This is a genomic window from Streptomyces sp. NPDC029526, from assembly GCF_040637405.1.
Classification (GTDB): Bacteria; Actinomycetota; Actinomycetes; order Streptomycetales; family Streptomycetaceae; genus Streptomyces.
Genome location: NZ_JBEZWE010000002.1, coordinates 850,281 through 964,057, shown reverse-complemented (window position 1 = coordinate 964,057; position 113,777 = coordinate 850,281). Strand labels below are relative to the sequence as shown.

The following is a 113,777-nucleotide window of genomic DNA, read 5'->3' as shown; positions in this document are numbered from 1 at the left end:
GCAACGGGCTGTTCACCACGACGGTCGAGGGGCACGGCCAGGTGGCGGTCATGTCGGACGGGCCGGCGGTCCTGCTGCGGGTCAGCCCCCGGTTCCCGCTGACGGTCGACCCCGGCGCGTACGTGGCGCACCGGGGGAACCTGCGGCAGTCGCTGCAGTCCGGTGTGACCTTCCGCACGCTGCTGGGCGAGGGCGGCGGCGAGGCGTTCCAGATCCGCTTCGAGGGTGACGGCCTGGTCTACGTGCAGCCGAGTGAGCGGAACACGATCGCGGGGGACGTGTGACATGGGTTTCGAGGAGATCAACTCCAAGATGATCCGGGCGGTCGTGACGCCCGGCCGGAGACTGTTCAGCCAGCGCGGCGCGATGCTCGCCTACCAGGGGGACGTCTCCTTCACCCCCAACCTGACCGGTGGCCAGGGCGGAGTGCGCTCGATGATCGGGCGGCGGGTCACGGGCGAGGCGACGCCGCTGATGACCGTCGAGGGCAGCGGCACCGTGCTGTTCGGGCACGGCGGCCACCACATCCAGGTGATCGACCTCTCCGGCGACACCCTCTACGTCGAGGCGGACCGCCTGCTGGCCTTCGAGGGCACGCTGGAACAGGGGACCGTCTTCCTCGGCTCGCAGGGCGGCGTGATGGGCGTGGTGCGGGGCCAGGTCTCCGGGCAGGGGCTGTTCACCACCACCCTGCGGGGCCACGGCGCCGTCGCCGTCATGGCCCACGGCGGGGTCATCGAGGTCCCGATCACCCCGCAGCGGCCCGTGCACGTGGACCCGCAGGCGTACGTCGCCCACCACGGCGACGTCCGCAACAGGCTGTCGACCGCCCTCGGCTGGCGGGACATGGTGGGCCGCGGCTCCGGCGAGGCGTTCCAGCTGGAGCTGAGCGGCAGCGGTGCGGTCTACGTCCAGGCCTCGGAGGAGAAGCTGTGAGCACCTACCCCACCCCGGGCGCCGGTCCGACGGTGTTCGACCCGACGACCCTGCCGGCCGACGACAACGTCGACCCCTACACGTTCTGCGTGGAGCTCACCGGGAGCCAGTGGTTCCTGCAGAAGGGGAAGATGATCGCCTACTACGGGTCGATCGAGTTCAACGGCATCGGGCACGGCCGACTCGACCGACTTGTCCGTACCGCGTTCCATTCGCCACTGCACGCGAGCGACTGGGTCGTGGCGGAGGGCTCGGGCAAGATGCTGCTCGCCGACCGGGCCTTCGACGTGAACTCGTATGACCTGGAGGACGGCAACCTGACCATTCGCTCCGGCAACTTGCTCGCTTTTCAGCCAAGTCTGTCGCTGAAGCAATCGATCGTGCCTGGATTTCTGACCCTGATCGGAACCGGAAAGTTCGTGGCCGCGTCCAACGGTCCGGTGGTGTTCATGGAACCCCCGGTCCGGGTGGACCCGCAGGCGCTGGTGGGCTGGGCCGACTGCCCGTCTCCGTGCCACCACTACGACCACGGCTACCTGACCGGCGTGCTGGGCGGTCTACGTGCGATGACGGGCCTCGGCGGGGCGTCCGGCGAGGAGCACCAGTTCGAGTTCGTCGGAGCCGGGACGGTGCTGCTGCAGTCCTCGGAGACACTGATGCCCGAGCAGGCCACGGGGGCGCCGCCGGCGCAGCCGGGGGTGCCCGGAGGCGGTGGTTCCGGTGGGTCCGGACCCGCGTCGGGCGGACCGCGCCTTCCCGGACAGCTCGGAGACCTCCAGCGTCGCTTCGGGCTGTGAACGGTAGTCTGCGGAGTGTGACATCGAACGCGTGCACGCAGTCACACGGAATGCCTTACTAGTTCGCCTTTCAACTTCTTAGGTAGACTGCATACATGGAGACCGAGACGGCCACGCGCTGGCTGAGCGATGCGGAGCAGTGTGCCTGGCGCACTCATCTGGAAGTCAACAAGCTGTTGACCTACCAGCTGGAGAAGGACCTGCAGCCGTTCGGCCTGACGATGAACGACTACGAAATCCTGGTGAACCTCTCCGAGTCGGAGGACCGCCGGATGCGGATGAGCGACCTCGCCTCCGCCACCCTGCAGTCCAAGAGCCGGCTCTCGCACCAGATCACCCGCATGGAGAACGCGGCCCTGGTCCGCCGCGAGAACTGCGAGTCGGACCGCCGGGGTCTGTACGCCGTGCTGACCGAGCACGGCATGGAGACCATGCAGAAGGTCGCGCCCCACCACGTGGCGTCCGTGCGGCGGCACTTCATCGACCTGCTCGCCCCCGAATCCCTGACCGAACTCGACAAGGCGCTCAAGCCCATCGCGGAGCACCTGCGCGGGCAGCGGGGACGCCCCTGACCCCGGCCCTCGGTCAGCGGGGGCGCCCCTGACCCGGGCCGCCCCCGGACGGCGCGGCGGCCGTCGCACAGCGGCTCCGACCGGGCCTCCGTGACCAGCGGCCCGTGAGCCGGGGGCCGCGTCAGGCCCCGGCCAGCGGCAGGCGGAGCTCGAACAGGGCTCCGCCCGTCGGCGCCTGTCCGACCGTGAGCGTTCCGCCGTGACGTGCGGCGACGTCCCGTGCGATGGCGAGGCCCAGACCGGCACCGCCGTCGTCGCGGCTGCGGGCGGCGTCCAGGCGGACGAACCGTTCGAAGATCCGCTCGCGGTCCGCCTCGGGCACGCCCTCACCGTCGTCCGCGACGGCCAGCACCGCCCAGCCGTCCTCCCGCCGCACGGTCACGGTCACCGTCTCACGGGCGTGCCGGCGTCCGTTGTCCAGCAGGTTGGTGAGCACCCGGGCGAGCTGCGTCTGCGAGCCGGCCACCTCGGCAGGCTCGGTCCGCGGCACCACCACACCGGTCCGTCCCGCCGTCTCCTCCCGCACCAGGGCGGCCAGGTCGACCCGGGTGTCCGAGGGCCGCTCCCCCGCGTCCAGCCGGGCCAGCAGCAGCAGGTCGGCGGCCAGGTGCTGGAGCCGCACGGTGTCCTCCACCGCGCCGTCCAGGTCGAGCAGCTCGGGGTGGGCGGCGGCCACCTCCAGTTGGGTGCGCAGGGAGGCGATCGGGCTGCGCAGCTCGTGGGACGCGTCGGCGACGAACCGGCGCTGGCGCTCGACGGCGGCCTCCAGGGCGGCGAGCGTCTCGTTGGTGGTGCGGGCGAGCCGGGCGATCTCGTCGTGCGTGTCCGGCTCGGGCACCCGGCGGGTGAGGTCCTCCGAGGCGGTGATCGCGGCCATCTCCCGGCGGATCCCGGCGACCGGCCGCAGCGCCCGCCCGGTGACCAGCCAGGTCACCACGGCGACCAGCCCGGACAGCAGCGGGACGCCGATCAGCAGCGCCGTGCGCGCCGTCCGCACGGCGCTGTGCTCGGCGGCCAGCGGACCGCCCGCGTGGACGGTGAGGCGCTCCCCCCGCGGGGTCCGCACGTCGACGGCCGCGTACCGGTAGTCCTCCGTGTCCCCGTCGATCGTCGCGGAGCCGTTGGTGAAGGTGACCTCCTGGCCGGTCTCGCCGGGCTCCAGGGACTCAGCGGCGTTCCGGCCGCGGGCCGAGTCGTCGTCATCGTCGTCGTCATCGTCGTCATCGTCGTCGTCGAAGTCGTCCTCGCGCGGCGCGTCGGCGGGCCGCGGACGCACCTCGGAGGTGGTCGTGCCGCTGATGCGCTCCAGGTCCTGGGTCCCGGCGACGAGCCGCCCGTCCTCGTCCACGATCTGCACGGGACGGTCGTCGCCGTCCAGCCCCGACAGGCCGTCGTACGGCGTCCCGGCGGCCAGCTCGGCCGCCACCGCGCGCGCGGAGCGCTCCGCCTGGGTGCCCGCCTCCCCGATCAGGTTGGAGCGCAGCGACAGGACCAGGGCCACGCCGGCGGCGGCGAGGGCCACGGCGACCACCAGGGTGGCGCCGAGGGTCGCCCGGCCCCGGACCGATCCGAACAGCAGGTTCATCACGAGGTCTCCAGCCGGTAACCGGCCCCGCGCACGGTCCTGATCAGGCCCGGGCGCAGCTTGCGGCGCAGGGCGCTGACGTAGACCTCGACGATGTTCGGGTCTCCCTCGTAGGCGAAGTCCCAGACGTGCTCCAGGATGTCCGCCTTGGACACCACCTCCCCGGCCCGCAGCACCAGCTGCTCCAGCACGGAGAACTCCTTGGCGGTGAGCGTCACCTCGTCCTCGCCCAGGAAGACCCGGCGGGCGGCGGTGTCCACCTTCAGGTCCCCGTGCACGTACACCGGGGAGGCACCGGCGGCCTGCCCGCGGCGGCGCAGCAGCGCCTTCACGCGGGCGACGAGGACGACGTAGGAGAACGGCTTGGTCAGGTAGTCGTCCGCACCCGTGTCCAGCCCCTCGGCCTCGTCGTACTCGCCGTCCTTGGCCGTGAGCATCAGGATCGGCACGTCGTGGCCGGCGGCGCGCAGCGCGGCGCAGACCCGGTAGCCGTTCAGGCCGGGCAGCATGATGTCGAGGATCACCAGGTCGTGGATGCCCTCGGAGGCCCGGTGCAGCCCCTCGGTGCCGTCGTGGACGACGTCCACGGCGTAGCCCTCGGCCATGAGCCCCCGGGCGAGGGACAGGGCGAGGCGTTTCTCGTCCTCGACGATCAGCAGCCGGGTGGGGCGGCGCGGAGCGCCTCCGGCGAGGTGGTGAGGGATGGCGGGCGGGACGGGTGGGCGCATGCGTACGAGGGTCGCAGAGCGAAGCTGAAGAGATCTTCAGGGGGCTTCAGGTTCCTCTCAGCGTCGATCGGCGACATTGAGGACGTCGAACAGCGCCAAAGCGAGCGACTCGACGTGAAGCATTGCGACTGGGGAGGAACCAGCATGAAGCGCAACATCGTGATCGCCGTCGTCACGGCCGCGGCCCTCGTCGGAGGAGGCACCGCGGCGGCCATCGCGGTCTCGGGGGACGATGTGCCGGCCACCCGGCAGGCGGACACCCGGGACGACGACCGCTACGACGACCGGGACGACCGGGACGACCGGGACGACGACCGCGACGACGACCGGGACGAGGCGCGGGCGGCCTCCGGGAAGGTGACCGCGGCCGACGCCATCGCCGCCGCCCTGAAGCACCGCCCCGGCACCGCGGTCTCCGCCGAGCTGGACGACGAGGACGATCGGGACGCCGACCGCCGGACGGTCTGGGAGGTCGACGTGCTGACCGGCTCCGACGCCTGGTACAGCGTGCGCATCGACCCGGCCACCGGCAAGGTGCTGGGCTCGGAGCGGGACGACGACGACGCCGACGACACCGCCGAGGTGCGGGCCGCGCTGAAGGGCGCCTCGGTCTCCGCCCAGGACGCCGCACGGGCCGCCGCCGCCAAGGGCACGGTGACCTCGGTGGACCTGGAGGACGACGACGAGCGGGCCTGGGAGGTCGAGACCACGAACGCCCGCGGCGCCGAGCGGGACTGGCACGTGGACCTGAAGAACGGCAAGGTCACCGCCGACCGGGACGACGCCTCCGACCGCTCGGACGACGACGCCGACGACGCCGACGACGACTGAACCGGGCCGGACGCACCCTCCGGACGAGGACGCACCACGCCCACGTGACCCGGTGACCGCGTGATCACCTGGCCCGGTACCCGTCCGCCCGGCGGCCACGTGAAAGGGGCGGTGGTGGGGAGGAACCCCCACCACCGCCCCTCACGTGTGCCGTGACCGGCCGTCCGCTCAGCCCTCGGTCAGGCCGGCGACCAGTTCGTCCGCCGCGCGGTACGGGTCCAGCTCGCCGGCGGTGATGCGGTCCGCCAGGGCGCCCAGACGGCGGTCGCCGTGCAGGTCCCCGATGCGCCGGCGCAGGGCGGTCACCGCGATGGTCTCGACCTCGTGGGAGGCCCGGGCCCGCCGGCGTTCGGCCAGCACGCCCCGCTCCTCCATCCAGGCGCGGTGCTTCTCCAGCGCCTCGACGACCTCGTCGACGCCCTCCGACCGCGAGGCGACCGTCTTGACGATCGGCGGGCGCCAGTCGCCGGGCTTGCGGGCCTCGCCGAGGCCCAGCATGTGGTTCAGCTCCCGGGCGGTGGCGTCCGCGCCGTCCCGGTCGGCCTTGTTGACCACGTAGACGTCGCCGATCTCCAGGATCCCGGCCTTCGCCGCCTGGATGCCGTCGCCCATGCCGGGGGCCAGCAGCACCACCGAGGTGTCGGCCTGGGAGGCGATCTCCACCTCCGACTGGCCGACGCCGACCGTCTCCACCAGCACCACGTCGCAGCCCGCCGCGTCCAGCACCCGGATGGCCTGCGGCGCGGCCCAGGCGAGGCCGCCCAGGTGGCCGCGGGTGGCCATGGAGCGGATGTAGACGCCCGGGTCGGAGGCATGCTCCGACATCCGGACGCGGTCACCGAGCAGCGCGCCCCCGGAGAACGGCGAGGAGGGGTCGACGGCCAGGACACCGACCCGCTTGCCCTGCCTGCGGTAGGCGCTGACCAGCGCCGACGTGGAGGTCGACTTGCCGACCCCGGGCGAGCCGGTGAGGCCGACGACGTAGGCGTTGCCGGTCAGCGGCGCCAGGGCCGCCATGACCTCCCTCAGCTGCGGGGACGCCCCCTCCACCAGGGAGATCAGCCGGGCCACGGCCCGCGGCCTGCCCTCCCTGGCCTGGGCCACCAGAGTGGAGACGTCCTGCATCACAGCTCCGTTCACGAAAGACGACCTGCCCGACACTTTCCCGGCTCAGGCCCCGGGGACCCGCACGATCAGCGCGTCGCCCTGGCCGCCACCGCCGCACAGCGCCGCCGCGCCGACGCCGCCGCCGCGCCGCTTCAGCTCCAGCGCCAGGTGCAGCACCAACCGCGCCCCGGACATCCCGATCGGGTGACCGAGGGCAATGGCACCACCGTTGACGTTCACCTTTTCCGTGGACACGCCGAGGTCCTTCATCGACTGCACGGCGACCGCGGCGAACGCCTCGTTGATCTCGATCAGGTCGAGGTCGGAGACCTCCAGGCCCTCCTTCTTCAGGGCGTGGCGGATCGCATTCGACGGCTGCGACTGCAGCGAGTTGTCCGGGCCGGCCACGTTGCCGTGGGCGCCGATCTCGGCGATCCACTCCAGGCCGAGCTCCTGGGCCTTGGCCTTGCTCATCACGACCACGGCGGCGGCGCCGTCGGAGATCTGCGAGGAGGAGCCGGCGGTGATGGTGCCGTCCTTGGCGAAGGCGGGCCGCAGCTTGCCGAGGGACTCGGCGGTGGTGTCGCCGCGGATGCCCTCGTCCTTGCTGAACAGGACCGGGTCGCCCTTGCGCTGCGGGATCTCCACCGGGGTGATCTCGGCGTCGAAGACACCGTTCTTCTGGGCGGCGGCGGCGCGCTGGTGGGAGAGGGCGGCGATCTCGTCCTGCTCGGGGCGGGCGATACCCAGGCGGGTGTTGTGCTTCTCCGTGGACTCGCCCATGGCGATGTTCTCGAAGGAGTCGGTCAGGCCGTCGTGGGCCATCGCGTCGATCATCTGCACCGCGCCGTACTTGTAGCCCTCGCGGGACTTCGGCAGCAGGTGCGGGGCGTTGGTCATGGACTCCTGGCCGCCGGCGACGACCACGTCGAACTCACCGGCGCGGATCAGCTGGTCGGCCAGCGCGATGGCGTCGAGGCCGGAGAGGCACACCTTGTTGATGGTGAGCGCCGGGACGTTCATCGGGATGCCGGCCTTCACGGCCGCCTGGCGCGCCGGGATCTGCCCCGCCCCGGCCTGGAGCACCTGGCCCATGATCACGTACTGGACCTGGTCGCCGCCGATCCCCGCACGGTCGAGGGCGGCCTTGATCGCGAAGCCGCCGAGGTCGGCTCCGGAGAACGACTTCAGCGAGCCGAGCAGCCGCCCCATCGGGGTGCGGGCGCCCGCGACGATGACGGACGTCGTGCCGTTCGGTGCGGAAGATGCAGAAGACATGAGCGGCGATCCCCTTACCGGCCTGCACAGCCGAGGAGTGAACGAGGGTTTACTTCGAATGTACTGAGGTGCGGTCGACCGCGTCATCGGGCTTACGGTGTGATCGCGCGCACGTTGCGTAACCACGCGCGGGGCGCTCCACTGAATCCATGCTGACGCGAATCGACCACATCGGGATCGCCTGCTTCGACCTGGACCGGACCGTCGAGTTCTACCGGGCCACCTACGGCTTCGAGGTCTTCCACTCGGAGGTCAACGAGGAGCAGGGCGTGCGCGAGGCCATGCTCAAGATCAACGACACCTCGGACGGCGGTGCCTCCTACCTGCAGCTGCTGGAGCCGACCCGGGAGGACTCCACCGTCGCCAAGTGGCTCGCGAAGAACGGCGAGGGGGTGCACCACATCGCTTTCGGTACGGCGGATGTGGACGCGGACGCGGCCGACATCAAGGACAAGGGCGTACGCGTTCTGTACGAAGAGCCCCGGCGCGGCTCCATGGGGTCACGCATCACCTTCCTGCACCCCAAGGACTGCCATGGCGTACTGACAGAACTGGTCACTTCGGCGCCAGTTGAGTCACCTGAGCACTGACCCACGTACAGAGGGGCCGGTAGGGTTGGGTGCGGTCGCCGCTCGGGACAGGGTGACCAGGTCCTGCCGTCGAGCACGTCAGGACCACCGGGGTCCGGGTTTCGGGGGGCGAGCGCCGGGGCAGCAGCCCATGCTCCCCCAGTGATCTGACACCATTCCCCGGGGGCCCCGTTCGGCGGATGGACGGGGCTCGGCCAGACTTGCGACCAGGGGACGGATGGGACCGCGCAGTGCGGGGCTACGAGAGCCAGGAGCGAGAGCCGGCGGCTGACGTCGACCACCTCTCTCGGTTCGAAGCCGAGATGAAACGGCTCAAGACCGAGCGGGAAAAGGCGATCCAGCACGCCGATGACCTCGGCTACCAGGTCGAGGTGCTGCGCGCCAAGCTGCACGAGGCGCGGCGCACCATCATGTCCCGCCCCTCCTACGACGGCGGTGACCTCGGGTACCAGGCGGAGCAGCTGCTGCGGAACGCGCAGCTGCAGGCCGACCAGCTGCGGGCGGACGCCGAGCGGGAGCTGAGCCAGGCCCGCGCGCAGACCCAGCGCATCCTCCAGGAGCACGCCGAGCAGGCGGCCCGGCTCCAGGCGGAGCTGCACCAGGAGGCCGTGACCCGGCGCCAGCAGCTCGACCAGGAGCTGGCGGAGCGCCGGCAGACCGTCGAGTCGCACGTCAACGAGAACGTGGCGTGGGCGGAGCAGCTGCGCGCCCGGACCGAGCAGCAGGCCCGGCGCCTGCTGGAGGAGTCCCGCGCGGAGGCCGAGCAGGCGATGGCCGCCGCCCGCGCGGAGGCCGAGCGGCTGACCGACGAGGCGCGCCAGCGCCTGCAGAGCGAGGCCGAGGCGGCGCGCGCGGAGGCCGAGCAGTTGCTGCGCCGTGCCCGCGCGGACGCCGAGCGGCTGCTGAACGCGGCCTCCACCCAGGCGCAGGAGGCCACCGACCACGCCGAGCAGCTGCGCACGTCGACCGCGTCCGAGTCGGAGACGGCGCGCCGCGAGGCCCAGGAGCTGGCCAAGGCCGCCGAGGAGCGGATGGCCGAGGCCGAGGCGGCGCTGCGCGAGGCGCGGGCCGAGGCCGAGAAGGTGCTCGACGAGGCCAAGGAGTCGGCCGCCAAGGCGCTCAGCTCCGCGGAGTCGGCCAACGAGACCCGCACGCGCACCGCCAAGGAGCAGGTCGCGCGGCTGGTCGGCGAGGCGACCAAGGAGGCGGAGGCTGCCCGGGCCGAGGCCGAGCAGCTGCGCGCGGACGCCCGTGCCGAGGCCGAGAAGATCGTCGCCGAGGCGGCCGAGAAGGCCCGCACGCTCACCGCGGAGGAGTCCGCCACCCAGCTGTCGAAGGCGGCCAGGACCGCCGAGGAGGTCCTGGACAAGGCGTCCGAGGAGGCCAAGCGGACCACCCGGGCCGCCGCCGAGGAGGCCGAGCGGATCCGCAAGGAGGCCGAGGCCGAGGCGGACCGGCTGCGCGCCGAGGCGCAGGACATCTCCGAGCAGCTCAAGGGCGCGGCCAAGGACGACACCAAGGAGTACCGCGCCAAGACGGTCGAGCTGCAGGAGGAGGCCCGCCGGCTGCGCGGTGAGGCCGAGCAGCTGCGCGCCGACGCGGTCGCCGAGGGCGAGAAGATCCGCGCGGAGGCCCGCAAGGAGGCCGTGGCGCAGATCGAGGAGGCGGCGAAGTCCGCCGAGGAGCTGCTGGCCAAGGCGAAGGCCGACGCGGACGAGCTGCGCTCGACGGCGCAGACGGACAGCGAGAAGGTCCGCACCGAGGCCATCGAGCGCGCCACCACGCTGCGCCGGCAGGCCGAGGAGACCCTGGAGCGCACCCGCAAGGAGGCCGAGCGGCACCGTGCGGAGGCCGCCGAGCAGGCCGAGGCGCTCACGGCGGACGCCGAGCGTGCCGCGCGCGAGCTGCGCGAGGAGGCCGACCGGGCGGTCGCGGCCCGGCACGCGGAGGCCGCCGAGGACCTGAAGCGGCTGCGCTCGGAGGCCGAGGAGCGGCTGGCCGCCGCCGAGGAGGCGCTGAGCGAGGCCCGCGAGGAGGCTGCCCGGATCCGCCGGGAGGCGGCCGAGGAGGGCGAGCGGCTGCGCACGGAGGCCGCCGAACGGATCCGCACGCTGCAGCAGCAGGCGGAGGCGGAGGCCGAGCGGCTGCGCGACGAGGCCGCGTCCGACGCGTCGGCGTCCCGCGCGGAGGGCGAGGCGGTCGCGGTGCGGCTGCGCTCGGAGGCCGCGTCCGAGGCGGAGCGGCTGAAGTCGGAGGCGCAGGAGAGCGCGGACCGGATGCGGGCCGAGGCGCAGGCCGCGGCCGAGCGGCTGGGCACGGAGGCGTCGGAGACGCTGGCCGCCGCGCAGGAGGAGGCGGCCCGCCGCCGCCGCGAGGCCGAGGAGCTGCTGGGCGCGGCCCGGGAGGAGGCCGGCCGGGAGCGCGAACGGGCGCGCGAGCAGAGCGAGGAGCTGCTGGCGTCGGCGCGCAAGCGGGTCGAGGAGGCGCAGGCCGAGGCCGTGCGCCTGGTCGAGGAGGCGGACCGGCGCGCCACGGAGATGGTGTCGGCGGCCGAGCAGCACGCGCAGCAGGTGCGGGACTCCGTGGCCGGGCTGCAGGAGCAGGCGCAGGAGGAGATCGCCGGGCTGCGCAGCGCAGCCGAGCACGCGGCGGAGCGCACGCGTCGGGAGGCCGAGGAGGAGGCCGACCGGGTCCGCTCCGACGCCTACGCGGAGCGGGAGCGGGCGAGCGAGGACGCCGGGCGGCTGCGCCAGGAGGCACGGGAGGAGACCGAGGCCGCCAAGTCGCTCGCCGAGCGGACGGTGTCCGAGGCCATCACGGAGGCGGACCGCATCCGGGCCGAGGTCGCCGACCACGCCCAGCGGATCCGCACGGAGGCGTCGGACACCATCGCGGAGGCGGAGCAGAGCGCGTCGCGCACCCGGGCGGAGGCCCGGGAGGACGCCAACCGCATCCGCTCGGAGGCGGCGGCGCAGGCGGACACCCTCGTCACCGAGGCGAGCAACGAGGCGGAGCGGCTCACCGCCGACACCATCACGGAGACCGACCGGCTGCGCGCCGAGACGGCCGCCGAGGCCGAGCGGGTGCGGGCCGAATCGGTCGCCAAGGCGGAGAAGCTCATCGCGGACGCCACCGGCGACGCGGAGCGGCTGCGGGCGGAGGCGGCCGAGACGGTCGGTTCGGCGCAGCAGCACGCGGAGCGGGTGCGGGCCGAGGCGGAGCGCCTGCGGGCGGACGCCGAGGCGGCGGCCGAACGGCTCGTGGCGTCCGCGCGCGAGGAGGCCGAGCGGGCGCTGGACGAGGCGCGCAAGGAGGCCAACCGGAAGCGTTCGGAGGCGGCCGAGCAGGTCGACACGCTCATCACCGAGACCACCGCGGAGGCCGACAAGCTGCTGACGGAGGCTCAGCAGCAGGCGCAGAAGACCACGGCGGAGGCGGAGGAGCAGGCCGACACCATGGTGGGCGCCGCACGCAGCGAGGCCGAGCGGCTGGTGGCCGAGGCCACCGTCGAGGGCAACTCGCTGGTGGAGAAGGCCCGTACGGACGCCGACGAGCTGCTGGCCGGCACCCGCCGGGACGCGACGCAGATCAGGGAGCGGGCCGAGGAGCTGCGCGAGAGGATCACCGGCGAGATCGAGCAGCTGCACGAGCGGGCCCGCCGTGAGGCGGCCGAGACGATGAAGTCGACCGGCGACCGCTGCGACGCGCTCATCAAGGCCGCCGAGGAGCAGTTGGCCAAGGCGGAGGCGAAGGCCAAGGAGATCGTCTCGGAGGCGAACTCGGAGGCCGGCAAGGTGCGCATCGCCGCCGTGAAGAAGGCCGAGGGCCTGCTGAAGGAGGCGGAGCAGAAGAAGGCCGCGCTGGTCAAGGAGGCCGAGGAGCTGAAGGCGGAGGCGATCCGTGAGGCGCGGCGCACGGTCGAGGAGGGCAAGCGCGAGCTGGAGGTCCTGGTGCGGCGCCGCGAGGACATCAACGCCGAGATCTCTCGCGTGCAGGACGTCCTGGAGGCGCTGGAGTCCTTCGAGGCCCCGGGCGGCGGCAAGGACGGCGGTGTGAAGGCGGGCGCGGGTGCCCGGGCGGGTGCCAAGTCCTCCGACGCGTAGCGGCCCCGCCGGGCCACGGGGGACTTCGCAGCGGGCGCCGGGTCACCGGAGGACGCGCATCGGTCGCCGGGCCACCGGGGACGGACCGGCGACGGACGGGACCGCGTCCGGGACTCACCGGCGCCGCACCGGGGACGCGCGGACGACCGAGGTGCGCGCGGACGACCGAGGCGCGGACGACCGAGGCGCACCGCGTCACACCGGGAACGCACCGGGTCGTACCGGCTCCCCCGTGGACGCACGACGGACGGACCGTGGACGCACGACGGACGCACCGCGGACGCACCGTGGACGCACCGAGAACCGTCAAACAGGGCAAATCCCCTCCTGGTGCGGGGGTTTGCCCCAGGGTTTGGCAAGCCCTGGGACCGTCAGCCACTCAAAAGGGGTGTCATTCTCCGTATCAAACGTGCATCCGCTCGATGACACACCGCTTCGGCGCCTAGGATTCCCCCTATCACCTCACCGGTCTCATTCGACAGGAACCCCATGAGCGACACTTCCCCCTACGGCTTCGAGCTTGTGCGGCGTGGATACGACCGCGCTCAGGTGGACGAACGTATCTCCAAGCTCGTCTCCGACCGTGACAGCGCTCTCGCCCGCATCACCGCTCTGGAAAAGCGCATCGAGGAGCTCCACCTCGAGACCCAGAACGCCCAGGCCCAGGTCAACGACGCCGAGCCGTCGTACGCCGGTCTCGGTGCCCGGGTCGAGAAGATCCTGCGCCTCGCCGAGGAGGAGGCCAAGGACCTGCGCGAGGAGGCCCGTCGCGCGGCCGAGCAGCACCGCGAGCTCGCCGAGTCGGCCGCCCAGCAGGTCCGCAACGACGCCGAGTCGTACGCCGCGGAGCGCAAGGCCAAGGCGGAGGACGAGGGCGTCCGGATCGTCGAGAAGGCCCAGGGCGAGGCGGCCCAGCTGCGCTCGGAGGCGCAGAAGGACGCGCAGTCCAAGCGCGAGGAGGCGGACGCCCTCTTCGAGGAGACCCGCGCCAAGGCCGCGCAGGCCGCCGCCGACTTCGAGACGAACCTCGCCAAGCGCCGCGAGCAGTCCGAGCGGGACCTGGCCTCGCGTCAGGCCAAGGCCGAGAAGCGGCTCGCCGAGATCGAGCACCGCGCGGAGCAGCTGCGGCTGGAGGCGGAGAAGCTGCGCACCGACGCCGAGCGCCGCGCCCGCCAGACGGTGGAGACCGCGCAGCGCCAGGCTGAGGACATCGTGGCGGACGCCAACGCCAAGGCCGACCGGATCCGTTCGGAATCCGAGCGCGAGCTGGCGGCCCTGACCAACCGCCGCGACTCCATCAACGCCCAGCTGACCAACGTCCGCGAGATGCTGGCGACGCTGACGGGTGCCGCGGTGGCCGCCACGGGCGCGCCCGCCACGGAGGACGAGCCGGTCTCCCGCGGGGTCCCGGCCCAGCAGTCCCGGTAACGATCTGGCGTACAACGGCCGAATTGCCCCGAAGCCCTCTGCCACGGAGGTGGCAGAGGGCTTCGTCGCCCTCTAGCGTGGCGGACATGATCGAGCTCGAGGGGCTGACCAAGCGGTACGGCGAGAAGGTGGCGGTCAACAATCTGACCTTCACGGTACGACCCGGCATCGTCACCGGCTTCCTGGGACCCAACGGGGCCGGGAAGACCACCACGATGCGGATGGTGCTGGGACTTGACCGGCCCACGGCCGGCGACGTCCGGATCGAGGGCAAGCGGTACGACCAGCTGAAGGATCCGTTGAAGGCCGTCGGGGCCCTGCTGGACGCCAAGGCGCTGCACGGCGGACGCACCGCCTTCAACCACCTGCTGTGCCTGGCCGAGAGCAACGGCATCCCCCGCCGGCGGGTGAACGAGGTGCTGGACACGGTCGGTCTGACCGCGGTGGCGAAGAAGAAGGCGAAAGGTTTCTCGCTCGGCATGGGCCAGCGGCTCGGCATCGCCGGCGCGCTCCTCGGTGACCCGCGGATCCTGATGTTCGACGAGCCGGTCAACGGCCTCGACCCCGAGGGCATCCACTGGATCCGCACCCTGATGAAGGCGCTCGCGGCCGAGGGCCGCACGGTCTTCGTCTCCTCCCACCTGATGAGCGAGATGGCGCTGACCGCCGACCACCTCGTCGTGATCGGCCAGGGCCGGCTGCTCGCCGACACGACGATGGCCGACTTCATCGAGCACAACTCGCGCTCCTACGTCCGGGTCCGCACCCCGCAGCGCGAGCAGCTCCTCGACGCCTTCCACCAGGCCGGGATCACCGCCGTGGAGAGCGGTGACGGAGTGCTGGAGGTGGACGGCAGCACGTCCGAGCGGATCGGGGAGCTGGCCGCCGAGAAGCAGATCGTGCTGCACGAACTGAGCCAGCACCGGGCGTCCCTGGAGGAGGCCTTCATGCAACTGACCGCGGGATCGGTGGAGTACCACGCGCACTCCGGCCCGAGCCCCTCCCCGCAGCAGCCGCAGCAGCAGCCGCAGCAGCCGTGGGGCGCCGACTGGAAGAAGGGCTGACCATGGCGGCAGGACAGGTGGTCCGCTCCGAGTGGACCAAGATCCGGTCAGTGGCGTCCACGGTGTGGACGCTCTCCCTGGCGGTGGTCGTCACCATCGCCCTGGGCATGCTGATCTCGGCGCTGACCAAGAGCCAGTTCGACAACCTCAGCGAGCGGGACCAGATCGCCTTCGACCCCACGTTCATCAGCTTCGCCGGCATGAGCCTGGGGCAGCTCGCGATGATCGTGTTCGGCGTGCTGGTGGTGTCCAACGAGTACAGCACCGGCATGATCCGCACGTCCCTGGCGGCGGTGCCGCAGCGGGCCACGTTCCTGTTCAGCAAGCTGGGTGTGGCGACCGCGCTGGCCCTGGTGGTCGGCATGGCGACGAGCTTCGCCGCCTTCTTCCTGGGCCAGGCCCTGCTCGGCGAGCACCGGGCGTCCATCGGGGACGAGGGGGTCCTGCGGGCGGTGATCGGCGGCGGCCTCTACATGGCGCTGATCGCCCTGTTCTCGATGGGTGTGGCCGCGATGCTGCGCTCGCCGATGCTGTCGCTGGGCATCCTGATGCCGTTCTTCTTCCTGGTCTCCAGCATCCTCGGCACCGTCGACGCCACCAAGAAGGTCGGCCAGTTCCTGCCCGACCAGGCCGGCAGCCGGATCATGCAGGTGGTGACCCCGCTCGACGACGACACCCCGTACGGCCCGTGGGGCGGTCTCGGCATCATGGCGCTGTGGGCGCTGGCGGCGGTCCTCGGGGGCTACCTGGTGCTCAAGAAGCGTGACGCCTAGGGGTGGGGCGGCCCAGCCCTCAGGGGTGACCGGCGCCCCCGGAGGGCGGGAGGACCTGGCGCGGTTTGGTCCCGGGCTGAGCGGAACCGTCAGCGTCTCGATATCCTCCTAACCCTTACGGGGGCGTGTGCCCCGCTGTCCAGAACCTTCGATGGGTGCGGAGCATGATCGAGGCTGTCGGCCTGACCAAGCGGTACGGCGCGAAGACCGCCGTGTACGACCTCTCGTTCCGGGTGCGCCCGGGAGCCGTCACCGGCTTCCTGGGACCCAACGGTTCGGGCAAGTCGACGACCATGCGCATGATCCTCGGCCTGGACAACCCCACCGCCGGTCACGTCACCATCGACGGCCACCCGTACCGCAGTCTGCCCAACGCGGCCCGCAAGGTGGGCGCGCTGCTGGACGCGAAGGCGGTGCACGGCGGCCGGGCGGCCCGCAACCACCTGCTCAGCCTGGCCCAGCTGTCGGGCATCCCGGCCCGCCGGGTGGACGAGGTGCTGGGCGTGGTCGGCCTGCACGAGGTGGCCCGGCAGCGCTCCCGGGGCTTCTCCCTGGGCATGGGGCAGCGCCTCGGCATCGCCGCGGCGCTGCTCGGCGACCCCGAGGTGCTGCTGTTCGACGAGCCCGTCAACGGTCTCGACCCCGAGGGCATCCTGTGGGTGCGGAACCTGATGAAGGCGCTCGCGGCCGAGGGCCGCACGGTCTTCGTCTCCTCCCACCTGATGAGCGAGATGGCGCTGACCGCCGACCACCTGATCGTCATCGGCCGCGGGCAGCTCATGGCCGACATGAGCGTGAAGGACTTCATCTCGGCCAACTCCGCCGACTTCGCCCGCGTCCGCACACCGGAGACCGAGCCGCAGGCGCGCGAGAAGCTGTCCGCCGCGCTCACCGAGGCGGGCGGCCGGGTGCTGCCCGAGCCGGACGGCGCGCTGCGCGTGACCGGGCTGCCGCTGCCCCGGATCAGTGACCTCGCCCACTCCTGCGACGTCCGGCTGTGGGAGCTGTCGCCGCACCAGGCGTCGCTGGAGGAGGCGTACATGCGCATGACGCAGGGCGCCGTCGACTACCGCTCCACCACGGACCAGAGGGAGGGGTTCCTGGAGCCGCTGCCCGAGGACGCCCCGCCGCCGATGCCGGTGCCCGGCCAGGGCCAGCCCGGCTGGTACGCGCCGCCGCCGCCCCAGGCGGGCGAGGAGCCGTTCGCGGGGACGCGGCAGGGCCCGGACGCGGGTCCCGGTGCCCCCGCCCCGTCCGCCGGTCCCACCGCCACCGACCTCACCAAGCCCGAGGACGCCCGATGAGCACGCCCGACACCGCGCCGCAGTACGACCCCGCACGCGACCGGACGCCGGCCGCCGACGCCGGCTCCGACGCACCCTTCCCCCGGTACACGTCGCCGATCCCGGTGGTGCGCACGCACCTGGGGCACGCGCTCGCCGCCGAGTGGACGAAGATCCGGTCGGTGCGCTCCACGATGTGGACGCTGGGCGTGTTCGTGCTGCTGGTCGTCGGCATCGGCGCGCTGGCCGGACTGCTGGTGCTGACCGCCGACGCGAACCTGAACGGGGAGAGCCCGATCGGCCTCGGCCTGTTCGGGCTGCTGGTGGGCAGCATGTGCCTCATCACGCTGGGCGTGATGACCACGGCGTCCGAGTACGGCACCGGTCTGATCCGCACCACCATGGTGGCCTGCCCCGCGCGGGCGCGGGTCCTGGCGGCCAAGGCCGTGGTCTTCTTCCTGGTGGCCTTCGTGGTGACGCTGGTGTCCGCCTCGCTCGTCGCACTGCTGCACGTGGCGATGCTGGAGGGCAACGGCGCCCGGACCCCCACCGGCGAGGAATGGCTGAAGGGCACGCTGGGCATCTCGCTCTTCCTGGCCCTGCTCGGCACCCTGTCGCTGGCCGTCGGCTCGCTGATCCGGCACTCGGCGGGCGCCATCACCATCATGATCGGTGTCCTGCTGGCCCCGCTGGTGCTCGCCCTGTTCATGTTCTCGACCTCGCTCCAGGGCATCCAGCAGGCCCTCTTCCAGTACTCCGTCCCGAACCAGCTGAGCATCTTCTACTCCAACTCGCTCAGCGATTCCGGCCCGGCCGGCTGGGACCCGCTGTGGATCATGGCCGGTCTGACGGCCGCGGCCCTCGGCGCCGCCTTCGCCCTGCTGCACACCCGGGACGTGTAGGCCTCGGGGCAAAGCACGGGCCCCGCCCCGCCCCGCCCCGCTCCCCACCCCGAGCCCGAGCGGGCCGTCTACGGCGCCTGGGTGGCGATCTGGACGAGGTTGCCGCAGGTGTCGTCGAGGACGGCGGTGGTGACGGGGCCCATCCGGACCGGTTCCTGGGTGAAGCGGACCCCGAGGCCGCGCAGCCGCTCGTACTCCGCGTGGACGTCGTCGACCGCGAACTGGGCGAGCGGGATGCCGTCCGCGACGAGGGCGTCCCGGTAGGTCCGGGCGGCGGGGTGGCCGAGGGGTTCCAGGAGGAGTTCGGTGCCGTCGGGGTCCTCGGGCGAGACGACGGTCAGCCACCGGTCCTCGCCGCTCACGGGGATGTCGTGCTTCTTCACGAAGCCGAGGACCTCCGTGTAGAAGCGCAGGGCCTCGGCCTGGTCGTCGACGAAGACGCTGGTCAGATGGATCTTCATGGGGAGTTCTCCGGTCCGGTCGGGTCGGTGGGGGGCCACCGCTCGGTGATCTGCCGCAGCGGGGCCGTGTTGAGGTCGTGGAACTTGTAGCGTCCCTCGCGCCGGGTCTCCACGAGGCCCGCCGCCTCCAGCAGGGCCAGGTGCTGGGAGACGCCCTGCCGGGAGATGCCGAGCCCGTGCTTCATGGCCAGCCGCGAGCAGATCTCGAACAGGGTCTGGCCGGACTTCTCCGCGAGTTCGTCCAGGATGGTGCGGCGCGTGGGGTCGGCGAGGGCTTTGAAGAGGTCGTCGGCCACACCTCCACCGTAGGCAAGTAATTACTTGCCTATCAAGCCGTACGGCATCCGCCTCTCCCCCGCGCGTGCGCCTCCGCCGCCGGAGAAACGGCCGGGAGCGTCAGAACCGCGGCGCGTTGCGGGACCGCTGCACCCGCGTACCGCGGCGGTCGCGCGCGTTCCAACACGCCTTGTGCCAGTGCCGCCGCTCGTCGACGCCGGAGTGCTCCGGCCAGGCCACCAGGTGCGGCACCCCGTCCGGGATCAACTGGTCGCAGCCGGGGCAGCGGTACGCCTTGCCGCGGGAGCTGGCTCCGGCCACGTGCCGGACGCTCCACTCCTCGCCCTGCCAGCTCTCCGCGGACTGCCAGCCGCCGTAGCGGCCGGCGCGGTCGTCCTCGGCACTGCGGCCGGCGGAACCGGCTCCCTTGGGTCGGTTGCGACGCGGGGACAAGGGACACCTCACGGGGCTATACAGGGTGCAGCGACCCGTCCAGCGTACGCGGCGGACCGCCGGGTACCCGCGCATGTCCCACGACCGACCGCCTCTCCGGGCGCGCGTCCGGACCCCCGACCCGGCAGCCCATTCTGCAGACAATCCGGAAAATCCCCCGCCCGGCCGTGTCCTCGGCACGTGTCAGACGGTTATGCCGTGTGGGGGAGCTCCGTGTCGGAGCCAAGGAAGCAGGAAAGCAATGCGCGTTGGAAGTTTCGTACTGGCCGCCCAGTTCCCCGGGCAGGGAGAAGGAGAGGCACTGCACCGCGCGGTCCGCTCGGCGGAGGTGGCCGAGGAGGCGGGGCTCGACTCGGTCTGGCTGGCCGAGCACCACTTCGTCCCGTACGGCACCTGCCCGTCGGCGGTGACCCTGGCCGCGCTGCTGCTCGGCCGCACCCGCCGGCTGCGGGTCGGTACGGCGGTCAGCGTGCTGCCCACCGCCCACCCGGTGACGCTCGGCGAACAGGCCGCCCTGCTCCACCTCACCAGCGGTGGCCGCTTCTCGCTGGGCGTCGGGCGCGGTGGGCCGTGGGTGGACCTGGAGGTGTTCGGGTCGGGCCTGGAGGCGTACGAGAAGGGGTTCCCGGAATCACTCGATCTGCTGACGCGCTGGCTGCGTGAACCGCGGGTGGGCGCCGACGGCGAGCGCTTCCGGTTCCGCGAAGTGCCGGTCGTCCCGCGGCCGTCGGAGTCGCTCACCCCGGGCGACGGCCCCGAGGTCGTCGTCGCCTGCACCTCGCCCGCGAGCGTGCGCCTGGCCGCCGAGCGCGGCCTGCCCATGCTGCTGGGCATGCACGTCGGGGACGAGGAGAAAGCCGAGATGGTCGGCCTGTGGCGGCGGCACGCCCGCGCCTGCGGCCGTTCCGCCGCCGAGATCCACCAGGCCGCTCATGTCTCCGCCGGCGTCTGCCAGATCGCCGACCGGCGCGAGGACGCGGTGGAGACCCTCACCAAGGCGATGCCCGGCTGGCTGCGACAGGGCCTGGAGGCCCATGTCACCGTGGACGGCCGCCGGCGGCAGATGCGCGACCCGCTGGCGTACACCGAACTGCTCTGCGCGCTGCACCCGGTGGGCACGCCGCGACAGTGCGCCGACCGGCTCGCCACCACCGGTGAGCGCACCGGGATCTCGCGCTTCGCGCTGCTCGTCGAGGGCTCCGGCGACCTCGCCGCGACCGAGGAGAACGTCCGGCGCCTCGGCGGCGAGGTGCTCCCCCGGCTCGCCTGAACGGGCCGGGAACCCATGGGGCTTGCCGCCCCGGCACAGACCGTACCTCCCGCGTACGGAGCGGCAAGCGAAGGACGGGGGCACATCAGCAGTCGCGCAGCTCCGGTGACTGGTTGAGCAACTGACCACGGATGGAGGTGAAGCGCGCCAGCGTCTCGTCGACCGAGGAGTCGAGCGGGAACACCGCCACCCGGTGGCAGTTCTGGAAGGCCAGCCGGACACCGAAGTGCCGTTGCAGCGCGCCACGTATCGCGTCACTCGCGAGTGCACGCAGCAGCTGACCGCGTGCCTGCTCGTCCGGCGGGGGCGTCTGGTTGTCGGCGAAGACTCCGCCGTCGACCTTCAGCTGGGCCACCAGGGAGCTGATCATCTCCCACGCATACGGCAGGGAGGTCCGGACGCAGTCGACGAAGGCGGCTTCGTCGACCTCGCCTCGCTCGGCCTGTTCGAGTAGGGCCGGTGAGACGTCGAGCGACATGGGTTCTCCTCTCGCACCCCCGTCGAGCAGGGGTTGCCTGACAGATAAGGGAGTTCGCGATATCGGACACGCTGCGTACACGTCTCGCGACCTCCCGTTCACTACCGTAAGCAACCGATCGGGCCCGCACCAGGCGAACAGCCGGATGCGGAACAACCTGTGGGCCGGTAATCGGCCATCGACGAACACGCGGTTTCCAGGAGATTCAGGACGTGCCAGATGCGCCTGACGGGCCCTGTGCGGTCCTTGAATCCGGGACCGGTCGCCGGGCGAATCGCATCGGGGCGGGCCGGTCGAGTAGCGTTGCCGACCATGCGTCTCGTCATCGCCCGTTGCTCCGTGGACTACGCCGGGCGGCTCACCGCCCACCTCCCCCCGGCGCCCCGCCTGATCCTGGTCAAGGCGGACGGCAGCGTCTCCATCCACGCCGACGACCGGGCCTACAAGCCCCTGAACTGGATGTCGCCCCCCTGCACGTTGAAGGAGGGGACCGGAGCGGAGGAGGGGGTGTGGACCGTCGTCAACAAAGCGGGCGAGAAGCTCATCATCACGATGGAGGAGATCCTCCACGACTCCTCGCACGAACTGGGGGTGGACCCCGGTCTGATCAAGGACGGCGTGGAAGCACACCTTCAGGAGCTGCTCGCCGACCGTATCGAGACCCTCGGCGAGGGCTACACGCTCATCCGGCGCGAGTACATGACCGCCATCGGCCCCGTCGACATCCTGTGCCGGGACGCCGACGGACAGACGGTCGCGGTGGAGATCAAGCGGCGCGGTGAGATCGACGGCGTGGAGCAACTCACCCGCTATCTGGAGCTGTTGAACCGCGATCCCCATCTCGCCCCGGTGCGCGGCATCTTCGCCGCCCAGGAGATCAAGCCGCAGGCGCGGGTGCTCGCCACCGACCGGGGCATCGGCTGCCAGGTCCTCGACTACGACGCGCTGCGGGGCATCGACGACGACAAGCTGCGCCTGTTCTGACCGTCGGCGTCCACGCCGCACGCACCGGGCCGGATCCCCCTTCCCGGGGAGATCCGGCCCGTTCGCGTGGGTGACCCGGCCCGGCGGGTCAGATCACGGGGTCGGGGTCGTCGGGCGTGCCCGCCTCGCTGCTCCGCGGGGCGCTCGCCGAACTGCTGGAGACCGCCGGGGAGGAGGGGGCCTCGCCGCTGGCACTGTCGCTGGTGGACGGCGGCGGGGGTTCCTCGGTGTCGGTGGGCGGCGGGGTCGTCTCCGTCTCGCTCGGCGGGGTCGTCGGCGTGGTCGGGGTGGGGTCGGCCGGCTTGGTGGGGGTCGACGGCTTCGTCGAGGACGGCGGCCGGCCGGACGACGACGGCTTCTTCGTCGACGTCGGGTCGCCGGGCTCCTCGGACTCGTCGGGGTCGTCCGACGGGCGGGGCGAACCGCTCCCGGTGGGCGTCGGGTCGTCCGAGGTGCCGAGGGTGCCGTCGGGGCCGGGGTCGGTCGGGCGCCTGGTGGCGGTGCCGGTGTCACCGTCCTCGCCGGCGGGGTCGGCGCCCAGGGTGCCGTCGTCGACGCCCTGACTGGCCGAGGGGTTCACGCCGACGTTCTCCGACGGGGTCCCGGTGTCGTTCCCGGACGTCGCGCCGAGGGTGACCACCGTGCCGAGCACGGCGACCAGCAGGGCACCCGCCCCGGTCGCCACCAGGTTGCGCCGGGCCACGCCCTTGAGGCCGCCGCCGGCCTTGGCCGCGGGCACCGGGGCGGCCACGGGCGTGGCGCCGGTGCGCTGGACGACCAGGCCGGTGTCGGCGGGCGGCTGGAGGGCGGGGAAGGCGGCCGGTGCGCCGCGCGAGGGCGTGGCCGGCTCCTCGGGCCGCACCTCCGCCGGTCCGTCCGCCGCGGGCGGCGGAAGGGCCATCGGGGTGCCCGAGCGGTCGGCGACGAGGGCAAGGGCGCGGCGGCCGGCGACCGTGCCGCGCTTGTCGGCGAGCGCGCCGCGCAGGCCGATGGACGCCTCCAGTTCGGTGCGGGCCCGGTCGAGCTGTCCGGCGCACAGGGCGTGGATGCCGAGCTCGTGGTGGAAGTACGCCTCCTCCGCCACGTCCCCGGCGAGCCGGGCGGCCTCGGCGCCCGAGCGCAGCGCCCGCTCCCAGGCGCTCCAGTGCAGTCCGGCGGCGAAGGCGGGCGCCGCGGTGCGGGCCAGCAGTACGGCGGTGCTCGGCTCACCCTCGCTGACGGCGGCCGTGAGCGGTGCCAGCGCGGTGAGCGCGGCGAGCAGCGCGTCGGACTCGGCGCGGACCCGCTCCGGGGTGACCGACGGGTGTCCGGCCCACCAGGAGTAGTGCTGCCCGGCGGTGCGGACCTGGACGTCCAGGTCGTCGGCGTACCCGGCGGCCCGCAGCTGCGCCATCACTCCGGCGGCGAGCCGGTAGCGGGCGCCGGCGGGTGAGACCAGGCCGCAGGCGGCCAGCTCGCCCAGCGCGGCGTCGGCGTGGGTGTCGCCCACCAGGGCGGGCAGGTGGGCCTGGTGCGGCAGTTCGCCGTCCAGGGCGACCGCGAGGCGCAGGGTGGCGCGGGCGGAGGCGCTGAGCCGGGAGGCGAGCAGCGGGGCGGGGGCGGCGGCCTCGCCGAGCGCGGGCAGCGGCACCTCGTCGGCGTCGGCGGCGGCCTCGGGGGGCAGGTCGTCGGGCCGGGCGTCCTCGAAGACGCCGAACTCGTCGACGGCGCCGGCGCCGGCCCGCATCCGGTCCCGCTGGCGCAGCAGGGCGCCGGCCTGGACGAAGCGCAGGGGCAGGCCCTCGGACTCGAACCAGAGGTCGCCGGCCCAGTTGGACTCGTCCTCGGTGAGGCTGCGGCCGACGACGTGCCCGAGCAGGTCGAGGCCGGCGGCGCGGTCGAGGCCGTCCAGGGCGACCTCCTCGACGCCCGACTCGGCGGACGGGGCGGGCACGGCGGGGGTCGCGCCGAACACGAAGGCGCACTCGGGGCAGGCGTCCAGCAGCCCGTCGAGGGCCGCGCCGCCGAACTCCAGGTCGTCCAGGACGACGACGGCGCCGATCTCCCGGACGCAGGCGAGCAGTTCGTCCCGGTCCGGACGGTGCAGCGGGGCGTCGTACACCGCGTGGAAGAGGTCGTGGAGCAGGTCGTCGGCGCTGCGGCCGAGACCGTTGAGGCGGACGACGCCGTCGGGGGCGAGGTCGGCGCAGTCGTCGGCGACGATGTCGAGCAGCCGGGTGCGGCCGGAGCCGCCGGGGCCGGTGAGGCGCACGGACCGGCCGCGGGCGAGCAGCCGGACCAGCTGCTCGCGTTCGTCCTGGCGGGCCAGGAGCGGGGGTTCGGGAAGGGACGGGCCGGGCGGGACGGGCGGCCGGGCGGCGCGCTCGGTCTCGGCGCGGCCGGCGGCGTCCCGCTTCACCGGGCGGGCGGGCCGCTCGGCGGGCGGGCACGGCTCGATCTCGCTGCCGTCGACGGGGTTGACGGTGAGCAGGAAGTCACCGGAGACCAGCTGCACGGTGCGCGCGAGCGCGGGCTGGCCGAAGTCCGAGGTGAGGGATTCCCGGGGAGGGCGCTGGCGCGGCGGGTGGCCGGTGCCGTCGTGGCCGTACTCCTCGGGTCCCCTGTGGTGCGGGTCCATAGGTCCTAGCCCCCCAAAAGCGTCGTGTGCCTGAAGCCCTCCCCGGCCTTGCGCACACCCGCTGTCGCTCCTGGTCCGGGCCCGCTCGAGGCTCGTCGAGGCAGCGGGCAGCCAGACCCTAAACCTTCGCTCAGTATGTACGACAGTCCGGGGTACCGCGCCGTCCGTGACGTCACGGTCTCGTGAGGATTGTGCGTGTGCCGCGGGGCTCGGCCGGCGGCGGGCCGGGGTGGAGGTCCTGCCGGTCGCCCGGCGGGTACCCGCGCCGCCTCACACGCGCGGGAGCGTGTCCACTCCGATGCCCCCCTCGATCGCCAGGATGCGGTGCAGCCGGGTGGCCACCAGCAGGCGCTGCATCTGCGGCGGGACGCCGCGCAGCACCAGGCGCCGGCCGCAGCGGCCGGCCCTCCGGTGGGCCCCCATGATCACGCCGAGTCCGGTGGCGTCCCAGGAGTCCAGTTCGGACAGGTCCAGGACCAGGTCGCCGACTCCGTCGTCGACGGCCGAGTGCAGGACCGTACGGGCGTCCGCCGCGCTGCGGACGTCGAGGCGGCCCCCGACGACCAACTCGACGTGGTCGCCCCTGATGTGCATATGCGCTCCCCGTGCGTGCGTTTCGTGCTCCGCGTCTTTTTGATTGAGGTATTGCACCCTCTGACTGCGTGGAGGGGGCAGAGGTTGCTATCTGTAAGCGAACCGATACCGAATTCACCCCGGCGAGTGAAGGCGCCGGGGTGAGGGGACCAGATCAGTGCTCGTAGAAGCCCTGCCCGCTCTTGCGGCCGATGTCACCGGCGTCAACCATCCGGCGCATCAGCTCGGGAGCGGCGAACTTCTCGTCCTGGGACTCGGTGTAGATGTTGTCGGTGGCGTGCAGCAGGATGTCGACACCGGTGAGGTCGGCGGTGGCCAGGGGCCCCATGGCGTGGCCGAAGCCCAGCTTGCAGGCGAGGTCGATGTCCTCGGCGCTGGCCACGCCCGACTCGTGCAGCTTCGCGGCCTCGACGACCAGGGCGCAGATGAGCCGGGTGGTCACGAAGCCGGCCACGTCGCGGTTGACGACGATGCAGGTCTTGCCGACCGACTCGGCGAACTCCCGGGCCCGGGCGAGGGTTTCGTCGCTGGTCTTGTAGCCGCGGACCAGCTCGCACAGCTGCATCATGGGCACCGGCGAGAAGAAGTGGGTGCCGACGACGCGCTCCGGGCGCTCGGTGACGGCCGCGATCTTGGTGATCGGGATGGCGGAGGTATTGGAGGCGAGGACGGCGTCCTCCCGCACGATCTTGTCGAGCGCGCGGAAGATGTCGTGCTTGACGTCCAGCTTCTCGAAGACGGCCTCGACCACGACGTCCGCGTCCGCGCAGGCGTCCAGGTCGGTGGTGGGCGTGATCCGGGCGAGGGCGGCCTCGGCGTCGGCCGCTTCCATCCGGCCCTTGCTCACGAACTTGTCGTAGGACGCCTTGATCCCGTCGGTGCCCCGGGTGAGCGCTTCGTCGGTGACGTCGCGCAGGACGACGTCCCAGCCCGCCTGAGCGGAGACCTGGGCGATGCCGGACCCCATGAGACCGGCCCCGATGACGGCGAGCTTGCCTGCCACTGTGCGACTCCCCTTCGAACGCTCACACACTGTTCCTGTACGTCACTGGCGGACACTAGCGGTCGTGAGGGGGCGTGGGAGGGGGTTAGTAACGCGTGTCACGTCTCACGGGGTGAGACACCGGTCACGTCCGCCGGACCGGGGCTGCGCGGGCCGCGGGGAGGGCGCCGGGGGTGGCGTCCACCAGCTCCCTGACGGGCCGTCAGTACGCGCTTTCCACCGTGGTGTTGTTGACGCGCGTAGCACTCTGGAGCACGCTGGTCGGCGGCGGCCGTCCGGCGGCGGCGCCTCCTTCTCCCCAGCGAGACGGTCGGGAGGCCGGAATGTTCAGACGCGCGACACGCACCCTTCTCACGATTGTCATGCTCATGGCGGGTACGGTCCTCGGGGTGGGCGCCACCGCGGGCACCGCGCACGCCGACGAGTGCTACACCTGGAACCGCACGCTGTCCCAGGGCTCCTCCGGCAGCGACGTGACACAGCTGCAGATCCGCGTGGCCGGCTGGGTCACCTCGGGCGAACGCCTCTCCTACGACGGCCAGTACGGCGCCCGCACCGCGGCCGCCGTGAAGAAGTTCCAGGCCGCCTACGGCCTGGCCGCCGACGGCGTCGCCGGACCCGCCACCTTCAGCAAGATCTACGCCCTCCAGGACGCCGACTGCACCCCCGCCCACTTCAGCTACGCCGAACTCAACAAGTGCAACTCCACCTGGTCCGGCGGCGCCGTCCCGGCCGCCACCGCCAAGGCCAACGCGCTGAAGACCATGTGGAAGCTGGAGGCGATGCGGCGGCAGCTCGGTGACGTGCCGATCACCATCTCCAGCGGCTTCCGCTCCTACGCCTGCAACAGCGCCGTCGGCGGCGCCTCCAACAGCCGCCACCTGTACGGCGACGCGGCCGACCTCGTCGGCTCGCCCAGCCTGTGCACCCTGGCCCGCCAGGCCCGGGTCCACGGCTTCTCCGAGATCCTCGGCCCGGGCTACCCCGGCCACAACGACCACACCCACGTCGCCTTCGACCCGTCCGCCTACTGGTCGGCGCCCACCTGCGGCATCTGACCGGTACCGGGCGTGCGCCCCACCGCACGCCCTGCCGTTCCGGCCGCGCCCCGGCGGCGCGGCCGGAACGCCCTCCGGACGTCGGGTGACCCCCCGCACACACCGGCCCCCTGGAGCGGCACCCGAACTAGGCTGGCCCCATGGTCAATCTGACACGCATCTACACCCGGACCGGCGACCAGGGCACCACCAACCTGGGGGACATGAGCCGGGTTCCCAAGACCGACCTGCGGATCTCCGCCTACGCCGACGCCAACGAGGCCAACGCGGTGATCGGCACGGCGCTCGCGCTGGGCGGTCTGCGGGAGGACGTCGTCACGGTCCTCACCCGCGTGCAGAACGACCTGTTCGACGTCGGCGCCGACCTCTCGACGCCGGTGGTGGAGGACCCCGCGTACCCGCCGCTGCGGGTCGAGCAGTTCTACGTCGACCGGCTGGAGGCGGACTGCGACCGCTTCAACGACGAGCTGGAGAAGCTGCGCTCGTTCATCCTGCCCGGCGGCACCGCGGGCGCCGCGCTGCTGCACCAGGCGTGCACGGTCGTGCGGCGCGCCGAGCGCTCGACCTGGGCCGCCCTGGAGGCGCACGGCGAGACCATGAACCCGCTCACCGCCACCTACCTCAACCGCCTCTCCGACCTGCTGTTCATCCTGGCCCGCATCGCCAACAAGGAGACCGGCGACGTGCTGTGGGTGCCGGGCGGGGAGCGCTGAGCCCTACCGGCGGGCGAACCGGTACAGGCCCAGCAGGATCTCGGCGGCGCCGAGGCACATGAGCAGGACGCCCACCTTGGGCAGGGAGACCACCGGCAGCTCCACGCCCTGGGTGTAGCGCCACAGGGCCAGGCCCCCGAGCACCGTGCCCGCGCCGGTGGCGCAGTGCTCGGCCGCCCGCCTCACCGGCCCGCCCTCTCACGGTCCGCGACGCCCGCGTCGGCGTCGTCGGCCGGGGCCTTCTTCGGCCACACCCAGTACGCCAGGGTCACCAGGCCGTGGATGCCGGCCACCCGCCAGGCGGTGGACATCCAGGCCTGGAGGGACGTGGTGCGGTCCGGGTCGCCCACGTACCACATGGCGAGCAGGAGCAGCACGGTCGCCACGGCGGCACCGGCCAGCGTGCCCAGCCACACCTTCGTCTCGTGCCGGGCGCGGGCCAGTCCGTACTTCGGCGGGCCGGGCGGCCGGGGCGCGCCGCCCAGACGGTGGGCGGCGTGGCCGTCGAGCCACTTCACCGTCCGGTGGCCGTGGCCGACCGTGTAGCCGATGTAGAGCGCGGCCAGGCCGTGCGTCCAGTTCGGTTCCGCGCCGTTCCTCAGGTCGAGGGCGGTGACCACCAGCAGCACGACCTCCAGCAGCGGCTCGCACAGCAGCAGCGCCAGACCGGTGCGCGGCATCCTCAGCAGGTACCGGCAGGCGAGCCCGGCCGCCAGCAGCACCCAGAAGCCGATCTCGCAGGCCGCGATCAGGGCGACGATCACGTCTCGCTCCTCTCCGTCACCCTTCCAGGCTCCCGGACGGGACGGCCGCCCACGTCGTCGCCGACGACGAACTCGCGGTACATCGAAAGATGCAGTCCAGGACCCTTCCCGCGGACCGGGCACCGGGCGCCCCCACCGTGTTGGATGGAGGCCATGGCCGCACGACTGTCCCGACCTCCCCGCCTCGACGCGTCGATCGCGCTCGGGGGTCTCGCCGGGGGCCTGGTGCTGTGGGGCTTCGGGCTGGGCCTGCGCGAGGCGGCGGACCCGATGGTGCTCTTCGCCGGACGGTGGGCGCTGCTCGTGCCGCTCGTGGTGATCTCCGGCTGCGAACTGCTGCGCCGCACCGCCCCGCGGACCGCCCTGCTCATCGGCACGGCGGCGCTGGCGGCGGACACGGTCACCCAGGGCAGCATCGCCACGATCGTGATGTACACCGACCTCGCGTACGCGGCGGTGGTCTACGGCACGCCCGCGACCGCCCGCCGCCTGCCGAAGATCACCGGCGTCGTCACGGTCGCCGCGATCGTGATCCCCTACGCGGTGTTGCGGGTGCCGGAGGCGCTGCTGATCGGGCTGGTGGTCGCCGCCGTGTCCTTCGGGCCCGCGTCGACCGGTCTGATCGTGCGCAACCACCGGGACGCCGCCGAGGCCGCCCGGCTGCGCGCCGAACAGACGGCCCTGCTCGCCGAGATGGACCGCACCCAGGCCGTCAACCAGGAACGCGCCCGCATGGCGCGGGAGCTGCACGACGTGGTCGCCAACCACCTGTCGGCGATCGCCATCCACTCCACCGCCGCGCTCTCCCTGGACGAACCGCGCACCTCCCACGAGGCGCTGACGGTGATCCGGGAGAACAGCGTGCAGGGGCTGTCCGAGATGCGGCGCCTGATCGGCATCCTGCGGGACGGCGGTGACGAGCGCGAGCCCGCGGCCGTCCCGACCCTGGACGGCCTCGCCGCGTTGGTGGAGGGCGCCCGCGCCAACGGCCTGGACGTCGTCCTGGACTCCGAGCCGTGCTCCGTGCCCGCGCCGGTCGAGCTCGCCGCCTACCGGATCGTCCAGGAGTCGCTGACCAACGCGCTCAAGCACGCCGGGCCGGGCAGGGTGACGGTCCGGCTGCGCTGCGCGGACGGCGTCCTCGACGTCCGGGTCACCAGCCCTCACGGCGGCCGGGGCGCCCCGCGCGTCCCGGGCTCCGGGGCCGGTCTGGTGGGCATGCGGGAGCGGACCGAGCTGCTCGGCGGCACCTTCGAGGCCGGTCCCGACGAGGGCCCGGACGGCACGGGCGGCTCCCACCGCCTGGACCGCACGGACCCCCCGGACGGCCCTCACGGCCCGGACGGCACGGTGTGGACCGTCCGCGCCACCCTGCCCGTTACCGACACCGAATCCGCCCCGGGAGATGCCTGATGATCCGTGTCCTGGTCGCCGAGGACCAGTCCGCCGTCCGCGCCGGACTGGTCCTCATCCTGCGCAGCGCGCCCGACATCGAGGTGGTCGGCGAGGCGGCGGACGGGGAGCGGGCCGTGGCGCTCGCCCGTGAACTGCGCCCGGACCTGGTGCTGATGGACGTCCAGATGCCCCGCCTGGACGGGGTGTCGGCGACCCGTGAGGTGGTCGGCGAGGGGCTGGCCGACGTGCTGGTGCTGACCACCTTCGACCTCGACGAGTACGTGTTCGGGGCGCTGCGCGCGGGGGCGGCCGGTTTCCTGCTGAAGAACACCGACGCCAAGGACCTGCTCACCGCGGTGCGCACGGTGGCGCGCGGCGAGGGCATCGTCGCCCCGGCCGTCACCCGGCGGCTGATCGCCGAGTTCGCGGCGAAGCCCGCCCGGCGCGCCCCGGAGGTGGATCCGGAGGTGCTGCGGACGCTCACCCGGCGCGAGCGGGAGGTGCTGTCCTGCCTGGGTGAGGGGATGTCCAACGCGGACGTCGCCGCACGCCTGGACATGGCGGAGGCGACGGTGAAGACGCACGTCAGCCGCCTGCTGGGCAAGCTGGGCCTGCGCAGCAGGGTGCAAGCGGCGGTGCTCGCGCAGGAGTTGGGGATCTAGGGCAGCGGGAGCGGACAAACCGTCCAGGTGGTCCAGACCTATTGACCCGTGGTCCAGACCTTTCTATTCTCGCGGCACCGTGGGCGTGATGGCTCAGTCACGTCCCCTCCACGACCTCACAAGGAGGCGCAGCATGCGCTTCAGACACAGAGCCGCGGCAGGATTCGCGACCCTGCTGCTCCCCCTGTCGGGCATGGTCGCCCTCGCACCACCCGCCCAGGCCGCCACCTCCGCCACCGCCACCTACGCCAAGACCCAGGACTGGGGCTCCGGCTTCGAGGGCAAGTGGACGGTGAAGAACACCGGCACCACGACCATCAACGCCTGGACCATCGAGTGGGACTTCCCCGCCGGCACCAAGGTGACCTCGGCCTGGGACGCCACCGTCACCAACTCCGGTGACCACTGGACCGCCAAGAACCTCGGCTGGAACGGCACCCTCGCCCCCGGGGCGTCCGTCTCCTTCGGCTTCAACGGCAGCGGCTCCGGCTCCCCCTCCGGCTGCAAGCTCAACGGCGGCAGCTGCGACGGCGGCGGCAGCGTCCCCGGCGACGAGGCACCCTCCGCGCCCGGCACCCCCACCGCCTCCGACGTCACCGACACTTCGGTGAAGCTGTCGTGGGCGGCGGCGACCGACGACAAGGGCATCAAGAACTACGACGTCCTCCGCGACGGCGCCAAGGTCGCCACGGTCACCGGCACCACCTACACGGACACCGGGCTCAGCAAGGGCACCGACTACTCCTACACCGTGCAGGCCCGCGACACCGCCGACCAGACCGGCCCGGTCAGCGGCGCGGTGAAGGTCCGCACCACCGGCAACACCGAGGAACCGCCGCCCCCCGGCGACAAGATCAACCTCGGCTACTTCACCGAGTGGGGCGTCTACGGCCGCAACTACCACGTCAAGGACCTGGTGACGTCCGGCTCGGCCGCCAAGATCACCCACATCAACTACGCCTTCGGCAACGTGGTGAACGGCCAGTGCAAGCTGGACGACGCCTACGCCGCCACCGACAAGGCGTACACCGCCGACCAGTCCGTCAGCGGCCAGGCCGACGCCTGGGACCAGCCGCTGCGCGGCAACTTCAACCAGCTGCGCCAGCTGAAGGCCAAGTACCCGCACATCAAGGTGCTGTACTCCTTCGGCGGCTGGACCTACTCCGGCGGCTTCGGCCAGGCCGCGCAGAACCCGGCCGCGTTCGCCAAGTCCTGCAAGCAGGTCGTGGAGGACCCGCGCTGGGCCGATGTCTTCGACGGCATCGACATCGACTGGGAGTACCCCAACGCCTGCGGCCTGACCTGTGACACCAGCGGTCCGGCGGCCTTCAAGAACCTCTCGCAGGCCCTGCGCGCCGAGTTCGGCGACGACTACCTGGTCACCGCCGCCATCACCGCGGACGGCTCCGACGGCGGCAAGATCGACGCCGCCGACTACGGGGGCGCCGCGCAGTACCTCGACTGGTACAACGTGATGACGTACGACTACTTCGGCGCCTGGGACAAGACCGGCCCGACCAACCCCCACTCGCCGCTGACCTCGTTCGACGGCATCCCGAAGGAGGGCTTCAACTCGGCCGCCGCGATCGCCAAGCTGAAGGCGAAGGGCGTCCCGGCGAAGAAGCTGCTGCTCGGCATCGGCTTCTACGGCCGCGGCTGGACCGGCGTCACCCAGTCCGCCCCCGGCGGCACCGCGACGGGCGCGGCGCCCGGCACGTACGAGGCGGGCATCGAGGACTACAAGGTCCTGAAGAACACCTGCCCCGTCACCGGCACCTTCGCCGGCACCGCGTACGCCCACTGCGGCAACAACTGGTGGTCCTACGACACCCCCGCCACCATCAAGAGCAAGATGGCGTGGGCCAAGAACCAGGGCCTGGGAGGCGCGTTCTTCTGGGAGTTCAGCGGTGACACCGCGAACGGCGAACTCGTGAGCGCCATCGACAGCGGCCTGAAGTAACCAGCACCCGCTGCGCCCCGGCCCACGGGCCACGGGCACGGAACCGCCCCCGGACGACCGCGTCCGGGGGCGGTTCTCGTGGGTCGGCGGGAGGCCGCCGCGACGCCCGGCGACGGGGGCGCGGTGCCTCCGGGGCCACGCCGGGCCACCCCGTGCATCCCGGTGGGGGCCGACTGGGGGCTCCGCGCCGGAGGCAGGTCGCCGGGCCGCGACGGCTCAGCCGGTGCGGGCCGGTGCGTGCCGGTACGTGCCGGTGGGGGCGGAGGGCCGCGGCGGGGCCAGGGCTTCCGGGTCGCGTTCACGCCTGCCGCTCCGGTCCGCGGGCGGCGGGGCATCCGGTTCCCGGAGGGGCGGAGCATCCGGCCTCTGGGCGGGCGGAGCAATTCGGCCCGCCGAAGGCACGCGGCACCCGGATCCCCCGGAGGGCCGGAGAAGGCACGGGACAGGCGCAGAGGCGCCAGGTGACCCCCACCCAGAGGGTCCCTGAACGTCGCTCTACGCGACGTTCACCCTCTGTCCCGGCGGGGCCGCTTCCAGCCAGGCGAGGAACCCGGTCAGGGCGTCCTCGCTCATCGCGAGCTCCAGGAGGGTGCCGCGGTGCCGGCAGGCCAGGATCACCGCGTCCGAGAGCAGCGCCAGCTCCTCCTCGCCCTCCGGGACGCGGCGGCCGGCCACCTCGATGGCGGAGCGTTCCAGGACGCGGCGCGGGCGGGGCGCGTAGGAGAAGACGCGGAACCACTCGACCCGATCGCCGTTGTAGCGGGCCACGCCGTAGGCCCAGCCCTTGCCGCCGGAGTCACCGGCCTCGGGCGCGTCCCAGCGCAGGCTGCAGTCGAACGTCCCGCCGGAGCGCTGGATGAGGCGGCGGCGCAGCCCGAACACGAACAGGCCCGCCACCACGAGCACCACCACGATTCCGCACACAGTCAGAGCGAGGACCATCGACACCGACCTCCTCGTCTCCTAGGTAACGGAACGGAAAAATCATCCAGATCTGCCTCAGCCGCGACCGGCTCCGGATCGCTCCGGTGCCGGCCGCGGCTGAGTCACGTCATCGCACAGCGCTGGATTCAGCGGGCCGCCGACGCCGTCCGCAGGCGGACGTTCGCGCGGCGCTCGCCCGCGGCGTCGTCCTCCGCCTTCGCGCGAGCCAGTTCCTGCTCCGCGCTCTGGACGTCGATCTCGCCCGCCAGCTCGGCGAACTCCGCCAGCAGCGACAGCTTGTTGTCCGCGAAGGAGACGAAACCGCCGTGCACGGCGGCGACGACCGTCTCCCCCTCGCCGGTGCGGATGGTCACGGGGCCCGATTCCAGCACACCGAGCAGCGGCTGGTGACCGGCCATGACGCCGATGTCGCCGGACGTGGTGCGCGCGACGACCAGGGTGGCCGTCCCGGACCAGACCTCTCGGTCGGCCGCGACCAGCGCGACGTGCAGCTCAGCTGCCAAGGTGGCTCCTCGGGTCACCACCCGGCGGTCGTGCCGGGTGTCGATTACAAGTCTAAGGGGCGTGAAGGAGGGGGCGGGACGGACCCGCCCCCTCAGGGGTGGGCCCGGGGGCCCACCCACGGCGCGGGGGTCAGGAGACGCCCAGCTCCTTCGCGTTCTTCTTCAGGTCCTCGATGCCACCGCACATGAAGAACGCCTGCTCCGGGAAGTGGTCGTACTCACCGTCGCAGATCGCGTTGAACGCGGCGATCGACTCGTCCAGCGGCACGTCCGAACCGTCCACGCCGGTGAACTGCTTGGCGACGTGGGTGTTCTGGGACAGGAAGCGCTCCACGCGACGGGCACGGTGGACGACGAGCTTGTCCTCCTCGCCCAGCTCGTCGATACCGAGGATCGCGATGATGTCCTGCAGGTCCTTGTACTTCTGCAGGATGTTCTTCACGCGCATAGCCGCGTCGTAGTGGTCCTGCGCGATGTAGCGCGGGTCCAGGATGCGGGACGTCGAGTCCAGCGGGTCCACGGCCGGGTAGATGCCCTTCTCCGAGATCGGACGGGAGAGCACCGTCGTCGCGTCGAGGTGGGCGAAGGTGGTGGCCGGGGCCGGGTCGGTCAGGTCGTCCGCGGGGACGTAGATCGCCTGCATCGAGGTGATCGAGTGACCACGGGTCGAGGTGATGCGCTCCTGGAGGAGACCCATCTCGTCGGCCAGGTTCGGCTGGTAGCCCACCGCGGAGGGCATGCGGCCGAGCAGGGTCGACACCTCGGAACCCGCCTGGGTGAAGCGGAAGATGTTGTCGATGAAGAACAGCACGTCCTGCTTCTGGACGTCGCGGAAGTACTCGGCCATGGTCAGGCCGGCCAGCGCGACGCGCAGACGCGTCCCCGGCGGCTCGTCCATCTGGCCGAAGACCAGCGCGGTCTTGTCGATGACGCCCGACTCGCTCATCTCGTCGATGAGGTCGTTGCCCTCACGGGTGCGCTCACCGACACCGGCGAACACCGACACACCGTCGTGGTTGTTGGCGACGCGGTAGATCATCTCCTGGATGAGCACCGTCTTGCCGACGCCGGCACCGCCGAACAGACCGATCTTTCCACCCTTGACGTACGGGGTGAGGAGGTCGATGACCTTGACGCCGGTCTCGAACATCTCGGTCTTCGACTCGAGCTCGTCGAAGCTGGGCGCCTTGCGGTGGATCGGCCAGCGCTCGCCGTCGTACTGCTCGTCGACGTTCAGCACCTCACCGAGGGTGTTGAACACCTTGCCCTTGGTGAAGTCGCCGACCGGGACGGAGATGGCGGAGCCGGTGTCCGTCACCGGGGCCTGGCGGACCAGGCCGTCGGTGGGCTGCATGGAGATGGTGCGGACCAGGCCGTCACCCAGGTGCTGGGCGACCTCCAGGGTCAGCGTCTTCAGCTCGCCCGCGTTGGCCGGGTCGGCGACCTCGACGTGGAGGGCGTTGTAGATGTCCGGCATCGAGTCGACGGGGAACTCCACGTCGACGACCGGGCCGATGACCCGGGCGACGCGGCCCGTAGCCGTCGCGGTCTCAACAGTGGTGGTCATTACTTGTCACTCCCCGCGGTCGCGTCGGCCAGTGCACTGGCGCCACCGACGATCTCGCTGATTTCCTGGGTGATTTCGGCCTGGCGGGCCGCGTTGGCAAGCCGGGAGAGCGTGTTGATCAGCTCGCCCGCGTTGTCGGTGGCCGACTTCATCGCGCGCCGCGTGGCGGCGTGCTTCGAAGCGGCCGACTGGAGCAGCGCGTTGTAGACACGGCTCTCCACGTAGCGCGGCAGCAGGGCGTCGAGGACATCCTCCGCCGAGGGCTCGAAGTCGTACAGCGGAAGGATCTCGTCCTTCGTCGCCGACTCCTCGGCGACCTCTTCGAGACGCAGCGGAAGCAGCCGGGCGCCGACCGCCGTCTGCGTCATCATCGACACGAACTCGGTGTAGACGATGTGGAGCTCGTCCACGCCGCCGTCCTCCGCGTCCGTCCCGATGGCCTCGATCAGCGGGGCCGCGACCTTCTTGGCGTCCGCGTACGAGGGGTCGTCGGTGAAGCCGCTGAACGACTCCGTGACCTTGCGCTCACGGAAGTTGTAGTGCGCGAGACCACGACGGCCGACGATGTACGTGTCGACCTGCTTGCCCTCGCGCTCCAGGCGCTCGGTCAGCTGCTCCGCGGCCTTGATGGCGTTGGCGTTGAAGGCGCCGGCCAGACCGCGGTCGCTCGTGAGGAGCAGGACCGCGGCGCGGGCCGGGTTCTCCGCCTCGGTGGTCAGCGGGTGCTTGGCGTCGGAACCGGTGCCGACCGCCGTGACCGCGCGGGTGAGTTCCTCCGCGTACGGCGAGGAGGCCCGCACCTTGCGCTGCGCCTTGACGACTCGCGAGGCGGCGATCATCTCCATCGCCTTGGTGATCTTCTTGGTCGCGGTGACGGATCGGATGCGACGCTTGTAGACCCGGAGCTGAGCTCCCATGAGTCAGGTCCCTTCCTTACGTCACTTGGCGGCAGCGGCCGGGGCGTCCTCGCCGAGCAGCTTGCCGTCGCTCGTCTCGAACTGCTTCTTGAAGTCCGCGATCGCGTCGGCCACGGCCTGCAGGGTGTCGTCCGACATCTTGCCGCCCTCGCGGATGGAGGTCATGAGGCCCTGCTCCGAGCGGTGCAGGTACTCCAGCAGCTCCTTCTCGAAGCGGCGGATGTCGGAGACCGGGACCTCGTCCATCTTGCCGGTGGTGCCGGCCCAGACGGAGACGACCTGGTCCTCGGTGGCCATCGGCTGGTACTGGTCCTGCTTCAGCAGCTCGACCATGCGCTGACCGCGCTCCAGCTGCGCCTTCGACGCGGCGTCCAGGTCCGAACCGAAGGCGGCGAACGCCTCCAGCTCACGGAACTGGGCCAGGTCCACGCGCAGACGGCCGGAGACCTGCTTCATCGCCTTGTGCTGGGCGGAACCACCGACTCGGGAGACGGAGATACCGACGTTCAGCGCGGGGCGCTGACCGGCGTTGAACAGGTCCGACTCCAGGAAGCACTGGCCGTCGGTGATGGAGATGACGTTGGTCGGAATGAACGCCGACACGTCGTTGGCCTTGGTCTCGACGATCGGCAGACCCGTCATCGAACCGGCGCCCATGTCGTCGGACAGCTTCGCGCAGCGCTCCAGCAGACGGGAGTGCAGGTAGAAGACGTCACCCGGGTAGGCCTCGCGCCCCGGCGGGCGGCGGAGCAGCAGGGAGACGGCACGGTAGGCGTCGGCCTGCTTCGACAGGTCGTCGAAGATGATCAGGACGTGCTTGCCCTCGTACATCCACTGCTGGCCGATGGCCGAGCCGGTGTAGGGGGCGAGGTACTTGAAGCCGGCCGGGTCGGACGCCGGGGCGGCGACGATGGTCGTGTACTCCAGCGCGCCGTTCTCCTCCAGCGCGCGGCGGACCGACGCGATGGTCGAGCCCTTCTGGCCGATGGCGACGTAGATGCAGCGGACCTGCTTGTTCACGTCGCCGGAGCGCCAGTTGTCGCGCTGGTTGATGATCGTGTCCACGGCGAGGGCGGTCTTGCCCGTGCCGCGGTCGCCGATGATCAGCTGACGCTGACCGCGGCCGATCGGGGTCATGGCGTCGACGGCCTTGTAGCCGGTCTCCATCGGCTCGTGCACCGACTTGCGCTGCATGACCGTGGGGGCCTGCAGTTCGAGGGCGCGGCGGCCCTCGGTCTCGATCTCGCCGAGGCCGTCGATCGGGTTGCCGAGCGGGTCGACCACACGACCCAGGTAGCCCTCGCCCACGGCGACGGACAGGACCTCGCCGGTACGGGTGACCGGCTGCCCCTCCTCGATACCGCTGAACTCACCGAGGACGATGGCACCGATCTCGCGCTCCTCGAGGTTGAGGGCGAGGCCGAGGGTGCCGTCCTCGAACTTCAGCAGTTCGTTGGCCATGGCCGACGGAAGACCCTCGACCTTTGCGATGCCGTCGCCGGCAAGGGTGACCGTACCGACCTCCTCGCGCGAGGCCGCGTCCGGCTTGTACGACTGGACGAAATTCTCCAGCGCGTCCCGGATCTCCTCCGGCCGGATCGTGAGCTCCGCCATCTGAGTTCCCTGCTCTCCTTGTTGGGCCCGAAGTTTCACTTGGGGGTATTCCACGAGTCGGGACTCCCCCCAATGAGAGGTGAATCCTCTGCACGGCCCAACCCGGGCCGTAGTCATGCTTATGGAGTTTGCTGCTAGCTCGCCATGCGCCGGGCGGCGTCCTCCAGCCGGTCGGCGAGCGAGCCGTTGATGAGCTCGTCGCCGACGCGCACCCGGATCCCGCCCAGGACCTCGGGGTCCACGTCGAGGTTGAGGTGCATCTCACGGCCGTAGAGCTTCGCGAGCGCGGCGCCGAGACGCCGCTTCTGCGTGTCGCTCAGCGGGACCGCCGAGGTGACGACGGCGACCGCGCGGTTGCGGCGCTCCGCGGCGAGCTTGGTCAGGGACTCGAGTCCCGACTCCAGGCTACGTCCGCGCGGGGCGGTGACAAGGCGCGTCACCAGACGCTCGGTCGTGGCCCCGGCCCGGCCGTGGAGCAGGCTGCGGATCAGCTCGCCCTTGGCCGAGGCGCTCGCGGCGCGGTTGGTCAGCGCGGCCCGCAGCTGCGTGTCGGACGAGACGATCCGGCCGAAGCGGAACAGCTCGTCCTCGACGTCGTCGAGCACGCCCGCCTGCTGGGCGGCGGTGAAGTCGGCCGTGTTGGCCAGCTCCTCCAGCGCGTCCACCAGGTCGCGCGACTGCGACCAGCGGGAGCGCACCGTGCCGGCCACCAGGTCGGCGGCCGGGCCGCCGATCTGACCGCCGAGGACGCGACCCACCAGGTCGGCCTTGGCGTCGCCGGCCTGCGCCGGGTCGGTGAGGACCCGGCGCAAGCTGACCTCGCGGTCGAGCAGCGCGGTGACGGCGGCCAGCTCGTCGGCGAGCTGCGCCGCGTCCACGGACGTGGAGTCCGTCAGCGCGTCGAGCCGCTCACGAGCGGCGGCCAGTGCCTCGCGGCTCGCTCCGTTCATCGTGCTGCCTCGGCCTTCTCCTCGAGCTGGTCGAGGAAGCGGTCGATCACACGGCTCTGCCGGGCGTGGTCCTCGAGGGACTCACCGACGAGCTTGCCCGCCAGTTCGGTGGCGAGCCGGCCGATGTCCTGGCGCAGGGCCGCGGACGCGGCCTTACGGTCGGCCTCGACCTGGGTGTGACCGGCGGCGATGATCTCCTCACGCTGCCGCTGGCCCTCCGCGCGCATCTCGGCGATGAGCGTGGCGCCCTGCTCCTGCGCCTCCTGGCGCAGGCGCGCGGCCTCGTGCCGGGCCTCGGCGAGCTGGGCCTTGTACTGCTCCAGCACGCTCTGGGCCTCGGTCTGAGCGGCCTCGGCCTTCTCGATCCCGCCCTCGATCGCCTCGCGGCGCTCCTCCAGAACCTTGTTGATGTTCGGGAGGAGCTTCTTGGCGAGGAAGCCGAAGACGATGACGAAGGCGAGCAGGCCGATGACGAGCTCGGGGATCGGCGGGACGAGGGGGTTCTGAGGCTCCTCGGCCGCGATATGAAGCAGTGCGTTCATATCAAAGTGCCTTTCGTCTAGAGGGGCGGTCGTGAATCAGATGATCACGTGCCGTAGACGAACGGCATGACCAGGCCGATCAGGGCGAGCGCCTCACAGAAGGCGAAGCCGAGGATCTGGTTGGCGCGGATCAGGCCGGCGGCCTCGGGCTGGCGGGCGATGGCTTCGGTGCCCTTGCCGAAGATGATGCCGACGCCGATGCCGGGGCCGAAGGCGGCGATGCCGTAACCGACGGAAGCGATCGAGCCGGACACGGCAGCGAGGGTCTGGGACATGCCAGTTCTTCCTTTTCTTCACGGGCCGGTGGGGGTGCGCCACCGGACGACTGGGGGTGTGGAGCGGGGCCGCTCAGTGCTGCTCGGCGAGCGCGCCCTGGATGTAGGTGCAGGCCAGCAGGACGAAGACGTATGCCTGCAGGGCCTGGATGAAGAGCTCGAAAGCGGTCATCACGAGCACCATCACGAACGAGACGCCGGCGTAGGCGATCCCGATGCCGTTCAGCAGGTACCAGCTGGCGATGGTGAACAGCACGATCAGAATGTGACCCGCGAACATGTTCGCGAAGAGTCGCACGGCGTGCGTGAAGGGCCGCACGAGCAGGTTCGAGAAGGCCTCGATCAGCATGACGACCGGGAGCGCGGCGCCGAGCGACTTGTCGTAACCGGTGAAGTTCTTCAGGGCGCCGACGAAGCCGTGCTTCTTGAAGGTCAGCGCGACCCAGACCCCGTAGACGACCAGGGCGAGCGCCGCCGGGTAGGCGATGATCGAGGTCACCGGGAACTGGGCGAGCGGGATGATCGACCAGAGGTTCATCATCCACACGAAGAAGAACAGGGCGACGATGAACGGGACGTACTTCTCGCCCTCGCGCTTGCCCATGGTCTCGTAGACGACGCCCCGGCGGACGAAGTCGTAGCCCGCCTCGGCGACCATCTGCAGCTTGCCGGGAACGACCCTGGGCCGGCGGAAGGCCGCCCAGAAGAAGGCGATCACGACGAGTGAGCCGATCAGCGCCAGCAACATCACTTTGTTGAAGTACAGGTTGCTGTCGCCGTCGCCCCAGAGGGGCTCGAAGACGAACGAGTGCAGCCCGGGAGACGGGAAGCCACAGCCGTCGAAGATGTGGCAGTCGGTCTCGAAGGCGAGCACCTGCGTCGGGTCAGCACTCACCGCGGGCTCCTTCGGCGTGGCGCATGGATTGGGCAACCTCGTGGTGTCGGCGCGGCACGAGGCCGCGGATCGGCACGGGACTGGTGTAACGAATGTGGGGGCGGCAGTGGGGCATCACGCCTCGCGATACGGCAGGCGTCATCTCGGATGCCCGCGCCCGCGATGCCGCAGTTGGCACCGGACGATAGCAGGGTCCCGCATGCGCCTTTATCGCGGCCCTACGCCTCACGACGGACGCCCCGGCGTTTCCTTCTTCTGCTCACTCACCGTCGAATCCGGTTCCACGTAGAGGAACTTGGCCTTCATGTGCGCCCGGGCCTGCGCGGCGACCCAGGTGAGGGTGCAGACGAGCAGGGTGAGGGCGAAGACCTTCGGATGGAACAGCGTCGTGTCCTTGAACAGGGCGATGAAGATGAACATCAGCAGGATCTGCGCCAGGTACATCATCAGCCCCATGGCCTGGAACAGGTGGGGCAGCGACTTGGCGGTCCACTGCATGACGTACAGACCCACTCCCATGAGCAGGAGCACGAGCAGCGTCCCCACCACCCCGCCGACCGCGCCCTGGCCACCCTGGACGGCGGCGCCGATCGCGACTGCGACCGCACCGACGGCAGCGGTGGGCACGGCAGCCTGGATCAGGATCCGGACGTCGATTGACGGCATGGCGGCAACTCCGCTTTCAGATGGCAAGGGGGTGTCGTCACGGACGAGCGTAGTCCCCCGGACCGGAGGGAATTTCCTCGCACCGAGCGGGCCGTCGCACTGCGGCCCGGCGGCTCTGTCCGGGGACTCGTGAACGGTATCACAAACTATTTGATGCAGTCTTTACCCGACGGGCGTGCTTGGTGTCACACAGACGGGTGAATCCGCATGTCAGAGACGGGAGTCGGGGCGAGATGCCTGATATTGGGGCGATTCGCACGCCCAAGAAGGGCCCAACGGAGCCCCAACGGTCTGCCACGGATTGGCAATGTTCTAGGCGGATTCTTACCTTGCCCCGTCACCGCGCCGTGGGCGCCGAGCGGGCATCGGCGTCGGCCGGGGTACGGCGGTCGCCCAGGCGTGCGCGGTGTCCCACGGCGGTCGCGCCGTTGACCCCGGCGACCCCTGCCGCGACGGGCGCCCGGTCCTCGTCCTCCGCTGCGCCGGCGGCCGTCGGGGCGCCGCTGGGAGCCTCGGGCGCCCGCGCGGCCGGCCCGGCCTGGCGGGCGCCCCGGGGCCGCCGGTAGCGCGGCGGGACGAAGGCCTCCAGCCAGCGCGGGGTGCGCGGCCGGAAGCGCGGCAGCAGGAGCAGGACGAGCCCGATGGCGCTGAGCAGCACCACGCCCAGGACGATCCACATGGACGCCGAGTTGACCGAGTAGGCGAGCGCCCCGAAGGCGATCAGCGCCGACCAGAAGTACATGATCAGCACGGCCCGGCTGTGCGAGTGGCCGATCTCCAGCAGCCGGTGGTGCAGGTGCCCCCGGTCCGCCGCGAACGGCGACTGGCCGCGCCAGGTGCGCCGCACGATCGCCAGGATCAGGTCGGCCATGGGCACCGCGATGATCGTCAGCGGCATCAGCAGCGGGATGAAGACGGGGAGCATCGCATGCGTGGTCTCCCGGTCGCCGCCCAGGTTGACGTTGAGCGCCTCGACGTCCAGCTGCCCCGTGACGGACACCGCGCTCGCCGCGAGCACCAGCCCGATCAGCATCGAACCGGAGTCCCCCATGAAGATCCGCGCGGGATGCATGTTGTGCGGCAGGAAGCCGAGGCACATCCCGATGAGCACGGCGGAGAACAGCGTGGCCGGCGCGGCCGCCTCGGCGCCGTAGCCGTACCAGAGCCGGTAGCTGTAGAGGAAGAACGCCGTGGCCGCGATGCACACCATGCCGGCCGCGAGTCCGTCGAGTCCGTCGACGAAGTTGACCGCGTTGATGGTGATGACGACCAGGGCGACGGTGATCAGGTTCCCCTGCCACGGTGTGACGGCCACCGTGCCGATGCCCGGGATCGGCAGCCAGAGGATCGTCAGCCCCTGGAGGATCATGACGCCCGCGGCGATCATCTGGGCGCCCAGCTTCAGCAGGGCGTCGATCTCGAACTTGTCGTCGAGCACCCCGAGCAGCCAGATGAGAGCGGCACCCGAGAGCAGGGCACGCGGTTCGTTGGACTTCTCGAAGACCTCGTTCAGGTTGGTCAGATGCGCGGCGACCAGCAGGCCCGCGCACAGTCCGAGGAACATCGCGATGCCCCCGAGCCGGGGGGTCGGCTCCCGGTGCACGTCCCGCGCCCTGATCTCCGGCATCGCACCGGCCACGATGGCGAACTTGCGGACCGGACCGGTCAGCAGGTACGTCACCGCGGCCGTGATGCAGAGCGTCAGCAGGTATTCACGCACGGGCTTCCCCACAGGTCTCGCTGGCCATCACAGCCCCACACCCTAGCGAGGCACGCATATGGGTGGGGACTTCCGGGTAGCGACGATGGTTGCACGTTCGACGGTGCATCCCGTGCGCCTACCCGGCGGCCCGGCGCTCAGTGCGGGTACGGCGGGAACGCGGCGGCCAGTTCCCGTACGTCCTCCCGGGCCCGCGCCGGGTCCGTCCCGCCGCGCAGCACGCTCGCCAGCAGCCCGGCCACGAAGGTCATCTCCCGGGTCCCCATGCCCTGGGTGGTGACTGCCGCCGTGCCCAGGCGCAGCCCGCGGTCGTCGGCGTGCGGCAGCGCGCAGCACTCCAGCACCAGCCCGGCCGCCTCCAGCCGGCCGCGGGCCGTGCGGCCGTCGACGCCGAGGGGGGACGGGTCGGCGGTGATCAGGTGGGTGTCCGTGCCGCCGGTGGTGACGACGAGGCCCTCGGCGGCCAGGGCCGCGGCCAGCGCCCGCGCGTTGGCGACGGTCTGGTGCGCGTACACCGTGTACGCCGGGGTGGCCGCCTCCCCGAACGCGACCGCCTTCGCCGCCACGGTGTGCATCTGGGCGCCGCCCTGGGTGAAGGGGAACACGGCCCGGTCCACGCGCTCGGCCAGTTCGGCGCGGCACAGCAGCATCCCGCCGCGCGGGCCGCGCAGCACCTTGTGGGTGGTGGCGCAGACGATGTCCGCGTACGGCACCGGGTTCGGCGCCGCTCCCCCGGCGACCAGGCCGATGGGGTGGGCGGCGTCGGCGATGAGGTGGGCGCCCACCTCGTCGGCGACCTCCCGGAAGAAGCCGTGGTCGATGTGGCGGGGGTAGGCGATGGAGCCGCACACGATGGCCTTGGGCCGGTGGGTGAGGGCGAGGGAACGCACCTGGTCGTGATCGACGAGGCCGCTCTCGGCGTCCACCCCGTAGCCGACGAACCGGAACCAGCGGCCGGAGAAGTTGCCCGGCGCCCCGTGGGTGAGGTGTCCGCCGTGGGGCAGCCCGAGGGCGAGGACGGTGTCGCCGGGGCGCAGCAGGGCGGCGTAGGCCGCGAGGACCGCGGAGGAGCCGGAGTGCGCCTGGACGTTGGCGTGCTCGGCGCCGAACAGCGCCTTGGCGCGCTCCACGGCGAGACGCTCGGCGGCGTCGGCGTAGGCGCAGCCGCCGTGGTGCCGGGCCCCCGGGTAGCCCTCGGCGTACTTGTTGGCCAGGGCGGAGCCGAGCGCGGCCAGCACGGCCGGGGACGTGAAGTTCTCGGCGGCGCTCAGCTGGAGCGTGGTCCGCTGCCGCTCGCGCTCACCGCGCAGGATGTCGGCGAGTTCGGGGTCCTGCCGGCGCAGGAGATCGGCTTCGAGGGCAGGGCTGACCGTCATGGTGGGGCTCCCGGACGTCGACGCTGACGTAGCACCAATGTAGGCCGGGACCTCGACGGACGCGCGGCTGCGGACCCGGTGGGGGCCGGACGGGTCACGGCGGCGGCGCGGCACGGACCGGGGAGCGCGGTCACCCCCCGGGGCCCGGCGGGCCGAATCCGGTCACGTCCGGGACCGTCGGGGTCAGGCCCGCGCCGGCACCCCCGTCAGCGCCGTCACCACCGGGTCCAGGGCCTGGTGTATCTCGTCGCCGATGGAGCGGAAGAACGTCAGGGGCGCCCCGTAGGGGTCGTGGACCTCGTCCGCCTCGGCCGTGGGGGCCAGGAGCCAGCCGCGCAGGGCGGCGGCGGCGCGGACCAGGGCGCGGGCGCGCATGACCAGGCCGTCGTCGAGCGGGGGCAGGGTCGCGGGGTCGATGGCGTTGACCAGGCGGGTGAACTCCTTCAGCGTGAAGGTGCGCAGACCCGCCGAGTGGCCCATGGAGATGACCTGGGCGCGGTGGTCGCGGGTCGCGGTGAGGACCAGGTCGGCGCGGATGACGTGCTCGTCGAGCAGTTCGCGGCCGACGAAGCCGGAGGCGTCCGCGCCGTACTCGCCCAGCACGGTCTCCGCGTGGGTCTCCATGGGCGCGCCCTCGTGGCCCCAGGTGCCGGCGCTCTCCACGATCAGGCCGCCGCCCAGGATGCCCAGCCGCTGGCTGACGAAATGCCGGGTCAGCCGTTCGGTGATGGGTGAGCGGCAGACGTTGCCGGTGCTGACGTGGAGGATGCGGAAGGTGTCGCGCGGGAAGCCGAAGGTCGACGTGATCTCCGCGCCGTGTTCCTCGTTGCCTATGCCACGCCCCGCCTCAGGGGCTGTCAATTCGCCACCTCGAGGTCTGGTACGACCTTGCGCAGCTCGTCGGGCGAGAGGGCGCCCTCGCGCAGCAGCACGGGCACGGGGCGGGTGACGTCGACGATCGAGGACGGGACGATGCCGGGGGTGGGTCCGCCGTCGAGGTAGACGGAGACGGAGTCGCCGAGCATCTCCTGGGCGGCGTCGCAGTTCTCGGGGGCCGGGTGGCCGGTGAGGTTGGCCGACGACACGGCCATCGGGCCGACCTCGGTGAGCAGTTCGATGGCGACGGGGTGCAGCGGCATGCGCACCGCGACCGTGCCGCGGGTGTCGCCGAGGTCCCACTGGAGGGACGGCTGGTGGCGGGCGACCAGGGTGAGCGCGCCCGGCCAGAAGGCGTCGACGAGTTCCCAGGCCTGCTCGGAGAAGTCCGTGACGAGCCCGTGCAGCGTGTTCGGGGAGCCGATGAGGACGGGGGTGGGCATGTTCCGGCCGCGGCCCTTGGCCTCCAGCAGGTCGCCGACCGCCTCGGCGGTGAAGGCGTCGGCGCCGATGCCGTAGACGGTGTCCGTGGGCAGCACCACGAGTTCGCCACGACGTACCGCCGATGCGGCCTCCCGCAGACCGGTCGCGCGGTCGGTCACGTCGTTGGTGTCGTATCGCCGGGCCATGGGGCGGGCCTCCTCGTACACGTGCTGCTGGGAAAGGGAGTCTGCGGGCCGCTCACGGCAGTGCCTTGCGCGCGGTGGCGAACCGGGGGCGGTTGTTCAGGTCGGGGTGGTCCGCGGCGTCGGTCCAGCCGCGGTCCTCGGCGAAGATCCAGGGCACCTGGCCGCCCTGGGTGTCCGCGTGCTCGACGACGACCACGCCGCCGGGGCGCAGCAGCCGGTGGGCGGTGCGTTCCAGGCCGCGGATCAGGTCCAGGCCGTCCTCGCCGGAGAAGAGGGCCAGCCCGGGGTCGTAGTCGCGGGCCTCGGGGGCGACGTACTCCCACTCGGTGAGCGGGATGTACGGCGGGTTGGAGATGACCAGGTCGACCTGGCCGTCGAGGTCGGGGAACGCGGTCAGGGCGTCGCCCTGGCGCAGGTCGACCCTGGAGCCCTCCATGTTGCGGCGGGTCCAGCGCAGCGCGTCCTCGGACAGTTCCACGGCGTGCACGCGCGAGCGCGGCACCTCCTGGGCGAGGGCGAGCGCGATGGCGCCCGATCCGGTGCACAGGTCGACGATGCACGGTTCGACGACGTCCATCGCGCGGACGGCGTCTATGGCCCAGCCGACGACGGACTCGGTCTCGGGGCGCGGCACGAACACCCCGGGGCCGACCTGGAGCTCCAGGTACCGGAAGTAGGCGTGGCCGGTGATGTGCTGGAGCGGTTCGCGCGCCTCGCGGCGGGCGATGACCTCCCAGTACCGGGCGTCGAAGTCGGAGTCGGGCACGTGGTGCAGCTCGCCGCGCTTGACGCCGTGCACGAACGCGGCGAGCTCCTCCGCGTCGGTACGCGGCGAGGGCACGCCGGCGTCGGCGAGCCGCTGGGTGGCCTGGGCCACCTCGGCGAGCAGCAGGTTCACGGGTCCTCCGGACGGTGTACGGGGCTTACGCTGCGGCCAGCTTGGCGGCCGAGTCCGCGTCGACGCAGGCCTGGATGACCGCGGCGAGGTCGCCGTCCAGCACCTGGTCCAGGTTGTACGCCTTGAAGCCGACCCGGTGGTCGGAGAGGCGGTTCTCCGGGTAGTTGTAGGTGCGGATCTTCTCGGATCGGTCGACGGTGCGGACCTGGCTGCGCCGGGCGTCGGCGGCCTCCCGCTCCGCCTCCTCCTGGGCCATGGCGAGCAGCCGGGAGCGCAGGATGCGCAGGGCCTGCTCCTTGTTCTGGAGCTGGCTCTTCTCGTTCTGGCAGGAGGCGACGACGCCGGTCGGGACGTGTGTGATCCGCACGGCGGAGTCGGTGGTGTTCACGGACTGCCCGCCGGGCCCGGAGGAGCGGTAGACGTCGATGCGCAGGTCGTTGGGGTTGATCTCCACGTCGACCTCCTCCGCCTCGGGCGTGACCAGGACGCCCGCCGCGGAGGTGTGGATGCGGCCCTGCGACTCGGTGGCGGGCACCCGCTGCACGCGGTGCACCCCGCCCTCGTACTTCAGCCGGGCCCACACGCCCTGGCCGGGCTCGACCTGGCCTCGGGCCTTCACGGCGACCTGGACGTCCTTGTAGCCGCCCAGCTCGGACTCGGTGGCGTCGATGATCTCGGTCTTCCAGCCCACGCGCTCGGCGTAGCGCAGGTACATGCGCAGCAGATCGCCGGCGAACAGGGCGGACTCGTCGCCGCCGGCGCCCGCCTTGATCTCCAGGATGACGTCCTTGTCGTCGCTGGGATCGCGCGGGACGAGGAGCAGGCGGAGCTTCTCGGTGAGTTCCTCGCGCTGCTGTTCCAGGTCCTTGACCTCGGCGGCGAAGTCGGGGTCGTCGGCGGCCAGTTCGCGCGCGGTCCCGATGTCGTCGCCGGTCTGCTTCCAGGAGCGGTACGTGGCGACGATCGGGGTGAGTTCGGCGTAGCGCTTGTTCAGCTTGCGCGCGTTGGCCTGGTCGGCGTGGACCGACGGGTCGGCGAGCTTCTTCTCCAGGTCGGCGTGCTCGGCGACGAGTTCCTCGACGGCCTCGAACATCTTGGGCTCCTGCGGTCTGCGGGGGTGAAGGGGCGGGCGACCAAAAACGCCGGTCCCGGAGCGTCCCCGGCCGGGGACGCCGCCGTGGACCGGCGATGGCGGCTCGCTACTTCTTGGAGCCGGAAGCCTTGCCGAAGCGGGCCTCGAAGCGGGCCACACGGCCACCGGTGTCGAGGATCTTCTGCTTGCCCGTGTAGAACGGGTGGCACTCGGAGCAGACCTCGGCCCGGATGTTGCCGGACTCGATCGTGCTGCGGGTCGTGAACGACGCACCGCAGGTGCAGCTGACCTGGGTCTCGACGTACTCGGGGTGGATGTCGCGCTTCAAGGTGTCTCCTAGGTTCCGGGAGGGCGCCGGGTCGCCACCACGGGGTGCGGGAGCGTGAACCGGAGCCGACGGACCAGTCTGCCAGGACTGGGGCCTTCACCCAAAACCGGGGGTGACCGTTTTTTGTTCCCTCGGGGGCGGGTGTTTCCCCGGTCGCCGGCCGGCCGGCGGTGCCCGGGGCGGGCGGGGTGGGGCGCCGGGCGGGGTGCGCCCGGGCGGGGGGCGGCCGGGCGCCGGGCGGGGTGGGCGCCGTGCCGGCCCTACGGTGCGCTGACGACGTCCGCGGCCTCGCCGGTCGCCGAGTCCTCGGTCGCCGCCTCGGGGATCGGCCGGTCGTCCTTGAGCGCCTTCCAGACGAGGCGTGCCTTGTCCTCCTCGACGAGCACGCGGTTGGGGTCGGCGGGGTCGTACCGCACCGGCATGGTCACCATGTGCAGGTCGTCGGGGCCGATGCCCTTCAGACCGCCGGCGAAGGAGATCAGGGAGTTGACCGAGCCCAGGCCCGAGTCGGTGGTGACGGCCCGGGTGGCGGTGTCGGCGAGGTCGTAGAGCTTCTTGGGGTTGGTGAGGATGCCGACGTCCTTGACCTGCCGGACCAAAGCCTTGACGAAGGCCTGCTGGAGCTGGATGCGGCCCAGGTCGGAGCCGTCGCCGACGCCGTGCCGGGTGCGGACCAGGCCGAGGGCCTGTTCGCCGTCGAGCCGGTGGGTCCCGGCCTCCAGCTCCAGGTGGCTGTCGGGGTCGTCGATGGCCCTGCTGGTGGTGATCTCGACGCCACCGAGTTCGTCGATGAGCTCCTGGAAGCCGGAGAAGTCGACCTCCAGGTAGTGGTCCATGCGCAGGTCGGTGATCTCCTCGACGGTCTTCACCGCGCAGGGGGCGCCGCCGGTGGAGTACGCGGAGTTGAACATGACGTCGCGGGCGGCGGGGTGGGTGCCGCCGTCGGCGTCGGTGCACTCGGGCCGGTCGATGAGGGTGTCCCGGGGCAGCGAGACCACGCTGGCCTTCTCGCGGCCCTCGTGGACGTGCACGATCATCGCGGTGTCCGAGCGGGCGCTTCCGTCGTCGGTGCCGCCCCCGAGGTCCTTGTTGCCGCCCTCGCGGGTGTCCGAGCCGAGGACCAGGATGTTCTCGGAGCCGTCGTCCGCCTTGTCGGGCCGGTCGGTGCCGAGGACCTGGTCGATGTCGACGCTGCTGAGGTTGCTGTTGAGCGTGACGTAGACGTAGCCGAGGCCCGTGCCGCCCAGCGCGACGACGCCCGCGGCGGTCCACGCGGCGATCCTGACGCCGGACCGCTTCCCGCGCGGTCTGCGCCGCCTTCCTCCGGCCCGTCGTCGCGGTCCCTCCGCGGCGGGCTCCCCCGGTGTGCCGGGTCCGGTCGCGCCGGATCCCGGTGTGCTCTCGGCCGTCATGCGCTCCTCAGCTCGTGTCCGGTCGGGTACCCCCTGCGCTCGGTGTCGGACATGGCCGGTGAAGACCCTTACGACACCTATCGTCGCTCGCTGCGCAAGACGGGGAAACCGGGCACAGGGTTGCACGGGGCCCTGTGCCCGGCCGGTGGCCGGCCGGGCACGTCCGGGTCCGCCGGGAACGGTGGATCCGGCTCTCACCTGCGGCGTCAGCCGAGGATGTCGTACTGCTTGAAATCGGTGCCGACGGACGTGCGTGTGGCGAAGATCTCGCTGGTGGCCTTCCCGGTCCCCCGGTACAGGTACAGGGTGCCGTTCGGCTTCCGGGCCAGCAGGTCCGCCCGGCCGTCGCCGGTGACGTCGCCCGGGGTGACGAGGGTGTCGTAGGTCTTCGCGGTCCAGGTGCGCACCTTGACCCGCCCGGCGAACGCCGCCGTGCCGGCCTTGCCGGTGCCCTTGTACAGGTACACGTACCCCTTGCCCTTGGTCCGGGCGATCAGGTCGGTGCGGCCGTCGCCGTCGAAGTCGCCGTGACCGCGCACCGTGTCGTACTGGTTCCAGCCGGTGCCGGCCTCGACCCGGCTCGCGAACGTGCCGTTGCCCTTGCCGGGGTAGATCCACAGCACGCCGGCGGAGTCGACGGACAGCAGGTCGGGCAGGTAGTCGCCGGTGACGTCGCCCGGGGCGACGATGCGGGTGCGCGACTTCCAGTTGTCGAAGACCCGCTTGGTGGACCAGGTGCCGCTGGAGATCACGTAGCGGGTCCAGAAGACGTCGCCGTCACTGCTGCGCCGGTACACCAGGTCCTGGTGGCCGTCCCGGTTCAGGTCCGTCTGCAGGACGGTGTTCACGCCCTTCCAGCTGCCCCAGCTCCTGCGGGCGGCGAAGGAGGTGCCCTTGGAGTCGCGGGAGTAGCCGGTGGTGTTCGACGCCTTGCGCAGCCACAGGTCGGCCCGGTGGTCGCCGCTGAGGTCGGAGTCGTCGATCCGCGGGTAGGTGGCGCCGACGTAGCCGCTCACCTTGGCGAAGACGCTGTGGGCGCCCCGCTCCACGCAGTCCTTCACGCCCCAGGAGACCACGCCGACGATCCGGTTGTTCACGACGAGGGGCCCGCCGGAGTCGCCGTTGCAGGCGGAGGCGGTGCCGGCGTCCGAGCCGGTGGCGGGCGGGCCCGCGCAGACCATGTGGCCCTTGACGAAGTCCGTGCCGTACGTGCGGGCGCAGGTGGCGTCGGACTGGATCGGCAGGGTGGCGGTCTTCAGGACCTGCGAGCCCTCCTGGCTGGTGGAGCTGATGCGGCCCCAGCCGTAGACCTTGGCGCTGCGGCCGGCGGTGTAGGAGGCGGTGTCCCCGGCGGTGGTGAGCCGGATCGGGGTGGCCCGCACCGGCGACGGCAGGGTGAGCACGGCGATGTCGTTGTCGACGGTGCGCGCGCTGTACGACGCGTGGTGCCACTGCCGCCACACGCCGCTGACCGTGCCGCCGTGCAGGTCGCCCTCGGCGGAGGGGAGTTGGGCGGTGCCGGTGACGACGGCGCCGTGGGCCTTCCAGTTGTGGCCCTTGACGCAGTGCGCGGCGGTGAGGATCTTCGTCGGTGCGACGACGGCACCGCCGCAGAAGAAGCCGATGTCGTCGGTGGTGGCGGCGGTGCCGCGGTCGTCGTAGTAGTGGAGCTGGGCCATCCACGGCGCCGTGCTGATGCCGGTGGTGCTCCCGCCGATGATCTTGGCGTCCACCCGGGAGCCGGTGCCGGTGCTCCGGGACAGCGCCGAGAGCCTGCCTTCGCCCGGCAGGTCGTCCCCGGCCAGGGCGCCGGTCACGCGCCGCGTCAGCTCGGCGGGCGACGGTGAGGTGGCGGCCGGTGTGACGGTCGGCCGCGGCAAGGCCGGGGCGGCCCCCGCGGACGAGGTCAGCAGCGCGGCGGCGACCGTCGCGGCGACGCCGGCGGCGGCAACGGGCAGAGCGATCCGGGCGCGGCGTCTGTGACGGCCGGATCCGGACATGGATGTACCCACGCGAGTCCCCCCTCGGGGTCGGATGTCCGGCCCGGAGGATGATCGGCGGTCCGAAGAGCGCGATCGTACACCTGTCCGAGTGCACGCGAAGTGGCCGTCCCGCGAACAGGACGGCCACTTCGGTGCGTTGCGGCGGGGAGCCCGTTCCCGCGCGGGGAAGGGCTCCCGTCGGACGTCAGTCCCCGTTGCCGGGGGTCGGCGTCGTCTTCTGGATCTGCATGAGGAACTCGGCGTTCGACTTGGTCTGCTTCATCTTGTCGAGCAGCAGCTCGACCGCCTGCTGCTGGTCCAGGGCGTGCAGCACCCGGCGCAGCTTCCAGACGATGGCCAGCTCGTCGGGCGCCAGCAGGATCTCCTCCTTGCGGGTACCGGACGCGTCGACGTCCACCGCGGGGAAGATGCGCTTGTCGGCGAGCTTGCGGTCCAGCTTGAGCTCGGCGTTGCCGGTGCCCTTGAACTCCTCGAAGATGACCTCGTCCATGCGGGACCCGGTGTCCACCAGGGCGGTGGCGAGGATGGTCAGCGAGCCGCCGTCCTCGATGTTGCGGGCCGCACCGAAGAACCGCTTCGGCGGGTACAGGGCGGTCGAGTCGACACCACCGGACAGGATGCGGCCGGAGGCCGGGGCGGCGAGGTTGTACGCACGGCCCAGACGCGTGATCGAGTCGAGCAGCACGACGACGTCGTGACCCAGCTCCACCAGGCGCTTGGCGCGCTCGATGGCGAGCTCGGCGACCGTGGTGTGGTCCTCGGCCGGACGGTCGAAGGTCGAGGAGATGACCTCGCCCTTCACCGACCGCTGCATGTCGGTGACCTCTTCCGGACGCTCGTCGACGAGGACGACCATCAGGTGGCACTCGGGGTTGTTGTGGGTGATCGCGTTGGCGATCGCCTGCATGATCATGGTCTTGCCGGTCTTCGGCGGGGCCACGATCAGACCGCGCTGGCCCTTGCCGATCGGCGACACGAGGTCGATGATCCGCGTGGTCAGCACGCCCGGGTCGGTCTCCAGGCGGAGCCGGTCCTGCGGGTAGAGCGGGGTGAGCTTGTTGAACTCCGGTCGGCCACGGCCGTGTTCGGGCGCCATGCCGTTGACGGAGTCGAGGCGGACGAGCGCGTTGAACTTCTCGCGCCGCTCGCCTTCCTTGGGCTGGCGGACCGCACCGGTGATGTGGTCGCCCTTGCGCAGGCCGTTCTTGCGGACCTGGGCGAGGGAGACGTACACGTCGTTCGGGCCCGGCAGGTAGCCGGAGGTGCGGATGAAGGCGTAGTTGTCGAGGATGTCCAGGATGCCCGCGACCGGGATCAGGACGTCGTCCTCGTTGATCTGCGGCTCCTGCACGTCGTCGCGGCCACGGCGGCCACGGCGGTCGCGGTAGCGCCCGCGACGGCCACGCCGACCGCCCTCGAAGTCGTCGTCGTCGTGCTGCCGGTCCTGCCGGCCGCCGCCGCCCTGCTGGTTCTGGTTCTGACGGCCACCCTGGCCGCCCTGGTTCTGCTGCTGGTCGTCGCCCTTGTTGCGGCGGTCCCCACGGTCGTTGCCACGGTCGTTGCCGCGCTCCGCGCCACGGTCCCCGCGGTCGCGCCCGCGGTCCCGGCGGTCACGGCGGCGGGCCTCGCCACCGTCGGCGTCCGACTTGGCGTCGCCCTGCGACTGCTGGCCCTGCTGCTGGTTCTGCTGGCCCTGCTGCTGCGCCGGGGCGTCGCCCTTCGGCTCGCTCTGCGGCTCGGCCTTGGGCTCGGAACGGGTGTCCGTCTTCGCGTCCGCGGCGACCGTGCCGGTCGCGGCGGGGGCGCCGGCCTCGGCGGTGGCGCGGCGACGGCGCCGCTCGGCGGGCGCCTCGGCGGCGGCCTGCTCGGCGGGGGCGTCGGCCTTCGGGGAGGGCTGGCCCGGGATGTCGATCTGCTGCTGGGCAGCGGCTGCGGCCTTCTCGGCGGGGGCCTCGGCGGGAGCGTCCGCGCTCTTCTCGGCGGCGGCGTCGTCCGTACGGGCACGGGAGGTGGCACGGCGCTTGGGCTTGGCCTCGCTCTCGGCGGGCGCGTCGGCCTTGGCCGGGGCGCTGCCTCCGGCGGCCTGCGCCTCCTTGATGACCTCGATCAGCTGGCTCTTGCGCATGCGCGCGGTGCCCCTGATACCGAGGCCGGACGCGACCTGCTGCAGCTCGGCCAGCACCATGCCCTCGAGGCCGGTACCGCGGCGCCGCCGGGAGCCGGCACCGGTGGCAGGCGCGGAAGCGTCCGTGGCGGGCGCGGCAGCGGTCTCCTCGACACGTGCGCCCATCAGATCGGTGGTGTCGCTCACGAAGGGTCCTTCCCTGGAGCGGACGTCGGCCTGTCTGGCTCGGCGACCGGTTGTGCTGTCCGGCTTCGGTCCTTCTTCCGAGAACCGTGCCGGGGCGGTGGTCCGCCTCAGCGGCGGAAGAGATTTCTGGTGATGGCGCTACCTCGAGCCGTGGCACCTGGTGACACGTGGCGTGGTTGCACCGGTTCCGGAGCGAGCCCGGTGGGCCCTCGATGTCCGCGTACGACGTACTACTCGCGTACGTAGCAGAGAACACAGTGTGGCTTGGGGAGCTCCCGGAAGAATGTCTGTCCCGAACGGGGACACGAGGCACCTCGCCATGGTGGGGTCGGGTGCAGACTTGAGGTTAACACTACCGGATCCAACAAACATTCCCCCTCTCTTTGTCCGGCAACCGTGTCAGGTGGCGAGCGGCAGCACGCTCGCTCCGTGCTGGTCCAGGTCGAGCCGGTTGGCGGCCCAGTCGGGTCCGGCCAGGGCTTCGACCTTGTCGGCGGTCTCCGCGTCGGCCAGTGCCATGACGGTGGGACCGGCGCCCGAGATGACGGCCGGCACGCCGTCCGTGCGCAGGCGTTCCACCAGTGCGGCGCTGTCCGGCATGGCCGGGGCGCGGTACTCCTGGTGCAGGCGGTCCTCGGTGGCGGGCAGCAGCAGCTCGGGGCGCCTGGTGAGGGCCTCGACGAGCAGGGCGGCACGGCCCGCGTTGGCGGCGGCGTCGACGTGCGGGACGGTGCGCGGGAGCAGGCCGCGCGCGGTTTCGGTGAGGACCGGCTTCCCGGGGACGAAGACCACCGGGACGATGGAGTCGGCCGGGTCCATCCTGATCGCGCGGGCGGCGCCGGCGTCCATCCAGGACAGGGTGAAGCCGCCGAGCAGGCAGGCCGCGACGTTGTCGGGGTGGCCCTCCATCTCGGTGGCGAGTTCGAGCAGCGCGGTGTCGTCCAGTTTGGCGTCGGCGCCTATGGTCACGGCGCGGGCGGCGACGATTCCGGCGCAGATGGCGGCCGAGGAGGAGCCGAGACCGCGGCCGTGCGGGATGCGGTTGGCGCACACGATCTCCAGGCCGCGGGGCTGCCCGCCGAGCACGTCGAAGGCGGTGCGCAGGGAGCGTACGAGCAGGTGCCTCTCGTCGCGCGGGAGGGTCTCGCTGCCCTCACCGGCGATGTCGATGTGCAGTCCCGAGTCGGCCACGCGGACGACCACGTCGTCGTACAGGCCCAGCGCCAGGCCGAAGGCGTCGAAGCCCGGGCCGAGATTGGCGCTGGTGGCGGGAACGCGCACCCGGACGGCGGCAGCGCGGAAGGCGGGACCGGCCATCGCTCGATGACTCTCCTTGAGCTGCGTGTCTGTCGAATGACATTCGATGACGTACGGAAACCGATGGGGGGACGCCGCCGACCGGGCTGGCCGGCCGCTTGCCCGCCGTCCCGGGCCACGGGCCGGACCACGGGGACGACGCTGTACCGCGGCATATGCGGCGGGCGGGTTCTGTACAGCCTATCGAAGGAAGGTTCTGTGTCGACATAGGGCGCACGGGAGGCGCACGATGCGTGTCGAAAGCCCCCTGTGCCCCCTGCCCGGAACTTTCCCAGGTGGGCGCCGATTTACTCCTGTGCGGGAGCGACTGTCCCGGGGGCCGGGACGCGTGACGGATCGGGGTGCGCGGGGGCGTGCGGGCTGTCCGGCGACGCCCTGTGCGGCCGGGGCCGGGAGCGGCCGGCGTGAGGGCTGCCGAGGGCTGCGCTGCCGAGGGATGTGGGGGCCGGGTGGGCGGTCCCGCGGGGCGGTCCCGGTCTCGGGTGGGGCGCAGGCGGGGCGGGGCGCCGACCCAGAGACTCCGGGCCGGTGGGCGGGCGCCCCGCGCTTCCGCAGAACGTTCGCCCGGAAGCCGCACGTCCCGGAGGCCGCACGCCCCGGAGGCCGGGAAGCCTCCGGAGGCCGCACGCCTCAGACCAGGCCCAGCCGTTCCGCCGCCGTGGCGGCGTCGACCGGGACGGTGACCGGCTGCGGGGCGCCCGCGACGGCCCAGTCCGGGTCCTTCAGGCCGTTGCCGGTGACCGTGCACACGATGCGCTGCCCCGGGTCGACCTTCCCGTGCTCGGCGGCCTTGAGCAGACCGGCCACCGACGCGGCGGACGCCGGCTCCACGAAGACGCCCTCCTGCGAGGCCAACAGCCGGTAGGCGCGCAGGATGTCACGGTCCGTCACCTCGTCGATCAGGCCACCGGACTCGTCGCGCGCGTCGAGCGCGTACTGCCACGAGGCCGGGTTGCCGATACGGATGGCGGTGGCGATGGTCGACGGGTCCTTGACGACCTCGCCGCGCACGATCGGGGCGCTGCCGGAGGCCTGGAAGCCCCACATGCGCGGGGTACGGGTCGAGACGCCGTCGGCGGCGTACTCGCGGTATCCCTTCCAGTAGGCGGTGATGTTGCCCGCGTTGCCCACCGGCAGGACATGGATGTCGGGGGCGTCGCCGAGCATGTCGACGATCTCGAACGCGGCGGTCTTCTGCCCCTCGATACGGACCGGGTTGACCGAATTGACCAGCGCCACGGGATAGTTGTCGCTGAGTCCGCGCGCGAGCGTGAGGCAGTCGTCGAAGTTGCCGTCGACCTGGAGAATCTTGGCGCCGTGCACCAGCGCCTGGCCCATCTTGCCGAGCGCGATCTTGCCCTGCGGCACGAGCACCGCCGACACCATGCCGGCGCGCACCCCGTAGGCGGCGGCCGAGGCGGAGGTGTTGCCGGTGGAGGCACAGATGACGGCCTTCGCACCCTCCTCCTTGGCCTTGGAGATGGCCATGGTCATGCCGCGGTCCTTGAAGGACCCGGTGGGGTTGGCGCCCTCGACCTTGAGGTGGACCTCGCAGCCGGTGCGCTCGGAGAGCACCTGCGCGGGCACGAGCGGCGTACCGCCCTCGCGGAGCGTCACGACCGGCGTGGTGTCCGATACCGGCAGCCGGTCCCGGTACTCCTCGATGATTCCGCGCCACTGGTGGGTCATTGCTGCCTACTCTCCTTCAACCCGCATGATGCTGGCGACACCGCGCACGGTGTCGAGATTGCGGAGCGCCTCGACCGTCCCGACGAGGGCCGCGTCGGACGCACGGTGGGTGACGACGACGAGGGACGCCTCTCCGTCCTTGCCCTGCTGGCGAACCGTGTCGATCGAGACACCGTGCTCCGCGAACACGGTGGCGACCTGGGCGAGAACACCCGGTTTGTCCGCCACGTCCAGGCTGATGTGGTACCGCGTGACGACTTCGCCCATCGGCGAGACGGGCAGCGCGGCGTAAGCGGACTCGCCCGGTCCGGTGGCCCCGTCGAGCCGGTTGCGGCACACCGCGACCAGGTCGCCGAGCACCGCGGACGCGGTCGGCGCACCGCCAGCGCCGGGGCCGTAGAACATCAACTGCCCGGCGGCGTCCGACTCCACGAAGACCGCGTTGTACGCGCCGCGCACCGAGGCCAGCGGATGCGTCAGCGGGATCATGGCCGGATGCACGCGGGCGGTGACCGAGTTCCCGTCCGCCGCGCGCTCGCAGATGGCGAGCAGCTTGATGGTGCAGCCCATCTCCTTGGCGGAGGCGAAATCCGCGGCGGTCACCTCGGTCATGCCCTCGCGGTACACGTCGTCGAGGCGCACCCGCGTGTGGAAGGCGATCCCGGCCAGGATGGCGGCCTTGGCGGCGGCGTCGAAGCCCTCCACGTCGGCGGTCGGGTCGGCCTCGGCGTACCCGAGCGCGGTGGCCTCGTCGAGGGCCTCCTGGTACCCGGCGCCGGTGGTGTCCATCTTGTCCAGGATGAAGTTGGTCGTGCCGTTGACGATGCCGAGCACCCGGTTGACCTTGTCCCCGGCGAGCGACTCGCGCAGCGGGCGGATCAGCGGGATGGCACCGGCGACGGCGGCCTCGTAGTAGAGGTCCTTGCCGTGCTTCTCGGCGGCGGCGTGCAGCGCGGCACCGTCCTGGGCGAGCAGCGCCTTGTTCGCGGAGACGACGGACGCGCCGTGCTCGAAGGCGGTGGTGATCAGGGAGCGGGCCGGCTCGATCCCGCCGATGACCTCGACGACCACGTCGAGGTCGCCGCGTTTGACCAGGGCGGTGGCGTCGGTGGTGATCAGCTCGGGCGCGATGCCCTCGCGGACCCGGTCCGGGCGGCGCACGGCGACCCCGGCCAGTTCCACCGGGGCGCCGATGCGGGCGGCGAGGTCGTCGGCGTGCGTCGTCATGATGCGCGCCACCTCTGAGCCGACCACTCCACAGCCCAGCAGCGCCACCTTCAGCGGACGCGTACGCATCATCCGACCTCGTTTCCTGATTACCGTCTCGGTTGCACCAGTCTCACTCACCGGACGGACGTTTCTGCCCTATGTCCGGATCGTGAGACATCTATTTCATTTTGGCGGCCGGGGAGACCGGAGATCTTCCGCCGCGCCGCCCCGTCGGCTACCCGACGTCCAGCCGGAGCAGGTCCTCCTCCGTCTCACGGCGCACGATCACCCGGGCGCCGCCGTCGTTCACGGCGACGACCGGCGGACGCAGCACGTGGTTGTAGTTGCTGGCCATCGACCGGCAGTACGCGCCCGTCGCCGGCACGGCGATCAGGTCCCCCGGGGCCAGGTCGGCCGGCAGGAAGGCGTCCTTCACCACGATGTCACCGCTCTCGCAGTGCTTGCCCACGACCCGGCACAGCATCGGCTCGGCGTCGGAGGTGCGGGAGACCAGGGCGACGCTGTACTCGGCGTCGTAGAGCGCGGTGCGGATGTTGTCCGACATCCCGCCGTCGACGGACACGTAGGTCCGCAACCCGTCCAGCGGCTTGATGGTGCCGACCTCGTACAGCGTGAACGCGGTCGGACCGACGACGGCCCGCCCCGGCTCCACCGAGATCCGCGGGGTGGCCAGCCGCGCCGACTCGCACTCCCGGGTGACGATCTCGGTCAGCGCCTTGGCGATCTCGTGCGGCTCCCGCGGGTCGTCGTCGCTCGTGTACGCGATGCCGAGACCGCCGCCGAGGTCGATCTCGGGCAGTTCGACCCCGTGCTCGTCGCGGATGTCCTTGAGCAGCCCGACGACACGGTGCGCGGCGACCTCGAACCCGGACATGTCGAAGATCTGCGACCCGATGTGCGAGTGGATCCCGATCAGCTCCAGCCCGTCGAGCTGCAACGCCCGCCGCACCGCCTCGGCGGCCTGCCCGCCCGCCAGCGGGATGCCGAACTTCTGGTCCTCGTGGGCGGTGGCGATGAACTCGTGGGTGTGCGCCTCGACGCCGACCGTGATCCGGATCTGCACCCGCTGCCGCCTGCCCAGCGACTGCGCGATGTGCGCGACCCGCACGATCTCCTGGAAGGAGTCGAGCACGATCCGCCCCACCCCGGCCTCCACGGCACGGCGGATCTCCTCGGGCGACTTGTTGTTGCCGTGGAAGGCGATCCGCTCGGCCGGCATCCCGGCCGACAGGGCGGTCGCCAGCTCCCCTCCCGAGCACACGTCGAGGTTCAGCCCCTCCTCGTGCAGCCACCGCACCACGGCACGGGACAGGAACGCCTTGCCCGCGTAGAAGACGTCGGCGTCGTCCCCGAAGGCCGTGCGCCAGGCCCGTGCCCGGGCCCGGAAGTCGGTCTCGTCGAGGATGTAGGCGGGCGTGCCGAACTCCTCGGCCAGCCGCGTCGCGGGAATCCCGCCGACGGTGAGGACCCCGTCCTCGTCGCGGGTGACGGTCTCGGCCCACACCTTGGGGTCGAGGGCGTTGAGGTCGGCGGGCGGCGCGGAGTAGTGCCCCTCGGGGAGGACATCGGCGTAGCGGGGCCCGGCGGGGTGTGCGGAACGGCTCATTCTTCGCGTGCTCTTTCAGAGGTGGTCGGGTGCGTCGATGCCGAGCAGGTCCAGGCCGCCGGCCAGCACCGCCCCGGCGGCTTCGGCGAGCGCGAGCCGGGCACGGTGGGCGGCCGAGGGTTTCTCCTCCCCGAGCGGCAGCACGGCCGGCAACAGCGGCATCACGGCATCGGCCACGGCGACGAGCTGCCGGGCCAGCCGGTCGGGCGTGCGCTGGGCGGCAACGGCGGCGAGGACCCGGGGATGGTCGCCGAGGAGCGCGAGGAGGGTTCGCTCGGCGGGCGCCTGTCTGACCGCCTCGCCGGGCTCGGACCCGTACCCCAGGTCGGCCGCGTTGCGCAGCAGGGCACGGACCCGGGCATGGGCGTACCGCACGCGGAACAGGGGGTTGCTCTCCCGCTGCAGAAGATGCACGCCGGGCATGACGGGCCGATCGTGCGGGGCGGGATACAGCAACGCCCAGCGGGCGGCGTCCCGGCCGAGGGCGAGGACGTCGGCGGGGGCGGGCACGGGCACGGGGGCGAGTGCGGACACGTCCGCGCCGGGCGCGGGAAGAACGCTGGGCACCCCGAGAACGGCGCTCCACTCCCGGGGCAGCCGGACGGCTTCACCGCCGGCCTCACGGCCGGAGGAGCCGGCAGGGCGGGAGGTCTGCGCCCTGGGAGTGAGGTGGGTGAGGTGGACAAGGCGGGCGTCGGCACCCTGCGAGCGGAGGACGCGGACGAGCACCTCGCCCTGGACGACAGCACGCATTTCCACCGGCGCGCCCAACCGCACGACCTGCCCGCGGAGGGCGTCGCTCTCCCCGTACCGCGCCCCGGCCGCCAGGATCTCGGCGACGAGGGCGACGGCGGCCGAACCGCCCAGGCTGATGTTGAGGAACCCCGGCCCGGTGACGGCGACCTCACGGATCCCGCTCTGCCGGAGAAGGTGCGCCCGAAGGATGCGGGCGACCCGCTGAGGCGTCTCCCCCGCGGGCCGGGCGAGCTGCAGGGCGACACCGGTGGCGTAGTCCCCGCACCCACCGCCCCCCGGCGGCGCGACCACCACCCTCTCGGGCACGGCCACCTCCAGCTCCCCCTCCTCGACAGCACGACGCACCGCGCGCAGCACGGTGCGGGAGAGCTCGACGGGGGTCACGGGACCAGCGTAGGCGAGGAGGGGGGTGGGTAGGCGAACCGGTTTGCGGTGATCCCGTCATGTGGACAGGGGGGTCGTGCGGGGGCTTGCCGGAGGGGGCCGCGCCCCCGGCCGTCGGCCACTGGACGGCGGCCGGGGCCGGGACGCACTCCCCCGCCACTCGGCCATGCTCGTCCGCTTCCCCCAGACGGCGGCGCCGAGGCGCTGCCCACCGCCGACCCAGGCGTGTGGGGCCCGTCGGGCGTCGCGAGGAGTCAGCAGCTCGAAGATGAGGAATGCAGGCAAGAATGCGGGCAAGGCATGACGGGCATTGCGAGTGCCGCCATGGTGGGTCAGGCGTGCCCGGCAGCGCGTTGCGACCCGTCGGCCCCGTCGGGAACCCGCCCGAGCCGGTCGACCCCGGGCCGTTCGCCGGGACGCCCCCCGTCACGCCAGCCCGACTCGACCAACCGCCGCACGACGCGCACGAGCTCGGCCGGCTCGAAGGGCTTGGCGAGGAAGGCGTCCACGCCTACGTCGAGCCCGCTCTCCACCTCTTGAGGACTGCAGGCACTGACGATGGCCAGCGGAAGATCCCGGGTACGCGGATCCGACCGCAGCCGCGCCGCGGTCCGTATGCCGTCCAACCGCGGCATGACCACATCAAGGGTGACCGCGTCGGGCCGCACCTGATGGACGACTTCGAGACATTCGGCACCATCGGCCGCGGTCACGACCTCGATGCCCTCCAGCTCGAGATTGACCCTGATCAGCTGCCGGATGACCTTGTTGTCGTCCACAACAAGAACCCGGCCAGAAGCCCCTGGCACAACTCGAGAGTAGGTCCGCACCGACCACCGCGTCCGGCTTTTCCCCACTTCCGCCCCGCACGAGCGAACCCGGCCCACCAGGCTGACCGGGACCCCGGCCCCGACCCCGGCCGACTCACGAAAAGGGGTTCATGACCACCCCTCGGGAACTGGTAGTGTTCTACCCGTCGCCGCGATCACCGCGCCCGACACGCCCCCGTAGCTCAGGGGATAGAGCAACGGCCTCCGGAGCCGTGTGCGCAGGTTCGAATCCTGCCGGGGGCACTCGCCGGTCACAAGGTTGAAATGGGACCTGACCAGGGCGGATGCCGACAGAAGAGGGCGGGAGTCAGCCTCACTGACTTCCGCCCTCTCTCGTTGCCTCTCAGCGTTCGCGACACACCTCCGACACACCCGCAATCGCCGTTCCTTACTGCTCCCATGCCCCTATCTCCACTTCCGCCCCCTCGCTCAGCGCCCCGAGGGTCAGTGGATGCCGTGCGCTGGTCGATAACCAATGCGCCAAGGCCTGGCAGACGGGCGACCCGACAGGAAGCCCGACTGGTACGCTGCCGGACGGCAAGGCGCGTAATGCCACCCGCCGTCAGCTCCCACGCAGCAGGCGATCACGGGTCAAGGCCCCAGAGGGCCCGCGTGTCCCTCGACTGAAAATGCATCGAGCAACGGGGCGGGTACGGCGTGGGCAGAGCCCGCCGGACTGCGAGAACACGATGCCCAAGCGCCAGTCCCGCGTAGCCAATCTTGCCCGGCAGATCCAGTACGCCACTGGTCTCCGCTACACCGACGCACTGAAGATGTGTGCTCCTACCCCGAGCTGGATCGCCCTTGTCGATGCAGCCACATCCCGTACCAGGGTCGCCTACGTCTGCGCGGAGGTCGGAGCCTGGTACGAGGCGTACAGCGAGGTTGAAAACGCCTACTACGAGAGCGACTATGCGAAGGTCAAGAGGGCGAGCGCTGTGTGCGGGGCCGCGGCCGAAGCAGCGCTGCACCGTGCAGGGTTCGAGACACATTCTTTCGACACGGATGCGGAGGTGTACCACGCCGCATTCATCTCCCTGCCGAAGGCCGGAACTGTCCAAGACAGCCGGCGCCTCGCCCGTTCAGCGCTCAGCGTCATCAGCTCAGATCCACTGTGGTGCTCGGACGTCATTCGCACCCGCGGCCGCACACCTTTCACCTACCGGACTGCGAGCTCTCTCTCCGGCCCTAAAACACGCTCTGCTATGGCTGCTCGTCATGCCGCGCGTGCCATGGCCACGGCATCTTCCATCGAGTTCAGCGGAGACGAGCAGTGGTATGAGGCGGCCTGCCTGATGGTGGAAGCAGTTTGGTACATGAGCCTGGCCGCCGGGCTTCCGCCGCTGCACAACCACCGCGAATACCACGAGTTCTATTCGTGCTACATGGACGACACTCTCACCACGAAGCTCTGACCCCAACGGTGAGGGCACCGAAGCTGCGTGCAGGCAAGAATCCTGTCGGGGGCACTCGTTGGGAATCAACAGCGATGAAGCGCTGACCAGGGTGGATGCCAGCAGACGAGGGCGGTAGTCAGCCCTACTGACTACCGCCCTCTCCCGATGTCTCACGCACTTTCGAGGGCTAGCCGCTGCTACTCAGTCTCACATGGCGAAAAGTTTGATGCCAAGACCTGCAGACGCATCGCTGTTACGCGCGGATGCTCCAGAATGGCGTATTGCGCACCTATTTTGCGAACGGCATGCACTAGAGAGGAGGACAGGAACGACAACACGGCCTCTATCTCCTGAGGAGTCGGAGGTGACTCAACCTCGGATCTCAAGATGAGATAAAGATCGTGCGCAGAAAGGGCGCCTGAAGTCACCACGTCTGCATTCTTAGCCTCTGCTTCAAGCTGACGAATGACACGATCACACAGCTTATACAGCCGCTTCTCATGTGCCCATTTTTTCTCCAGTACATCGGCTTTCACCAAGCCGCGTCCCTGCATGAAGTCGCGGAGCTCCGAAAGTGACAGAGGGGCAGTGCCATGCTGGCGCAGAACCTCGATGAGCTCTTGAACCTCAACGAGTCCGATGTGATGGCTGTGAGCGCGCTCGGAGACCCTAGCAGCTGGGAAGGATGGCCCGACGATGAGCGCGTAATCGGCCGTGTTATGTGCTCGATGCTCCTTCAAGGTGTCGAAGTTAATCTGAGTCTCGGCAATCTTTCCCGAGGCAGACGATTTGGCATCGATGATCGCACTGTACCCCATGTCACCAGACAGCTTGGCTGAGACTAAAACATCTGTTTGGCCCGATCCACCAAGAAGCTGACTGTCGAAGCCTAGGAAGGAAAACGCATCGGCCACTGCCTTTTCGAACCGTTCTGGCCTAGACGAATCCACTGATGCAGAAGTAAGATTTTCGGCTAGTTCGGCAACCAATCCCGAAAAATCACTTCGGCTGCCTCCCTGGAGATCGCTGGCGAGTTCGTCGGGTTCCGTGGGAGTAGCCAGTGGTAGCTCCAGCGCCAGTGCCCGGCCGAGTGGAAGGAGCTGGTAGCGCCCCCACCCCACTTCTTCTACTAGGTCGCAGGACCTGAGCATTTGAAGCCTGGTTCGTACTTCAGGGACGGACTCAGTTGGCAGTCCGTAACGCAGTCTGCCCAAAGCTGCTAGATCTCTGGGAGTGTCAGCCTCTTCAAGGGCTTCTAGCACTTCACCCACGAAGGAAAACTTAGCGTGAATGACACGCAAAAAATCTAGGTTCGTAGATCCCTGCAGGCAGGCAACGCCAACCGACGTCGCACGATAGAGGTTGAAGCCAACTTGCTCGACGAGTCCTGCATTCTTCAGTGCGCTCAGAGCCCCTGCTGACGAAGAGGGGCGGAGGCCGAACTCTGATGCAGCAAACTCATCGACTGCCTGACGGCTTGTTTCTTCAGCCAAGGCAGTCACGAACTTTCGAAACGATACGAAAGCGTCACCCTCACTCCGCGGAATGTAACCAATATTATGCTTCCGACCACTGTGATCTACCTGATCCAGCGCTTCACCCACGAGCGGATGTGGCGCAGGAACTTCTGTAATCTGTGCGGTAGATCGCGGTGATTTCCTCTTGAAAGTGCCAGGCTGCGCGAGGTCAACCCTGCTTAGCCATTCAAGCCCCGCCTCCGTTGGGTGAAGCTTATAGTTGAAATCGAGGGTGGCCAATTTTCCGGAACGCAACCAAGCTGTGCGCCGACGAATCTGATCGAGAGAATTCCATGAGCAGTTGTACTTTTCTTCGGCTACAGCCAACAGGTCAGACTGCGCCATGCCGTCGCGAGCCTCACTCAGAAGCTCACCCAGAAACTTAATATGTGCGTGCAGTACCGAGAGAAGGTACCCATCGTTGTCCGTGCGGAGCCACTCTTCAGCCGCCGCAGTCAGGATCCAGGAACGCTGCCCAGTACGTGCGATAAGTCCTGTAGGTTGAAGCCGCTGACCTACATAAGAGAAAGGCACCTGGGCGTCGGTCTCGCCGGGCAGCTTAATAGGTTCGTCGACATCAACGCCTGCTGCTAGCGCCGACAACAGGGTGCGGAGTACAGCGATCTGATTTTCGCTACCGCCCTGAAGCGCCGGCATAGAGAAGGCTCGACCACTCCAAGGACGTGGAGCCATGTAGATTTCCGACATTTTACCCCCTCAAGGTGCCGCCCCAATACGGATGACGGCGATCATTATGGATGAGTGGCCGACTAAAAGTGGTGTAATCACTCATACAGCCTCAGCTGCCCGCAGCCGCACCGGTGCTGAGAAGACCAGCTCCAGGCCTAGGTTCCGTCCGGCGGATCATGTGACCTTCTGACTGGTCGCTTGTTGCTTCGGTCATGGGTCGGGGGGATTTGACGAATCGCGAGTGGTCGCTGTTGGAACCGCATCTGCCGCCTGCGGGTGGCCGGGGCGGCCGGTGGAACGACCACCGCACGGTGGTCAACGGGATCCTGTTCCGGATCCGGACCGGTGTCCCCTGGCGTGACCTGCCGGAACGCTATGGCTCGTGGAAGACCGTCTACGAACGGCATCGCCGCTGGTCGGCGGACGGCACCTGGGACCGAATTTTGCAGTCGGTCCAGGCCGACGCCGACCTCGCAGGGCGGATCGACTGGTCGCTGATCGGTGTCGACTCGACGTCCTGCCGGGCCCATCAGCACGCGGCCGGCGCCCGCAAGACCCGGCCACGAGTCCCGAAAAAAGGACAACGCCCCGGCACCACCGCCCCGACGAGGGACTCGGACGGTCCCGGGGCGGCCTGACCTGCAAGATCCACCTGGCCGGCGAAGGCGGCTGCCGCCCCATGGCTCTCCTGCTCACACCGGGCCAGTGGGGCGACGCTCCGCAACTGGTCGAGGTCCTGGACCGGATTCGGGTCCCCCGCCCGCTGGGCGGCCGCCCCCGAACCAGGCCGGACCACGTCAGCGGCAACAAGGCATACAGCTCCCGCCGAAACCGCCGCTACCTGCGAAGACGCCACATCCGGCACACCATCCCGGAGCCGAAGGACCAGCGGGCCAACCGGCACCGCAGGGGCCGCGCAGGCAGCAGGCCAACCGGCTTCGACCGCGACCACTACCGACGCCGCAACGAGGTCGAGCGGACCATCAACCGGCTTAAGAACTCCCGCGCGGTCGCGACCCGTTATGACAAGAGGGCCTACGTCTTCCACGGCACCGTCACCGCCGCTGCGATCCGGCTCTGGCTCCGTCAATGATCCGCCGGACAGAACCTAGCCGCACGAGTCGCAGACGCCGGTTGAAGGGAGCTGCATGAAACACGTACCGCAGACGGGTGAAGGCTTCTCGGTACGTTTGCGGCGGCGCTCGACGAGCGCCTGATACTTAGGGGCAAGGGCGGGCACACCGCCTTCGACCGGCAGGGTCGCCCCGAAGTGTCTGTAGCACCTGAGACGGGCCTCGGCAGCGTGCTGTTCGCGCTCCAGCACGTCTTCCACCGGCGGTTCTCCCGCAACCTTCAGGACCTCCTTGTAGCCGTCGCCCACCATGCCGTCGTGGCCGCGGACCACCAGAGCAGTCAGCGGAGGATCTCCCCGGCGATGCGCTTCACGCACCACCGCGCCCAGGACGGAACCGACCCAATTCTGGAGGAGAGCCTTGGTACGGATTCCGGTCCTCTGCTGGATCTCCTGTGCGAGCTCCTTGTATGTGATGACGGCGTGATAACTGCGCGCTACTTCCGCGAGGACCACGTACGCCTCTCGTGCCCAGGCTTCCCGAGCCTCTTGCGCAGTGGGGCAGGCGTTCCCGGGTCCAACGGCCACGCTCATGGTGTGTCACCTCCCCCGGCCGGCGATGCCGTCTCCACGGCGCCCGAGCCCATCCTTTCCCTTCCCACTGTTCCGGCTGTTCCGGCTGTTCCGGCACCGGCAATCGGGCTGGGAACCCTCAACGACGGGTGGCGGGCTACGTGCAAACCCGGGCGAATGACGCACCCGTCATGGTCGTGCGACCACTGGGAACCGGCGGGAGCGACACGGGAGTCGGTGGAGCCGCCCTGCCGGCCCGGTGCACCACCGTTTCGGTGCCGTTCTCGGCCGCTCAGCAGCGCCTCGGGCCGTTGCCCATGCGTTCGGTGCGGAGTACGGAAAACGGTTCGCCGGCGTCCCCGCCCACCACTGGAGAAGCGATGCCGTGCGCACACGTCCAGCCGCCGGTCACTCATCGGCAGCCCAACCGGTGTGCCGCAACGTCGGCATGAGCCGTGTGAGGACGTAGGCGATGACGGGCGTCTCCTGGTCCTCGTCATCGAAGGTGATCGCATGCTGAAAGCGTTCGATGTCCTGTGGATCTGTCGGATCGCAGGCCGGAGTGAGCGAGACGCCAGGGCGCCCCAGTAACTGGCACAGCAGCGTGGGGCCGCACCCCTGGGCCAACTGGGCCGTGGTCAGGGCGCGCTTCTGACGCGGCCTTCCCTCCGGCTGTGGCAGGGACAGAAAGGCCGTGATCCTACGGCGTTCATCGGACACCGCGGTGATTCCGGCCCGGTGCCGACTGTGCAGGTTGGCCAAGGCGGCGGGCATCTCGGGCAGCACGGGGACCTGCTGGAGGACCACGTCCCGTTCGCCGCCGTCCCATCGTGTGTCGTGGATCGTCAGCCGCGGCCGGTCAACGGCTTCCACGTGCCATTCGTCGGCGAACCCGGCGTCCTGTGCGCCTGATGTGGTGACCCCCCGCTTGGGAACGTAGCTACGGGCGTGCTTCAGGGTGAGAGTGGATCCGAGTGCTATCACGTGCGTTCTCCCGTGCCAGAGCGAGCACCACCGCAAGGGTGTGCTTCCGGCCACACCCCAGTGCTCTGCAAGGGATATTGCACTGGATGGGTGGTGTTGTGGCAGGAAAGCGGAAAATCACCCCGGTGGAGCGAACTGCGGGCGCTCGAGGTGGTGCGGTGTCGGACGTATGCAGCGGGGCTTCTCCTCAGCCAGTCGACGGTGACCACGACTGCTGCACGCAATCGGGAGCTGAGTGGTGCCGCCCTCAGCTTCGCCGTGCTGCGCCAAGGAGCGGGGAGGATGACCTGGTTCGCGCGAGAGCGAGGTCACGCCGGGCGGAGAACGGGTTGACCGGTTCGCGTTCCCTCAGGGCCGGAAGGCGACGCCGCGCTGTCGCACAGGGCCGGGGGAGCAACATCCTTTTCTCCTGGTCAGCGTGGGAAGAAGGTGTGATGCGGCTGTCGCTGTCGATGTGCGGACTCTGGCCGGCGGCGCGTCTGTGATCGCAGCCCTGGCTGCTCGTGACGTACGCCACGATCGGGCGGACAGGGGCGTCACTTGTGCGCTGTGCTGCGGTGCCTGACGCTCGTTCACCTGCGCAGCGCGCGGGCCGCCCGGGAGATGGGACGGCACGGCGACGTCTTCTGTCCTCGGTCGATTCGGTTCTCCGGGCGCAGGCCTGCGGCGTGCCGTCGGGGAGGCTGCCGGGTGAGCCGGCGGCGGTTCCTGACGCCGACGGTCGAGCGGCACGCGGCTCGGGGAACTCCCTCCGCTTGATGGGAGGAGGGGGTCGTGGTGCCGGCTCCTGACGCGATCCGGCCCGCCCGCGCAGGTGTCGAGCGGATCGCAGCCGCCGTGAGGTGTCCGGGAGCGGCTGAAGTGCGACGCAGTGAGGGAGGGTTGCCTTGGGTGGGCGGTTGCCCTGGTCCGACGTACCGAGAGCGCGCCGGGGGCGAAGGAACGCGCCTCCCGGGCGTGGTGCGACGGTACCGGGCGGGCGTCGTGTCGTGGCGTTCACCTTCGTGTTCTTCGCGGGGATGTGGCTGTCGAAAACGGTGCATCCGCTGTACTTCGCGGAGCACGACGACCTCGTCAACTTCGGGCTCTCGTATACGGCGATGGCTCTCGCGGGCACGACGTCGGTGTTCATCGGGCGGTTCGCGGATCGGTGGGGACCGCGGGCGGTCCTGGGGGCGGGGACCGCTCTGTACGCGGCCGGGATGGCGTTGCGGATCGTGCACGACAGTGCGCTGGTCGCGGTCGTGTCCGGGCTGGTGGCGGGGGCCGGGGCGTCGTCGGTGTTCATCGGGCTGCGGACCTGGATCCTGCACCACACGACGGAGGACCAGCGGGTCGGCCTGGTGTCCCGGCGGGAGTTCATGACCCAGGCGGGGACGGCGCTCGGTATGGGCACCGCCGGGGCGCTCGCCGCGTTCGTGGGCGCCGGTGACCCCGGCTACGTCACCGTGCTGCTGCTCGCCGCGGGCTGTGTGCTGTCGGGGCTGCTGCTGGTTCCGCCGAGCCGGTCCCGTACGGGCCATGGGGGGCAGGCGCAGGTCGGGAGTGGCGACGCCGGGTTCCGTACCGTGTTCCGGCGGCACCGGGGGCTGGCGCTGGGCATCGTCGGGCTCGGTCTGGTGATGGGCTTCTACGTCAGCATCCTCAGCCCTTACCTGCCCCTGCTGTTGGCCGAGCGCGGTGTGCCGGTGGCCCTCGTGGGTGTGGTGCTGGCCGTGGCCAGTGTCGTACGGCTGGTCGCGGCGGCGGTCGCCGGGCGGTTCCTGCGCTCGCGGTCGCCGCTGGCGGTGTTCCTGGTGTCGGAGAGCTGCTGCGCGGCGGCGACGCTTCTCCTGGCTCTGTCCGTGAGTCCCTGGCTGGCCGCCTGTGCGCTCGCGGTTCGCGGTGTCTTCCTGCTCGGGGCGACGGTGTCCCAGGAGTTGCTGCAACTCAACGCCTTTCCGGGCGCGCTCGCCGGGGTGTTCTTCGGGCTGGTGCAGAGCGCCTTCCTCGCCGGGGACTCCTTGGGCGGGGCGATCGGCGGCTGGCTGTACCACGAGCTCGGCAGCTCTCACACGGTCCTCGTGGCCACCGGTCTCACCCTGGCCAACGCCCTGCTGGTACCGGCGTTCTACGGGCGTCTGCGTGGACCGGCCGAGGACGATCCGGAGAGCCGGAGTGCGCGTGCAGGGCCTTGACGCCTGGTCCACGGAAGATCCGGCGGAGAGCCCGATCGCGTGACGCCGAGTCCGGAGCTGGGCTCCGTCCCGGAGGCGCAATCCCGGGTCTTAGGCCTGAACTCGACCCCCGCCCCCGGCCGTTGCCGGCGACCGGGCCGGGGCCGGGGAGTGAGGCACGGCGGGGCGGAAGCGGAAGTCGAGCGGATGTGACGACCCAGGGCTCCATGGCCTTCGGGCGGCGGTTGTCGCTGAGGCAGCATCGGTGCGTGCCGCCGGGGCCTGGAGGAAAACGCGGGCCCCGTTCCGCCGCCTCCGCCATACTCCAGGCGTGATCGAGAGTCCTGTGCCGATACCGTCGGCTTCGGTTCCCGCGGGTGTGGTCGGCTGGTCGTCCGGGGACGCGTGGGCGTGGGTGCGGGCTCGGCCCGCTGCGTGGGCGCGGCCGGTGTGGGCGGTGGCGGCGCTGCTGGCCTCCCTGGTGTGGGCCTTCGCCGTGGAGCCGGTGCCGGTGTGCAGTGAGGCGGTGCCGTGCGGGCCGGACTGGGGCGGCATGGCGCAACTGGGGCTGGCCGTGGGGCTCGTGTACTGGACGGCCCGGGGGTCGGATGTGGTGCTGGTCGCCGCGCCGCTGCTGGCCGTCTCGGTGGGGCTGACGGAAGTGCCGGGCGCGGATGCCGCGTCGGCGGTGGCGAACCTCGGGGTGATCGCGGCCGCCGGGCTGTGCTGGGCCGGTGCCCGGGAGCGGGTGGCAGCCCGGCGTCGGCAGCGGGAGCTCGCCCTGCGGGCGGCAGGGGCGGCGCGGCACCCGCTGCCGGGGTCCGTGATGCCGTTGCGGCGGGGCACGGTCCTGATCGCGGTCGGGGCCACGCTGTGCGGCCTGGCCGCCTGGGCGGTGGGGATGGGTCTCGGCGGTATCCGGGCGGACGAGCGGCGCGCCGACGCGGCCGTCGCCGTGGAGGCCGAGGTGATCGCGCGGCACGACCTGTCGCTGCGGGTGCGTCTCGACGGTACGAGGACGGTCACCGTCGACGCGCTCTTCCCGGAGCACTACCCCGTCGGGGGCACGGTGACGGTGCTGGAGGACGGGACGTGGCGGCGTCTGGTGGCCGAGCCCTACGACGCCTTCGACTGGCAGCTGTTGGTCCTGGTCGCCGGGCTGCCCGGGCTCTCGCTGCTGGGCTCGGGACTGCTGGCGCGTCGGCGGGCGGAGGCCCTGCGGCGGGCGCCGGTGCCGGCGTTGCGGGTGCTCGAACGGCTCGGGGAGGACGGCCTCGTCCGGGTGTATGCCGCCGACGATGTGGCGGGCAGTGACCCGGTGCTGGTCTGCGACCGGGTGTTCGCCGTGCGGGTGGCCGGTCCCGGTGAGCCCGTGGCCGCCGACCCACGTGCCGTCGAACCCCGGCTCCGTGAGGCCGTGCTGTTCGGGGCGCCCCACGACGGGGGCGAACTGGTACTGGTGACCACGGGGGCGCCACCGCACCCGGTGCGGGTGCGCGGCCACGCTCGGGCGAGGACCGGGGTGCCGGCACCGTGGGGTACCCGGTAGGGGAACACCTACCGCGAGTGGGCTGGTGAGTCGGTGGGACGGGGGTTCACGGCGGGGCCCTGCCGACCACTGTCTCGTGCGGCCGGTCCCGGCCCAGGGCGGGCCGGGACGGGCCTGAAGCCGGCGGTGCGGGTCAGGCCTTGGCGGAGTACCAGCTGGTGCAGCCGTAGCTCTTGGTGCCCTTCTTGATGCAGGCCCGCAACTGGATCTTGGTGCCTTCCTTGAGGTTCTTGGTCTTCTTGACCTTGGAAGGGGCGGGCTTGCCCTGGGTGCTGATGTTGATGATCATCTTCCCGTCCGAGACCCGCTTGACCTGTCCGACGACGTAGTAGCCGTCGCTCTCCTTGTCGGTGACGTAGAGGGTGTCACCGGTCCAGGAGCCCAGGAGCGGGTCGGCCGCCCATGTGATGGCACCGATGTTGTTCGGGTGGTCGTACAGCTGGAAGCCGCGGGTGCCGTCCTTCTTCAACTCCTGCTTGTAACCGATCTCCTTCCAGGTGAGCTTGGGAGCTGCCTGCGCGGCGGGCGAGGTCAGGACGGAACCGGACACGGCCAGACCGATGGCAGCGGCGACGGTGGCCGCGCGGCGGGCGTACGAACGCAATGTGCTTCTCCTTGGACGGTGCTTCTACCGGGTGAGCCTCCCCACTGCGCCGGTGGGGCGATGGAGGACGCTAATGGCCGATCGACGTCCCAGCGCCCGGCTGGGGACATCCTGGGACAGGGAAACGTCTGACCTGCGGAAACGCACCGACGGATGGGACGAGCCGGGACGGGGGACGACGGCCGCCGCCGGGTCCGCCCGGCGTGGGGTGTGGACGGCCGTGGACGGCGGTGGACGGCGGTCGGCAGTAGGCGGCCGTGGGCGGCGGTGGGCGGTCGCCTGCGGTCACGGTCATGCCGTCGGCTCCGGCCGGCGGTTCGCGTCCCGAGACGGGGCCGTCCCGTGAAGGAGCGGGCTCAGTCGGCGCCCCAGCCGTCCTCGCGCACCCGGACGGCCAGGTCGGTCTTGGTGTACGTGGGGCGGCCCGCCTGCTGGTACTTGTCCTTGACCCGGTCCAGGTAGTACTTGGCGGTGTGCGGGCTGATGCCGAGGCGGCGGGCCGTGGCCTTGAGGGTGAGTCCGGAGGCGTACTCCACCAGGACCTGGCGCTCCTTGGGGGAGAGGGCGGGGCGGGCTGGTGTGTCGTCGTAGGCCCAGGCGAAGGCGAGTTCGGGGCAGTGGGCGGTGCCGCCGGCGACGATGTCGGTGAGGGCGTCGACGAGCGTGGGCAGGTCGTGGTCCTTGGTCAGGTAGCCGTCCGCTCCGGCGGCGGTCGCCGCGACGATCCGGCCGCGGTCGGCCACGGTGCTGATGACCAGGACGCGCGGCCCGGCGGCCCGCAGGCGGCGGATGTTGTCGGCGGGGCTGGAGCCGTCGCGCAGGAGGAGGTCCAGGAGGACGACGTCCATGTGCGGTGGTCCCGGGGCGGCGGGGGCGGCGGGGGTGAGGAGGTCGTCGACGGTGGGAGCCGTGGCCGCCAGGTGGACGCCTGGCACGTCGGCCAGCCAGAGCCGCAGGCCGTCGAGCAGCATCCGGTCGTCGTCCACGGCGCCCACGGTGATGGTGCCCGTCATGCCGGCCACCGCAGTTCGACGCGGGTGCCCTCGCCGGGGGCGCTGTCGACGAAGGCGGCACCGCCCGCCTCGTTCATCCGGGCGGTGACCGAGTGGCGCAGGCCCAGGCCCTGGGTGACCGTCGCCGGGTCGAAGCCCACGCCGCGGTCGACCGCCGTCACCGTGACGCCGCCGCCACCGTCCTCGGTGCGGTTGCGGGTGCCGGTGACCGTGACGTAGGCGTGCCCGGTGCCCGCGTGGCGCAGGACATTGTTCAGGGCTTCGGTGAGGGCGGCGCCGAGGGCTGTCGCGACGTCGGTGGGGAGGTCCGTGAGCCGGTTCAGGCCGTGGTACTGGGCGGTGACGCGCAGGCCCAGGCACTCCGCCGAGTGCACCGCCCGTTCGACGGCCTCCGCAGCGGCAGCGGCTGCCGCCGGGAACGGGACTCCTGCCTGGCGGCCGGGGGTTCGGCTGCCCACGGCGTCCTGGCCCATGGCTTTCTGACCCACGGTGTCCTGGCCCATGGCGTCCTGACCCACGGCTTTCTTCCCCGTGAGTGCCGCTACGCCCTCCGCGGCCTGCGTCGCTCCCGCCCGGGACCCGCCCCCCGCTCCGCCCTGGCGCCCTCCGCTCCGTCGCCCTCCGCCCAGGTCCGCCCGAGCAGCGTCCTCCTGGACGGTGTTCCCCGGAGCGGCATTCCCCGGGACGGTGTCCCTCCGGGCCAGGGACTGGGCTGTCCCGCCCGTGCACAGGGCACCCGTGGCCGCCGCCCCTTCCCGGGCTCTCTCATCTCCCCTGTCTCCCCCATCTCGCTGCTCTCCCCCGCCCAGGGCCGGCCCCTCCGCGCGCACGGCCGGCCCCTCCCCGGTCACCCCGAGGCCCCCGGTCACGGCTCCTCGCGCGCCGAGGTCGACGCCGGCGCGGGCGGGGGCGCCGGCTGTCGTCTCGTCCTCCGTCTGCTGCTGGATCAGGCGGCGCAGGTAGGCCGCCTCCCGTGCGCAGCGTTCGCGGACCGGGGGTGCGGCGGGGTCGGCGCGGCCGGTGGCGATGGCGGTGAGGGTGGCGAGGACCGTGTCGTGCAACGCCCGGTGGTGAGCGATGCGTTCGGCGTACCGGGCGCGTTCCGTCTCGGCGGCGAGGGCCTGGGCGGTGGCGGCGTCCAGCCTGCTGCCCTGGCGGCGCAGATACCACCAGAAGACGCGGGCCATGACGGCAGAGGCCACGACGGCGTTGAGATGCGCGACGACCACCGCCACGTCCGCGTCGGTCAGCCAGTAGCCGGCCGCGTGCGTCGCGAGGAGCGCGGCGACCGCGCCGGCCACGGCGGGCAGCCGGCGCAGGGCGACCGCCGACGCGGCGCTCGCCGAGCCGCCGAGGAGCATCGCCCAGGCGACCTCCGCCGGACGCCGCGCGCCGCCGGCGTACACGACGAACGGCAGGACGCAGCCGATGAGGAGCAGGTCCGTGAGGACCGGCCCGGTGGTGAACCAGCCGTGGGAGCGGGCGGTGGCGAAGAGCAGGACGCTCACCGCCAGCGCGACGGTGACGCCCGCCCAGGACAGCGGGCTGTGCCGCTGGTGCTGGGCCACCGCCAGGACCCCGACCACCAGGTGGCTGGCCCGGTAGAGGCCGGTCGCCAGGATCATGAACGACTGGGACCGCTGGAGCCCGGAACCCTCGCTCACGGCACTCTCTCCCCGCCCACACAACCCCCCTGAACAGGCGGTACAGCCGGACGACCGGACGCACTAGCTTTCAGGGCGTTCCGGTGCTGAACACAACAAGCCATCAGATCACGGCACCGGCGCACCACACCGCTCGGAATTCAGGCAAAGGAGGAAGCGCAGTGGCTCGATGTATGCGCCGTGGGGGGATCCTCGCGGTTCTGGCGTCCCTGCTGGTCATGCTGTTCCCGGGCATGGCCACGGCAGCCGATCCGCCGATCCGCTACACGGGCTGGATCGACAACGCCGCCATCTACGAGATGCGGGCCTCGTACTCCTGGCAGTGCATGGACGTGCGCGGCGCGTCGCAGAACCCGGGGGCGGTCGTCCAGCGCTTCGACTGCAAGGGCAAGCTCCACCAGCGGTTCTACTTCATGCAGTCGCCCACGCCCGGCCTGTTCTTCATCGGTGTCTACGGCAAGTACTGTCTGGGCGCCCAGAACGCCTCGCAGGCGGACGGCACCCCGATCGTGATCGGTCACTGCCAGGGGCCGGGTCAGCACTTCCGCTGGGTGGACCAGGGCAACGACCACTGGGAGATCGTCGAGGCGTCCAGCGGCAAGTGCCTGATGGACACCGGGCGGCGCGGCGCGATCCAGCTGGGGAGGTGCGGGAACATCAGCGAGCCGTACCCGAGCCTGTGGACCCCGCGGTACCACCGTCAGTACAACTACACGAGCGTCTGGGGCTGACCGGCTCCGGAAGGGGTTCGGGGCGGCACCGCCGGGCGACCGGCAGTCCCGCCGTCCCGGGTACGGGGGAAGGGGCGGCCCGTCGGGAGAGACGGGCCGCCTCGTCGTCTCCCCGGGCAGCCTGTCGTGTGTCCTCGGGACTCCCGCACGGCCCGCGGCCCGCGGCCCGCACGAAACGTGGCCCGCACGGAACGTGGCCCGCACGGAACGTGGCCCGCACGGAACGTGGCCCGCACGGCGGACCGCTCCGCTCCCGCAGCGAGCCACGAGCAATGAGCCACGAGCCGCCAGCCGCCAGCCGCCAGCCGCGAGTGGTTCGCCGTGGCGCCGCTCCGTCCGTCACCTCGACGCGGATGCCGTCGCCGCTCCGTCAGGTCACCTCGATGCGGTCGCCGATCCTGATGTGGGCGTAGAACCACTTCGCGTCGGTGGGCTTCAGGGCCGTCCAGCCGAGCTTCCCGCGGAGAGTGTCGCCGGCGCGGGCGCCGACGTAGACGACGGCCGTCCGGTCGGCGGCCCGGAGTTCCACCACGTACAGCACCTTGACGCCGAGGCCGTCCTTGACGACGGCCTCGGCCGGGAGTTCCTTGACCGCGTGCTTGGCGGCCACGGTGAGTTCGCTTCCGGCCGGGAGGGTGGCGGTGTCCTGCGGCGGGGCGTCGAGACGCATGGTGCGGTGGTCGACGGTGAGGGTGTGCCGGCGCAGGTCGAGGACGTCGTCGTCGGTGGTGGTCGGGGCGGGGGTCGCCGGGCTCGCGGAGGCGGTGGCGACGGGGGCGGGAGCCGGGGAGCCCGCGGCGGGGGTGCGGTGGGCGGTGGCGGTGCCTCCGGGGTGGAGGGTGAAGGCGAGCGCGGTGACGGCACAGGCCGCCGCGGCCGTCATGCCGACGGCGGCGGTGGTGCGGCGGCGTCGGGCGCGGCGCACCGCGCGGAAGCGGATACGGGCCGGGGGGACGGGGGGCGGGAGTTCGTGGTCGGCTGCCAGCCTCCGCAGGGCCGAGGCGAGTTCATCCGACACGGCCGCCCTCCCTCCAGGCCGGTTCCTCGGCCTCGTCCACCGTCAGGTGCCTCGCCAGCGCTGCCCGCCCGCGGGACAGCCGGACCTTGATCGTCCCCACCGGAGCGCCGGTTTCGGAGGCTACCTGCTCGACACTGAAGTCGCACAGATGATGGAGGACGATGGCCCGGCGCTGCGGTTCCGGGAGTAAGCGCAACGCGGCGACCAAGGCGGTGCGTTCGGGGCCCGGGCCCGGGGCGGGTTCGGGGGGCGGGGTGCCGCGCATCAGCTCCAGCCAGCGTCTGGCCCGCCGCCAGCGGCTGACCGCCAGGCGCATGGCCACCGTGCGCACCCACGCCTCGGGCGCTTCGTCGGCCACCAGTTTCCGGCGCCGGTCCCACGCCCGTACGAACGCTTCCTGCACCACGTCCTGGGCCTCGCCCAGGTCCCCGGTGAAGGCGTAGAGCTGCCCGGTCAGACGGGGGAACGCGGCCGCGTAGAAAGCGTCGAACTCGTCCTCGGTCATGCCCTCCACCGGACCTCGTCCTCCCGTGCGATCCGGGTGTCCCCGCCCCGCGGACGAGCCCCACGGATCGCGTTCATCGAAGCACACCCGCCTGAGAGGACGCCGAACTCGCCTTCCAGGATCCATGGTTCCGACGGGCGGACAGCGGCGGCCGGGCCCGGTGCGGCAAGCCTGTTGCGGAGGAGGTGAGTTCAGGCGAAACGGCAGGCCGCGCGGGTGGGCGACGACGGGGGCCCTGAGGAGTGCCCGACGGGCACGCGCCCACGGGCCGACGGTCCGGGCGTCCGGCCGGGCGTGACCCGTTCCACACGGAGGGGCAACCGGAGGGTGCGTGAGTCCCGGACGCGGGCGGTCGTCCAGCGGATCACCACACGCGCCCGACGATCCACTCACCCGGTGCTCAGCGCACCCGCCACCCAGCCCGCCCGACACTCAGCTCGCCCCACACCGACCCGCCCGGCACCGGACCGCCCGGTGCTTCAGGCCGGTGCTTCAGGCCGAGCGCTTGCGGGACGCCGTCTTCTTGGCCGGGGTCTTCTTCGCGGTCGTCTTCTTCGCCGAGGACGTCTTCTTGGCCGTGGACCTGCCCGTCTGCGAGCCCGACTTCCCGCCGCTGCCGCTGCCGCCCCCGCCTCCGCCGGACTTCGACGAGGACGACGACGAGGCCGTCTTCTTCGCCGGGGCCTTCTTCGCCGTGGACGTGGACTTCTTCCCGCCGGTCTCCTTGGGCGACGAGCGGGACGTCTTGCGTTGCGGGAGCTGCTTGACCTCGGCGTCCTCCTCCCCGCGGGACTCCCGGGCGGCGCGGACGCTGCTCTCCAGGGCCGCCATCAGGTCGAGCACCTTGCCACCGCCCTCCGGCTGGGGCATCTCCGGCGGGGCCTCGCCGGCCACCTTCGCGGCGATGACCTCCTCCACGGCCTCGCGGTACTCGTCGTGCAGGTCCTCCAGATCCACCTCGCCGAGGGTGTCCATCAGGGCGTCCGCCAGGTCCAGCTCCTTGTCGCGGACCGTGACGTCGCTGTCGGGGGCCACTCCCTCGGGCGCACGCACCTCGTCGGGCCAGAGCAGGCCGTGCATGGCGATGGCGTCCTCGACCACGCGGAGCATGCCCAGCCGCTCCCGCCCCCGCAGCGCGAACTTGGCGATGGCGACCTTGTTGCTGCGTTTCAGCGCCTCGCGCAGCAGGGTGTACGGCTTGGCCGCCGGGGCGCCGCTGGCCTGCAGGTAGTACGCGGAACTCATCTGCAGCGGATCGATCCGGTCGGCGGGGACGAAGGCGACGATCTCGATCGTGCGGGCGGTGGGGAGCGGCAGCTGGGCCAGGTCCTCGTCGGTGATCGGGATGATCGAGCCGTCCGCGTCCTCGTACCCCTTGCCGATCTCCTGCGAGCTGACCTCGCGGTCCTCCAGCTCGCAGAACTTGCGGTAGCGGATCCGCCCGCCGTCCTCGGTGTGGATCTGGCGGAAGGAGATCGCGTGGCTCTCGGTGGCGTTCACCAGCTTGATCGGGATGCTGACCAGGCCGAACGAGATCGCGCCGTTCCATATGGATCTCACGTGAGCACCCTTCCGGTCGTTGCCGATCACTCCTGGGGTTCTTGCCCCGGTTTGCGTGGGATTCTCATCGTATGGCGCCCATCACCGAGGTGGAGGGGCGACGGCTCGCGCTCAGCAATCTGGAGAAGGTGCTGTATCCCGCCACCGGCTTCACCAAGGCGGAGGTCCTGCACTACTACGCGACCGTCGCCGACGTACTGCTGCCCCATCTGCGGGACCGGCCGGTGTCGTTCCTGCGGTACCCGGACGGCCCCGACGGCCAGGTGTTCTTCACCAAGAACGTGCCGCCGGGTACGCCCGACTGGGTCACCACCGCCGAAGTGCCCCGGTCGGAGGGCCCGGCGCGGATGGTGCTGCTCCAGGATCTGCCGAGCCTGATGTGGGCGGCGAACCTGGTCGCCGAGCTGCACACGCACCAGTGGCTCATCGGTGACCCGGCCGAGGCGGACCGGATCGTGTTCGACCTGGACCCGGGCGCTCCGGCGACGGTCGTGGACTGCTGCGAGGTCGCCCTCTGGCTCCGGGACCGGCTCGCGGCCGACGGGATCGAGACGTACGCGAAGACGTCGGGCTCGAAGGGCCTGCACCTGCTCGCGGCGGTCCGGGGCGCCTCGTCCGAGCGGGTGTCGGAGTACGCGAAGCAGCTCGCCGTGGAGGCGGAAGAAGCCATGCCCCGGCTGGCGCTGCACCGGATGACGCGGAGCCTGCGCCCGGGGAAGGTGTTCGTCGACTGGAGCCAGAACGCCGCCCGCAAGACCACGGCCACGCCGTACACGCTGCGCGCGCGGGCCGAGCCGCTGGTGTCGGCGCCGGTGACCTGGGAGGAGGTCGAGGAGTGCCGGTCACCCGAGCTGCTGGCGTTCCGCGCCCCGGACCTCCCGCCCCGTCTCCAGGACCACGGCGACCTGCTGGCCCCCCTGCTGGACCCGGCCGGGGCGGCGCCGCTGCCGGGGCCGTGACGCCGGGGACGGAGAGGCCGTAGCCGGGACGGAGAGGCCGTAGCCGGGACGGAGGGGCCGTAGCCGACGCAGGGAGGTCGGTCGCCGGCGCGGGGAGGCCGTCGGCGGAAGGTCACGCCGGGCGGCCGGCCCGCCATCGCAGCCCACCGCCGGCAGCGGCCGCGCGGGAGCCCTGCGCGGCGAAGCCACCGAAACACCGGCGTGCCCCGCGTGACGCGAAGGCGCCCGGACGCCCGGACGCCCGCGTTGCGCTACACCCGCAACCAGGTGCACCGGTCGCGGGCCATGGTGTGCAGGGCCTCGACGTCGGCCGGCTTGAGCACCCCGTCGGGCCGGGCCAGGTCGGCCAGGTCCCCGTCCGCCAGCACGCGCACCCCGCGCGGCACGGCCGGCACCGTGAGCCGGGAGGCCCCCACCACCACCAGCACCGCCCGGACCTCGGACGTCAGGGCGTACGAGGCCCGGGAGGCGTCGGCGCGGACCCGGTGCAGCAGGGGCCGGGCCTCCCGGCGGCCGACGGCGACCCGGGGGTCGACGACCGAGACGCGCTGCCGACGGGCGTCCAGGGTGTGCACGGCGTAGAGGCCGCCGGGGCCGATCAGCAGGTGGTGGACCCGGTCGCCGCCGGGCAGCGGGACGGAGTGCAGGGTGTGCCAGCCCGCGTCCTCCAGCCGGTCCAGGGCCTCCCCCACCGTCCGTTCCGCGTCGAGGGCCGCGCGGCGCGGGTCGACGCGGAACCGGCGGTGCGCGCGCCGCGGGGCGCGGTCGAGGGCGACCAGCAGCGCCTCGCCGGGGCGGTTGGGCGCGAGGTCGTCGTCCGGGTGGAGGGACAGGCGGGCGAGCTCGGCGGGCGGGGGGACGGGGGGCGGCCCGACGGACACCGGACCGGTGAGGAACGGCCGCAGGGCGGTGAGCACCGCCTCCTCGTGATCGGCGCCCCGCAGGTCGACCCGGCCCTCCTCCGGGTCGTAGGAGGCGAGGTGGCCGCCGTCCGGGCGGCAGACGTGCAGCCGCTGCCGGCCGTGCTGCCGGACCGGTATGACGCGCAGTCGCTCCATGCACCATCACCCCACGACCATGGGACCAGGCGGGGTGCTGCGGGGGCAAGAACCCGGCTACCGTGAGGAGCAGTTCGGCCCGCCGGGCGGTCCGCTCGCGGGCGGGTGACGGGAGGTGCCGTTGCGTACCCGGTGGAAGCAGTCCGACGTACCGGCACCGGGCCGTCCGTGGGACGAGATCGTGCCGGGCCTGTGGATGGGCGGGCACCAGTTCCGGGGCGGTTCCGGGCGGCTGGAGTTCGCGGTGGTGGGGCAGGAGTTCGATCTGGTGCAGTCGCTGCTGCGGCTCCCCGGCCACGGCCCCGACGCGGGGGTCGAGCACCAGGTGTGGCCGATCCCGGACGGGCCGCTCGACGGCACGCAGCTCGCCGGTGTCGTCCTCATGGCCGAGGCGGCGTGCGAGGCGCTGGACGCGGGACGACGAGTCCTGGTCCGCTGCTTCCACGGGTACAACCGTTCGGGACTGGTCGTCGCGCACGCCCTGGTGCGCCGGGGCGGTACCGCGGAGGAGGCGATCCGGCTGATCCGGGACCGGCGCTCGTCCTGGGCGCTGCACAACGACGTCTTCGTGGGCTACCTCCGCGCGGGACTCGCCACGGTCCGGCTGCCGGAGAAGCCGGCCGGCTGACCGGGCGCGGCCTGCCGAGGGCCGGGTACCCACGGCACCGGGCGCGGGGAGCCTGCCCGCCGGGCGCACCGGCACGGGCTCGGAGGGGGCGTCCTGCCGCGCCGTGGCGAGTCCCGTGCGGGGCTCGGGCGGCCTGCCGGACCGTGACGCGCCCCGTGCGGGGCTCGGGCGGCCTGCCGGACCGTGGCGAGTCCCGCGCGCGGCTCGGGCGGCCTGCCGTGCCGGGCGCGCCCCCGGCACGGGGGCCCCGGCCCTCGGCACAGGGCCTCCCCCGGGCGCCGCAGGCCACCCGGTACCCAAATGGGGACGTCCGCGCGAATAAGGTGTGTGCGCACCGGCCCACGAACCCAGGAGTGCAGTGCCCGCCAGCCGCCGTACGCGTGCCGCCCGCCGTGCCGCCTGTCTCCTGCTGGTGACGGCGGCCCTCGCGGGCTGCGGGGACGACGGGAGGCTGCGCGGGGCGGGGGCGACGCCCACCGCGATCAGCCCGGCCCGGCTCTGGCCGGAGCTGACGCCCGCGTCGAGCCCGGCGTTCGACCTCGGCGAGGTGGACACCGAGGTGGTCGAGGGCGTCGCCGTCCCCGGCGGCGACATCCGCGCGGTGGACCCGGTCGCGGTGGTGCGCGCCGAGATCGCCGCTCACCCGGAGGACTACGAGGGCGACGGGGCGCCCTTCCGGGAGACGGCCCGCCGGATGGCCGACTGCGTCGGCGGACCGGAGTCCGCGGAACCCGGTGGGCGGCAGGACGACGACGGCTGCCCGGTGCTGGAGCCGTACTACCGCGACCTCACCGGTGACAGCCGCCCCGAGCTGACGCTGGGGTTCCGGCTGCTCCCGGAGAAACTGACCGCCGTGCGCGTCTACACCGCCGGGCGGAACCGGCTCACGAGGATCATGGCCTACGACGACGCCCTGAGCGGGGTCGAGCTGGCCCGGCGGTCGGTGATCATCCGTTCGCCCTCCGAGGTCGCCGGGTACGAGTACCGGCTCCAGTGGACCTGGGACCCGGACCAGCGGGCGATGCTGCTGACTCACGACGAGATGCTGCGCACGGGCACGCCGGCCCGCCCGGGGTCCTCCCGGTCCCCCCGGCCCTCGGCCCCGGCGTCCCCGGCCCCCTCGAAGACCCCGGAACCCTCGCGGTCCTCGGCGCCCCGGGAGTCCCCGGAGCCCGGGGGGCTCGCATCGGCCCGCTCCTCGCAGCCCCCGGCGGACGCTCGGTGAGACGCGCGCTCCCCCGCTGGGCCGGACCCCTGGCCCTGAAGACGGCCGTCTTCATCACCGTGATGTGCTGCGCCCTGGCGGCGCTGCTCGGTGTCCTGGTGCACGTCCAGGTGACCGACCAGACCGTCGGCCAGGCCCGTGAGCTGGCGCTGCGGCGGCTGGCGGAGGCGACCGAGGCGTATCAGGCCGGGGAGTCGCCGCGCCGCGACGCCGGGGTGGACCCGGCTCAGCTGCCGGGCGAGCTGCGGCGGCTGGCGGTGTCCGGGGAGCGCGGCACCATGGTCGCGGAGCACGACGGGCGGCCCGCGATGTGGGCGGCCGGGCCGCTGGACGGCGGACGGGCGCTGGCGGTGTGGGTCGACTACTCCCAGGGCGAGCGCACGATCGACGGACTGGACAGCGCCATCGTGTGGTCCTCGGGGCTGGCGATCGGCACCACGCTGCTGCTGGGCGCCTTCGCGGTGACCCGGGTGACGCGGCGGCTGCACACCACCGCGCGGGTCGCGCGGCGGATCAGCGCCGGCGATCTCGACGCACGCGTGGAGGACCCGCGGGCCAGGGACCGCACCAGGCCGCAGGACGAGGTGGCGGCGGTGGCCGCCGCGCTGGACACCATGGCGGCGTCGCTGCAGGGCAAGCTGCTCGCCGAGCAGCGGTTCACGGCGGACGTGGCGCACGAGCTGCGCACCCCGCTGACCGGCCTGCACGCGGCCGCCGAGCTGCTGCCGCCGGGCCGGCCGACGGAGCTGGTGCGGGACAGGGTGGCGGCGCTGCGCACGCTCACCGAGGACCTGCTGGAGATCTCCCGGCTGGACGCCGGCCGGGAGCGGCTGGAGCTGGACACCGAGTGGCTCGGGGAGCTGGCCCGGCGGGTGGCGCGGGGGTCGGGGACGGACACGGACGTCGCCGTGGTGCGGGACACCGCCGCGGAGACCGATCGGCGGCGGCTGGAACGGGTGCTGGGCAACTTGGTCGCCAACGCGCACCGGCACGGACGGGCGCCGGTGACGCTGACCGTCGACGGGCCGGTGGTGACGGTGCGGGACCACGGCGACGGCTTTCCGGAGTACCTGGTCGCGCACGGGCCGCAGCGGTTCCGCACGGAGAGCGGGTCGAAGGGGCACGGGCTGGGCCTGACCATCGCCCTGGGGCAGGCCGATGTGCTCGGTGCCCGGCTGGAGCTGTCGAACGCTCCGGAGGGCGGCGCCGTGGCCAGGCTGACCCTGCCTCAGGAGGCGCCCGCGACCGCCGGTGGAGTGACCTGACGGCTTCTCCGATGGCGCAGCAGGGCGGGCGGGGTCCCCTCCGTGACTCCTACTGTGGCGACAAGTCAGCTTTCCATGCTTTCGACCTCATATGGAGGTATCGCCATGTCCCTGCGCTCCCCCTCGACCCGCCGGCTGCCCATAGCGCTCGCGGCCGGTGCGCTCGCCCTGGCGACCGCCGTCACGCCGGCCGTCGCGAGCGCCGGCACCGCCCCCGCCGACGAGACCCCGTGGAGCCAGCAGGGCGGCAACGGCGGCAACGGTGACGGCGGCTCCGGCCAGCAGGGCGGCGGCACCCACCAGCAGGGCGGGAACAACACCTGGGGCCAGCAGAACGGCAACGGCACCGGCGGTCAGGGCACCCAGCAGGGCGGCAACGGCACCGGCGGCCAGGGCGACTGGGGCCAGACGAGCGGCGGTCACCACGGCGACCAGGGCGAGTACCGGGGTGTCGTGACGGCGGACCGGCTGGCCCTGCGCAGCGCGCCGACCCGCGGCTCCCAGGTCATCCGGTACGCGCACCGCGGTGAGGTCGTCTCGATCTTCTGCAAGGTCCCCGGCGACAACGTGAACGGCAACCCGCTCTGGTACCTCCTCACGGACGGCACCTGGGCCTGGGGAGCCGCACGCTACATCGACAACATCGGGCCCGCGCCACGCTGGTGCTGATGAGCCGGACGCGCACACCCCCCATGGGTAGGTTCCGGGCATGAGCAAGGCCGGAACCACCCCGGCGACGGCCGGCCCGTCCCCGCCCGCCGTCCGTCCGTCCGGGCGCCGCGGGATCGAACTCGCCCTGCTCGTCCTGGCGGTCCTGCTGTCGGTGTACGGGTACTGCGCGGTCGGCCTCGCCCGGCACGGCACCGTCCCGCCCGGCGCCGCCGGTTACGGCGCCGGGCTCGGCGTGCTGGCGCTGGTCGCCCATCTGGCGGTGCGGCTGCGGGCACCGCTCGCCGATCCGCTGCTGCTGCCCATCGGCGTCCTGCTCAACGGGCTCGGCCTGGTGCTGATCTACCGGCTCGACCTGGAGACGCCGGGCGACCGGGCGGCCCCGACCCAGCTGGTCTGGTCGGCGCTGGGGGTCGCGCTGTTCATCGCGGTGGTGCTGGTGCTGCGCGACCACCGGGTGCTCCAGCGCTACACGTACCTCTGCGTCACCGCCGCGCTGGTGCTGCTGACGGTGCCGATCCTGTTCCCGGCGGTGAACGGCGCCCGCATCTGGATCCGGGTGGCCGGTTTCTCCATCCAGCCCGGCGAGTTCGCGAAGGTGCTGCTGGCGGTGTTCTTCGCCGCGTACCTCGCCGCGAACCGTGCCGCCCTCACCTACGCCGGACGCCGGGTGGGCGGGCTCCGGCTGCCGACGGGGCGGGTGCTGGGGCCGATCGTCGCCGTCTGGCTGGTGAGCGTGGGCGTCCTGGTGCTGGAACGCGACCTCGGGACCTCGCTGCTGTTCTTCGGCCTGTTCGTGGTCCTGCTGTACGTCGCCACCGGCCGCACCGGCTGGATCGCGGTCGGGCTGCTGCTGGCCTCGCTGGGGGCCCTGGCGGTGGGCCGGCTGGAGCCGCACGTGCACCGCAGGATCGAGACCTGGCGGAGCCCGTTCGCGTCGATCGAGGCGGGCGAGGGCGCCAACCAGATCGCGCAGTCGCTGTTCGCGTTCGCCGAGGGCGGGCTGCTCGGCACCGGTCTGGGCCAGGGGCACTCGGTGCTCATCGGCTTCGCGGTGAAGTCCGACTTCATCCTCGCGACGGCCGGTGAGGAGCTGGGCCTGGCGGGACTGTCGGCGATCTTCCTGCTCTACGGCCTGCTGGTGGAGCGCGGCTACCGGGCGGGGCTCGCGCTGCGCGAACCCTTCGGCCGGCTGCTCGCCGTGGGGCTGGCCTCGATCGTGGCGCTGCAGGTGTTCGTGATCGCGGGCGGGGTGACGGGGCTGATCCCGCTGACGGGCATGGCGATGCCGTTCCTCGCGCAGGGCGGTTCGTCGGTGGTGACCAACTGGGCGATCGTGGCGCTGCTGGTCCGGCTGAGCGACTCCGCGCGCCGTCAGGACGAGGGAGGTGCGCTCGGGTGACGCCGTACATCCGGCGCGCGGCGCTGTTCTGCGCGCTGCTGCTGGTGGCCCTGCTGGTGAACGCGGCCCGCGTCCAGCTGCTGCGGGCGGACGCCTACGACGGCAACCCGGCCAACCGCAGGGAGACCATCGCCCGGTACGACCAGCCACGCGGCGACATCCTCGTCGGCGGCCGGGCGGTCACCGGCTCGCGGGACACCGGGGAGCACCTGCGGTACGAACGGACGTACACGGACGGGCCGTTGTACGCCCCGGTGACCGGCTTCGCCTCCCAGGAGTACGGGACGACCCTGCTGGAGCACACCGAGGACGGGGTGCTGTCCGGAACCGACCCGGCGCTCGCGCCACTGCCGCTGTGGAACGACTTCACGCGGTCCCGCAGCCCGGGCGGTCACGTCGAGACGACGATCCACCCGGCGGCGCAGCGGGCCGCGTTCGAGGGGCTGCGCTCGCGCAAGGGCGCGGTGGCGGCGGTGGAGCCGTCGACCGGGCGGATCCTGGCGCTGGTGTCGGTGCCGTCGTACGACCCGCAGCCGCTGTCGGGGAACGGGACGGAGGCGCGGGAGACCTGGGCCCGGCTGAACGCCGATCCGGACAAGCCGATGCTGAACCGCGCGGTGCGGCAGACGTATCCGCCCGGTTCCACGTTCAAGGTGGTGACCGCGGCGGCGGCGCTGGACGCGGGTGTGGTCACGGACCTCGACGCGCCGACGGACTCGCCGGAGCCGTACCGGCTGCCGGGGACGACGACGGCCCTGACGAACTCCTCCCGCGGCTGCGCGGACGCCTCGGTGCGGGAGGCGTTCGTCTGGTCCTGCAACACGGTGTTCGCGAAGCTGGGGGTGACGACCGGGCTGGAGCACATGACGGCCACCGCGCACGGCTTCGGGTTCAACCACGCGGGCCTGCGGATCCCCTTCTCCGTGGCGCGCAGCACCTTCGACACCACGATGGACCGGGCCCAGCTCGCCCTGTCGTCGATCGGCCAGTACAACACCCGGGCCACCCCGTTGCAGATGGCGATGGTGGCGGCGGCCGTCGCCAACAACGGGCAGGTGCGGCAGCCGTACCTGGTGGAGCGGTCCACGCGGGCGGGCGGCAGCACGGTGGCGACGGCCGGGTCGCGGCCGGCGCGGCGGGCGATGCACCCGTCGACGGCACGGCGGATGCAGGAGCTGATGCGCGAGGTGGTCGAGAAGGGCACCGGCACCAACGCCGCGATCCCCGGTGCGGTGGTGGGCGGCAAGACCGGCACCGCCCAGCACGGCCTGGGCAACTCCGGCACGCCGTACGCCTGGTTCGTCGCCTGGGCGCAGGGCGAGCGGGACGCGCAGGCGCGGGTGGCCGTGGCGGTGGTGGTGGAGGACGCGGCGGCGAACCGGCGGGAGATCAGCGGCGGCGGGACGGCGGCGCCCGTCGCCCGGGCGGTGATGGAGGCGGTCCTCAACTCAGCCTCCTCATAACGCACTTGATGTGCTCACTGGGCGAGACGGGGGTACCGGAGGGACGCCGGGCCGACTTACGGTCCGCCGCATGACCGAAACCGCCGTGCACGAACTCGCCCAGGTGAACATCGCACGCCTGCTGGCCCCGTTGGACTCCCCTCGGCTCAAGGACTTCGTCGACGCGCTGGACCCGGTGAACGGGGACGCGGAGGCCGCCGACGGCTTCGTGTGGCGCCTGGTCGGGGACGCGGGGAACGCGACGGACGTGCCGGTCTTCGGGGACCGGTGGATGATCGTCAACCTGTCGGTGTGGCGGGACACGGACGCGCTCACCGCGTTCATGTACCGGGGCCGTCACCGCGAGATGCTCGCCCGGCGCCGCGAGTGGTTCGAGCGCGTCGAGGAGGCGATGGTCGCCCTGTGGTGGGTCCCGGCGGGACACCGCCCGACGGTGGCGGAGGCGGAGGCACGCGTTCTCCACCTGCGCGCCCACGGCCCCACGCCGTACGCCTTCACGCTGCGCACGGCCTTCCCGGCGGGCGCGTCGGAACCGGCGACGGGCGAGGCGCCGGAGGGGCTGGGCTGCTCGGCGCTCTAGGGGTGCTGTCCGGACAGGTCGGTGGCGCGGCCCAGAACCCTCCGGGGCCGCGCCCGCACCCCTCCGGCCGGCGAAGGGACCGGCTGCTAAGTCTGGCCCCGTCGCCGCCCCGCCACGACCCCCACCCCAGGCCTGGGCGCACCGGTCGAGAACCACCAGGAGACCCCCACCATGCCCGACCCCGCTCCCGCGGCGAGGAACCTCAGCCGTGCGATCGACGCCGCCGACAGCCGGCAGGTCGTCGAAGCCTCCCGTGACTTCGTCGAGCAGCTCACCTTTGCGACGGCCGACGACATCCTCGCCATGCTCCGGGAGGTCCTCACCGAGGACTGGACGGCCCTGCCGCCCTGGGCCAGAAACCTCGCCTACCGCCTTGCTTGTCTGCAACGCCCCGACGACCCACAGCTGCTGAGGGAAGCCGCCGCCGACCTCCTGTCCGTCGGGCCCGACTGGGACACCTTCGCCGAGGGCCTCCAGCGGCGCGCCGACGAACTGGACTGACATCCTCGCCGCCCTGAAGGACGGCGATTCCCGCCCACCGCGCCGTTGAAGGCTGCGGTGTCGGGTGGGTTCCTGCTTCGCTGCGCGGAGCCGGGACGAGTCCCGGTCCCACCTGCACTCCACAGGCTGATACCGCCGGTCCGGCGGCCTCGGCGACGTTGACCGCCGCGTTGATGTCCCGGTCCAGGACCGCCCCGCACGCCCGACACGTCCACACGCGGACGTTCGACGGCTTGGCCCGTCCTTGACGCCGCACTGCGAGCACACCTGACCGGTGGGCTCGAAGCGGCCGATCCGGTGGAAGGCGCGCCCGTACCGGGCGGCCTTGTACTCCAGCATGCTCACGAACGCCGACCATCCGGCGTCGTGCACGGACGTGGCCGGGCGCGTGCGGGCGAGCACCTTCACCGCCAGGTCCTCCACGGCGACCGCTTGGTTCTCGCGGATCAGCCTGGTGGAGAACTGGTGGTGGAACTCGTAGCGCATCCGCCCGATAGACCGTTCGTCAACAAGTCGTGCCGGAGGGATTGACGACCTTGCTGACAGGCAGTCTCATAAGTGGGGTGAACCACCGGTAACCCGAGACGCCCACGAGGTGGAACCGCCATGACGACCCTGACGGAAGCCGACGCGCTGGACGGCCTGCGCGACGCGCTCGGCCTGCTCAAGGACCGCGAGCAGGTCGCCCAGCGGCTGCTCGACTCTTCCGCCAAGCACTCCTTCGACCCGGACAAGGAGCTGGACTGGGAGGCGCCCTTCGAGGAGGGCAAGTGGTTCTGGCCTCCCGAGCTGGTGTCCCTGTACGACACCCCGATGTGGAAGCGGATGAGCGAGGAGCAGCGCATCCTGCTGTCCCAGCACGAGGCCGCGGCCCTCGCCTCGCTCGGCATCTGGTTCGAGATCATCCTCATGCAGCTGCTGGTGCGGCACATCTACGACAAGTCCGCGACGAGCGCCCACGTGCGGTACGCGCTCACCGAGATCGAGGACGAGTGCCGGCACTCCAAGATGTTCGCCCGGCTGATCACCCACGGCGGCACCCCCTGGTACCCCGTCAGCCGCGTCCACCAGCAGCTCGGCCGGCTGTTCAAAACCATCTCCACCACCCCGGGCTCCTTCACGGCCACCCTGCTCGGCGAGGAGGTCCTGGACTGGATGCAGCGGCTCACCTTCCCCGACGAGCGCGTGCAGCCGCTGATCCGGGGCGTCACGCGCATCCACGTCGTCGAGGAGGCCCGTCACGTGCGGTACGCGCGTGAGGAGCTGCGGCGCCAGATGGTGACCGCGCCGAAATGGTCCCAGGAGTTCACCCGCATCACCTCCGGCGAGTTCGCCCGGGTCTTCTCGGTCGCCTTCGTGAACCCGGACGTCTACACCAACGTCGGCCTCGACAAGCGCGAGGCCCTCGCCCAGGTGAAGGCCAGCGGACACCGGCGGGACGTGATGCAGCAGGGGTCCAAGCGGCTCACGGACTTCCTGGACGACATCGGGGTGCTGCGCGGCGTGGGCCGGCGCCTGTGGAAGTCGTCGGGGCTGCTGGCGTAGGCGGCGGACGGCGGGCCGCCGGCCGGGACCGCGGTTCCGGCCGCCCCCACCGGTCCGAGGTCCGGGCGGTTACGCTGCGGGGCATGACCTCGCAGGCCCCCACCCCCGCCTACCGGCGGCTCAGCGTCGAGGAGCGCCGCAGTCAGCTCCTCGACGCGGCCCTGTCCCTCTTCGCCGACAGCGCGCCCGAGGACGTCTCCCTGGACGACGTGGCGGAGGCGGCCGGGGTGTCGCGGCCCCTGGTCTACCGGTACTTCCCCGGCGGCAAGCAGCAGCTGTACGAGGCGGCCCTCGGGTCCGCCGCCGACGAGCTGCGGCACTGCTTCGACGAGCCGCACGAGGGCCCGCGGCTGCCCCGGCTGTCCCGGGCCCTGGACCGCTACCTGGCCTTCGTGGACGAGCACGGCGCGGGGTTCAGCGCGCTGCTCCAGGGCGGCAGCGTCGTGGAGACCTCCCGGACCACCGCGATCGTGGACGGCGTGCGCCGGGCCGCCGCCGAGCACATCCTGAGCCACCTGGGGATCGACGCGGCCGGGCCCCGCCTGCGGATGACGATCCGGATGTGGATCACCGCCGTGGAGGCCGCCTCGCTGATCTGGCTGGACGAGGACCGGCAGATCCCGGCGGGGGAACTGAGGGACTGGCTGGTGGAGCAGTTCGTGGCGGGCCTGGAGGTCACCGGACGGCGCGACGCGCAGACCGAGGAACTGGTCCGGGCGCTGGCGGCCGACGGCTGACCTGCGCCGTGCCCGGGCGGACGGCGGGCGCGGACCGGCCCCGCGCATGACGGACCCGGGCAGGCCCGGCGGACAGCGGACGTCGGCCTGCCCGGGTGATGGCGGACGTCGGCCCGGCCCGGTGGATGGCGGACACTGGTCCGGTGAAGAGTCAAGACACCCCCTTCGAGGGCGGCCCCATGGACGGCCGCGTGCTGCCGGTGCTGCTGGGCATGACCGGGCACCCGCCGAAGACGTACCGCATCCCCGTGCCGGCGCCCGACGGCGGTCCGGAGACCGTGCTGGTCTACCGGCGCACGCCCCGCGGGCACAGCGGGCGGACGGGGCTGGCCCGGGGGTGGAAGTACGTGTACGACCCCGATCCGGACCCGTCGGCGGGCCGGCCGCGCTGGCCGTGGTCACGGCCGGCCGCCCGTCCGGACGCCACGCCGCCGGGCAAGCCGGACGACGCGCACGGGTGACCCCGTTGCGCCGAACCGCGCACACCCGGCGCGCGGGCCGCGCGGGACCGTCTGATGCTCGCGATGCGGAGCGGAGAAGCCGCCCCGGATCGGAGGTGATGACGTGTCAGGAAGGTTGCTGCGCATGGTGTGCACGGTGGCGCTGGCCGCCGGAGCGGTGTTCGTTCCGCTGCCCGCGACGGCCGTGCCCGAGCCGTCGCCCGGCGGTGCGAGCGCCGGGCCGGAGCGGAGCGGGTCCGACGCGGCCACCGGGGCCGGGACGGGCGCGTCCGGGGCCGAAGGCCGGTCGGTCGCCGAGCTGCTGACGGATCTTCAGAGGCTGTACCGGGAGGCCGGCCGGGCCACCGAGACCTTCAACGCGACCGAGGAGCGGCTGCGGAAGCAGCGTGCCGAGACCGCGCGGCTGGACCGCGCCCTCGCCCGGGCGCGGCTGACCCTCCACGACAGCCGGGGCGCGGCCGGACGGCTGGCCCGGCAGCAGTACCAGAACAGCTCCGACCTCTCGCCCTACCTGCGGCTGCTGCTGGCGCGTGACCCGCAGCGCGCGCTGGAACAGCGGCACGTGATCGGCCGGGTGGCGCGTGAGCGGACCGAGACGGTGGGACGGCTGGCCGCCGGCGAGCAGCGGGCCGCCGCGCTCGCCCGCCGCGCCCGCAAGGCCCTCGACGACCAGCTCGTCCTCGCCGAGCGGCACCGCGAGCAGCGTGACGAGGTGCGTCGACGGCTCGGTGAGGTCGAGGAACTGCTCGCCACGCTCAGCACGGAGGAGCTGGCCGCTCTCGCCGAGCTGGAGCGGACGCGGACGGCCGAGCGGCAGGAGGAGTTCCTCGCCTCCGGAGCGCTGGGCTCCCCCGGACCCGGGCGCACCCCGACCGCGGCGGGTGAGCGGGCCGTGCGGTACGCCGTCGAGCAGGTCGGCAAGCCGTACGTGTGGGGGGCGGAGGGCCCGGAGGCGTTCGACTGCTCGGGGCTGACCTACGAGGCGTGGGGCGCGGCCGGGGCGCCCGTCCCGCGCACCAGCCAGGAGCAGTGGGCGCGGCTGGAGCGCGTCCCGCTGGACCGGCTGCGGCCCGGGGACCTGGTGGTGTACTTCCCCGAGGCGACCCATGTCGCCCTGTACCTCGGGGACGGGATGGTGGTGCAGGCGCCGCGTCCGGGGGCGCGGGTGAAGGTCTCCCCCATCGCCGCGAACCCGGTGCTGGGTGCGGTGCGCCCCGACCCGGGCGGGGAGCCCCTGCGGCACTACGAGCCGCCGGAGCTCCCCGAGGGGGCGACGGAGGGGTCCGACGCGGGTTACGCGGAGGCGGGGGCGCCGGCGGGGCCGGCCGCGGCGCCGGCGACCTCGGCCAGGTAGGCGTCCGCCCTGTCCGGGTCGAAGAAGAAGTTCTCCAGGTCGGACGGGTCGTCGAAGCAGTTGACGAAACGGTCCGCCACCGCCTGGAACCGCATGCCCGCGCCGAACAGGTTCAGCACGTGCTCGGGCGGCGGCGCGAGCATCGCGTTCGTCCACTTGGTGACGTGCCGGGCGGTCTCCCAGTAGCGGTCGAAGGTCTGCTGCATCCAGGTCTCGTCGAAGGGCTTGTCGCCGTGTTCGAGGATGGAGGCGAGGTAGGAGGCGGCGCACTTGGACGCCGAGTTGGAGCCCTGGCCGGTGATCGGGTCGTTGGCGACGACCACGTCGGCGACCCCGAGGACCGTCCCGCCGCTGGGCAGCCGCCCGATGGGGTTGCGGACGGTGGGGGCGTAGCGGCCGGCGAGGGTGCCGCCCGCGTCGGTGAGTTCGACGCCGGGGGTGCGCTCGTACTCCCAGGGGAGGAACGTCTTCATCAGGTCCAGGGTGAGGGCGAGGTGCTCGCCCGGGTCCTTGACGTCCCTGAAGGCGTCCAGCGGGCCGCCGGGGATGCCCTCCCAGAACAGGATGTCGGCGCGGCCCGTGGTGGTGAGGGTCGGCATGATGAACATCTCGCCGACGCCGGGCACCACGTTGCAGCGGACGGCCTCGGTGTCCGGGTGCTCAGGGCGGGGCGCGAGTCCGTGCACGTAGGCGACCGCGAGGGCGCGCTGCGGCTCGCTGTACGGGGAGCGTCCGGCGTCGCGGCCGAACATCTGCACCAGCTCGCCCTTGCCGGCCGAGACCAGCACGAGGTCGTAGGCGCGGGAGAAGTAGTCGAGGTCGCCGACGGCCACGCCGTGGATGACCAGTTGGCCGCCGCGCTGCGCGAAGGTCTCCATCCAGCCGGCCATCTTCACCCGCTGGTCCACGGACTGCGCGTAGCCGTCGAGCATGCCCAGCCAGTTGATGGCGCGCTGGGTGGGGCCCGGGTCGTGGGAGCCGGGGGCGGCGACCGAGACGCCCAGGCCGCGGATCTTCGGCGCCTGGGACTCCCAGAAGTTCAGCTGGAGGTCGCGCTCGTGCTGGAGCGCGGTGTGGAACATGCACTGCGTCGACATCACCCGGCCGGTGCGTATCTCGTCCGCGGTCCGGTTCGACATCAGGGTGACGTCGTAGCCGTGCGACTGGAGGCCGAGGGCGAGCTGGAGACCGGACTGGCCGGCTCCGACGACGAGTATCTTCCGCATACGGGGGTGACTCCTACTCGGGGGTTTCGTCGAGCGCGTGGCCCACGAGGGACAACAGGGTCTCGATGGCCGAGATCCGGCTGCGCGCGTCCATGATCAAGACGGGTATGTGCGCGGGGATCGTCAACGCCTCCCGCACGTCCTCCGGTTCGAAGCGCTCACTGCCGTCGAAGTGGTTGACCGCGACGACGTACGGCAGTCCGCAGCTCTCGAAGTAGTCCAGGGCCGGCCAGCAGTCCTTCAGCCGCCGGGTGTCGGCGAGGACGACCGCGCCGATCGCGCCGCGCACCAGGTCGTCCCACATGAACCAGAAGCGCTGCTGGCCGGGGGTGCCGAAGAGGTAGAGCACCAGGTCGTCGTCGAGCGTGATGCGGCCGAAGTCCATGGCCACCGTGGTGGTGAGCTTCTCCGGCGTGGCGGTGAGGTCGTCGGTGCCCTCGCTCGCCTCGGTCATCAGCGCCTCGGTCTGCAGCGGAGTGATCTCCGAGACCGCGGTGACGAGGGTGGTCTTGCCGACGCCGAAGCCGCCGGCCACGACTATCTTCGTGGCGATCGGCGCCCGGGTGCGGTCGGTCTGCCAGGGCAGCAGGGGCTCGTCGCCTTCGACGAGCGGGGAGACACCGGGGGCGGCGTCAGAGACGGCGGAGTCCACTCAGCACCCTTTCCAGCAACGCGCGGTCGGGGCGGCCCGTGCCGTGGCCGGTCCCGGTCCCGTGGACACGGATCTTTCCCTGGTCCGCCAGGTCGCTGAGCAGGACGCGGACCACGCCGAGCGGCATCCTCAGCAGCGCGGCGATCTCGGCCACCGTCCGCATCCGGCGGCAGAGTTCGACGATGGCCCTGCTCTCCGGCATGACCGCCGAGAGCCCGCCGCTCGTCAGTTCCTTACGCTCCTCGGGGGCCTCCAGGGCGGCCGTGCTCGCCACGAAGGTCTCCACGAGCAGGACGTGGCCGAAACGGGTCCGGCCCCCGGTCAGTGAGTAGGGGCGGACGCGGGCGGGTTTGCGGTCGCCGCCGCGGACCGGTAGCTGTTTCCTGGACGTACTGCTCATCGGGTGCTCCCGGTGGACTCGGTCTCCAGGGACTGGCGCAGTTCGTGCCGCAGTTCGGGGGTCAGGACGTGGCCGGCCCGGCCGACGAACAGGGCCATGTGGTAGGCGACCACGCTCATGTCGCAGTCCGCGGAGCCGTGCACGCCGAGCAGCGAGCCGTCGCTGATCGACATGATGAACAGGCTGCCCTCGTCCATCGCGACCATGGTGTGCTTGACCGGCCCGGAGTCCATCAGCTTGGCGGCGCCGACGGTGAGGCTGCCGATGCCGGAGACGATGGTCGCGAGGTCGGCTGCGGAGCCGCGGGGGCCGGTGCGCGTCTCGGCGCGCGCGGCGCGGGCGGCGGTGACCCGGTCGGCGTCGGAGGACAGCAGCAGCAGTCCGTCGGAGGAGACCACCGCGACGGAGAGGATGCCGGGCACCTCCTCGACGAGGTTGGTCAGCAGCCAGTGCAGGTTGCGGGCCTCACTGCTCAGTCCGAAGGTACTGGGCGCGGTCAACTGCTTGCCTCCTCGACGGTGCCCCCCGTGGCTTCTTCGTTCGCGGCCGCCGTGGTGCCGGTGGTGTCCCCGGCGTCCCGGGCGCGTGCCGCCTGCGGTGCGGTGGCGGCGGACGGTGCCCGGTGGGGCCCCGTCTGCTCGTTGATCTCCGCCTCGACGTCCCGGTAGCCGGCTTCCGCCCCCCGGCGGAAGCCGCCGAGGCGGCGGCGCAGGGCCTCCGCGTCCACGGCGCCGGTGCGCGGCCGTGGGGTCTCGGCGGGTGCGGTGATCCTGGGTGTGCGCTTGGGCAGGCCCTTGGCGGTGACCGGTTCAGGGGCCTCGGGCCCGGGCTCGTCGGCCGCGGCCGGGCCGTCGGGCACCCGGGCGTGCTCGGTGTCCTCCCCGGCGTCGGTGCGGGTCGCGGCGTCGGCGCCCGCGCCGGTCTGCTGGGCGGGGACGGCCGGGGAGGCGGCGGGAGCGTCGTCAAGGGCGTCCGGCGTGCCGCCTCGGTGGTCCGGTCCGGTCGCGCGGTCGTCGCCCGGCTGCGACGGGGCCGGGATCAGCAGCTCCATCGTGGTCTCGGCGGGCCGCTGCGGCGGTTCGGGGCGGGCGGGGCCGTCCTGTCCGGCATGGTCGGCGGGCGCGTCGGCGTCTGCGGGGGCGCCGGGGGCGGGCGCGTCGGCGTCGGCGTCGGCGGAGGTTCTGGTGCTCGCCGTGTCGGCGGACGCGTCGGCGTTCACTGTGTCGGCGTCCGGGGCGGCGGCGCCGGGGGTGTCCGGCTCCTCGGCGTCCGCGCCGGGGAGGGTGTCGGAGGCAGCGGCGGCGGGGGCGTCCGCGTCGTGGGGCTCGCCGGGGGCGTCCGCGTCGTGGCCGGCGGCCCGCTGCTCGCCGGGTTCCTGCCCTGCGGAGCCGGCCGGGTCGGTCGCGTCCTCGGCCGCCGCGTGGTCCACCCGCTCCGAGGCGTCCGGGCCGGGGCGGCCGGCGTCACGCGCCACCGCGTCCCGCGCCGCGTCGTCGGGGAGGTCGTCCGCCGTGTTGTCGGTGAGGTCGTCCGCCCGGGGCTCCTCGGCCCCGTGGGACGGGCCCTCCCGGTCCGCCGGGTCCGGCCGTCCGGGCTGCTCCGGCTCCTCGGCCGCCGCGGCTTCCTCCCGGCGCAGGGACCGCTCCGCGAGGTCGACCAGCGGGTCGTCGCTCTCGGTGCGGCCGTGCAGGACGTTGGAGTTGGCCTCGGCGTCGGCGCCCGGCAGCGCGTAGGACGCCGCGCCGCCCGGTACGGGACCGGTGGCGGGTACGGCGGACGGGGTGGGCGCGGCGAGCAGGGGCTGGGGGACGACGACGACCGCGGCGATCCCGCCCTGCTTCTGCTCCCGCAGCTTCACCCGCAGGCCGTGCCGCTGGGCCAGCCGGGCGACGACGTACAGGCCGAGGCCGAGGCCGTCCTCGCCCTCCTGCTCGTAGGGGGCCTCCGGGTCGAACGCGGTCAGGCGCTCGTTGAGCCGCTCCAGCCGGTCGGCGGCCATGCCGATGCCCTCGTCCTGGACGGAGAGCATGACCTCGCCGTTCTCCATCAGCCAGCCGGAGATCTCGACGGGCAGGTCGGGCGGGGAGAACGAGGTGGCGTTCTCCATCAGCTCGGCCAGCAGGTGGGACAGGTCGTCGGCGGCGAACCCGGCGATGTGCGCGTGCGGCGGCAGCGCGGCGATGCGGACGCGCTCGTACCGCTCGATCTCGCTGACGGCGGCGCGCACCACGTCGACCAGGGGCACCGGCCCGGCGGTGCGCTGGACGTGCTCGGTGCCGGCGAGGACGAGGAGGTTCTCGCTGTGCCGGCGCATCACCGTGGCGAAGTGGTCCAGCTTGAACAGGGTGGCGAGCCGGTCCGGGTCGTCCTCGCGCTCCTCCAGCGACTCGATGACGCCCAGTTGCCGTTCCACCAGCCCGAGGGTGCGCAGGGCGAGGCTGACGAAGGTGCCGCCGATGCTGGTGCGCAGGCGTTCCAGGTGGGCGGCCGACTCGGCGAGTTCGGCGCGCAGTTCCTCGCGCGCGTCGGCCATCTTCTGGCGCTGGCCGACGAGGTGCTTGCGGTCGGCCTCCAGGGTGGCCACGCGCTCGGCGAGCCCGGCGGCATGCGCGTGCAGGGCGTTGACAGAACGGACCACCTGGGCGAACTCGTCGTTGCGGCCGGTGAAGGTGATCGGGTCCTCGCCGGCCGGGTTCTCGGCCTCCGCGAGCCGTGCGCTGCCGCGCCGCAGCACGGACAGGGGACGGGTGAGGGTGCGCGCCATCGCGGTGGCGATGGCGACGGCGACCAGCATCAGCGCGCCGAGGACGGCGACCCGGATCTCCAGGGCGGTGACGTCGTCGTCCCGGAGCTGGGCGAGTTCCTTGCTGCGCTTCTCGTAGAGGGAGGACTCCACGCCGCGCATGGTCTCGACGCGGGCGGTGAGCGCGGCCTGGAGCTTCTTGGCGTCGGTGGAGAGGTCGCCGTCGGAGAGGGCGGGCGCGTCGGTGAGCCTGGCGAGGTACTTCTCGGCGGAGTTGACCTCGTGGCCGGTGACGGTGGCGTCGTAGGAGGAGCGGGCGGCCTTGGGGGCGGTGTCGCGGAAGGCGGCGAGGGCGGCGTCGGAGCGCACCCGGGCTTCCATGGCGGCGGCGGTCAGTGCGTCGCGCCGCTTGGTGTCGGCCTCCGAGGAGACGGCGGTGGTGGTCGCCGCGCCGGTGAGGGGGTCGACGACGGTCTGGGTGGTGCTCGGCACGCTGAAGGCGGCGAGCAGCAGTCCCCGGGCGGCGGCGGCCTGCTGGACGGCGGTGTCGAGGTCGGCGAGGGAGTGCGCGCCGGAGCCCGCGCGCGGCGGGGTCCGGTCGGCCAGCCGCTCGGCGAGCCGGTGCAGTTCGGTGATCGCGGCGGAGTAGGCGCCGTGCGCTTCGAGAGCACTGCTCTTGCCGGTGAGCGCCGCTCTGCGGACGGCGGCGACGGCGTCGAGGCCGTCGCGCAGCGCGTCGGAGGTGTCGGAGTCGGCGCGCACCTCCTCGACGAGGCGGTCGACGCGGGCGCTGTGCTGCTCAGAGGGCGCCTTGGACCGGGGGCGGCCGGCCGCGATGTAGGAGGTGACCTCGTCGCGCTCGTCGGCCAGGGAGTGGGCGAGGCTGAGCGCGTCCTGGGTCTGCTCGGCGAGGGTCACCAGGTCCTGGGCGTCGCTGAGTTCGGCCGAGGCGGCGAGCACGGAGGGCGCACCGGCTCCGGCGATCGCCGCGGCCACGACGGCGACGGCCACGATGAGCCGGTTGCGTACGTGGGTGGGGCGGCCCTTGCCGACGGTGGGCGTCCGTTCGGCGTCCCCCGTCGGGGTCGGCTGCTTGCCTGGGCGACGAGGCCGCGTCTTCTGCACCGGTGCTCGCATTCCTGACTCGTGTACCCGTGGGTCGGGTGACGCTCCGTCAACGGGCGGGTCCGCGCCTCACCGAGCCGTCCACGCCACCCGGGCGGCAGGACCGCCAACGCCCGACCCTCCCAGCGGGGGAGGACAGGGAAAGCGCATCACCTGACCCGCCACTCGAAGGAGTGAACATCGGACGGGAGTTGGTGGGCAAGTTCCGCGGCGCGGCGCAGGGGCCTTGACCGGCACGCCGGTTGGACGTGCGGGGCGGGCGGTGGCAATATTCGCCGCCACGCGTTCGGGGAGGTCTGCATTACGCCCCAAACCCGGCACCTGACCTGCGCCGCCGCGGGGATCCGGGGCAGGAGGGGCGGCCTTCGCGGTCGTTGTGAAGGGGTCGTGCAGACTGGCCGGATGCGCACTGAGCTGGTTTCGGAACCCGGGGACGCGGGCCGCCCCAACGAGGACTTCGCGAGTGTGGGCCTCCCCGCGTCGGGGGAGGGCGGCACCCTCGTGGTGCTGGACGGGGTGACGCCGCCGCCGGACGGCACCGGCTGTCTCCATTCCGTCCCCTGGTTCACGGCGCGCCTGGGCGGGGCCCTGTCCGAACTGACCGTTTCGCTGCCCGGTGTGCCGTTGGCCGACCTGCTGGCCCGGGCGATCTCCCGTACCGCCGCCGCCCACGCGGACACCTGTGACCTTTCTCACCCTCGCACGCCGCAGGCCACCGTGGTGCTGGCCCGCTGGTCCCCCGGCGAGGTCGAGTACCTGGTGCTGTCGGATTCGGCGTTGCTGGTGGAGGCGCCCGGGGGTGGGGTGACCGCTCTGCTGGACGACCGGCTCGCCCTGCTCCCCCGTTCGGCGCTGGCGACGGACGCGCTGGTGGACGCCACGGTGCGCAACCGGGAGGGCGGCTTCTTCACGGCGGCCGCGGACCCGTCGGTGTCCGCCCGCGCGGTGACCGGGTCGCTGCCGCGCGCGGAGGTGCGGGCCCTGGCCGCGCTGACGGACGGGGCCACCCGCTGGGTGGAGCGGTTCGGCGAGGGCGACTGGGCGGACTGCCTGGCCCTGGTGCGCAAGGAGGGGGCGCGGGCGCTGGTGGACCGGGTGCGGGAGCTGGAGCGGGCCGACACGGAGCGGGTCCTGCTGGGCCGGAGCAAGACGCACGACGACGCGACGGTGGTGTTCGTGGAACTGTGAGCGGGGCGGCTCCGACTGTCCGGGGTGCGCTCAGATGTCGTCCTGTCTCGGACTCGCTCAGGGGTCGTCCTGTCTCGGACGCACTCAGATGTCGTCCTGTCCGGACGCGCTCCCGTGTCGTCGCGGGCGGCGTGCGGGCACCGCCCCGGCGGGCCGGCCGGGAGCGGCCCGGGGAGGCGACCCGGGAGGCGGCCGGCGGCAGCCGGGGCGGCCGGCGGCAGCCGGGGCGGCCGGCGGCAGCCGGGGCGGCTACTTCTCCATCTCCTGGTTGAGCCGGTTCAGCAGGCGGGCGAGTTCCGTGACCTCGGTGGAGTCCCAGTGGGCCAGGCGTCCGGCGTAGCGGGCGCGGCGGGCCTCGCGGACCCGGGTCACCCGTTCGCGTCCCTCCCCGGTGAGGGCGACCAGCCAGGCCCGGCCGTCGGCGGGGTCGGGTTCGCGGGTGACGAGGCCGAGGTCCTCGAGCGCGTGGACCTGACGGGACATCGTGGCCTTGCCGACGCCGATGTAGGCGGCGAGTTCGGTGGCCCGCTGCCGGCCGCATTCATCCAGTCGGACCAGCAGCCCGTAGGCGGAGGGCTCCAGGTCGGGGTGGACCTCCCGGGCCATCTCCCCCTGGTTGGCCCGGGCGCGCCGCAGCAGCACCGTCAACTCCCGCTCCAGGGCCAGGAATGCGGGCTGTTCCAGCCGGTCCCCGGCTGCCGGGGCGGCGGCCCGGTCGCCGCCGCCGTTTCCGTTGTCGTGCACGTCGGCCCCTGCCTCGGTCGTGCGGGTGGTGAGTGTCGCGCCAAGTGGCGACGTGGTCGCGGCTTGGCCAGTATTTCGCAGGCGTAGACCAACGGCAGCTCCCGGACTCTTCCCCCCGCTCCGCGTTCCGGCGTGCGCGGCCTCTCCATCAGGCGCCCGAGTGGCATGCCCACACCATGCGAGGCGGGTCACGGTCCGGGGCCCGGCCGACCCCCACCGGCCCACGACCCACGGAGACACGTCCATGCCCCTCCGCAGAACCCGCGCGTCGCGCGCCGCCGGTCCGTCCGGCGTCTCCCGCATACCCCGCACGACCGTCGCGGCGGCGACCCTGCTCGCCCTCCTCTCCCTCCCCCACACCGCCCGGGCGGACGAGCCCGGCCCCGTCGCTCCCCCGCGCGGGTCCGCCCACATGGGCATGGGCGTCGTCGCCCACGACGGCCGCTCGGGAACCCCGCCCGCCGACCGCGCCACCCAGACGGAGGGCGTGGACGTCTCCAGCCACCAGGGCGACGTCGCCTGGCAGACGCTCTGGGACAGCGGCGTGAAGTGGGCCTTCGTGAAGGCCACCGAGGGGACGTACTACCGCAACCCCTACTTCGCGCAGCAGTACAACGGCTCCTACGACGTGGGCATGATCCGCGGCACCTACCACTTCGCGACCCCCGACACGGCGAGCGGGGCCGCCCAGGCGGACTACTTCGTGGACCGCGGCGGCGGCTGGAGCCCGGACGGCAGGACGCTCCCGGGCGCGCTCGACATCGAGTGGAACCCGTACGGCGACGCCTGCTACGGCAAGTCGCAGAGCGGGATGGTGAGCTGGATCCGCGACTTCCTGGACCGCTACCGGGCGCGCACCGGCCGTCATGCCGTGATCTACACGGCGACGAGCTGGTGGAAGCAGTGCACCGGCAACTACGCCGGCTTCGCCTCGACGACCCCGCTGTGGATCGCCCGGTACGCCTCCACGGTCGGTGAACTGCCCGCGGGCTGGGGCGCCTACACGATGTGGCAGTACACCTCGACCGGCCCGACCGTCGGCGACCACAACCGCTTCAACGGCACCGTCGACCGGGTCCGCGCCCTCGCCCAGGGCTGACCCCGCGCGCCTCCCGGCTCCCCGGCCGCACGGGGGGCGCGGGGGTGCGCGGCCGGTCCGCACGCGGCCGGGCGCACGGGTACCGGGACGCACGGAGAGGCCCGGGCCTCCCTCACGAAAACCCGGGCCTCCCCTATCCGGCCACCGCCGTCACACGGCGACCGGAACCTCCGGCGCGGCGCCCTCGGTGGCCGGGGCCAGCGCCAGTTCGAGGACCTGGCGGACGTCGGTGACGGCGTGGACGTCCAGCTTGTCCAGCACTTCCTCGGGCACGTCGTCCAGGTCGGGCTCGTTGCGCTTGGGGATGATCACCGTGGTGATCCCCGCCCGGTGCGCGGCGAGCAGCTTCTGCTTCACCCCGCCGATCGGCAGCACCCGTCCGGTCAGCGAGACCTCACCGGTCATCGCCACGTCGGTGCGGACCAGCCGTCCGGAGAGCAGCGAGGCCAGCGCCGTGGTCATCGTGATGCCGGCGCTCGGGCCGTCCTTGGGCACCGCGCCCGCCGGGAAGTGGATGTGCGCGCCCCGGTCCTTCAGGTCGCCCACCGGCAGCTCCAGCTCGGCGCCTCGGCTGCGCAGGTAGCTCAGGGCGATCTGGGCGGACTCCTTCATCACGTCACCCAGCTGGCCGGTCAGGGTCAGCCCGGCGGCGCCCGTCTCCGGGTCGGCCAGGGACGCCTCCACGTAGAGCACGTCGCCGCCCGCGCCGGTCACCGCGAGCCCGGTCGCCACGCCCGGCACGGAGGTGCGGCGCTCGGCCGGGTCCTGGGCGGACTCGGGCACGTGGTGCGGCCGTCCGATCAGACCGCGCAGGTCGTCGGCGGTGACGGTGAAGGGCAGCTCGCGCTCGCCCAGTTCGTGCTGGGCGGCCACCTTGCGCAGCAGCCGGGCGACGGACCGCTCCAGATTCCGCACGCCCGCCTCGCGGGTGTACTCGCCGGCCAGCTTGCGCAGTGCCCCCTCCTCCAGCGTCACCTCGTCGGGGGCCAGCCCGGCGCGCTCCAGCTGACGCGGGAGCAGGTGGTCGCGGGCGATGACGACCTTCTCGTCCTCGGTGTAGCCGTCCAGCCGGACGATCTCCATGCGGTCCGCCAGGGCCTCCGGGATGGCCTCCAGGACGTTGGCGGTGGCGAGGAAGACGACGTCGGACAGGTCCAGCTCGACCTCCAGGTAGTGGTCCCGGAAGGTGTGGTTCTGCGCCGGGTCGAGGACCTCCAGCAGGGCGGCCGAGGGGTCGCCGCGGAAGTCGGAGCCCACCTTGTCGATCTCGTCGAGCAGCACGACCGGGTTCATCGACCCGGCCTCCTTGATCGCCCGCACGATGCGTCCGGGCAGGGCGCCGACGTAGGTGCGCCGGTGGCCGCGGATCTCCGCCTCGTCGCGGACACCGCCGAGGGCGACCCGGACGAACGTGCGGCCCATGGCGTGGGCGACGGACTCGCCAAGGCTGGTCTTGCCGACGCCGGGCGGGCCCACCAGGGCCAGGACGGCTCCACCGCGACGGCCCCCGACCACACCGAGTCCGCGCTCGGCGCGCCGCTTGCGGACCGCCAGGTACTCGGTGATGCGCTCCTTCACGTCCTGCAGGCCGGCGTGCTCGGCGTCGAGGACCGCCTGGGCGCCCGGGATGTCGTACGCGTCCTCGGTGTGCTCGTTCCACGGCATCTCGAGGACGGTGTCGAGCCAGGTGCGGATCCAGGAGCCCTCGGGCGACTGGTCGGAGGCGCGCTCCAGCTTGTCGACCTCCTTGAGGGCGGCCTCCCGGACCTTCTCGGGCAGGTCGGCGGCCTCCACGCGGGCGCGGTAGTCGTCGGACTCCTCGCCCTCCTGCTCGCCGTTCAGCTCGCGCAGTTCCTTGCGGACGGCCTCCAGCTGGCGGCGCAGCAGGAACTCGCGCTGCTGCTTGTCGACGCCCTCCTGGACGTCCTTGGCGATGGACTCGGCGACGTCCTGCTCGGCGAGGTGGTCGCGCAGCTGCTGGGTGGCCAGCTTCAGCCGGGCCACCGGGTCGGCGGTCTCCAGCAGGGCCACCTTCTGCTCGGTGGAGAGGAAGGGGGAGTAGCCGGAGTTGTCGGCGAGCGCGGAGACGTCGTCGATGGCCTGGACCCGGTCCACGACCTGCCAGGCGCCGCGCTTGCGCAGCCATGCGGTGGCCAGCGCCTTGTACTCCTTGACCAGCTCGGCCACCTGGCCCGGCAGGGGGTCGGGCACGTTCTCCTCGATGCGGGTGCCCTCCACCCACAGCGCCGCGCCCGGTCCGGTGGTGCCGGCGCCGATGCGGACGCGGTCGCGGCCCCGGATCAGGGCGCCGGGGTCGCCGTCGGCCAGTCGTCCGACCTGCTCGACCGTGCCCAGCACGCCGGTGCCGGCGTAGGTGCCGTCCAGGCGCGGGACCAGCAGGACCCGGGGCTTGCCGGGCGTCGACCGGGCGGCGGCCTGGGCCGCTTCCACGGCGGCGCGCACCTCGGAGTCGCTCAGGTCCAGCGGGACCACCATCCCGGGCAGCACGACCTCGTCGTCGAGCGGCAGCACGGGCAGGGCGAGCGATGCGGACTCAGTAGCCATGATCTCCCCTTCGGCAGTCAAGTTGAGTTCTACCGACTCAATGCAGGGGTGCCGCCGAATGTTCCCGGGGCCGTGTTCGCTGTCAGCGATCATCGCCGTGGGGGGGGCCTGCCAAGATGAACGCATGTCCACCCCGTACGTCATCCCCGAAGTCCTGGACCGCCGCGAGGGCCCGTACGGCGAGGTCGTCCTGCGCCGTCACGGGGACCTGCTCCAGATCATCGCGAACGGCTGCTTCCTGATGGACACCTCCGACGGCCGTTCGGAGCGGCTGCTGGTCGACGCGGCGCTGGAGGCGCTGGACGCGGCCGACGCGCGGGCCGGCCGTCCGCCGCGGCCGGGGCCACGCGTCCTGATCGGCGGGCTCGGCGTCGGCTTCTCGCTCGCCCACGCCGCCGGCGGGACGCGGTGGGGAGGCATCACGGTGGTGGAGCGGGAGCCGGCCATCATCGACTGGCACCGCCACGGCCCGCTGGCCGGCCTGTCGGCCGAGGCCCTGGCCGACCCGCGCACCGAGATCGTGGAGACGGACCTGGTGGGGTACGTCCATGAGACGTCCGACACGTTCGACGCGCTCTGCCTCGACATCGACAACGGGCCCGACTGGACCGTCACCGAGGACAACGAGGGCCTCTACACGCCCGCCGGACTGGCGGCGTGCGCGCGGGTGTTGAGGCCGCACGGCGTGCTCGCGGTGTGGTCCGCCAAGCCCTCTCCGGAATTCGAGGGAACCTTGCGGAATGCCGGGTTCCGGCAGGTGCGTACCGAAGAGATCCCCGTTGCCCGGGGCGTTCCCGACGTCGTGCACCTCGCCGTCCGCCCTGGATAGCAAAGCCGCCGCGACTCCCCGTACGCTGCTGCACTGACGCGGGTCCTCCCCGCGTCGATCGCACTCATGGGCAGAGCACGGATTCACCCCACGGTTTCCGGAAAAGCACACTTCAGGGGCGGGCGATGGAGCAGACACAGACCTCCCACAACGGCACGGCGGCCCCCGGCGCGCAGCGCCGGATCCTGGTGGTCGAGGACGACGCGACGATCGTGGACGCCATCGCGACCCGCCTGCGCGCCGAGGGATTCCTGGTGCAAACGGCCGGTGACGGTCCGTCCGCCGTCGACACGGCGGAGGCATGGCAGCCCGACCTGCTGATCCTCGACATCATGCTGCCCGGCTTCGACGGCCTGGAGGTCTGCCGCCGGGTCCAGGCCCAGCGGCCGGTGCCGGTGCTGATGCTGACCGCGCGCGACGACGAGACGGACATGCTGGTCGGCCTCGGCGTGGGCGCCGACGACTACATGACCAAGCCGTTCTCCATGCGGGAGCTGGCGGCCCGCGTGCACGTCCTGCTGCGCCGCATGGAGCGGGCCGCCCTGGCGGCCACCACCCCGCGCAGCGGCATCCTGCGCATGGGCGAGCTGGAGATCGACCACGCACAGCGCAGGGTGCGGGTGCGCAGCGAGGACGTCCACCTGACGCCCACGGAGTTCGACCTGCTGGTGTGCCTGGCGAACACCCCGCGCGCGGTGCTCTCCCGGGAGCAGCTGCTCGCGGAGGTCTGGGACTGGGCGGACGCCTCCGGCACCCGGACCGTGGACAGTCACATCAAGGCGCTGCGCCGGAAGATCGGCGCCGAGCGCATCCGTACCGTGCACGGCGTGGGCTACGCCCTGGAGACGCCCACGCCATGAGCGACGGGCCGGCCGGACGCGGAGGAGCGCGGGGCCCGGAGCCCTGGGGCGGTGTGCGCCCGTTCTCGATCAAGACGAAGCTGGGCGCGCTGGTCGTCGTCTCGGTGCTGATCACCACCGGCCTGTCGGTGATCGCCGTGCACACCAAGACCGAGCTGCGCTTCATCACGGTGTTCTCGATGATCGCGACGCTGCTCATCACCCAGTTCGTGGCCCACTCGCTCACCGCGCCGCTGGACGACATGAACGCCGTCGCCCGGTCCATCTCGCACGGCGACTACACCCGCAGGGTGCGCGAGAACCGCCGGGACGAGCTGGGCGACCTGGCCCAGACGATCAACGCCATGGCCGACGAGCTGGAGGCCCAGGACCTCCAGCGCAAGGAGCTGGTGGCCAACGTCTCGCACGAGCTGCGCACCCCCATCGCGGGGCTGCGCGCTGTGCTGGAGAACATCGTCGACGGCCTCACCGAGGCCGACCCCGAGACCATGCGGACCGCGCTGAAGCAGACCGAGCGGCTGGGACGGCTGGTGGAGACGCTGCTGGACCTGTCCCGGCTGGACAACGGCGTCGTCCCGCTGAAGAGGCGCCGCTTCGAGGTGTGGCCGTACCTGTCGGGCGTGCTGAAGGAGGCCAACATGGTCGCCTCGGCGCGGGCGGGCATGGCGACCGGCTCCGGCAGCCACACGCGGACGGACGTGCACCTGAGCCTGGACGTCTCACCGCCGGAGCTGACCGCGCACGCCGATCCCGAACGCATCCACCAGGTGGTCGCCAACCTGATCGACAACGCGGTCAAGCACAGCCCGCCGCACGGCCGGGTGACGGTGCGGGCCCGGCACGGCGGACAGCCCGGGTCCCTGGAGCTCGAAGTGCTGGACGAGGGGCCCGGCATCCCGCGCACCGAGTGGCACCGGGTCTTCGAGCGGTTCAACCGGGGCAGCGTCAACCGGCCGCACGGTCCGGGCAGCGACGGCGGCACGGGCCTCGGTCTGGCGATCGCCCGCTGGGCCGTCGAACTCCACGGGGGCCGCATCCGGGTGGCCGAATCCGAGCGGGGTTGCCGGATTCTTGTCACTCTTCCAGGAGCCCCCGCCACCCGAGGTTGACGTAGGGTTCGAATCGGAGCCCGATGATCCACCCGCGTTCGCGCTGACGGACACGTGTGAGCAGGGACAAGCTCGTGCACGGGGTGCGCCGGGTCGATGCCGACCTGCCCCCGACCAGGGCCGATAAAGCGGAACCACGCTTGTTTCCCGCCATTTCCCGCGGTGAAACACCCTCCTTGATGTGACTTCCACGACGTTGCACGGGCCCGACCTGACCTTCTCGCGTTCAGGGGCGTAGCCTTGATTCCCGCTGTCCATCATCTTGTGAAGCGGAAGAGGGCGGTTGACGCCGTGTCGCCACAGTCCCCCAGTAACTCGAGCTCCCCCAGCCTCCGGCCGGGCGGAAACCCCACGTCCGACACCGACCAATCCGGGAAGAACCCCGCGGCGGCCTTCGGTGCCAACGAGTGGCTCGTCGACGAGATCTATCAGCAGTACCTCCAGGATCCGAACTCGGTGGACCGAGCCTGGTGGGACTTCTTCGCGGACTACAAGCCGGGCGCGCCCGCGACCTCGGCCCCGGTGAGCAGCACGGCCGCGGCGTCCCAGGGCGCGAACGCGACCGCCCCGGCCAAGCCGGCCGCGCAGGCCCCCGCCGCGAAGCCCCCCGCCGCCCCGGCCCCGCCCGCCCCCGCGAAGGCCCCGGCCCAGGCGTCCGCCCCGGCGAAGGCCGCCCCCGCCGCGAAGCCCGCGCCCGCCCCGGCCAAGCCGGCGCCCGCCGCCGGCGGAGCGAAGGACGGCAAGAACGGCAAGGCCGCCGAGGACACCGACGCGAAGCAGGGGCCCGAGCAGGTCACCCTGCGCGGCCCGTCCGCCGCCGTGGCCAAGAACATGGACGCCTCGCTGGAGCTGCCGACGGCCACGTCCGTGCGCGCGCTGCCGGTGAAGCTGCTGTTCGACAACCGCATCGTCATCAACAACCACCTCAAGCGCGCCCGCGGCGGGAAGATCTCCTTCACGCACCTCATCGGCTACGCCATGGTGCAGGCGATCAAGGCCATGCCGTCGATGAACTACTCGTTCGCGCGGGTGGACGGCAAGCCGACCCTGGTGAAGCCGGAGCACATCAACCTCGGTCTCGCCATCGACCTGGTGAAGCCCAACGGCGACCGCCAGCTCGTCGTCGCGGCGATCAAGAAGGCCGAGACCATGAACTTCTTCGAGTTCTGGCAGGCCTACGAGGACATCGTCCGACGTGCCCGTGACAACAAGCTCACGATGGACGACTTCACCGGCGTCACGGTCTCGCTGACCAACCCCGGCGGCCTCGGCACCGTCCACTCCGTGCCGCGCCTGATGCCCGGCCAGTCGGTGATCCTCGGCGTCGGCTCGATGGACTACCCGGCGGAGTTCCAGGGCACCAGCCAGGACACCCTGAACAAGCTCGGCATCTCCAAGGTCATGACGCTCACGTCGACCTACGACCACCGGGTGATCCAGGGCGCCGCCTCCGGCGAGTTCCTGCGCAACGTGGCGAACCTGCTGCTCGGCGAGAACGGCTTCTACGACGAGATCTTCGAGGCGCTGCGCATCCCCTACGAGCCGGTCCGCTGGCTCAAGGACATCGACGCCTCGCACGACGACGACGTCACCAAGGCCGCCCGGGTCTTCGAGCTGATCCACTCCTACCGGGTCCGCGGCCACGTCATGGCCGACACCGACCCGCTGGAGTACCGCCAGCGCAAGCACCCCGACCTGGACATCACCGAGCACGGGCTCACCCTGTGGGACCTGGAGCGCGAGTTCGCGGTCGGCGGCTTCGCCGGCAAGACCCTGATGAAGCTGCGCGACATCCTCGGCGTGCTGCGCGACTCGTACTGCCGCACCACCGGCGTCGAGTTCATGCACATCCAGGACCCCAAGCAGCGCAAGTGGATCCAGGACCGCATCGAGCGCTCGCACACCAAGCCGGAGCGTGAGGAGCAGCTGCGCATCCTGCGCCGCCTGAACGCCGCCGAGGCGTTCGAGACGTTCCTGCAGACCAAGTACGTCGGCCAGAAGCGCTTCAGCCTGGAGGGCGGCGAGTCCGTCATCCCGCTGCTGGACGCGGTGCTGGACTCGGCCGCCGAGTCCCGGCTGGACGAGGTCGTCATCGGCATGGCCCACCGCGGCCGGCTGAACGTGCTGGCCAACGTGGTCGGCAAGTCCTACGCGCAGATCTTCCGCGAGTTCGAGGGCAACCTCGACCCGAAGTCGATGCACGGCTCCGGCGACGTGAAGTACCACCTGGGCGCCGAGGGGACCTTCACCGGCCTCGACGGCGAGCAGATCAAGGTCTCCCTGGTCGCCAACCCCTCCCACCTGGAGGCGGTGGACCCGGTCCTGGAGGGCGTCGCACGCGCCAAGCAGGACATCATCAACAAGGGCGGCACGGACTTCACGGTCCTGCCGGTGGCGCTGCACGGCGACGCGGCCTTCGCGGGCCAGGGCGTCGTGGCCGAGACCCTGAACATGTCGCAGCTGCGCGGCTACCGCACCGGCGGCACGGTCCACATCGTCATCAACAACCAGGTCGGCTTCACCGCGGCCCCGGAGTCCTCGCGTTCCTCCATGTACGCGACGGACGTGGCCCGCATGATCGAGGCCCCGATCTTCCACGTCAACGGCGACGACCCCGAGGCCGTCGTGCGCGTGGCGCGGCTCGCCTTCGAGTTCCGCCAGGCGTTCAACAAGGACGTGGTGATCGACCTCATCTGCTACCGCCGCCGCGGTCACAACGAGTCCGACAACCCGGCCTTCACCCAGCCGCTGATGTACGACCTGATCGACAAGAAGCGCTCGGTGCGCAAGCTCTACACCGAGTCGCTCATCGGTCGCGGCGACATCACCCTGGAAGAGGCCGAGCAGGCGCTGCAGGACTACCAGGGCCAGCTGGAGAAGGTCTTCACGGAGGTCCGCGAGGCCACCGCGCAGCCCTCCTCCGAGATCGCCTCCGACCCGCAGGCCGAGTTCCCGGTCGCCGTGAACACCGCGGTGTCCTCGGAGGTCGTCAAGCGGATCGCCGCCTCCCAGGTCAACGTCCCCGACCACATCACCGTGCACCCGCGCCTGCTGCCGCAGCTGCAGCGCCGGGCCACGATGGTCGAGGACGGCACCATCGACTGGGGCATGGGCGAGACCCTCGCCATCGGTTCGCTGCTCCTGGAGGGCGTGCCGGTCCGCCTGGCGGGCCAGGACTCCCAGCGCGGCACCTTCGGCCAGCGCCACGCGGTCATCATCGACCGCAGCACCGGCGAGGAGTACACGCCGCTGCAGTACCTCTCCGAGGACCAGGCGCGGCTCAACGTCTACAACTCCCTGCTCTCCGAGTACGCGGCGATGGGCTTCGAGTACGGCTACTCGCTCGCCCGCCCCGACGCGCTGGTGATGTGGGAGGCGCAGTTCGGCGACTTCGTCAACGGCGCGCAGACGGTCGTGGACGAGTTCATCTCCTCGGCCGAGCAGAAGTGGGCCCAGACCTCCGGCGTGGTCCTGCTCCTGCCGCACGGCTACGAGGGCCAGGGCCCGGACCACTCCTCGGCCCGCCCGGAGCGGTTCCTGCAGCTCTGCGCGCAGAACAACATGACGGTCGCCATGCCGACGTCCCCGTCGAACTACTTCCACCTCCTGCGGTGGCAGGTGCACAACCCGCACCACAAGCCGCTGGTCGTCTTCACCCCGAAGTCGATGCTGCGCCTGAAGGCCGCGGCCTCGAAGGCGGAGGAGTTCACCTCGGGCCAGTTCCGCCCGGTCATCGGCGACGACACCGTCGACCCGGCCACGGTCAAGAAGGTCGTCTTCTGCTCCGGCAAGGTCTACTACGACCTCGACGCCGAGCGGAAGAAGCGCGGCGCGACGGACACCGCGATCATCCGCATCGAGCGCCTGTACCCGCTGCCGGGTGCCGAGCTCCAGGCGGAGATCAAGAAGTACCCGAACGCCGAGAAGTACCTGTGGGCCCAGGAGGAGCCGGCGAACCAGGGTGCCTGGCCGTTCATCGCGCTCAACCTGATCGACCACCTCGACCTGGCCGTCGGCGCCGACGTGCCGCACGACGAGCGCCTGCGCCGCATCTCGCGTCCGCACAGCTCGTCGCCCGCGGTGGGCTCCGCCAAGCGCCACCAGGCCGAGCAGGAGCAGCTGGTGCGCGAGGTGTTCGAGGCCTAGTCCCTCGCCCTCACGGGCCGCTTCACGGCTGGGCCGCACCCTCCTTCCGGGGGGTGCGGCCCAGCCGTTTTTCCTGGTCGTCCTCGTCCTATCCTTGTCCTCATGTACTTCACGGACCGTGGCATCGAGGAACTGGAGAAGCGGCGCGGCGAGGAGGAGGTCTCCTTCGAGTGGCTCGCTGAGCAGCTGCGGACCTTCGTCGACCTGAATCCCGACTTCGAGGTCCCGGTGGAGCGCCTGGCCACCTGGCTGGCCCGGCTGGACGACGAGGACGACGAGTAGACGGCGGGGCCCTGGGCCCTCCTGAACTACGGTGCCCGCCCGCGGACCGCGCGGCGGGCACCGATCGATGCGCGCCGCGCCGGTTGTCGGTGCGCTGCGCGGACCTACGCCGCGCCGCACCGGGTTCACGGCGCTGCGCGGATGTGGGTGTTGTACCGCACGGGGTTCACGGCGCTGCTCGGACGGGTGCTGTGCCGCACCGGCTGATGGTGCGCCGCCCGGCGCTGCCAGTCGACGGGCCTCGGGCGCCCTGATCGAGCCGTCTGTGCCTGGACGAACGCTCGCGCGCGGCTGTGCACGCTGCGCCTGCGCCACCTGCGCCACCTGGGCCGCCTGCGCCGCTGCGCCTCTATGGATGCGCTCACACGCGCTCGGCCGTGCCCGCGCCCGCCGACGCACCGCGTGGCGCCGCTTCCCTCCCTTTCCCGCTCCGGTCGGAGCGCTCAAGCGATCAAGTGGCCAAGCGGCCAAGCGGCCAGCGACCACGGATCACCCGGACGAGTGTCTTGGCATTCCCCCAGGGCGCGATATATCGTGAATCACGTAAGACGCGATATGGCGCGTACACAGGAGGCCCCACCATGTCCGAGTGGTCCGTCGCGGAGCCCGCGAAACTCACCTTCGACGAGCCCGTGAGTGAGCTCCGCGTCCGCATCGTCAACGGAACGGTGAACGTCGTGGGCACCGAGGAAGGTTCCGCTCGGCTCCAGGTCTCGGAGATCGAGGGACCGCCCCTGGTCGTCACCCAGCAGGGCGGCACCCTGACCGTGGCGTACGAGGACCTGCCCTGGAAGGGCTTCCTGAAGCTGCTGGACCGCAAGGGCCGGCGCCGGCACGCGGTGGTCTCCCTGGCGGTCCCGGCGCAGGCCCGGATCGAGGTGGGTGTGGTCGGTGCCTCCGCCGTCGTCTCGGGCATCCGGGGCCCGGCCGCGGTGAAGGGCGTCACGGGCGACACGACCCTGGTCTCGCTCTCCGGCCCGGTCCGCGCGGACACCGTCTCCGGCAACCTGGAGGCCCAGGCCGTCACCGGCGACCTGCGGTTCAACTCCGTCTCCGGCGATCTCACCGTCGTCGAGGGCTCGGGCCCCTCCGTCCGGGCCGACTCGGTCAGCGGCTCGATGATCGTGGACCTCGATCCCCACGGCCCCACCGACGTCGGCCTGACCAGCGTCTCGGGCGAGATCGCGATCCGCCTCCCCGACCCGGCGGACGCCGACGTCGAGGCGAACACGGCGAGCGGCGCCGTCTCCAACGCCTTCGACGACCTGCGGGTACAGGGCCAGTGGGGCGCCCACAAGATCACCGGGCGGCTCGGCGCGGGCACGGGCAAGCTGCGGGCCACCACCGTCTCCGGGTCCATCGCCCTGCTGCGGCGTCCCGGCGCGGACGAGGAGGGCGCGCCGGGGGACGCCGCCCCTCCGGACGGCGGGGACGCCGGTGACGCCCCGGCTCCCGCACCCGGCGACGCTCCGACCGACGGCTCGGCCGACGGCCCCACCGAGAAGAAGGTGCTCTGACATGCCCCCCGTCTTCGCCCACGGACGCCTCCGCCTCTACCTGCTGAAGCTGCTGGACGAGGCACCGCGCCACGGCTACGAGGTGATCCGCCTCCTCGAGGAACGCTTCCAGGGGCTGTACGCGCCCTCGGCGGGCACCGTCTACCCGCGCCTGGCCAAGCTGGAGGCGGAGGGCCTGGTCACCCACACCACCGAGGGTGGCCGCAAGGTCTACTCCATCACGGATGCCGGCCGCGCCGAACTGGCCGACCGCAGCGGCGAACTGGCCGACCTGGAGCTGGAGATCCGCGAGTCGGTCGCGGAACTGGCCGCCGAGATCCAGGCGGACGTCCGGGGTGCGGCGGGCGCCCTGCGGCGCGAGGTGCGGGCAGCAGCGAACAAGGCCCGCCAGGGCGCGTCCCCGGGCGGCCAGGAG

102 protein-coding genes, 1 tRNA gene and 1 pseudogene (2 of these 104 cut by a window edge) are annotated in these 113,777 nt (G+C 72.0%); 47 read left to right on the top strand and 57 right to left on the bottom strand.

What is annotated here, in order from left to right:
* From AB0F01_RS09810 to AB0F01_RS09795, 4 genes are all read left to right on the top strand, one after another.
* A protein-coding gene (locus AB0F01_RS09810) for an AIM24 family protein (protein ID WP_362092568.1) crosses the window boundary here: on the top strand, positions 1-284 show its 3' portion. 349 nt of this gene lie to the left of the window's left edge; only the last 284 of its 633 coding nucleotides appear in the window; the start codon falls outside the window, past its left edge; its stop codon occupies positions 282-284.
* Between the two features lies 1 nt (position 285).
* Positions 286-936, top strand: a complete 651-nt coding sequence (locus AB0F01_RS09805) for an AIM24 family protein (RefSeq protein WP_362091899.1) — start codon at positions 286-288, stop codon at positions 934-936.
* Positions 933-1,733: an AIM24 family protein gene (locus AB0F01_RS09800; protein ID WP_362091896.1), complete on the top strand. Its 801-nt coding sequence runs from the start codon at positions 933-935 to the stop codon at positions 1,731-1,733. Before AB0F01_RS09805 ends, AB0F01_RS09800 begins: the two co-directional genes overlap by 4 nt.
* Before the next feature lie 95 nt (positions 1,734-1,828).
* A complete protein-coding gene (locus AB0F01_RS09795; protein WP_362091893.1) occupies positions 1,829-2,305 on the top strand; it encodes a MarR family transcriptional regulator in 477 nt (158 codons plus the stop codon).
* 121 nt (positions 2,306-2,426) lie between these two features.
* On the opposite strand, the gene AB0F01_RS09790 is transcribed toward AB0F01_RS09795, so the two are convergent.
* A complete protein-coding gene (locus AB0F01_RS09790) occupies positions 2,427-3,890 on the bottom strand; it encodes an ATP-binding protein (RefSeq protein ID WP_362091890.1) in 1,464 nt (487 codons plus the stop codon).
* The gene (locus tag AB0F01_RS09785; protein ID WP_362092566.1) at positions 3,890-4,495 is read right to left on the bottom strand and encodes a response regulator transcription factor; all 606 of its coding nucleotides are present in this window, start codon (positions 4,493-4,495) and stop codon (positions 3,890-3,892) included. Before AB0F01_RS09785 ends, AB0F01_RS09790 begins: the two co-directional genes overlap by 1 nt.
* A gap of 267 nt (positions 4,496-4,762) precedes the next feature.
* Between AB0F01_RS09785 and AB0F01_RS09780 the strand changes: the two genes are divergently transcribed.
* Complete coding sequence (locus AB0F01_RS09780) at positions 4,763-5,449, top strand: PepSY domain-containing protein (protein ID WP_362091887.1); 687 nt, start codon at positions 4,763-4,765, stop codon at positions 5,447-5,449.
* Positions 5,450-5,617: 168 nt separating this feature from the next.
* On the opposite strand, the gene meaB is transcribed toward AB0F01_RS09780, so the two are convergent.
* On the bottom strand, positions 5,618-6,574 hold the full coding sequence (gene meaB, locus AB0F01_RS09775) for a methylmalonyl Co-A mutase-associated GTPase MeaB (RefSeq protein ID WP_362092563.1): 957 nt from the start codon (positions 6,572-6,574) through the stop codon (positions 5,618-5,620).
* Positions 6,575-6,619: 45 nt separating this feature from the next.
* The gene (locus AB0F01_RS09770) at positions 6,620-7,834 is read right to left on the bottom strand and encodes an acetyl-CoA C-acetyltransferase (RefSeq protein WP_192230364.1); all 1,215 of its coding nucleotides are present in this window, start codon (positions 7,832-7,834) and stop codon (positions 6,620-6,622) included.
* 149 nt (positions 7,835-7,983) lie between these two features.
* Here AB0F01_RS09770 and mce point away from each other — a divergent pair, with 149 nt between their 5' ends.
* From mce to AB0F01_RS09735, 7 genes are all read left to right on the top strand, one after another.
* The gene (mce, locus tag AB0F01_RS09765; RefSeq protein WP_164335145.1) at positions 7,984-8,424 is read left to right on the top strand and encodes a methylmalonyl-CoA epimerase; all 441 of its coding nucleotides are present in this window, start codon (positions 7,984-7,986) and stop codon (positions 8,422-8,424) included.
* Between the two features lie 230 nt (positions 8,425-8,654).
* Positions 8,655-12,527 carry a polarized growth protein Scy gene (scy, locus tag AB0F01_RS09760; protein WP_362091882.1) on the top strand — a complete coding sequence of 1,291 codons (3,873 nt, stop codon included), beginning with the start codon at positions 8,655-8,657 and terminating at the stop codon, positions 12,525-12,527.
* 489 nt (positions 12,528-13,016) lie between these two features.
* Positions 13,017-13,955 (top strand): cellulose-binding protein, encoded by a 939-nt coding sequence (locus tag AB0F01_RS09755; RefSeq protein WP_362091879.1) that lies wholly within the window; start codon positions 13,017-13,019, stop codon positions 13,953-13,955.
* 86 nt (positions 13,956-14,041) lie between these two features.
* Positions 14,042-15,019: an ABC transporter ATP-binding protein gene (locus tag AB0F01_RS09750; RefSeq protein WP_362091877.1), complete on the top strand. Its 978-nt coding sequence runs from the start codon at positions 14,042-14,044 to the stop codon at positions 15,017-15,019.
* A gap of 2 nt (positions 15,020-15,021) precedes the next feature.
* Positions 15,022-15,792, top strand: a complete 771-nt coding sequence (locus tag AB0F01_RS09745) for an ABC transporter permease (protein ID WP_362091874.1) — start codon at positions 15,022-15,024, stop codon at positions 15,790-15,792.
* A 164-nt stretch (positions 15,793-15,956) separates the two neighbouring features.
* A complete protein-coding gene (locus tag AB0F01_RS09740; protein ID WP_362091871.1) occupies positions 15,957-17,096 on the top strand; it encodes an ATP-binding cassette domain-containing protein in 1,140 nt (379 codons plus the stop codon).
* Positions 17,093-17,977, top strand: a complete 885-nt coding sequence (locus tag AB0F01_RS09735; protein WP_362091868.1) for an ABC transporter permease — start codon at positions 17,093-17,095, stop codon at positions 17,975-17,977. The genes AB0F01_RS09740 and AB0F01_RS09735 overlap by 4 nt, the downstream gene beginning before the upstream one ends.
* Before the next feature lie 68 nt (positions 17,978-18,045).
* On the opposite strand, the gene AB0F01_RS09730 is transcribed toward AB0F01_RS09735, so the two are convergent.
* The 3 genes from AB0F01_RS09730 to AB0F01_RS09720 all read right to left on the bottom strand — a co-directional run bounded on the left by AB0F01_RS09730 (position 18,046) and on the right by AB0F01_RS09720 (position 19,167).
* Entirely contained in the window at positions 18,046-18,438 is a 393-nt protein-coding gene (locus tag AB0F01_RS09730) for a VOC family protein (RefSeq protein WP_362091866.1), read from the bottom strand.
* On the bottom strand, positions 18,435-18,734 hold the full coding sequence (locus AB0F01_RS09725) for a metalloregulator ArsR/SmtB family transcription factor (protein ID WP_362091863.1): 300 nt from the start codon (positions 18,732-18,734) through the stop codon (positions 18,435-18,437). The genes AB0F01_RS09730 and AB0F01_RS09725 overlap by 4 nt, the downstream gene beginning before the upstream one ends.
* A gap of 100 nt (positions 18,735-18,834) precedes the next feature.
* Positions 18,835-19,167: an ATP/GTP-binding protein gene (locus tag AB0F01_RS09720; RefSeq protein WP_362091860.1), complete on the bottom strand. Its 333-nt coding sequence runs from the start codon at positions 19,165-19,167 to the stop codon at positions 18,835-18,837.
* A 241-nt stretch (positions 19,168-19,408) separates the two neighbouring features.
* On the opposite strand from AB0F01_RS09720, the gene AB0F01_RS09715 reads away from it, so the two are divergent.
* Positions 19,409-20,437: an LLM class flavin-dependent oxidoreductase gene (locus tag AB0F01_RS09715; protein WP_362091857.1), complete on the top strand. Its 1,029-nt coding sequence runs from the start codon at positions 19,409-19,411 to the stop codon at positions 20,435-20,437.
* Positions 20,438-20,522: 85 nt separating this feature from the next.
* On the opposite strand, the gene AB0F01_RS09710 is transcribed toward AB0F01_RS09715, so the two are convergent.
* Positions 20,523-20,915, bottom strand: coding sequence for an SCO5389 family protein (locus tag AB0F01_RS09710; RefSeq protein ID WP_164336165.1), 393 nt, complete (start codon positions 20,913-20,915; stop codon positions 20,523-20,525).
* Between the two features lie 312 nt (positions 20,916-21,227).
* Between AB0F01_RS09710 and nucS the strand changes: the two genes are divergently transcribed.
* Entirely contained in the window at positions 21,228-21,899 is a 672-nt protein-coding gene (nucS, locus tag AB0F01_RS09705) for an endonuclease NucS (protein WP_164344214.1), read from the top strand.
* Between the two features lie 88 nt (positions 21,900-21,987).
* Here nucS and AB0F01_RS09700 read toward each other — a convergent pair whose 3' ends face one another.
* The 3 genes from AB0F01_RS09700 to AB0F01_RS09690 form a co-directional block, all read right to left on the bottom strand.
* Positions 21,988-24,516 carry an ATP-binding protein gene (locus AB0F01_RS09700; RefSeq protein ID WP_362091853.1) on the bottom strand — a complete coding sequence of 843 codons (2,529 nt, stop codon included), beginning with the start codon at positions 24,514-24,516 and terminating at the stop codon, positions 21,988-21,990.
* A 270-nt stretch (positions 24,517-24,786) separates the two neighbouring features.
* Positions 24,787-25,110, bottom strand: a complete 324-nt coding sequence (locus AB0F01_RS09695) for an STAS domain-containing protein (protein WP_164336093.1) — start codon at positions 25,108-25,110, stop codon at positions 24,787-24,789.
* 154 nt (positions 25,111-25,264) lie between these two features.
* Positions 25,265-26,113 (bottom strand): 3-hydroxyacyl-CoA dehydrogenase family protein, encoded by an 849-nt coding sequence (locus tag AB0F01_RS09690; RefSeq protein ID WP_362091850.1) that lies wholly within the window; start codon positions 26,111-26,113, stop codon positions 25,265-25,267.
* A gap of 323 nt (positions 26,114-26,436) precedes the next feature.
* Between AB0F01_RS09690 and AB0F01_RS09685 the strand changes: the two genes are divergently transcribed.
* Both AB0F01_RS09685 and AB0F01_RS09680 read left to right on the top strand, forming a co-directional pair.
* The gene (locus tag AB0F01_RS09685) at positions 26,437-27,171 is read left to right on the top strand and encodes a D-Ala-D-Ala carboxypeptidase family metallohydrolase (RefSeq protein ID WP_362091847.1); all 735 of its coding nucleotides are present in this window, start codon (positions 26,437-26,439) and stop codon (positions 27,169-27,171) included.
* A 140-nt stretch (positions 27,172-27,311) separates the two neighbouring features.
* Positions 27,312-27,884, top strand: a complete 573-nt coding sequence (locus AB0F01_RS09680; protein ID WP_362091844.1) for a cob(I)yrinic acid a,c-diamide adenosyltransferase — start codon at positions 27,312-27,314, stop codon at positions 27,882-27,884.
* 3 nt (positions 27,885-27,887) lie between these two features.
* Here the strand turns inward: AB0F01_RS09680 and AB0F01_RS09675 are convergent, their stop codons facing one another.
* Both AB0F01_RS09675 and AB0F01_RS09670 read right to left on the bottom strand, forming a co-directional pair.
* Positions 27,888-28,070: a DUF5708 family protein gene (locus tag AB0F01_RS09675; protein WP_362091841.1), complete on the bottom strand. Its 183-nt coding sequence runs from the start codon at positions 28,068-28,070 to the stop codon at positions 27,888-27,890.
* Positions 28,067-28,648, bottom strand: a complete 582-nt coding sequence (locus AB0F01_RS09670; RefSeq protein WP_362091838.1) for a hypothetical protein — start codon at positions 28,646-28,648, stop codon at positions 28,067-28,069. The genes AB0F01_RS09675 and AB0F01_RS09670 overlap by 4 nt, the downstream gene beginning before the upstream one ends.
* A 153-nt stretch (positions 28,649-28,801) precedes the next feature.
* On the opposite strand from AB0F01_RS09670, the gene AB0F01_RS09665 reads away from it, so the two are divergent.
* The 3 genes from AB0F01_RS09665 (at position 28,802) to AB0F01_RS09655 (ending at position 32,665) form a co-directional block, all read left to right on the top strand.
* Positions 28,802-30,061, top strand: coding sequence for a histidine kinase (locus AB0F01_RS09665; protein ID WP_362091835.1), 1,260 nt, complete (start codon positions 28,802-28,804; stop codon positions 30,059-30,061).
* Complete coding sequence (locus AB0F01_RS09660; RefSeq protein ID WP_362091832.1) at positions 30,061-30,705, top strand: response regulator transcription factor; 645 nt, start codon at positions 30,061-30,063, stop codon at positions 30,703-30,705. The genes AB0F01_RS09665 and AB0F01_RS09660 overlap by 1 nt, the downstream gene beginning before the upstream one ends.
* A 133-nt stretch (positions 30,706-30,838) precedes the next feature.
* Positions 30,839-32,665, top strand: coding sequence for a glycoside hydrolase family 18 chitinase (locus AB0F01_RS09655; protein ID WP_362091829.1), 1,827 nt, complete (start codon positions 30,839-30,841; stop codon positions 32,663-32,665).
* Positions 32,666-33,160: 495 nt separating this feature from the next.
* On the opposite strand, the gene AB0F01_RS09650 is transcribed toward AB0F01_RS09655, so the two are convergent.
* The 26 genes from AB0F01_RS09650 to AB0F01_RS09525 form a co-directional block, all read right to left on the bottom strand.
* On the bottom strand, positions 33,161-33,607 hold the full coding sequence (locus tag AB0F01_RS09650) for a DUF2550 domain-containing protein (RefSeq protein WP_362091826.1): 447 nt from the start codon (positions 33,605-33,607) through the stop codon (positions 33,161-33,163).
* A gap of 128 nt (positions 33,608-33,735) precedes the next feature.
* Positions 33,736-34,113, bottom strand: a complete 378-nt coding sequence (locus tag AB0F01_RS09645) for a F0F1 ATP synthase subunit epsilon (protein WP_362091823.1) — start codon at positions 34,111-34,113, stop codon at positions 33,736-33,738.
* A gap of 130 nt (positions 34,114-34,243) precedes the next feature.
* On the bottom strand, positions 34,244-35,680 hold the full coding sequence (gene atpD / locus AB0F01_RS09640; protein ID WP_362091820.1) for a F0F1 ATP synthase subunit beta: 1,437 nt from the start codon (positions 35,678-35,680) through the stop codon (positions 34,244-34,246).
* On the bottom strand, positions 35,680-36,597 hold the full coding sequence (locus tag AB0F01_RS09635; RefSeq protein WP_362091818.1) for a F0F1 ATP synthase subunit gamma: 918 nt from the start codon (positions 36,595-36,597) through the stop codon (positions 35,680-35,682). The genes atpD and AB0F01_RS09635 overlap by 1 nt, the downstream gene beginning before the upstream one ends.
* 21 nt (positions 36,598-36,618) lie before the next feature.
* The gene (atpA, locus tag AB0F01_RS09630; protein ID WP_362091815.1) at positions 36,619-38,211 is read right to left on the bottom strand and encodes a F0F1 ATP synthase subunit alpha; all 1,593 of its coding nucleotides are present in this window, start codon (positions 38,209-38,211) and stop codon (positions 36,619-36,621) included.
* Between the two features lie 134 nt (positions 38,212-38,345).
* On the bottom strand, positions 38,346-39,161 hold the full coding sequence (locus AB0F01_RS09625; RefSeq protein ID WP_362091812.1) for a F0F1 ATP synthase subunit delta: 816 nt from the start codon (positions 39,159-39,161) through the stop codon (positions 38,346-38,348).
* Positions 39,158-39,703: a F0F1 ATP synthase subunit B gene (locus AB0F01_RS09620; RefSeq protein WP_362091809.1), complete on the bottom strand. Its 546-nt coding sequence runs from the start codon at positions 39,701-39,703 to the stop codon at positions 39,158-39,160. The genes AB0F01_RS09625 and AB0F01_RS09620 overlap by 4 nt, the downstream gene beginning before the upstream one ends.
* A gap of 44 nt (positions 39,704-39,747) precedes the next feature.
* Positions 39,748-39,978, bottom strand: coding sequence for an ATP synthase F0 subunit C (atpE, locus tag AB0F01_RS09615; RefSeq protein ID WP_164442808.1), 231 nt, complete (start codon positions 39,976-39,978; stop codon positions 39,748-39,750).
* 73 nt (positions 39,979-40,051) lie between these two features.
* Positions 40,052-40,873, bottom strand: a complete 822-nt coding sequence (gene atpB / locus AB0F01_RS09610) for a F0F1 ATP synthase subunit A (RefSeq protein WP_362091806.1) — start codon at positions 40,871-40,873, stop codon at positions 40,052-40,054.
* 225 nt (positions 40,874-41,098) lie between these two features.
* Positions 41,099-41,539 (bottom strand): hypothetical protein, encoded by a 441-nt coding sequence (locus AB0F01_RS09605; protein ID WP_362091803.1) that lies wholly within the window; start codon positions 41,537-41,539, stop codon positions 41,099-41,101.
* 337 nt (positions 41,540-41,876) lie between these two features.
* On the bottom strand, positions 41,877-43,259 hold the full coding sequence (locus tag AB0F01_RS09600; RefSeq protein ID WP_362091800.1) for an MraY family glycosyltransferase: 1,383 nt from the start codon (positions 43,257-43,259) through the stop codon (positions 41,877-41,879).
* A 137-nt stretch (positions 43,260-43,396) separates the two neighbouring features.
* Positions 43,397-44,635 carry a serine hydroxymethyltransferase gene (gene glyA / locus AB0F01_RS09595; RefSeq protein WP_362091797.1) on the bottom strand — a complete coding sequence of 413 codons (1,239 nt, stop codon included), beginning with the start codon at positions 44,633-44,635 and terminating at the stop codon, positions 43,397-43,399.
* A 183-nt stretch (positions 44,636-44,818) separates the two neighbouring features.
* Positions 44,819-45,496: a protein-tyrosine-phosphatase gene (locus AB0F01_RS09590; RefSeq protein WP_362091794.1), complete on the bottom strand. Its 678-nt coding sequence runs from the start codon at positions 45,494-45,496 to the stop codon at positions 44,819-44,821.
* The gene (locus AB0F01_RS09585) at positions 45,493-46,140 is read right to left on the bottom strand and encodes an L-threonylcarbamoyladenylate synthase (protein WP_362091791.1); all 648 of its coding nucleotides are present in this window, start codon (positions 46,138-46,140) and stop codon (positions 45,493-45,495) included. The genes AB0F01_RS09590 and AB0F01_RS09585 overlap by 4 nt, the downstream gene beginning before the upstream one ends.
* 52 nt (positions 46,141-46,192) lie before the next feature.
* On the bottom strand, positions 46,193-47,038 hold the full coding sequence (prmC, locus tag AB0F01_RS09580; protein WP_362091788.1) for a peptide chain release factor N(5)-glutamine methyltransferase: 846 nt from the start codon (positions 47,036-47,038) through the stop codon (positions 46,193-46,195).
* A gap of 25 nt (positions 47,039-47,063) precedes the next feature.
* The gene (gene prfA, locus AB0F01_RS09575; protein ID WP_362091785.1) at positions 47,064-48,131 is read right to left on the bottom strand and encodes a peptide chain release factor 1; all 1,068 of its coding nucleotides are present in this window, start codon (positions 48,129-48,131) and stop codon (positions 47,064-47,066) included.
* Positions 48,132-48,237: 106 nt separating this feature from the next.
* Positions 48,238-48,459 (bottom strand): 50S ribosomal protein L31, encoded by a 222-nt coding sequence (rpmE, locus tag AB0F01_RS09570; protein WP_362091782.1) that lies wholly within the window; start codon positions 48,457-48,459, stop codon positions 48,238-48,240.
* A 260-nt stretch (positions 48,460-48,719) separates the two neighbouring features.
* Positions 48,720-49,871, bottom strand: a complete 1,152-nt coding sequence (locus tag AB0F01_RS09565) for an LCP family protein (protein ID WP_362091779.1) — start codon at positions 49,869-49,871, stop codon at positions 48,720-48,722.
* A gap of 206 nt (positions 49,872-50,077) precedes the next feature.
* Positions 50,078-51,871, bottom strand: coding sequence for a trypsin-like serine protease (locus tag AB0F01_RS09560; RefSeq protein WP_362092561.1), 1,794 nt, complete (start codon positions 51,869-51,871; stop codon positions 50,078-50,080).
* A 187-nt stretch (positions 51,872-52,058) separates the two neighbouring features.
* Positions 52,059-54,185: a transcription termination factor Rho gene (rho, locus tag AB0F01_RS09555; protein ID WP_362091776.1), complete on the bottom strand. Its 2,127-nt coding sequence runs from the start codon at positions 54,183-54,185 to the stop codon at positions 52,059-52,061.
* Positions 54,186-54,584: 399 nt separating this feature from the next.
* Complete coding sequence (gene thrB, locus AB0F01_RS09550; protein ID WP_362091773.1) at positions 54,585-55,502, bottom strand: homoserine kinase; 918 nt, start codon at positions 55,500-55,502, stop codon at positions 54,585-54,587.
* A 630-nt stretch (positions 55,503-56,132) separates the two neighbouring features.
* Positions 56,133-57,191 carry a threonine synthase gene (gene thrC / locus AB0F01_RS09545; protein ID WP_362091770.1) on the bottom strand — a complete coding sequence of 353 codons (1,059 nt, stop codon included), beginning with the start codon at positions 57,189-57,191 and terminating at the stop codon, positions 56,133-56,135.
* A 6-nt stretch (positions 57,192-57,197) separates the two neighbouring features.
* On the bottom strand, positions 57,198-58,490 hold the full coding sequence (locus AB0F01_RS09540) for a homoserine dehydrogenase (RefSeq protein WP_362091767.1): 1,293 nt from the start codon (positions 58,488-58,490) through the stop codon (positions 57,198-57,200).
* Between the two features lie 145 nt (positions 58,491-58,635).
* A complete protein-coding gene (gene lysA, locus AB0F01_RS09535) occupies positions 58,636-60,027 on the bottom strand; it encodes a diaminopimelate decarboxylase (RefSeq protein WP_362091764.1) in 1,392 nt (463 codons plus the stop codon).
* A gap of 15 nt (positions 60,028-60,042) precedes the next feature.
* A complete protein-coding gene (nrtL, locus tag AB0F01_RS09530; RefSeq protein ID WP_362091761.1) occupies positions 60,043-61,167 on the bottom strand; it encodes an ArgS-related anticodon-binding protein NrtL in 1,125 nt (374 codons plus the stop codon).
* Positions 61,168-61,499: 332 nt separating this feature from the next.
* Entirely contained in the window at positions 61,500-61,997 is a 498-nt protein-coding gene (locus AB0F01_RS09525) for a response regulator (protein WP_362091758.1), read from the bottom strand.
* 171 nt (positions 61,998-62,168) lie between these two features.
* Between AB0F01_RS09525 and AB0F01_RS09520 the strand changes: the two genes are divergently transcribed.
* Both AB0F01_RS09520 and AB0F01_RS09515 read left to right on the top strand, forming a co-directional pair.
* Positions 62,169-62,240 (top strand) — tRNA-Arg (locus AB0F01_RS09520).
* A 446-nt stretch (positions 62,241-62,686) separates the two neighbouring features.
* Entirely contained in the window at positions 62,687-63,412 is a 726-nt protein-coding gene (locus AB0F01_RS09515; RefSeq protein ID WP_362091755.1) for a hypothetical protein, read from the top strand.
* A 179-nt stretch (positions 63,413-63,591) separates the two neighbouring features.
* Here the strand turns inward: AB0F01_RS09515 and AB0F01_RS09510 are convergent, their stop codons facing one another.
* Positions 63,592-65,619, bottom strand: a complete 2,028-nt coding sequence (locus AB0F01_RS09510) for a restriction endonuclease (protein ID WP_362091752.1) — start codon at positions 65,617-65,619, stop codon at positions 63,592-63,594.
* A gap of 194 nt (positions 65,620-65,813) precedes the next feature.
* Between AB0F01_RS09510 and AB0F01_RS09505 the strand changes: the two genes are divergently transcribed.
* A protein-coding gene (locus tag AB0F01_RS09505; RefSeq protein WP_362091749.1) for an IS5 family transposase occupies positions 65,814-66,694 on the top strand; the annotation gives its coding sequence in 2 pieces (ribosomal slippage) (positions 65,814-66,174 and positions 66,174-66,694; 882 coding nt in all).
* Positions 66,695-66,709: 15 nt separating this feature from the next.
* Here the strand turns inward: AB0F01_RS09505 and AB0F01_RS09500 are convergent.
* Positions 66,710-67,189: a hypothetical protein gene (locus AB0F01_RS09500; RefSeq protein ID WP_362091746.1), complete on the bottom strand. Its 480-nt coding sequence runs from the start codon at positions 67,187-67,189 to the stop codon at positions 66,710-66,712.
* Positions 67,190-67,654: 465 nt separating this feature from the next.
* The gene (locus tag AB0F01_RS09495; RefSeq protein ID WP_362091743.1) at positions 67,655-68,119 is read right to left on the bottom strand and encodes a hypothetical protein; all 465 of its coding nucleotides are present in this window, start codon (positions 68,117-68,119) and stop codon (positions 67,655-67,657) included.
* Positions 68,120-69,219: 1,100 nt separating this feature from the next.
* On the opposite strand from AB0F01_RS09495, the gene AB0F01_RS09490 reads away from it, so the two are divergent.
* Positions 69,220-70,407: an MFS transporter gene (locus tag AB0F01_RS09490; protein ID WP_362091740.1), complete on the top strand. Its 1,188-nt coding sequence runs from the start codon at positions 69,220-69,222 to the stop codon at positions 70,405-70,407.
* A gap of 310 nt (positions 70,408-70,717) precedes the next feature.
* A complete protein-coding gene (locus tag AB0F01_RS09485; RefSeq protein ID WP_362091737.1) occupies positions 70,718-71,935 on the top strand; it encodes a hypothetical protein in 1,218 nt (405 codons plus the stop codon).
* 133 nt (positions 71,936-72,068) lie between these two features.
* Here the strand turns inward: AB0F01_RS09485 and AB0F01_RS09480 are convergent, their stop codons facing one another.
* The 3 genes from AB0F01_RS09480 to AB0F01_RS09470 all read right to left on the bottom strand — a co-directional run bounded on the left by AB0F01_RS09480 (position 72,069) and on the right by AB0F01_RS09470 (position 75,216).
* Entirely contained in the window at positions 72,069-72,539 is a 471-nt protein-coding gene (locus AB0F01_RS09480) for a hypothetical protein (RefSeq protein WP_362091735.1), read from the bottom strand.
* 356 nt (positions 72,540-72,895) lie between these two features.
* Positions 72,896-73,552: a response regulator transcription factor gene (locus AB0F01_RS09475; protein ID WP_362091732.1), complete on the bottom strand. Its 657-nt coding sequence runs from the start codon at positions 73,550-73,552 to the stop codon at positions 72,896-72,898.
* On the bottom strand, positions 73,549-75,216 hold the full coding sequence (locus tag AB0F01_RS09470) for an ATP-binding protein (protein WP_362091729.1): 1,668 nt from the start codon (positions 75,214-75,216) through the stop codon (positions 73,549-73,551). The genes AB0F01_RS09475 and AB0F01_RS09470 overlap by 4 nt, the downstream gene beginning before the upstream one ends.
* Before the next feature lie 161 nt (positions 75,217-75,377).
* Here AB0F01_RS09470 and AB0F01_RS09465 point away from each other — a divergent pair, with 161 nt between their 5' ends.
* Entirely contained in the window at positions 75,378-75,947 is a 570-nt protein-coding gene (locus AB0F01_RS09465) for an RICIN domain-containing protein (protein ID WP_362091727.1), read from the top strand.
* A gap of 370 nt (positions 75,948-76,317) precedes the next feature.
* On the opposite strand, the gene AB0F01_RS09460 is transcribed toward AB0F01_RS09465, so the two are convergent.
* From AB0F01_RS09460 to AB0F01_RS09450, 3 genes are all read right to left on the bottom strand, one after another.
* Positions 76,318-76,965, bottom strand: coding sequence for a hypothetical protein (locus AB0F01_RS09460; RefSeq protein ID WP_362091724.1), 648 nt, complete (start codon positions 76,963-76,965; stop codon positions 76,318-76,320).
* Positions 76,955-77,470, bottom strand: coding sequence for a SigE family RNA polymerase sigma factor (locus AB0F01_RS09455; RefSeq protein ID WP_362091721.1), 516 nt, complete (start codon positions 77,468-77,470; stop codon positions 76,955-76,957). Before AB0F01_RS09455 ends, AB0F01_RS09460 begins: the two co-directional genes overlap by 11 nt.
* 492 nt (positions 77,471-77,962) lie before the next feature.
* Positions 77,963-79,030: a Ku protein gene (locus tag AB0F01_RS09450; protein ID WP_362091718.1), complete on the bottom strand. Its 1,068-nt coding sequence runs from the start codon at positions 79,028-79,030 to the stop codon at positions 77,963-77,965.
* A 71-nt stretch (positions 79,031-79,101) separates the two neighbouring features.
* Here AB0F01_RS09450 and ligD point away from each other — a divergent pair, with 71 nt between their 5' ends.
* Entirely contained in the window at positions 79,102-79,989 is an 888-nt protein-coding gene (ligD, locus tag AB0F01_RS09445) for a non-homologous end-joining DNA ligase (RefSeq protein WP_362091715.1), read from the top strand.
* Between the two features lie 251 nt (positions 79,990-80,240).
* On the opposite strand, the gene AB0F01_RS09440 is transcribed toward ligD, so the two are convergent.
* A complete protein-coding gene (locus tag AB0F01_RS09440) occupies positions 80,241-81,047 on the bottom strand; it encodes a nuclease-related domain-containing protein (protein ID WP_362091712.1) in 807 nt (268 codons plus the stop codon).
* Positions 81,048-81,168: 121 nt separating this feature from the next.
* Between AB0F01_RS09440 and AB0F01_RS09435 the strand changes: the two genes are divergently transcribed.
* The 8 genes from AB0F01_RS09435 to AB0F01_RS09400 all read left to right on the top strand — a co-directional run bounded on the left by AB0F01_RS09435 (position 81,169) and on the right by AB0F01_RS09400 (position 88,780).
* Positions 81,169-81,675 (top strand): dual specificity protein phosphatase family protein, encoded by a 507-nt coding sequence (locus AB0F01_RS09435; RefSeq protein ID WP_362091709.1) that lies wholly within the window; start codon positions 81,169-81,171, stop codon positions 81,673-81,675.
* A gap of 358 nt (positions 81,676-82,033) precedes the next feature.
* A complete protein-coding gene (locus AB0F01_RS09430; protein ID WP_362091706.1) occupies positions 82,034-82,900 on the top strand; it encodes a hypothetical protein in 867 nt (288 codons plus the stop codon).
* Positions 82,897-84,165: a HAMP domain-containing sensor histidine kinase gene (locus tag AB0F01_RS09425; protein ID WP_362091703.1), complete on the top strand. Its 1,269-nt coding sequence runs from the start codon at positions 82,897-82,899 to the stop codon at positions 84,163-84,165. Before AB0F01_RS09430 ends, AB0F01_RS09425 begins: the two co-directional genes overlap by 4 nt.
* A gap of 105 nt (positions 84,166-84,270) precedes the next feature.
* A complete protein-coding gene (locus AB0F01_RS09420) occupies positions 84,271-84,834 on the top strand; it encodes an SH3 domain-containing protein (protein ID WP_362091700.1) in 564 nt (187 codons plus the stop codon).
* A gap of 40 nt (positions 84,835-84,874) precedes the next feature.
* The gene (locus AB0F01_RS09415) at positions 84,875-86,236 is read left to right on the top strand and encodes an FtsW/RodA/SpoVE family cell cycle protein (protein ID WP_362091698.1); all 1,362 of its coding nucleotides are present in this window, start codon (positions 84,875-84,877) and stop codon (positions 86,234-86,236) included.
* Positions 86,233-87,699, top strand: coding sequence for a penicillin-binding transpeptidase domain-containing protein (locus tag AB0F01_RS09410; RefSeq protein ID WP_362091695.1), 1,467 nt, complete (start codon positions 86,233-86,235; stop codon positions 87,697-87,699). The genes AB0F01_RS09415 and AB0F01_RS09410 overlap by 4 nt, the downstream gene beginning before the upstream one ends.
* Positions 87,700-87,769: 70 nt before the next feature.
* Positions 87,770-88,279 carry a DUF3291 domain-containing protein gene (locus AB0F01_RS09405; RefSeq protein ID WP_362091692.1) on the top strand — a complete coding sequence of 170 codons (510 nt, stop codon included), beginning with the start codon at positions 87,770-87,772 and terminating at the stop codon, positions 88,277-88,279.
* Between the two features lie 171 nt (positions 88,280-88,450).
* Entirely contained in the window at positions 88,451-88,780 is a 330-nt protein-coding gene (locus AB0F01_RS09400) for a hypothetical protein (RefSeq protein WP_362091689.1), read from the top strand.
* Between the two features lie 46 nt (positions 88,781-88,826).
* On the opposite strand, the pseudogene AB0F01_RS09395 reads toward AB0F01_RS09400, so the two are convergent.
* Positions 88,827-89,263, bottom strand: a pseudogene (locus AB0F01_RS09395) (RNA-guided endonuclease TnpB family protein); the annotation flags it as partial.
* Between the two features lie 123 nt (positions 89,264-89,386).
* Between AB0F01_RS09395 and AB0F01_RS09390 the strand changes: the two are divergent.
* The 4 genes from AB0F01_RS09390 to AB0F01_RS09375 all read left to right on the top strand — a co-directional run bounded on the left by AB0F01_RS09390 (position 89,387) and on the right by AB0F01_RS09375 (position 92,877).
* Positions 89,387-90,325 carry a diiron oxygenase gene (locus AB0F01_RS09390; RefSeq protein WP_362091686.1) on the top strand — a complete coding sequence of 313 codons (939 nt, stop codon included), beginning with the start codon at positions 89,387-89,389 and terminating at the stop codon, positions 90,323-90,325.
* Positions 90,326-90,408: 83 nt separating this feature from the next.
* Positions 90,409-91,062, top strand: coding sequence for a helix-turn-helix domain-containing protein (locus AB0F01_RS09385; protein WP_362091683.1), 654 nt, complete (start codon positions 90,409-90,411; stop codon positions 91,060-91,062).
* A 143-nt stretch (positions 91,063-91,205) separates the two neighbouring features.
* Positions 91,206-91,523, top strand: a complete 318-nt coding sequence (locus tag AB0F01_RS09380) for a hypothetical protein (RefSeq protein WP_362091680.1) — start codon at positions 91,206-91,208, stop codon at positions 91,521-91,523.
* Positions 91,524-91,626: 103 nt separating this feature from the next.
* Positions 91,627-92,877 (top strand): C40 family peptidase, encoded by a 1,251-nt coding sequence (locus AB0F01_RS09375; RefSeq protein WP_362091678.1) that lies wholly within the window; start codon positions 91,627-91,629, stop codon positions 92,875-92,877.
* Here the strand turns inward: AB0F01_RS09375 and AB0F01_RS09370 are convergent.
* The 5 genes from AB0F01_RS09370 to AB0F01_RS09350 are packed head-to-tail and all read right to left on the bottom strand — an operon-like array spanning position 92,817 to position 99,035.
* A complete protein-coding gene (locus tag AB0F01_RS09370; RefSeq protein ID WP_362091675.1) occupies positions 92,817-94,103 on the bottom strand; it encodes a styrene monooxygenase/indole monooxygenase family protein in 1,287 nt (428 codons plus the stop codon). The genes AB0F01_RS09375 and AB0F01_RS09370 overlap by 61 nt on opposite strands.
* Positions 94,104-94,116: 13 nt before the next feature.
* Positions 94,117-94,755: an ATP/GTP-binding protein gene (locus AB0F01_RS09365; protein ID WP_362091673.1), complete on the bottom strand. Its 639-nt coding sequence runs from the start codon at positions 94,753-94,755 to the stop codon at positions 94,117-94,119.
* Positions 94,736-95,155, bottom strand: coding sequence for a DUF742 domain-containing protein (locus AB0F01_RS09360; RefSeq protein ID WP_362091671.1), 420 nt, complete (start codon positions 95,153-95,155; stop codon positions 94,736-94,738). Before AB0F01_RS09360 ends, AB0F01_RS09365 begins: the two co-directional genes overlap by 20 nt.
* Positions 95,152-95,655, bottom strand: coding sequence for a roadblock/LC7 domain-containing protein (locus tag AB0F01_RS09355; protein WP_362091668.1), 504 nt, complete (start codon positions 95,653-95,655; stop codon positions 95,152-95,154). Before AB0F01_RS09355 ends, AB0F01_RS09360 begins: the two co-directional genes overlap by 4 nt.
* Positions 95,652-99,035, bottom strand: coding sequence for a nitrate- and nitrite sensing domain-containing protein (locus tag AB0F01_RS09350; RefSeq protein ID WP_362091665.1), 3,384 nt, complete (start codon positions 99,033-99,035; stop codon positions 95,652-95,654). Before AB0F01_RS09350 ends, AB0F01_RS09355 begins: the two co-directional genes overlap by 4 nt.
* A 390-nt stretch (positions 99,036-99,425) precedes the next feature.
* Here AB0F01_RS09350 and AB0F01_RS09345 point away from each other — a divergent pair, with 390 nt between their 5' ends.
* Entirely contained in the window at positions 99,426-100,211 is a 786-nt protein-coding gene (locus AB0F01_RS09345; protein ID WP_362091662.1) for a protein phosphatase 2C domain-containing protein, read from the top strand.
* A 249-nt stretch (positions 100,212-100,460) separates the two neighbouring features.
* Here AB0F01_RS09345 and AB0F01_RS09340 read toward each other — a convergent pair whose 3' ends face one another.
* Positions 100,461-100,955, bottom strand: a complete 495-nt coding sequence (locus tag AB0F01_RS09340; RefSeq protein ID WP_362091659.1) for a MarR family transcriptional regulator — start codon at positions 100,953-100,955, stop codon at positions 100,461-100,463.
* A gap of 244 nt (positions 100,956-101,199) precedes the next feature.
* On the opposite strand from AB0F01_RS09340, the gene AB0F01_RS09335 reads away from it, so the two are divergent.
* Positions 101,200-102,054, top strand: a complete 855-nt coding sequence (locus tag AB0F01_RS09335; protein ID WP_362091656.1) for a lysozyme — start codon at positions 101,200-101,202, stop codon at positions 102,052-102,054.
* Between the two features lie 150 nt (positions 102,055-102,204).
* On the opposite strand, the gene lon is transcribed toward AB0F01_RS09335, so the two are convergent.
* Positions 102,205-104,619: an endopeptidase La gene (gene lon, locus AB0F01_RS09330; RefSeq protein WP_362091653.1), complete on the bottom strand. Its 2,415-nt coding sequence runs from the start codon at positions 104,617-104,619 to the stop codon at positions 102,205-102,207.
* Between the two features lie 124 nt (positions 104,620-104,743).
* Between lon and AB0F01_RS09325 the strand changes: the two genes are divergently transcribed.
* From AB0F01_RS09325 to AB0F01_RS09295, 7 genes are all read left to right on the top strand, one after another.
* On the top strand, positions 104,744-105,448 hold the full coding sequence (locus tag AB0F01_RS09325) for a spermidine synthase (RefSeq protein ID WP_362091650.1): 705 nt from the start codon (positions 104,744-104,746) through the stop codon (positions 105,446-105,448).
* A gap of 125 nt (positions 105,449-105,573) precedes the next feature.
* On the top strand, positions 105,574-106,308 hold the full coding sequence (locus tag AB0F01_RS09320; protein WP_362091647.1) for a response regulator transcription factor: 735 nt from the start codon (positions 105,574-105,576) through the stop codon (positions 106,306-106,308).
* On the top strand, positions 106,305-107,417 hold the full coding sequence (locus AB0F01_RS09315) for a HAMP domain-containing sensor histidine kinase (RefSeq protein ID WP_362091644.1): 1,113 nt from the start codon (positions 106,305-106,307) through the stop codon (positions 107,415-107,417). The genes AB0F01_RS09320 and AB0F01_RS09315 overlap by 4 nt, the downstream gene beginning before the upstream one ends.
* A gap of 291 nt (positions 107,418-107,708) precedes the next feature.
* Positions 107,709-111,563: a multifunctional oxoglutarate decarboxylase/oxoglutarate dehydrogenase thiamine pyrophosphate-binding subunit/dihydrolipoyllysine-residue succinyltransferase subunit gene (locus AB0F01_RS09310; RefSeq protein ID WP_362091643.1), complete on the top strand. Its 3,855-nt coding sequence runs from the start codon at positions 107,709-107,711 to the stop codon at positions 111,561-111,563.
* Positions 111,564-111,665: 102 nt separating this feature from the next.
* Positions 111,666-111,845 (top strand): DUF6104 family protein, encoded by a 180-nt coding sequence (locus AB0F01_RS09305; protein ID WP_018544467.1) that lies wholly within the window; start codon positions 111,666-111,668, stop codon positions 111,843-111,845.
* 581 nt (positions 111,846-112,426) lie between these two features.
* Complete coding sequence (locus AB0F01_RS09300) at positions 112,427-113,362, top strand: DUF4097 family beta strand repeat-containing protein (protein WP_362091641.1); 936 nt, start codon at positions 112,427-112,429, stop codon at positions 113,360-113,362.
* 1 nt (position 113,363) lies between these two features.
* Positions 113,364-113,777 carry the beginning of a helix-turn-helix transcriptional regulator gene (locus tag AB0F01_RS09295; RefSeq protein WP_362091638.1) on the top strand. Its footprint extends 648 nt past the window's final position, so 414 of the gene's 1,062 nt are visible here — the first part of the coding sequence; the start codon lies at positions 113,364-113,366; its stop codon lies beyond the right edge, outside the window.

Coding starts and splice junctions, on each gene's coding strand:
- AB0F01_RS09805 (WP_362091899.1), top strand. CDS start 286: ATGGGTTTCGAGGAGATCAACTCCAAGATGATCCGGGCGGTCGTGACG.
- AB0F01_RS09795 (WP_362091893.1), top strand. CDS start 1,829: ATGGAGACCGAGACGGCCACGCGCTGGCTGAGCGATGCGGAGCAGTGT.
- AB0F01_RS09790 (WP_362091890.1), bottom strand. CDS start 3,890: ATGAACCTGCTGTTCGGATCGGTCCGGGGCCGGGCGACCCTCGGCGCC.
- AB0F01_RS09785 (WP_362092566.1), bottom strand. CDS start 4,495: ATGGCCGAGGGCTACGCCGTGGACGTCGTCCACGACGGCACCGAGGGG.
- AB0F01_RS09780 (WP_362091887.1), top strand. CDS start 4,763: ATGAAGCGCAACATCGTGATCGCCGTCGTCACGGCCGCGGCCCTCGTC.
- meaB (WP_362092563.1), bottom strand. CDS start 6,574: ATGCAGGACGTCTCCACTCTGGTGGCCCAGGCCAGGGAGGGCAGGCCG.
- AB0F01_RS09770 (WP_192230364.1), bottom strand. CDS start 7,834: ATGTCTTCTGCATCTTCCGCACCGAACGGCACGACGTCCGTCATCGTC.
- mce (WP_164335145.1), top strand. CDS start 7,984: ATGCTGACGCGAATCGACCACATCGGGATCGCCTGCTTCGACCTGGAC.
- AB0F01_RS09755 (WP_362091879.1), top strand. CDS start 13,017: ATGAGCGACACTTCCCCCTACGGCTTCGAGCTTGTGCGGCGTGGATAC.
- AB0F01_RS09750 (WP_362091877.1), top strand. CDS start 14,042: ATGATCGAGCTCGAGGGGCTGACCAAGCGGTACGGCGAGAAGGTGGCG.
- AB0F01_RS09745 (WP_362091874.1), top strand. CDS start 15,022: ATGGCGGCAGGACAGGTGGTCCGCTCCGAGTGGACCAAGATCCGGTCA.
- AB0F01_RS09740 (WP_362091871.1), top strand. CDS start 15,957: ATGATCGAGGCTGTCGGCCTGACCAAGCGGTACGGCGCGAAGACCGCC.
- AB0F01_RS09735 (WP_362091868.1), top strand. CDS start 17,093: ATGAGCACGCCCGACACCGCGCCGCAGTACGACCCCGCACGCGACCGG.
- AB0F01_RS09730 (WP_362091866.1), bottom strand. CDS start 18,438: ATGAAGATCCATCTGACCAGCGTCTTCGTCGACGACCAGGCCGAGGCC.
- AB0F01_RS09715 (WP_362091857.1), top strand. CDS start 19,409: ATGCGCGTTGGAAGTTTCGTACTGGCCGCCCAGTTCCCCGGGCAGGGA.
- AB0F01_RS09710 (WP_164336165.1), bottom strand. CDS start 20,915: ATGTCGCTCGACGTCTCACCGGCCCTACTCGAACAGGCCGAGCGAGGC.
- nucS (WP_164344214.1), top strand. CDS start 21,228: ATGCGTCTCGTCATCGCCCGTTGCTCCGTGGACTACGCCGGGCGGCTC.
- AB0F01_RS09700 (WP_362091853.1), bottom strand. CDS start 24,516: ATGGACCCGCACCACAGGGGACCCGAGGAGTACGGCCACGACGGCACC.
- AB0F01_RS09695 (WP_164336093.1), bottom strand. CDS start 25,110: ATGCACATCAGGGGCGACCACGTCGAGTTGGTCGTCGGGGGCCGCCTC.
- AB0F01_RS09685 (WP_362091847.1), top strand. CDS start 26,437: ATGTTCAGACGCGCGACACGCACCCTTCTCACGATTGTCATGCTCATG.
- AB0F01_RS09680 (WP_362091844.1), top strand. CDS start 27,312: ATGGTCAATCTGACACGCATCTACACCCGGACCGGCGACCAGGGCACC.
- AB0F01_RS09665 (WP_362091835.1), top strand. CDS start 28,802: ATGGCCGCACGACTGTCCCGACCTCCCCGCCTCGACGCGTCGATCGCG.
- AB0F01_RS09660 (WP_362091832.1), top strand. CDS start 30,061: ATGATCCGTGTCCTGGTCGCCGAGGACCAGTCCGCCGTCCGCGCCGGA.
- AB0F01_RS09655 (WP_362091829.1), top strand. CDS start 30,839: ATGCGCTTCAGACACAGAGCCGCGGCAGGATTCGCGACCCTGCTGCTC.
- AB0F01_RS09650 (WP_362091826.1), bottom strand. CDS start 33,607: ATGGTCCTCGCTCTGACTGTGTGCGGAATCGTGGTGGTGCTCGTGGTG.
- atpD (WP_362091820.1), bottom strand. CDS start 35,680: ATGACCACCACTGTTGAGACCGCGACGGCTACGGGCCGCGTCGCCCGG.
- AB0F01_RS09635 (WP_362091818.1), bottom strand. CDS start 36,597: ATGGGAGCTCAGCTCCGGGTCTACAAGCGTCGCATCCGATCCGTCACC.
- atpA (WP_362091815.1), bottom strand. CDS start 38,211: ATGGCGGAGCTCACGATCCGGCCGGAGGAGATCCGGGACGCGCTGGAG.
- AB0F01_RS09625 (WP_362091812.1), bottom strand. CDS start 39,161: ATGAACGGAGCGAGCCGCGAGGCACTGGCCGCCGCTCGTGAGCGGCTC.
- AB0F01_RS09620 (WP_362091809.1), bottom strand. CDS start 39,703: ATGAACGCACTGCTTCATATCGCGGCCGAGGAGCCTCAGAACCCCCTC.
- atpE (WP_164442808.1), bottom strand. CDS start 39,978: ATGTCCCAGACCCTCGCTGCCGTGTCCGGCTCGATCGCTTCCGTCGGT.
- AB0F01_RS09605 (WP_362091803.1), bottom strand. CDS start 41,539: ATGCCGTCAATCGACGTCCGGATCCTGATCCAGGCTGCCGTGCCCACC.
- glyA (WP_362091797.1), bottom strand. CDS start 44,635: ATGACGGTCAGCCCTGCCCTCGAAGCCGATCTCCTGCGCCGGCAGGAC.
- AB0F01_RS09585 (WP_362091791.1), bottom strand. CDS start 46,140: ATGGCCCGGCGATACGACACCAACGACGTGACCGACCGCGCGACCGGT.
- prfA (WP_362091785.1), bottom strand. CDS start 48,131: ATGTTCGAGGCCGTCGAGGAACTCGTCGCCGAGCACGCCGACCTGGAG.
- AB0F01_RS09565 (WP_362091779.1), bottom strand. CDS start 49,871: ATGACGGCCGAGAGCACACCGGGATCCGGCGCGACCGGACCCGGCACA.
- AB0F01_RS09560 (WP_362092561.1), bottom strand. CDS start 51,871: ATGTCCGGATCCGGCCGTCACAGACGCCGCGCCCGGATCGCTCTGCCC.
- thrB (WP_362091773.1), bottom strand. CDS start 55,502: ATGGCCGGTCCCGCCTTCCGCGCTGCCGCCGTCCGGGTGCGCGTTCCC.
- thrC (WP_362091770.1), bottom strand. CDS start 57,191: ATGACCCACCAGTGGCGCGGAATCATCGAGGAGTACCGGGACCGGCTG.
- AB0F01_RS09540 (WP_362091767.1), bottom strand. CDS start 58,490: ATGATGCGTACGCGTCCGCTGAAGGTGGCGCTGCTGGGCTGTGGAGTG.
- lysA (WP_362091764.1), bottom strand. CDS start 60,027: ATGAGCCGTTCCGCACACCCCGCCGGGCCCCGCTACGCCGATGTCCTC.
- AB0F01_RS09515 (WP_362091755.1), top strand. CDS start 62,687: ATGCCCAAGCGCCAGTCCCGCGTAGCCAATCTTGCCCGGCAGATCCAG.
- AB0F01_RS09510 (WP_362091752.1), bottom strand. CDS start 65,619: ATGTCGGAAATCTACATGGCTCCACGTCCTTGGAGTGGTCGAGCCTTC.
- AB0F01_RS09475 (WP_362091732.1), bottom strand. CDS start 73,552: ATGACGGGCACCATCACCGTGGGCGCCGTGGACGACGACCGGATGCTG.
- AB0F01_RS09455 (WP_362091721.1), bottom strand. CDS start 77,470: ATGACCGAGGACGAGTTCGACGCTTTCTACGCGGCCGCGTTCCCCCGT.
- ligD (WP_362091715.1), top strand. CDS start 79,102: ATGGCGCCCATCACCGAGGTGGAGGGGCGACGGCTCGCGCTCAGCAAT.
- AB0F01_RS09440 (WP_362091712.1), bottom strand. CDS start 81,047: ATGGAGCGACTGCGCGTCATACCGGTCCGGCAGCACGGCCGGCAGCGG.
- AB0F01_RS09420 (WP_362091700.1), top strand. CDS start 84,271: ATGTCCCTGCGCTCCCCCTCGACCCGCCGGCTGCCCATAGCGCTCGCG.
- AB0F01_RS09415 (WP_362091698.1), top strand. CDS start 84,875: ATGAGCAAGGCCGGAACCACCCCGGCGACGGCCGGCCCGTCCCCGCCC.
- AB0F01_RS09405 (WP_362091692.1), top strand. CDS start 87,770: ATGACCGAAACCGCCGTGCACGAACTCGCCCAGGTGAACATCGCACGC.
- AB0F01_RS09400 (WP_362091689.1), top strand. CDS start 88,451: ATGCCCGACCCCGCTCCCGCGGCGAGGAACCTCAGCCGTGCGATCGAC.
- AB0F01_RS09390 (WP_362091686.1), top strand. CDS start 89,387: ATGACGACCCTGACGGAAGCCGACGCGCTGGACGGCCTGCGCGACGCG.
- AB0F01_RS09385 (WP_362091683.1), top strand. CDS start 90,409: ATGACCTCGCAGGCCCCCACCCCCGCCTACCGGCGGCTCAGCGTCGAG.
- AB0F01_RS09370 (WP_362091675.1), bottom strand. CDS start 94,103: ATGCGGAAGATACTCGTCGTCGGAGCCGGCCAGTCCGGTCTCCAGCTC.
- AB0F01_RS09360 (WP_362091671.1), bottom strand. CDS start 95,155: ATGAGCAGTACGTCCAGGAAACAGCTACCGGTCCGCGGCGGCGACCGC.
- AB0F01_RS09350 (WP_362091665.1), bottom strand. CDS start 99,035: ATGCGAGCACCGGTGCAGAAGACGCGGCCTCGTCGCCCAGGCAAGCAG.
- AB0F01_RS09345 (WP_362091662.1), top strand. CDS start 99,426: ATGCGCACTGAGCTGGTTTCGGAACCCGGGGACGCGGGCCGCCCCAAC.
- AB0F01_RS09335 (WP_362091656.1), top strand. CDS start 101,200: ATGCCCCTCCGCAGAACCCGCGCGTCGCGCGCCGCCGGTCCGTCCGGC.
- lon (WP_362091653.1), bottom strand. CDS start 104,619: ATGGCTACTGAGTCCGCATCGCTCGCCCTGCCCGTGCTGCCGCTCGAC.
- AB0F01_RS09325 (WP_362091650.1), top strand. CDS start 104,744: ATGTCCACCCCGTACGTCATCCCCGAAGTCCTGGACCGCCGCGAGGGC.
- AB0F01_RS09320 (WP_362091647.1), top strand. CDS start 105,574: ATGGAGCAGACACAGACCTCCCACAACGGCACGGCGGCCCCCGGCGCG.
- AB0F01_RS09315 (WP_362091644.1), top strand. CDS start 106,305: ATGAGCGACGGGCCGGCCGGACGCGGAGGAGCGCGGGGCCCGGAGCCC.
- AB0F01_RS09305 (WP_018544467.1), top strand. CDS start 111,666: ATGTACTTCACGGACCGTGGCATCGAGGAACTGGAGAAGCGGCGCGGC.
- AB0F01_RS09300 (WP_362091641.1), top strand. CDS start 112,427: ATGTCCGAGTGGTCCGTCGCGGAGCCCGCGAAACTCACCTTCGACGAG.